The organism is Ochrobactrum sp. C6C9, from assembly GCF_022627935.1.
Taxonomy (GTDB): domain Bacteria; phylum Pseudomonadota; class Alphaproteobacteria; order Rhizobiales; family Rhizobiaceae; genus Brucella; species Brucella teleogrylli.
This window is the reverse complement of sequence record NZ_JABXGB010000002.1, coordinates 113,324-228,666: the sequence shown is the minus strand read 5'-3', so window position 1 is coordinate 228,666 and position 115,343 is coordinate 113,324. Positions and strand designations below refer to the sequence as shown.

Here is a 115,343-nt window from a genome sequence, read left to right as displayed (position 1 = left end):
AACGATGCTAAGCGTTTACCTGCGTCGGTCTCGCGTCCGCTGTGCGTCCAGCCCTAAAAATCTAATTAAAACAATGGCCCGTTTCAACGGACGTTGAACGCATGTTGCAAGGCGATGGGATGTACTGGCACCGGGAACCTAGGATTGCCGCAAGCACTACCTACCCAAGACACATATGCGGCGTGTTTGTCGCTTTCGCCGCCTCGCAATGGAGAAAAATTAAATTCGTTCATGCAACCGGCCAATCTGGCCGCTGGTGTGCATCAAGTGGACAATCTGTCAAAAGCAACCGGACACGGTGTCCAGATGCAAAAAGAGCGGCACAAGGCCGCTCTAGAGACAGTTCTTCCGTATAACACGTGTGTCGCATGGCTCGTGACCAATGTCAACTCATTACGAACCCGAAACGAGCGTTATGCACATGAGGAAATCAGCTTTAAATGCCGCGCACACTCCCTAAGATCGTTATGGAGAACATATCCCATTTCCCGCTCTGAAGCGCCGAACCTTTTGGCAATCTCCTTGGTCGTTTTTCCATCCACACAGTAGGCCGTAAGTCTTGAGGTTGCACTCTGCCCAAGGACGGCAAATATTCCCTGCAAATCGTCCATCGCTTCGCATCGCCTGTCAGCCAGTCCAAGGCGCGAACCACCGCCAATACCGCCCATATTATTAGGTGACCCCATGTCCGCCACACCTGCCCGCTCCCATAAAATGGCATAATGGCTTCCGGCATGGTACAGCGCCGCGTTGATGTCCTTGCCTGCTGGTTTCGCTCTGGCATATCGCCATTCGAATGTACCTGGCCGCGCACGGATTGAGCGGGTTTCAGTTCTGGTCGCCGTCACCCTGACAGATGTGCGGATTATTTTCGTTCCGTCCGATCCGGGAGGCGGCAGCTTCTTCGGCTTTCGCTTGGCCTTCGGTTTAATTCGCATGTCCATCATAGGCGGAAATCCTTCATCTGTTTCATAATCGCGCTTCTACGGCCTTCCTTGGGGGCGCTGGCGGCTGCTTTGCGCCGTTCCGCCTCCACCGCCATGCGCTCGGTTTCAAACCTCTTCACGGGGATATTTTTGGCTTCCAACTCGCGGATCTTGAGCGAGACACTCTGCCAGCTGCCGCAGCTGATCACCTTGCGCCGAACGCCGTCCTCGATCATGTCCAGCGACCAGCCGCCACGATGATATTCGCCGTCTGGCGTGTGGTAATATTCAGCTGTGATGACGGGTGCTCGATATCGGAATGGCTTGTCAGAATGTGCAAGCCGCTGGGCGTTCGATTTGCCCATGAGCTTTTCCGCAATCTTCAGATCATCCGCCCCAAATTTGGGGGCGTCTTTCCCGGTGCCCGAAGCAAACAGCTTGGCGCGCATACGCCGCTCAAGTTCTTCATCGCTGATGTCGGTCATAGTGCCCTCGCTTTGATGAGGTTGCTCTCTTCGATCGCTCGGACCGCCTCGGCATTGGACAGGCCGAAGCGGGTTTTCAGGTGCGGAATGACAGGCCTTGGCTTTGCGCGGTCTGGTGTCGTCGCAAGCCAGATCGCGGCCCGCTTCACGTGAGAGGTTTCCGTCATTGTGCTGCGTCCTTCTGATCCGTGGCGAACATGTCCTCGCCGCACTTGTGCAAGCGAGTATGGTGAGTGCGGCAGAGCCACCGCACCTTAAGCGGCTTCGAATAGTCGTCGTGGTGCGCGTCTACGACTTCCGCTCCGCAGACCTCACACGGCTGCTTCATCAGCTTGCCTTGAGAGAGTGCCCTCTGAACCGCGATATGTGCCGCATACTTGTTCGGGTTCGCCCGTCGCCAGTTGGTCTGACGGGTATCGCTCTTGAGGCGACCGGCTGGATTGTCAGCCGGTATGTTTACCTTTCGTTCCAGAGACGAACTTGATCGATGGTTCATGCCGCGTCTCCATTCTGCTCATTGATCCACATTGAGACTTTTTCGGAACGGCTGACCGGCTCACCTGAAATCCGGTCGGCAGCACGCCATGCCTGCGCGTTCGTTTCGAAGGGGCCAGCCATGATCCCGCCGTGAGCGTTGGCAACGTAGATTTTGCCATCATTTCCAGTAACCACTTTCATGCGTCACCTTCCGCGATTTGTGTGTCGAGGTTCACTATTCGTTCCTGAACCCATTCATGCGTAAGACGGCCATTCATCAGGCGCATAAGTGCGCTGCGACGAACGTTGTCGTGCAGAAGGGGCCATTTTTCTCCAAACAGGGAATAAAGCTCCGAAAAGGCATCGGCTTCAGAGCGTGGCGCGTCGATTATGGACACCCCACACAAAAACCTGTTTTTTTTCGTCGGCTCGTTTAAGTCGGGGTCGGTTCGCGCTGGCTTTTGGGTGGCCTCGCTCACCTCCCCCTTAACCTCATCGCCCTGACCATAGATGCCGCGCTCGACATCATGAGGAAGATAACCCTTGCCCTCAGAGCGGATATTTTCAGGTAATACTGAGAGGTATTCCTTTAAGGTATTTGGTGTCATTTTTTGACATCCCAGAGTGTCAGAATTTGACATCCCGGGGTGTCGATTTTTGACATCCTTGCTGTTTTTTGGGGTGTCAGGTTTTGACATCCCTGAAACCTGTAATCGCCAGTTCCTTTTTTGCTCGGCCTTCACTTCGCGATTATGATCCTCCCACTCGCGGACATGCATCAGGACACGCTCTTGATGAGGGTTTGCGATCTGATAGACCGTCATGCCATTGGTGCTGCCCACCGCCGTGAGGTATCCATGCTTTTCCAAAAGTCGGCGTGCTTTCTGTGCCGTGTTATGCGACCGTAGGCCTGCCCTCACATGGAGTTTCCCATTCGAGACATAGGCCGCTGTGAATTCCAGTGTTCGCTTGTCTACGGTTACAAGAGAGGCGAACACCACCGCCACTGCCAAGCATGGCGAACCGCGTAACAGTGGATCAGCCGCGACCGTTTCGAACAAACCAAACTTCAGTGCCGCGAGTTCCTGCTTGGCTTGTTCAAAGGTTCGTCCGTCGCGACGGCGGGGGAAAGGATGCACCTCCGCCGTCTGCTGCTCATCGCCCCCACGGTATGTTTGTTCATGCTTCGTCACTCACTCAGCCTTTCAATAACCGGGGGAAACCGCGACATAGTTCTGATGGATGTCAGGGCGACGGCGGCGAAAAGCGACCAGATCGGCCTTGGCCTTGTGATAGCCGCTGCCGTCAAAGCCAAGGAAGAGTGCGTGCTCGTGACTATCGCTGGCGTCGTATGAAGCGGAAAACGGTTCTGGCATATCAGTCCCGCGCTGGGCGTTTCCTTCGGGCCATCCCAATGTCAGCTCGTCGTCACCTTGATCAACGGCGTCATGCGCTTCATCCTGAATATCGCCGCCGTGCTCGTTTTCTTCCTCGCATTCATCCCACTGCCAAGAACCGCTTGCCCACGCGCTTTGATTGATGTCGGTCGTTGCGCCCATGGTAGGCTCATCATCGCCGCCATCTTCAGCGTCTTCGTGGTTGAACGGCGAGCAACACCCAGATAGGCAGAACGCCATATCATGCTCATCGCCGTTTTCTTCGATGTCAGGATCGCCATCCATTGCATCTAGCAGGGCTAGAGCCTGCTCAACGATCATTTCCAACTGATAACGGTGCGCGTTCGCTTTTGAAGTTCTCATTTTGGACCGCCCTTCAGCCGCGGCAACGCGCGGATTGAAAGATCAGTCACGCCACGAGCAATGCGCAGAAGGCACAAAGCCAGCCAAATCCGCAGGGCTGTCATACTGGCAACCTCCTGCGTTGGAAGTTGACCATATTCAAAGCATCGTCAGCACAATGGGTGACGATGACGATGCAACCCGTATTGCGATTATCCATGTCATCAATGCGGATCGGGCAATCTGGATAGCGCTCCCGGAACGCAATGACGATTTCAGCGAGTGCGGCGTCGATGCGCTCATCAGGCGTCATCCTCGGAGTTTGCGCCATGGTGGCGCCAACTGGCACGGCAACCGCGGCACTTGCCGCAGATGCGGAACGAAGGAAGGAACGACGATTAAGCATCGAAGCACCCTCCGTTTACAGCGTAGGCAATATATGCCCGCCCGCCCCATTTATTCGCCTTGACCTTGCTGGTTGGGCAAATGAACATGTAATCAACGCCATCACCGTGCTCATCGAGGAGGTCGGCCAGCACTGCTATTGCGGCGCGGGTTCGTTCTTTTAAGCTCGCATCTGGCGTTTTCTGATCGCCTGTGTTATTTACCGTCATGTTCTTATGACCTTTATCCGGGGTTGGAACTTGGCTCGGTTTTGAGGTTGCAGCCTCTGCCGAGCCTTTTGCTTTCTTGGTCATGCTGCTTTGCCTCCGATATTGGCCCGCAGACCGAGCATTTCAGCAATGCGCATCACCGGAACTCTCTTCACGCCCCCGACTGGAATAGTCGGTATGTCGCCCGCACGGGCGGCTCTATATGAGGCGTCCTTTGATAGACCAAAGAACAATTCACCGGCCTCTATGATCGTTATCGTCGGTTTTGTGAGTGCTTCCTCAACAGTCATTATCTATCTCCATTTCGTGCGTTTCGTGCGCACGAAACTGAATTTACACAAAATTAACTTGACCGCAACTATTTTGTGCGCACCTTATGCACATAATAGCGGAGATTGTGATGGCGCGGCCAAAATTGGGTGAGAGTGAGACCGAGAGGCTTCACATCAAGATCACTAAAGATGAGTTGGAGGCGATTGATGACTGGCGCTATAAGAACCGCATCCCTTCAAGATCCGAGGCAGTACGTCGTTTGTGCCGCTTGGGTATAGATGCAGACGATTTTTTCGATGATATGGTGACGAAGCTTCTAACGGTTCAGAATATTATTGTTAAACATGACCTCGATGTGGATACGGAATTTTCAAAGGAACTTTCTCTTAAATTCTACGAAGTTATGCAGCAATTTATGAAAATACGTCAGTCTGTTATATCAATGCGTTCTGGCGAGCCGATAGATGAGGCAATCTCCGAAATAAAATATATAATTGATATTCTTAACAAGCGAGACAAAGACTACTTTAATAAAGTTAGAAGTGCGATTTTGGGACTTCCCAACAAGGACGATGACAAATGAAAGGCCACATCCGCGAACGCTCCCCCGGCAAATGGGCAATTGTCCTTGACGTTCCTGATCCCGAAACAGGCAAGCGCCGTCGGAAGTGGCACACGTTCCACGGCACGAAAAGGCAGGCCCAGGTCGAATGCGCCCGTCTGGTTTCAGAACTTAATGGCGGCGTCTACATCGAGCCGGACAAAACCACGGTTTCGGAATTTTTGAAACGGTGGCTTGTTCACGTCAAGCCGAGCGTATCGAACAAGACCCACGAGCGTTATACAGAACTCTGCGAATTGAACATCAGGCCACTGCTTGGCGATGTCATTTTGAATAAGCTCAAAACTGAGCGCATTGACAACGCGCTATCAACAGCGCTCGTTTCTGGCCGCATTGACGGCAAAGGCGGGCTTTCGCCAACCACTGTCCGGCATATTCGCCGGGTGCTTGTCATGGCGCTTGGCCAGGCTGTGACATGGGAATTGCTTCAGAGGAACCCCGCCACGACATCAAAGGCTCCGAAGCTGGTAAAAAAGCCCATGAAAGCTTTTGACGCCAACCAGACCGCAACGTTGTTGCAGGCCGTTGAAGGCAGGCGCCTGCATATGCCGGTGCTTCTTGCGGTAATGTGCGGAATGAGGCGTGGTGAAATTGCAGCCCTACGCTGGAAGCATGTGGATTTCGAAGGGTCGCGGATATTCGTGATCGAGAGCGCCGAACAGACGAACAAAGAAACCCGTTACAAGGAACCAAAATCTGGGAAGGGGCGCGTTGTCGACCTCCCCGCATCAGTAACCAAGGCTTTGCAGACGCATCGGGCCAAACAGGCGGAAAATCTATTGCTGCTCGGAATACGGCTGAACGACGACAACTTTATCGTTGCGGACCATGAAGGGAAACCGCTTCAGCCAAGATCACTGACCGACGCATGGCAGGACTTAATCAAAAGCAATCCAGAACTGCCCCGCATCCGGTTTCATGATCTACGGCACACCCACGCCACGCAGTTACTTGCCGCTGGTGTTCATCCGAAAATTGCCAGTGAACGCCTCGGCCACTCGACAATCGGCATCACGCTCGATCTGTATTCGCATGTCATGCCGGGTATGCAGGCCAATGCGGCGGCACAGATTGACGCGATGATCACTCGTGCTGTAGGAAAGAAGAAAAAATAAATGGTAGCAAATGGGTAGCAAACCGCTAAGCTGCGCAACCATCGCATTAGAAATTATGTAATAATATCAAGTATCTGGAAGGGATGCATGCCCGGTGGCATGTCCGGACTTCAAATCCGGGAGGGGCTGATAGACGGTCTCTGGTGGGTTCGACCCCCATTTCCTTCCGCCATCATTCCCGCACATCTCCAGCAAAGCTGCTTCACAACTTCGCTGGAGATGAAGAAGTTCGATCAAACGCGTTCGAGCGCGATGGCAATGCCCTGACCGACGCCGATGCACATGGTAGCCAGCGCATATTTGCCGCCGTTCAGCGACAGTTCCAGCGCCGCGGTGCCCGCAATGCGCGCACCCGACATGCCGAGCGGGTGACCAAGCGCAATCGCGCCGCCATTCGGATTGACGCGGCTGTCGTCGTCGGCAATGCCCAGTTCGCGCAGCACGGCGAGGCCCTGCGAAGCGAACGCCTCGTTCAGCTCGATCACGTCGAAAGCATCGGGCGCAATGCCGATACGGGCGCTGAGCTTCCTGGTTGCCGGAGCCGGGCCGATGCCCATCACACGCGGCGGCACACCAGCCGTCGCGCCACCCACAACGCGGGCGATAGGCGTGAGGCCATATTTCTTTACCGCCGCTTCGGAAGCAACGATCAATGCGGCCGCACCATCATTGACGCCCGACGCATTGCCCGCCGTGACCGTGCCGCCTTCGCGGAAAGGCGTCGGCAGCTTGGCCAGCGCTTCGATGCTGGTGGCACGCGGATGCTCGTCCTTGTCCACGACGACAGGATCACCCTTGCGCTGCGGAATGGTGACCGCCACGATTTCCTTGGCCAGACGGCCATTGGCCTGCGCCTCAGCGGCCTTGTTCTGGCTGCGAACGGCGAAAGCATCCTGATCGGCGCGCGAGACCTTATAGTCTTCGGCAACGTTCTCGCCGGTTTCCGGCATGGAATCGACGCCATATTGCTTCTTCATCAACGGATTGACGAAGCGCCAGCCGATGGTGGTATCGAAGATTTCCGCCTTGCGCGAAAAGGCGCTATCAGCCTTTGGCATGACGAAAGGCGCGCGGCTCATGCTTTCCACGCCACCGGCAATCATCAGTTCAGCTTCGCCTGCCTTGATCGCGCGGGCAGCGGCGACGACCGCATCCATGCCCGAACCGCACAGACGGTTGATCGTGGTGCCAGAAACGCCAACCGGCAGACCGGCCAGCAGCAGCGACATACGCGCGACATTGCGGTTGTCTTCGCCTGCCTGATTGGCCGAACCGAAGATGACATCATCGACGGCTTCCCAATCGACCGACGTGTTGCGCGCCATGAGTGCTTTCAACGGAACGGCACCGAGATCGTCGGCACGGACTGCAGAAAGCGCGCCGCCATAACGACCAATGGGAGTACGGATATAATCGCAAATATAGGCTTCGGTCATGACAGGCCTCACAATTCTGGAACAACGAGATCGGCGACAGGGCCATCGATATGCAGCTTAGCGCCGGTCATAGCCTGTAGCTCTTCCAGTGTCATCGCGGCAAGCTTTTCGCGCAGCACAAAACGGCCCTTATCAACGTCAATCACCGCATGGCTGGTGTAGATGCGCGTGATGCAGCCGACGCCCGTCAGCGGAAAAGCGCATTTTTCCACCAGCTTCGGCTCGCCCTTTTTGGTGACGTGCTCGGTGATGACCACCACCTGCTTGGCACCATGGACGAGGTCCATCGCGCCGCCGACGGCAGGCACACCCTTGGCGCCGACGCGCCAATTCGCGAGATCGCCGTTTTGCGCAACCTGATAGGCGCCGAGGATCGCCACATCGAGATGGCCGCCGCGCACCATGGCAAAGCTGTCGGCATGGTGGAAGAAGGCAGCACCTGGCTTCAGCGTAACCGCCTTTTTGCCTGCGTTGATGAGATCCCAGTCTTCCTCGCCTTCCGGCGGCGCTTCGCCGAAATCGAGAATGCCGTTTTCGGTGTGGAAGATCGCCTCGCGGCCTTCCGGCTGATAGCGGGCAACCATTTCAGGAAAACCAATCCCAAGATTCACATAAGCGCCATCGGCAATATCTTGCGCCGCGCGCCAGGCGATCTGGGCGTTGGAAAGCTTGATGTCCTCACGAGTATCGACGGTCATACGTAGGCCACTCCTGCCCGAATGAGTTCTTCTTCCTGCTGCGGGTTTGTAACCTCGACAATGCTGTCGACGAAGATGCCCGGCGTGATGATGTTCTCCGGCTCGATGCCGCCGAGCGGCACGATCTGCGACGCCTGCACGATGGTCTTGCCGGCAGCCATGCACATCAGCGGATTGAAGTTGCGCGCCGCCATGCGGTAATTGAGATTGCCGTGAATATCAGCCACGTGCGCCTTGATCAGCGCGAAATCGGCCTTCAGCCAGCGTTCCTGCACATAAGAGCGGCCATCGAATTCAGCGATCACCTTGCCCTCGGCAAGCTCAGTGCCATAGGCAGTTGGCGTATAGAAGGCCGGGATGCCAGCGCCACCAGCGCGGATGCGTTCGGCGAGCGTTCCCTGCGGAACCAGCTCAAGCTCGATTTCACCAGCCAGATATTTGTCCGTGAAGGCGCGCGGATCGGACGAACGCGGAAACGAACAGATCATCTTCCTGACCAGTCCCGCGTCGATCATGGCGGCAATGCCGATGCGACCGTTACCAGCATTGTTGTTGATGACCGTCAGGTTCTTCGGCCCCTTGTCGATGAGCGCGTGAATGAGTTCAATCGGCGCGCCCGATCCACCAAACCCGCCGATCATCACGGTCGCGCCATCGCCGATCCCAGCAACCGCTTCCGCAAGGCTTCCTATTGTCTTGTCCATATTTTTCTCCTCAGACGACCGCAGCGCCAAACTCGGGCCGGGCAGTACGCATGCCGAAAATTGGGGAACCGTCTTTCAAAAATGCGCTCGAGATTGAATAAAACGATGCCCCCTCGACCACAATAGTTTTGTGCGTTATGCTTACTTTGTTCGATAATCGCACAAATACGGAGATTGCCTGCGTGCAGATCAAGGATCGCGACATGATGGGCGGGCTGGCCAAAGGCCTGAAGGTTATCGAGGCTTTCACCTTCGATCATCCGAGGCTCAGCATTTCCGATGCAGCGGAGATTTCCGGTTATGATCGCGCCACAACGCGGCGCTGCCTGCTGACATTGGCCGAGCTTGGTTATTGTGCCTATGACGGCAAATATTTTACGGTGACACCGCGCATCCTGCGGCTTGGCACAGGATGCCTCGCCTCGATGCCGCTTCCGCGTATCGTGCAGCCATTTCTCGACCGCCTGTCGGACGAAATCCGCCAAAGCACGTCCGTTTCCATTCTTGATGAGACGGAAATCGTTTATGTCGCCCGTGCGGCGCAGCAGCGCGTCATGTCGGTGATGCTGATGCCGGGATCGCGATTGCCAGCCTATTGCACCTCGATGGGGCGGGTGCTGCTGGCGGCCTTGCCTCATGAAGAGGCGCTTGAAACGCTGAATGCGAGCCAGCGCATCGCCCGCACACCCCGGACGGAAACCGATCTGGCACGCATCATGGAAGAACTGGCCCGCGTCCGCGAGCAGGGCTATGCAGGCATTGATCAGGAAGTGGAAATCGGCCTGCGCTCCATGGCGGTGCCGCTGACCAATTTTCATGGCAAGGTGGTTGCGGCGCTGAATGTCGGCCTGGCTTTGACCGATGAACCGATGGCCGACGTCATCACACGTTACCTTCCCGCGCTGAAAGCGGCACAGGCGGAAATATCCCGCACTCTGCGGTAGAGAGATTGCCAGGCGCAAAACGCCGGCCTGTTTGCGACAGACCGGCGTTACGATGGTCAGTTTTCGACCACTTCCGGCAAGGGCTTGTCCACGACCATGGCATGATCGAGCACGCGTTGCAGGTTGGCGGCATGGCGGAAACTCGGCTCCAGCCCGACACCGTCAGCCACGGCACGGGCAAAGCGCTGATAGTTCGTCTCAACGATACCGGCATCGATATCCCGCCAGACCGGCGTTTCGATATCCTCGCCGATAGAACCGCGCAGGCTTGATCCGGTGGGTGTATGGAGCACTTCCAGCGCGCCCTTGTCGCCATGGATGCGCAAGCGCAGCTCGTTCAGATGGCCGGTCGCCCAGCGGCTGGCATGAATGACACCCAGCGCACCATTGGCATATTCCGCCATCATGACGAAGCTGTCATTGGCATCCAGCACATATTCGCCAATATGGTCGTTTTCCGCCTTGTCGAAAGTTTTGAGCCGAGCGGACGCCCGCTGCACATCGCTGCCGATGGCATAGGATGCGAAGTCGAGGATATGAATGCCGACATCGCCCAGAACACCATTCGACCCATGGCGCGTGGAAAGCCGCCAGAGCCATTTGCTCTCGGTCTTCCAGTCGCCCCACGTCTTCGACACCAGCCAGCTTTGCAGATAGGACGCCTCGAAGTGGCGCACCTGTCCGATTTCTCCGGCCAGCACCATTTCGCGCGCCTTCTGCAAGGGCGCAACATTGCGATAGGTCAGATTGACCATATTGACGACATTGGCCTGCTCGGCGGCATCGGCCATTTCGGCGGCCTTTTCATAGCTTTCCGCCAGCGGCTTTTCGCAAAAGACGTGCTTGCCCGCGCCGACCAGCGCCAGCGTGGTCGGGTGATGAATGGCGTCGGGCGTCACATTGGCGATTGCATCAAAACGGCCCCATTCCAGCGCATCCTCAAGCCGCGTGAAGCGGTTGTGAATGTCGTGGTTTTCCGAAAACGCATCGACGCGCTCCGCCGACACATCACAGGCCGCGACAACCTCTACGCCATGGATCGCCCCGAAGGCTTCGGCATGGTTTTTCGCCATGCCGCCAGTACCCAGAATAAGAAGACGCATCTTGCACCTCAGCGATAGCCGGCTTCACCGGCCTTGTGCAGCTTGGGTCCACGCTCGACAATCGGCTCCAGCGCTTTTTCGACCGGAACATTCGGCGCGGCGTGGATGCCCGTCCATGCCGGTTGCGGATTGTACGCCCATTTGACCGAATTGCGCAGAACGGTTTGCACATTGGCATCGTGATAGGTCGGGTAGGTTTCATGTCCGGGGCGGAAATAGAACACATTGCCCGCGCCGCGCCGCCATGTCATGCCGGAGCGAAACACTTCGCCGCCCGCGAACCACGAAATGAACACCGTTTCCAGCGGCTCCGGCACGGAGAACTGTTCGCCATACATTTCTTCGTTCTCGAGCACGAAATTCTCATCCAGTCCCTGCGCGATTGGATGGCCGCGATTGACAACCCAGACGCGCTCGCGCTCGCCCGCCTCACGCCATTTCAGCGCGCAGGGCGTGCCCATGACCCGCTTGAAGATTTTGGAGAAATGGCCGGAATGGAGCACGATCAGCCCCATACCTTCGAAGACGCGCCTGGCCACGCGCTCCACCACCTCATCGCTGACGGCACCGTGATCCTTGTGCCCCCACCAGACCAGTACATCGGTCTCGACCAGACGCGCTTCCGGCAAGCCATGATCCGGCTCCTGCAAGGTGGCGGTCGTCGCTTGAATGGCGCTGTCGGTATTCAACGCATCGGCAATCGTGTTGTGCATGCCGTTCGGATAGACCGAACGCACCGTTTCGTTGATCTGCTCGTGGATGTTTTCACCCCAGACGATTGTGCGAATAGGCACGGATATTCTCCTTGCTGCGGGCATCACGGCCCGGTTGTTTCATCTCATTGAGCTTGGGAGGTCGGCGTCAAACGGCGCGGCCCTTTTCATCGAAGCGATGAATATTGTCTCCTGCGGGGGAAACCGAGAGCGTCTCGCCGGATTTGCGCACCGCGACACCGCTTTCACGGACCACCAGCGGTTCCTCCAGGCCAAGATCGATATAGACATAGGTGTCGGAACCGAGGATTTCGGTGTGGATCACCTGACCGGTCCAGTGGCCGCCCTCGGACACAACGGCGAGATGCTCCGAACGCAAACCCACCGTATGAGCACCGAAAGGCTCGGCATGTTGGCCGGTCAGGAAATTCATCTTCGGCGATCCGATGAACCCGGCGACGAAAAGCGAGTTCGGCTTTTCGTAAAGCTCAAGCGGCGTACCCACCTGCTCCACACGTCCATCGCGCAGCACGCAGATGCGGTCGGCCAGTGTCATCGCCTCCACCTGATCATGCGTCACATAGATCATGGTGGTGTCTTCCATGCTCTGGTGGAGCTTGGCGATCTCAAGCCTTGTAGCCACACGTAGCGCCGCATCGAGGTTGGACAAGGGTTCGTCGAACAGGAAAACCTTGGGATCGCGCACGATGGCCCGGCCGATGGCCACGCGCTGGCGCTGGCCGCCGGAAAGCTGGCGCGGCAGACGCTCCAGATAGGGCGTCAGTTGCAGCATCTCCGCAGCTTTATGAATGCGGCTCTTGCATTCGTCCTTGCTTTTGCCTGCAAGCTGCATGCCGAAGGCCATGTTTTCATAGACCGTCATATGCGGATAAAGCGCATAGGACTGGAACACCATGGCAATACCGCGCTTCGACGGGGTGAAACTGTTGACCACGGTTCCGTCAATGGCAAGACTGCCGGACGTGATCTCCTCCAGCCCGGCAATCAAACGCAGCAAGGTGGATTTTCCGCAACCCGATGGACCGACAAAGACCATGAACTCACCGGGGCGGATATCCATATCCACGCCCTTGATGACATCGAAGTTGCCGAAAGACTTGCGCACATCGCGCAATTGAAGTTCTGCCATGACTATACTCCTAGCCCTTTACGCCACCCGCCGTCAGACCGGAGACAATCCGCCGCTGGAAGATGAGCACGAGGATGACGAGGGGAACCGTGACGATGACCGAAGCCGCCATGATATTGCCCCAGGGGATTTCGAACTGGCTGCTGCCGGACAACAGTGCGATAGCCACTGGCACGGTGCGCTGACCGCCGGACGAGGTGAAGGTGAGCGCGAACAGGAACTCGTTCCATGCAGAGATGAAGGCAAGCAGACCTGTCGTCACCAAGGCGGGCCACATCAACGGCATGAACACCCGCGTTATGATGACCCAAGGCGACGCGCCGTCGACGATGGCGGCTTCCTCGATCTCCACCGGCAGATCGCGCATGAAGGTGGTGAGCACCCACACCGTGAAAGGCAAAGTGAAGATCATGTAGGAGAAGATCAGCGCCAGCGGCGTGTTGAAAATGCCCAAGAAACGGATCAGCTCGAACAGACCGGCCAGCACGGCGATCTGGGGGAACATCGACACCGAAAGAATGGTGAGCAGCAGCAGCCCCCTGCCCCTGAAGCGAACCCGCGCCAGCGCATAGGCCGCCGTTATCGCCAACAGAAGCGAGATCGCCACCACAACTGTTGCCACCAGCAGCGAATTGCCGAGACTGCGCAGAAAGCTGCCCTGCGTCAGCACGCTGGTATAGTTTTCAATCGAGAAATTGGTCGGCCAGTAATCGACCTGAAATAGCGCCGTTCCCGATTTCACACTGGTGATAATTGCATAATAGAACGGGAACACTGCAACCAGAATAATGATCGCCACAAGAAGATAGAAGCCAGCTAACTTTATGCACCGCATCTTCTAGTCTCCCCTGCTGGTGATGTTCACACGCCCGAAGAACATGTAGAGCAAGGTGATGGCAGCGATGATGAGGAACAGCATTGTCGATGCCGCCGCGCCATAGGCAAACTTGTCGAAATCGAACAGATTTTCACGCGCAAAGACCGACATGGTTTTTGTCTGCGCATTGTTGGGCGTCAGCACATAGATAAGATCGAATATGCGCAGCGCATCCAGCATGCGGAAGATGATCGCCACCATCAGCGCCGGGCGGATCAGCGGCAGCGTCACGCGCCAGAACACTTTCAGCGGATGCACGCCATCGATCCTGGCCGCTTCATAAATATCCGTCGGCACCATCTGCAAACCGGCCAGAATAAGCAGCGCCATGAAGGGCGTCGTTTTCCAGACATCGACAATCAAAACCGCGATCATTGCTGTGTCCGGATTGGCGGTCCAGGCGATTTTCTGGCTGATAAGCCCGAGATTGAGCAGGATGTGATTGAGAATGCCGAACTGGTCGTTGAGCATCCAGTGCCAGATCTTGGCCGAGACGATTGTGGGGATCGCCCACGGGATCAGGATCGCCGCGCGCACCAGACCGCGCCCCGGAAAATTGGCGTTGAGCACCAGCGCCACGATCAGTCCGAACACCGTTTCCAGACTGACCGAAAGCAGCGTGAATTTTACCGTGTTCCAGACCGCGCCCCACCATGCCGGGTCGGCCAAAAGTCCACGATAGATGGTACGGCCGCTCTTGAGCGTCACCCAGGACAGATAATTATTGAAGCCGACAAACTCTGCTGTGCCAAGGCTGGTCAGCGAGGCATTGGTGAAGCTGAAATAAATGGTTCTAAGCAGTGGCCAACCGGCCACCAGCGCCAGCACGAACAATGTCGGGGCGAGAAACACCCATGCAGACCGGATGCGCTGGCTGCGCAGATCGGAATGCACGCGCAGCTTTGACGGCGCGGCCTCCGCACGATCGAAAGAAGTCTCTGTCATGATCCAGCTCTTGGTCCTGCCCAGAGGAATATGAGCGTTCGGGTCGCCCACCTAGGGGATGGGCGGGGCTTGGGAGGACAACCCGAACGCGGCTTGATCGGTCCTTACCAGCCGGAACCTTCCAGCTCGGTCAGCTCGACCTCAAGCATTTCGAGATTCTCCGCAGCCGTTCCGTTGCCGGAGAGTGTCTTGTGAACCGCCGTCCAGAATTTTGACGACACTTCATTATACTTCACCTTCGTCGCAGCCGACGGACGCGGCACGGCATTCTGGAAAATCGGCTTCCAATTGGCCATGAAAGGCTGCGCCGCAATGACATCCTTGTCGTCGTAAAGCGCTTCGATGGTCGGCAGGCGCGAAATCTCGACCGCCTGCACCTTCTGCACTTCCGGCGAGGCCAGATATTTCACCAGAGCGATGGCTGCTTCCTGCTTGGTCGAATATTTGGACACTGCAAGATTCCAGCCGCCAAGTGTGGAGAATGGAGCATCTCCATCGGCGCCAGCAGGCAGTGGAGCAACGTCGAACTTGCCCTTCACGCCGCTATCGGCGCTGTTGCCCAGCGCATAGGCATAGGGCCAGTTGCGCATGAAGACCGCATTGCCGGTCTGCCAGACACCGCGCGATTCCTCTTCCTGATAGGCCAGCGCGCCTTGCGGCGAGATCGATCCGATCCAGCCCTTGGCGCGGTCGATGGCTGCGGCGGCCTTCTCATTATTAATCGAAATCGTGCCGTCGGCCTCGACGATCTGGCCACCGCCCGACGACTTGATCCATTCAAGCGCGTTGCAGGTCAGCCCTTCATAGGCATTGCCCTGAAAGACAAACCCCCAGAGATCGGACTTGCCGTCGGCCCGCTCCTTATCCATGATTTCCTTGGCGGTCGCCGTCATTTCATCCCAGGTTTTGGGAACCGTCTTGCCGTATTTTTCGAGAAGATCCTTGCGGTAGAACAAGGCGGGCGCATCCGTATAAAACGGCAGCGCGACCAGCTTCCCATTGACGGTCTGCGATGCAATGATCGATGGGAAATGCGCAGCAGTAACATCCTTCGTTGCCTCGGTGAGGTCAACAAACTGGTCGGACAATTGCGGTGCCCAGACCACATCGGTCTGATAGACGTCGATATCTGCATTGCCTGCCGCCAGCCACAGGCGATACTGGCTGAACTGCTCGCTCGATGACGGCGGCATCGAAACGATATTGACCTTGTTGCCGGTATCCTTCTCGAATTTGACGATCTGGTCCTGCAAGAACTTGATGTTGTTGCCCGTCGAATTGGCAGCGAGCGAAATTTCCACCGCCTGTGCGCTGACTGTCGCAAGGCCCAAAGCCACGCAGGCCGCGAGCATTCCCTTTATTGATTTCATTGTTCCCTCCTCCCATCCATTCTGTAAGCGGTTGTTCAAAATCGAAAACGGTTTGGATAGCAAAAAGTTGCAGAGGACCGCATTTCTGTCAAGCAACAGATTCTCGCAAAATGAACAGGGTTTGGACCTCTTCATATATCTCTATATCTTTCAATATCTTGAGAAAGACACGTTCGTCGGACGATGGCCTTGCGCGCCTGACGCGAACGCGGTTTGATGCTTCTTTTTGAAACGAACTTGAAAGCGGTTTGGATTTATAGCACAATGATAATCAGCCACGTCGCTCTGCGACGGGCACGCCGATTGTTAATCGCAAGGAAGCGGCTATAATCCCGCCGCCTTGCCCGCCTCTCAACTCGACATGCCAAATGAAACTTCGTGAATTTGCCAAACAACTGGGGCTTTCAGCCACGACCGTCAGTCGTGCATTAAGCGGCTATCCTGAAGTCGCCGAGAGCACGCGCAAGCGGGTGATGGATGAAGCCGTTCGTCTCGGTTATCGCCCCAATGAAAATGCGGTCAGGCTTGCAACCGGGCGTGCCGGAGCCATCGGCGTCGTGATGGGGCGCAACAGCGAATTTCATTTTGCAGAATTCATGCGCGGCATGGCCGAGCGGCTCAGTCAGGATGAGGTGGATATTCTCGTCAGCCCAATTTCCCACAATGGTACGGATGATGAAGTTCAGATTTGCCGCCGCCTCGCGACAAGTCGCCGGGTCGATGCAATCATCGTGACCTCACCGAAGCCGAATGATGAGCGGATTCGGCTGCTGCATGAACTCGGCATGCCGTTTCTGGTGCATGGACGTTCGGAAACCGACATTCCGCATGCCTGGCTGGATATCGACAATGAAGGCGCGGTCTGTCGCTCGACGGCGCATCTGCTGGATCTTGGGCATCGCCGTGTCGCGATGATCAACGGGCGCTATGGCTTCACATTTTCGCTCCACCGCGACGAAGGCTATCGCAAGGCGCTGGAAAGCAGAGGCGTTCCCTTCGATCCCGATCTGGTGGAGCATGGCGATTTTACCGACGAAATCGGCTATCGCCTTGCACTCAAGCTCTTGGAGCGCAACCCGCGCCCGACCGCCTTTGTTGCCGGATCGATGATGACGGCGCTTGGCATCTATCGCGCGGCGCGCTCGTTCGGGCTGACCATCGGCAAGGATATCTCAGTCATCGCCCATGACGATGTCATCTCCTTCCTCAGTGCCGAAAATATGGTGCCGTCGCTGGCGGCCACGCGCTCATCCATGCGGGCGGCGGGCAAACGCTGCGCCGACCTTCTGATGGACATTCTCGACGGTCGCGCCGCGACCGATATCCACGAACTCTGGCCGGTTGAACTGATCTTAAGAGATTCCGCCACGCGGGTTCCTGAAAACAGCTGATAGAGCCAATACACAGAACATCATAGGCGAGGTTCAAGTGAATCTGGCATAATCTTCGTCATGAGACTGACAGAAGTTTCTATTAGTTAGTCGGAACAGGCGTCGTCGGGGCTGGCTATAAGGAGTTCGCCATTGACCGAAATCGAACTGAAGCTCGAAATTTCCCCTGCCGATCTCGAAAAGATCGCTCTCTCCAGCTTTTTGGGGCAGCCTGCCGCCACGCGGGAATTGCACTCGGTTTATTTCGACACTGGCGATCGCCGGCTTTTCGATAATGGTTTCACCTTGCGCATCCGCCGCTCCGGCGAGAAAACCATCCAGACCGTAAAGGCGACCGGCTCCAACGCCTCGCTTTTCGCCCGTTCCGAATGGGAAACCCCGGCGCGAACAAACACGCCCGTGTTCGACTATAACAGCCCACTTCTCAACCGCTTCGGCCCGATCGAACGCGATCTTGTCGTGCAGTTTGAAGTTGTCACCAACCGCCGCATCTGGAACCTGACTGAAGGCACCTCCAGGATCGAAGTGGCTGCCGATGCCGGAATCGTCATGGCGGGTGACAGGCAGGCGCCCTTTCACGAGATCGAACTGGAATTGAAAGGCGGCGATCCACGCCAGCTTTTCGCCCTCGCCCGCAAGGTCAACGCAATCGTTCCGGTGAAGATTGGCGTTCAATCCAAATCGGAACGCGGCTACCGTTTATTGTCGGCCATGCGCAATGCCGCCAAGGCCGAAGCAATCGGTCTGGAGCCGCGCCTGACTGCGGATGAAGGTTTCCGCATGATTGCGCTTTCCTGCTTTCGGCAGTTTCGCCTGAACGAGACCTTGCTGCTGCAAAAGGGACATGCGGGCAGCCTGCATCAGGCGCGCGTTGCCATCCGGCGGCTGCGCTCGGCGCTGTCACTTTTCAAACCCCTGCTGGATGAAAATGCAAAGCGATTTTCGGACGAATTCCGCTGGCTGGCCAACACACTCGGCGATGCCCGCAATCTGGATGTGCTTCTGCTGAAGGCCGCCGATGGAGAACTGTGGGAAAAACTGGAGACCGCCCGCAAGGGCAGCTATGCCAAAATCGTCGAAGCACTTGCGTCGGATCGCAGCCGAGCGCTGATGCTCGACTTCAACGAATGGTTGCTCTGCGGTGACTATGCCAAACATCCCGACGGTGGAAAGCCCGTCGAAGATTTTGCCGCAAAAGCGCTCGACCGGATGCGCAAGAAGCTCAAGAAGCACGGTCGCGACCTTGCTGAAATCGACGATGAACACCGGCATGAGGCTCGAAAAGACGCGAAGAAATTGCGTTATGCGGCAGAATTCTTCGCACCACTCTTTGCCGACAAGCGGGGGCTGCGCCGGTACAAGAATTTCAACAAGGCAATGGAAGCGCTGCAAGACCGGCTGGGTGCGCTCAACGATCTGGCCATCGGCCACGATGTGCTGAAACAATATGGCATTGAAGAAACGCCGGAGGCTCAGAAGCTGATCTTCCATGCCGATAAAAAACAGCTGATCGAAAAGGCGCAGACGGCGCTCGACAATGTTCTCGACGCCAAGAAATTCTGGCGCTGAAGCATAAGGGGCGCCTAATGCAAAGCCGTTTCATTTTTCGGCTTCCCGTGTTCTAACATCCTCGCGGGTGGAATGGAGGAGGACCGAAAATGAACAAAACGCCGACAGCTGATGAAAACATCTCCGCTTCGCGCCTGATCGATAAGCGCGTCGCGGAGCTTGCCGACTGGAGAGGCGAAACGCTGGCCAAAGTTCGCGCCATCATCACCAAAGCCGATCCGGCAATCATTGAAACATGGAAATGGCGCGGCGTACCCGTATGGGAGCGCGATGGCATTATCTGCACGGGCGAGACTTATAAGCAGGTCGTCAAACTGACTTTCGCCAAAGGTGCATCGCTGGACGATCCAAGCGGTCTGTTCAATTCCAGTCTCGAGGGCAATGTGCGCCGGGCCATCGATATTCGTGAAGGCGAAGAAATCGACGCCGATGCGCTCACCGCGCTCGTTCGCGCCGCCATCACGCTCAACAGCGCAAAGCCAGCCCGAAAGAAATAGGGCGGCGGAGCTTTCGCGCCGCCGCCTATTCTTCTGCAAATTCTGCGACAGATCAGTGCGCTGCTGCTTCGCTCTTGCGAACCGCAGCCACATCACCAGCCGAAACCGCGCCCGCCTTGTTGCCCCATGCGGAGCGAACGAAGGAGGCGAGGTCCGCCACTTCCTGATCCGTCAGGCGATCGGCATAGCCCTGCATCACAAGACGCATCGGACGCTTTGCCGTCGAAGGCACTTCGGCACCGTGCAGGATGACCGAGATCAGCGGCTTCACTTCCGAACCTGTCACCAGATCATTGTCAGCCAGTTCCGGGAAAATTCCCGGCGCACCCTTGCCGGTCACGAAGTGGCAGGCAGCGCAATTGTCGAGATAAAGACGCGCACCCACCGGCATGTCCGGAGAGGCTTCCGTCAGCATCTTCGCGGTTGCTTCGCCAGCGGCATCGGCAGGTGCTGCCGGAAGCGCCGTGGAAACCTTGGCCGCGAAGCTCTGCGGAACCTCGACAGTCGCCCCATCGACACCCTTGAGGAAAGCAGCAATCGCGAGATTGTCGGCATCCGTCAGGTGCTGGAGTGAATGCTCGACCACCAGACCCATTTCGCCGTTTGCGGTCGAATAGGAATTGCGACCCGTTGCGAGATAGGTGGCCATTTCCTCGACCGACCATTTCTGTGGAGCCGATTGCGGGCCGCGCAGCGCAGGCGCGTTCCAACCGTCGATGACACCGCCCGACAGGAAATTCTTGTCGCCCGCACTGACACCATCCTGCGCCATGAAGCTGTTGCGTGGGCTGTGGCAGGCCGCACAATGCGCCGAACCTTCGACCAGATACTGGCCGCGCTCCTGCACCTCGTTCTTGCCTGCGGGCGTGAAGCCAGCCTTGTGCGTCAGCGCGAGCCAGTTCCAGGCGCGGATGCCGAAGCGCATATTGAACGGGAAGCCCAGTTCGGTCTGCTGGACGTCGTTCTTCACCGGCTGCACATCGTGCATGAAGTAATCGTAGAGCGCACGAACATCTTCTTCGGTCAGCTTGCGATAGTTTTCGTAAGGCATGGCCGGGTAAAGATGCGCGCCATCGGCACGAATACCGTCATAGAGCGCGGCGCGGAACTGATCGAGCGTCCAGTTTCCGATACCGCTTTCCTTGTCCGGCGTAATATTGGTCGTCCAGATAGTGCCCATCGGGCTTGCAATGGCGCGACCACCGGCAAACGGCTTGCCGCCATCGGCCGTATGGCAGGCCATGCAGTCGGACGCATACATGACATATTCGCCCTGACCCTTGGCCGGTTTCCAGTCAGCGGCCAGTTCCTTCGTCGGCTTGGTAAGCTGCACGGGAACGAACAGGAATGCCAGGAGCGCGACGATGCCGAGAACGACGAGAACACCGATTATGCGAAGAAAAGTTTTCATCACCGTTCTCCTCAAACCAGCGGACGCGGATTGGAAAGATACTGCGTGCGGATCGCATGTGCGGTCCAGTAAGCAAGGCCGCCGAGCAAGCCGGTCGGGTTGTACTGGGTGTTCTGCACGAAGTTACCCGCGCCAAGCATGAACACATTGTGCTTGTCCCATGCCTGCGAGAAGCGATTGACGACGCCCTCACGTGCATTTTCCGACATGATGTGCCCACCGGTCGTATGCGTCGTCTGATAGGGACGAACATCGAACTGCGCACCTTCCTTCTTGAAGGAGGACTGTATCAGGTCCGGATTCATGGTCTTGGCCAGCGCTTCCGCCTTGGTCTTCATGAACTGGGTCATCCGGATATCATTCGGATTCCAGTTGAAGGTCATGCGCATCAGCGGACGACCGTGCGGGTCCTTGTAGGTCGGGTCAAGATCGAGATGGTTGGTCTTGTAGGACATGACGGAACCATGCGTTCCGATGTTCATCGAATGGCCATACCATTCGGCAATCGCCTTCTTCCAGCCAGCGCCCCAGCCAGGCGTGCCGGAGGGCAGCGTCATGCTGCGGATCGGCTGGCCGTTGGTCTGGCCCGTGCGCCAATAGGCACCGCCGATGAAGCCCTCACGACCGAAATCGATCTGGTTGATGCCGAAATCATCGATACACATGCCGTTAGCGCCAGTACCGATGAACGGATTGAATTCCTCATCCTTGAAGAACAGCGTCACGCCGCCGGTCAGCTGATAGGCGTAGTTACGGCCCGTCACGCCTTCGCCCGTTGCCGGATCGTAAGGCTGTCCGATGCCCGACAGCAGCGCCAGATGCACATTGTTCAGCTGGAACGACGACAAAATGACGAGATCGGCAGGCTGGAAGACTTCTTCCTGCGTCTTGTCGTCGAAATAGGTTACGCCGGTTGCGGTCTTGCCATCCGGGGCCATTTCAACGCGCAACACTTCCGATTCCGTGCGATAGGAGAAGTTTGGCATCCGCTTCAGCGCATCGAGGATCGTCGTTTGCGGCGACGACTTCGAATATTGATAGCAGCCATAGCGCTCGCAGAAACCGCAATGATTGCACGGTCCCATCTGCATGCCATATTCATTGACATAGGCCGTCGAAGCAATGCCCCCCGGCGATGGGAACGGGTGGTAACCGGCGGCTTTTGCCGCATCGGCAAATTTGCGACCGTCCCAGGTCGTCTTCATCGGGGGCATTGGGTATTCGTTCGAACGCCAGCCCTCAAACGGGTTGCCGCCCTCAACGATCTTGCCCTTGATGTTACCGGCCTTGCCGGAAATACCGGCGACGCGCTCGAAGCGGTCGAAGAAGGGTTCCATCTCGTCATAAGTGACAGGATAATCGCCCAGAAGCATGTCTTCCGGGATGATCTGCTCGCCCCAATGCTCGCGCACGTGAGAACGCAGTCTAAGTTCTTCGGCCTGCGGACGCCAGTTAAGGCCGTTCCAGTGCGTGCCCGCACCACCCACGCCGTTGCCCGGCAGAAACGAACCGAAGCTGCGGTAAGGCAGCGCGTTTTCATCCGCATGGCGGCGCACGGTGACGGTCTGCTGGCTGGCGCGCTGCATCATCTTCAGACGCACGCCGTATTTCAGTTCGTCGATCATGTTCGGATATTTGAAATCTGGCACGGTATTCTGATCGTGGCCACGTTCCAGCGCGACGATGTCAAGGCCTTCCTGCGCCAGTTCCATTGCCAGAATGGAGCCGGTCCAGCCGAGGCCGACAATGACCACGTCTTTCTTCTTTTCCTGACGTGCCATGGTTAAGCCCTTTCGCCCTTGATCGAAACCGGACCCAGCGGGTAGGCCACATTGTAGCGCTCAACCCATTCCTTGTAGCTGCCGCGCGCACCGGGGAAGCCGATATAGGTCCAGGCCTGCATGCCGTGATTGCCGCCATACATCGGGTCGGCGAAATAGCCTTCCTTGGTGTTCTGGAGCAGCAGCGCGAAGAACTCGCGCAGTTCCGGCTGCAAACCAACCTCGCCCTTTTGAAGAGCGGTCAGCGCTTCATCCTGCTGTTCAGGGGTCAAAGCGGTAAAAGCGGCGCTATATTTCTGCTCGCACCAGCCATTGAAGGCCGGGATGCCCTGACGGTAAATCTGCGCCGGGTTGAGCGGGGTCTGCCAGCCGCGGGTCGGATCAGCCGACGGATCGTGCGGACCAACCATGTACCAGTCATCGGCACGGCCATAATCTCCGGCAAGCTGGAGATCGATGAAGACAGGGACGCGGGTTTCAAGGGCACCGGGGCCATCGCCATCCGACGGGATCAGCCTCGCCGTCGCGGCAAGGATAAATGCCCATTCGAGATCGTTAAAATATTGGCGTTCATGGTCTTCGAGCGGAACCGGGGGCGTCTTCGGTTCAGCCTGGGCTGAGACAGCCAGTCCTGAAAGCATGACGCTTGCTGCGGAGGCTTTCAGAAAACTGCGACGACTCGGATATCCGGGGAGGTCAGTCATTGTCGTTTCCTGCCAGTTAGGTGGGTAAGACGGAGGGATGCTTTTCTGAAATGAAACCGCATGGCGCGATTAAGAAAAACATAGCGTTCGATACACACCAGACTAGAACAGTTCAAATAACTTGTACCCTAGCTGTGCAAAACATGAGGGAATTCAGGGCCGCAAAGCCGCGCCTCCGGTAAAGAAACTGCCCGCCAAATGCCGGAAAATGGCCAAATCCAGCCCGCTATCGTCTATGTGATCACATCTATGTGATCACATCCTCATATACTCGAATATCGGGGCGAAACTGCAAATTTTACCGCTTGGACAAATAACAAAAAGCTAAGAGAGACTCACTCGGCCAGCGCATCCAGCGCTGGCCGAAGTGCGTTTAACCCGTCACCTCGCCCACCAGAGCGAGGTCGAAAACATGGTGGTGGATATGGCCGTCGAACATGGCCAAAAGGCCCTTGGTGGCCTCCCGGCTTTCATAGCGGATGGGTGAAGCAAGCGCTTCCGCCAATGCTTCCCGGCTGTCATACACCGTCCATAGCACCATCGGGTAGGATGGCGCGCCTTCGTCCCGTTCCACGGCGTAAAGCACGCGCACATCGCGGATGCCAGGAAACTGAAGCCACATCGGCATCAGGGTTTTCGCGACATAAGCCTTGAACGCATCCTCGCGCCCGGCATGAATAGCGCCTTCGAAGAAAGCCTGTCTGACAATCATCGGAAAACTCAATTTACCTTGGTGGGCGGAACATCGCCTGCGAAATAGGCCTGCAAATTGGCAAGCACCAGCTCACCCATGCCGATGCGCGTTTCGACAGTTGCACTGCCCTGATGCGGCATCAAAACGGTGTTGGGAGCAGTGAAGAACTCTTCGCGGATTGTCGGCTCGTTGACGAAGACATCAAGACCGGCACCGGCAATGACGCCATCCTTGAGTGCGGCCAGAAGCGCGTCCTCATCGATGACCGTGCCGCGCGCGACATTGATCAGGTAGCCCTTGTTGCCAAGCGCCGCCAGCACATCCTTATTGACGATATTGGCCGTGGAGGCATTGGCCGCCACGCAAACCGCCAGAACATCGCTGTGTTCAGCCAGTTCCACCGGCGATGCATGGGCAATCCAGTTCGCACCCGTCACCGGCGAGCGGTTCCAGTAATGCACCTCCATGCCGAAAGCCTCGGCGCGCTTTGCCAGCGACTTGCCGATCTGGCCAAGGCCGAGAACGCCGATGCGCTTGCCCTTGGGGCTGGTGCCCAGCGGGAAGGCCTGACGTTCAGCCCATTTGCCTTCGCGAACAAATCTATCGCCAAGCGCTACATGGCGCAGGACCGCCAGCATCAGAGCAATACCGGTATCGGCAACGTCGTCGGTCAATACGCCCGGGGTCGTGCTCACATGCACATTGCGGCCACGCGCAAAGGGCAGATCGACCTTATCCGTCCCGACACCGTTGATGGCAATCAGGCCAAGCGACGGCAGACGCTCGATCCATTCATTCGACAGGCCCGAGCCACCGCCGGTCACTACCGCGCGGATCGAACCCAAAGCCTCAGCGAGCGCCGCTTTTTCGTCCGCCTGGTAAAGCCGGTGAACCTTGTAAGCCGCATCGAGGCGTTCCTCGATTGCAGGCATCATCGGCTCCACGAGCAGAATTTCGTTCGTCACGTCAAACTCCAGTTCCAGATTGGGGGGAACACAGCGCGAAAGGTGGGAAATAGCTTTCGCGCCATGCGTCAGAACATATCATTTCGGGCGGTCAGGAAATCTGGCCGATAAAAGCTCTTGTCCGCTCATGCTTCGGATTGCCGAAGAATTCCTCCGGCTCCGCCATTTCGAGAATCTGACCCTGATCCATGAAGATCACCCGGTCGGCAACCTGTCGCGCAAAGCCCATTTCGTGGGTGACGCAGAGCATGGTCATGCCCTCTCTGGCGAGATCGATCATGGTGTCCAGAACTTCCTTGACCATTTCCGGATCGAGCGCCGAAGTCGGCTCATCGAAAAGCATGATCTTCGGATTCATGCACAATGCGCGTGCAATCGCCACGCGCTGCTGCTGACCGCCGGAAAGTTGGGCAGGATATTTGTCCGCCTGTTCGGGAATGCGCACGCGCTCCAGAAACTTGCGCGCCGTCTTTTCGGCTTCCGCTTTGGCGACGCCGCGCACCTTCATCGGTGCCAGCGTGCAGTTTTCCAGAACGGTCATATGCGGGAAAAGATTGAACTGCTGGAACACCATGCCGGTTTCCTGCCGGATGATATCGACATTCTTGCCGCCCGCCGTGAGGTCGAAGCCGTCGACAACAATGCGCCCTTCCTGAATGGTTTCAAGCTGGTTGATGCAGCGGATCAGCGTCGACTTGCCCGAGCCGGACGGGCCGCAAATGACGATGCGTTCGCCGCGCGCCACAGTCAGATTGATATTTCGCAGCGCGTGATAGGTGCCATACCATTTGTTGACGCCTTCCATCAGCACCGCAGTACCGGAGTCCTGCGATGCCCCGTGAGCCGTGTTCTGAGCCGTCTTAGTCATGTCGAGAACTCGCTTTGCTGAACGTGATCGCCTGATGCGGCGTTTGCGGCCATGCCCGGCCAATGCAGGGCATGGCGCCGGTCAAAAATTACTTCGCCTTGGAAACGAAATCCGGCAACGGAGAACCGAGCCATTTTTCATGGATCTTGTTCAACTCGCCGTCGCCCTTCACCTTCTCGATGAACTTGTTGACGAATTCGAGCATTTCAGTCGAACCCTTGCGCACCGCGATGCCCTGCACCTGCTGGCTGAGCTGGATTTTCTGATCGTAACGGCCCGGTGCTGCCTTTTCGATTTCGGCGGCAACGACATTGGAAAGACCGATCAAATCGACCTGACCCGACAGGAGAGCCTGCACGGCGCTGGCATCGTCATCGAAGCGGCGGATATTGGCATCTTTCGGCGCAACCTTGGTTACTGCGGTATCCTGCGTCGAGGCACGCGCCACGCCGATGGTCTTGCCTGACAGGTCCTCCGGCTTGGCGACTGCGGCATCCTTCGGCCCGAAAACGCCGATGGAAATACCGGCATAAGGCTGGGAGAAATCGACGCTCTTGGCGCGTTCTTCGGTGATGCCCAGCGAAGCCACCAGCACGTCAACCTGTCCGCTCTGCAAATATGGAATGCGGTTCGGGCCGGTGACCGGCACGATCTGCGCCTTTACACCCAGCTCGGCAGCGAGCAACTTGGCCACATCGGCATCGTAGCCGTCCGGCTCGTTGCTGGTGTTCATGATGCCGAATGGCGGAAAATCGACCAGCATGCCGATCTTGATCGTGCCCGCCGACTTGATGCCTTCGACGGTCTGCGCGAATGCGGCTGGCGCAAAGGCAGTGGCAAGCGCGCCCGCGCCGATCAGTGTCATCGCTATACGTCTGGTGATATTCATGTTTTTCCCTTCCCTATTGTTAGACCGGACTCCTCGCCGGCAGATTAGAGCGCGCTCTAATCCCTTTTTGACGTACATCTTATCCGAAAACCGTTTCACACTTTTCGGGATGTGCTCTTATCTCGACAAAAGCCCCCGATTACCGAGCGGTTGCGCGAGAAAATTTGGTTTCCATGTTGCGGGCTAGTATCGAAAGCGGCCAGCACAGAATGAAATAGACAACCGCCACCGTGCCAAAGACCATGAAAGGGCTGAAGGTTGCATTGTTGATGATCTGGCCCTGACGCGTCAGTTCGGTAAAGCCGATAATGGCGGCAAGCGAGGTGCCCTTGATCAGCTGCACAAGGAAGCCCACCGTTGGCGCAACCGAAATGCGTGCAGCTTGCGGCAGAATGATATAGCGCATGCGGTTGTAGTAGCGCAGGCCGAGCGCCGTTGCCGCTTCCCGCTGGCCGGGCGGCACCGCGTCGATACAACCGCGCCAGATTTCGCCGAGGAAAGCGCTGGCATGCAGGGTCAAGGCGATGGCCGCTGCAATCCATGGATTGATGCCAAGGCCGAAAATATTGAGGCCGAAGAACACCAGAAAAAGCTGCATCAGAAGCGGCGTGCCCTGAAACAGCCGGATGAAGCCAAGCGCGATATAGCGCAGCACACGATTATCCGAAACACGCATCAGCGCCACGATCATGCCGCCAATGCCGCCGCCCACAAAGGCGATGGCCGAGAGCGCGATGGTCCACTGTGCCGCATAGACGATAATGAGAAATTCGTTCCAGCCGAAAGGTCTGATCATGGCCTTGCTCCTATCGGCTCAGGGGATATTTGAACGCCAGTTTCTCGATCAGCGAAAACACCGCCGAAAAACCGATGGACATGACGAGATACATGAGCGTGATGACGATATAGACCTCGAAGCTGGCGAAGGTCGCAGACTGGAGATCGTTACCGGCGGCGGCGAGTTCATTGGCCGAAATCACCGACACGACGCTCGACGTCAGCATCAGATAGATGAACTGGCTGGTCAGCGATGGATAGACCGTACGCAGCGCCGGTTTCATGATGATGTAACGGAAGACTTGCAGGCGCGAGAGGCCGAGCGCGGTGCCCGCCTCCACCTGCCCCTTATGGATGGACTCGATGCCTGCGCGGATGATTTCCGTGCCATAGGCGCCGAAATTCACCACCAGCGCCAAAAGCGCCGCACTGTTGGGCGACAGGCGCAAGCCCGCCGAAGGCAGACCGAAGAAGATGAAGAAAATCTGCACCAGAAACGGCGTGTTGCGAATGATCTCGATATAGGCGTCGATGACGAAGCGCACCGGCTTCGAGCCGGATGTCTTGCCCCAGGCGCACACAATGGAAACGACCAGCCCGAGCACCATCGCGGCGACGGAAAGCTCAATCGTTTGCCAGGCGCCGAGAAGCAGCTTGTCCATCGACGCGAACACGGGCGCGAAATTGAAATTGTACAATGCTGGAACCTCCCGGTCGGCGAATTGACTGGTCTTCCTCCAGACCAACCAAATTTAGATCGATCTAAATTCGTTTAACCCGTCTCGTCAATCATTAATTCGGATGAGACGATCAAATTTACCGTCAGCCCACGGGGCGTCCACAGGACTGGCGAACCTGCAAATAGGTCTCGCTGACGATCCGCTCTGCCGGTTTTTCCGGTTCGGCAAGCCGTGAAAGCAGCATTCTGGCCGCGTTTTCGCCAACCGTAACCGGACGCGTCGCGACTGAACTCAGGCGCGGGCGTGTCGCCTCGGCATTGCTGACATCGTCAAAGCCGATCAACGAAAAATCCTCGCCGATTTTCCGCCCGCAATCATAAAGCCCGGCGGAGAGACCGAGCGCTATCACATCGTTAAAGCAGATCGCCGCCGTTGGTTCCGGTTCCTGCTGAAACAGCAGCGGCGCGGCCCGGGCAATTTCCGGCATCGTGCTGGGCAGATGCACGATCAGTTCCGGGTCCAGCCCCTTTTCCAGCATGGCCTCGCGAAAACCCTCGACGCGTTCGCGATAGGCGGAATGCACCGGCCCGTGCACCGCAAAGGCGATGGTCTTGTGCCCCAACCCGGACAGGTGATTGACCGCCTGCCGCATGCCGCCTGCATAATCGACCCCGGCATAGTCAATCCGGTCGGTTACGTGGCGCAGCACCTGAACGGCTGGCAGGCCCCAATCGACAATCTGCTCGATGAAGCCGGGTTCGGTTCCAGCCGTCAGCGACACGATCACGCCATCGACGCCATGCTCGCGCATGCGCTGCATCAGCGTGTTCTGATTGGCGAAATTTTCATGACTGTTGGCCAAAAGAACGACCATACCGGCCTCGCCCACCACGCGGTCGATGCCCGCCAGAAGCTCGCCATAAAACGGATTGCCCAGTGTCGGAACGATCACGCCGACTGTGTTGGACCGGTCGGCGCGCAAGCTCGCCGCGCCCATATTATAGACGTAGCCGAGTTCTTGCAGCGCCCTCTCGACCTTCTCCCGCGTTGCCGCGCCGACAAGCGGGCTCTTGCGGATGACAAGCGATGCCGTGGCCCGCGAAACATTCGCATGGCGCGCCACGTCAAGAAGCGTAACCCGGCTTTTCTTACGGTCGTCGGTTGGCATAGTTCACCTGTCAGCATGCATCTGCTGCCGCAGGAAAACATCGCAAGATGCTTCCTTCCGGCCAGATTCGAAGCCGGTATATTCAGTACAGACAGATGAAATGGTCAATCCGCAACCGGAATAGCCAGCTTTTATTGCGCGGGTTTGATCGGCTTCGGGCGAAATTCGGGCTTCAGCGCTTTGAGCGCCATGCGGTCCACCACGCGCGGCGCGATCAGCTTCAGCCAGCGCCCCAGACGCATCTGCCGGGTCATCAACACCTCGCGTTTGCGCATCCGCAAACCATTCAGCATCAGACGCACCGCTTCTTCCACCGACATCATGTCGTCTTCGCGCACGCCACTGGTTCCAAGCGCCTCGCCGCTGGCGCCATAGCCGACCTTGCGAATATCGGTTTTCACGACGCCGGGATAAACAATCGTCACGGAAATGCCGCTTGGCTCCAGTTCCGAGCGGAGCGCTTCACAAAAACCGGACAGCGCGAATTTTGTGCCGCTATAGGCCGAGCGTCCCGGCACACCGATCAATCCCGCGACGGAAGAGACCACCGCAATGCGCCCTCTGGTCATTGCCAGATGAGGCAGCGCCGCATGGATCGGCCAGACGCTGCCAAAATAGTTCAGCTCCATCAGATCATGCATCCATTGCAGATCTTCCGGCTTGATTTCCGCGAAATTGGCATGGGCCGACATACCCGCATTGACGATCAGCGTGTCGATCCGGCCAAAAGCCGATGCCGTCTTTTCGATCAGCGCAATGCAGGCATCGCGGTCGGTAACATCGGTCGGCACCACAAGCACGGTGCTGCCCTGCTGCCGCAATTCGGTTGCAAGTTTTTCGAGCTTTTCGACATTGCGCGCCGCCAGCACAAGAGCGGCCCCGGCGCGATCACGTTGCGCTATCTGGCGCGCGGTTTCAGCACCGATACCGTCCGACGCGCCCGTTATAATCGTTACATCCATGTCGGTCTCCCTGCCGATACGATGAACGATTATGCCGCCGAAATGGGCCTGCTGGAACAGGATATTTTGATAAAATCGCAGTTGCGTTAAACAGGCAGCGGAATAATTCGCCGCCTAATGATCAGTTGACCTGCGCCGCATGAAGCTGCTGATAGCGCCCGCCCGAGCGGGTCACCAGCTCGTCATGAATACCCTGCTCGATGATGCGGCCTTCCTCCACCACGACAATGCGATCCGCATTGACGATGGTTGCAAGCCGGTGCGCGATGACCAGCGTGGTGCGGCCTTCCGAAAGATCGGCAAGCGACTGCTGGATCGCCCGTTCGGTTTCGGTATCCAATGCCGAAGTCGCTTCATCGAGGATCAGGATCGGCGGGTTTTTCAGAAAGATGCGCGCAATCGCCAGACGCTGTTTCTGGCCGCCCGAAAGCTTGACGCCGCGTTCGCCCACAACCGTGTCTAGCCCGGCGGGCAAGGCGGCAATCACGCCGTCGAGACGGGCGCGCCGCGCCGCTTCGAGGATTTCTTCCTCCGAAGCCTCCAGCCTGCCATAAGCGATATTGTCGCGGATCGTTCCGGCAAACAGGAACACATCCTGGCTGACAATGCCGATATTGGACCGCAGCGATTTCAGCGTCATGTCGCGAATATCGGTGCCATCGATGCTGATCGCGCCGTCGGTCACTTCATAAAAGCGCGGCAGAAGCGAGCAGATCGTCGTCTTGCCTGCGCCGGATGAACCGACGAAGGCCACCGTTTCGCCCGCCCGGATCGACAGGGTCAGATGGGCCAGCAGCGGCTTTTCCGACCGGTAACCGAAGCTGACGTCTTTATACTCAATGCCGCCATGCAACCGCTGCACGGACATGGCGTCCGGCCTGTCGGCAATATCCGGCTCCGTATCGAGAAAGGCCGAATAGCGCTGGAACCCGGCAATGCCCTTCGGATAGCTTTCGATGATCGAATTGATCTTTTCAATGGGTCGGAAGAACACACCGATGAGCAGCAGGAAGCCGACGAAACCGCCTTCCGTCAACTGGCCGCGCACGACAAACCATGCGCCTGCGAGCATGACGATGATCTGGACAAAGCGCATCGAAAGATAGGACAGCGACATGGAAGCCGCCATGATCTTGTAGGCCCGCAATTTGGTCGTCAGATAGTTGCGGTTGCTCTCGGCAAACAGCTTGCGTTCGTGGTCCTCATTGGTGAAGGCCTGTACGACGCGAATGCCGCCGACATTTTCCTCAATCCGCGCGTTGAACTCGCCAACGCGGCCATAAAGCGCGTGCCAGTTCGAGGTCATCCGGCTACCATAGCGGATACTCACAAACGCCGTCAGCGGCACAACCAGCGCCGTAATCAGCGCCAGCGGCACATGAATCCAGAGCATCAGAACAAAGGCGCCGATCAGCGTCATGATGGCGATGAACAGGTCTTCGGGGCCGTGATGGGCCACTTCGCCGATCTCTTCCAGATCCTTGGTCAGCTTGGCAACCAGATGCCCGGTCTTCTGATTGTCGAAGAAACGAAACGACAGCTTTTGCAGATGATCGAAGGCCTTGCGCCGCATCTCGGTTTCGATCTTGATGCCGAGCATATGACCCCAATAGGTCACGACGACCTGTAAACCGGCATTGAGAATATAGATCAGCAACAGCCCGGCAACGGCGAGCGCGATCAGCCCCAGCTGATTGGTCGGTAGCAGGCGATCGATGAACAGCGTCACCGCAACCGGAAAGGCCAGCTCCAGCAGACCAGCAAGAACGGCGCTTGAGAAATCAAGCGCAAACAAGCCCTTGTGTGGTTCATAATAAGCAGCAAAGCGCTTCAGCAAACTGTTCATCGAAATTCTCGGCTTACACTTTTGGGGCGGCGTTTAAAGAGGTTTGGACACGCGCCCTTCCCTAACGCCTGTTAGCAAGTTTTTGAATAGTGCGGCGTCTATTTTCTCTTTATCGACGCGAACAACCGATTTGTGATCGATTTTGTCAACTTAATAGCCCAAGGTCGTCACAGATTGGGCAAAAGGCTCATCAGATTGTCGATCAACGGGGAGTGATTGCTCTTCATCGAGGCGAGCGCCAGACGCGCGGAAAGTGGTTCGCCTTCAATCGGTCGGTAGGTCACGCCCGCAAGCCTGATCTGTGCTATAGCGGTCGGTACGATGGAAACGCCCAGATCTGCGGCTACCAGATTGACGACCGATGGCATTTGCGGCGCTTCCTGCGCGACGATCATTTCAAAACCAGCGTCACGGCAGGCCGCAACCACGTCGTCGTAAAGACTAAGGCCGACAATGCGCGGAAACATCACAAAGGCTTCGTTCGCCAGCGCCGAAACCGGCAATATCTCATGGGTCGCCAGCGGATGATGGCTCGGCAAGGCGATCAGCATCGGCTCATCGGCCAGGCGCTTCATCCGCACATCCTTCGGGTTTTCCAGACCGGGCCGAATGAATGCGGCATCAACCTCGCCGCGCACAAGCCTTTCCATCAGGAGGCTGGTATTCATCTCGGTGAGCGTCAGCCGCACCTCCGGCCAGCGGGCGCGAAACTGCCGGATCGTGCCACTGACTACCGGATTAAAGGCGGACGACGCGGTGAAGCCCAAAGCCAGACGCCCGGTCTCGCCGCGCGCCGCACTTTGCGCGGCAAGCTTGGCTTTTTCGGCGGCAGCGACAGCAGCCTTCGCTTCCTCAAGAAAGGCCGTGCCCGCCGCCGTCAGCTCAGCCCCGTGGGGAACGCGGTGAAAAAGCGCCACACCGATTTCGTTTTCCAGATCGCGGATCTGCTGGCTCAAAGGCGGCTGACCGATACCGAGATTGGCCGCTGCCCGTGTAAAATTGCCCTCGTCGGCGACGGCCAGAAAATATCTGAGGTGACGCAGTTCCATCGGTATATCCAAAACATATCACAATCGTCTGTTCCATATATTAGACAAATGATGCGCTTTTGACTAGATCAAGGCTCGGGAGGTTTTGAAAAGGCAAAGTCATGTCCCGCGTCCAAGAACGCAGTCTCGATAGCGTCAGAACAGCAGACAGCACACTCAAGCTGGTCACCGCGCCGACACCATCCGGAGCGGCACCGGAAGAAAAGCATTATCTGGTCAAGGGTACGCCCGCGTTTCGCAATGCCAGTGTCGCGCTCTTCCTGTCAGGCTTTGCAACCTTCTCGCTTCTCTATTGCGTGCAGCCTTTGATGCCGCTCTTCGCGCATGATTTCAACATCACGCCTGCGGCAAGCTCGCTGTCGCTTTCCGTTTCAACCGGTTTTCTCGCCTTTGCGATTTTCTTTGCGGCCATCGTTTCCGAACGTTTTGGCCGCCGCTCGCTGATGTTCGCCTCCCTGCTCGGCTCCGCGCTTTGCACCATCGCCGCTGCACTGGTTCCGGACTGGCACATGCTTTTGGCACTGCGCGCCTTGCAGGGCCTGCTGCTGGGCGGCGTCCCGGCGGTCGCCATGACCTATCTTGCCGAAGAAATCGACCCGCGCGGCCTTGGTGCATCCATGGGCCTCTATATCGCCGGCAACGCCTTTGGCGGCATGGCGGGCCGTGTCATCACGGGAACGCTGGCTGAATTCTTCTCCTGGCGCGTTGGCCTTGCGGGCATGGGGCTGCTCGGCCTTGCCGCAGCCATCGGCTTTCTGATGCTTCTGCCCGCTTCGCAGAATTTCACCCCGCGTCCGGGACTGAATGCGCGGTTTCACCTTAGCGCCTGGGTTGGCCATATTCGCAATCCGGCCCTGCCGCTGCTGTTCGCCATCGGCTTCCTCGTCATGGGATCATTCGTGACGATCTATAACTATATCGGTTTCCGTCTAGTCGCCGCACCTTACAGTCTGAGCCAGACGGCACTCGGCGCCATTTTCTCGGTCTATCTTTTCGGCATTGCCGCATCCTGGATCGCGGGTCGCATGGGCGACAGGCTTGGGCACTTCATCGTTCTCCCCATCGGCCTCGGCCTTGAAGCGACTGGCGTGTTGCTGACCCTGTTTGCGCCTTTGCCTGTCATCATCACCGGCATCGTGTTCCTGACCGTCGGCTTCTTCGTCAGCCACTCGGTCGCCAGCGCTCTGGTCGGAAGGCTGGCGCTTCATACCAAGGGTCACGCATCATCGCTTTACCTCTTGGCCTATTATCTCGGCTCCAGCATTGCAGGTTCCGCAGGCGGTATCTTCTGGATCGCCGGTGGCTGGAGCGCGGTGACAGAATTCACCTTCGCCATGCTGGCCATCGCCTTTGCCGCATCGCTCGCAGCCGCGCGTTTCGCCCGTCGGGATTGAAAATGCCTCGCAAATTGCCTAGCAGGTGAATTGTCATGCAACTGACAGCGGCTTGACAGTTGCATGACAATGAATGGAGGCTGGGGCATGAGCGAATTGGCCGACTGGCTATCGGAAACACATCCGGTCAACCGGAAGAACGCCGCCGAAGTCGTGTTCGACGACATACGGTCGGCGATCATATCCGGTCGCCTTCAGGTCGGCACGCGCCTCCCCTCGGAAGCGCGACTGGCGGACCGGTTCGGTGTCAGCCGTCCCATCGTGCGCGAGGCTCTCCGCTCGCTGCAAACGCTCGGCCTCACACAAACCCGCACTGGCAGCGGCACCTATGTATTGAACGCAACGCCCGCAGCGGAACTGAGCTATGATGGCTATTCCGCGCGCGACCTGATTGAAGCGCGCCCGTTTATCGAAATTCCGGCGGCAGGCTGGGCTGCTCTTCGTCGTAGCGAAGAGCAGCTCGCCCATCTGCTGGGTCTTTGCGACAGGCTGGACCGGCAGACCGATCCACATAAGTGGGAGCTGCTCGATTCCGAGTTTCACAGCGCCATAGCCGTTGCCTCCGGCAATACGCTTTTCGCCAAGATCGTCGCCGATGCGCGCAATGCGCTCATCCAGCAATCCGAGCTCATCAATCTCATGGCAGGTCGCCGCGAAGCCTCCAATATCGAACACCGCCGGATCGTCGACGCCATCGCAGCCGGTTCGGAAGCCGACGCCCGCGCTGCCATGGAAGCGCATCTGAGCAAGGTCAAAACTGCGGTGAATGCCATCACGGGAAACAGCGCCGCTTAAACGTTTCCTGCGGAGAAGCCAGAATTCGCTCTCACTTTCGAGTTCGCCGGTGCCTGTGGACAATTGTCACCGGGACAATCTTGGGAGCCGGGTAAAATTGCTGCGAACGGAAGCTGAAAGCTAACGTCTTATTTTCAAAACAATAAATGCTTCCAAGAGAAAGCGAAGAGCCTCAAGTGGCCCGGTCCGGTCTTGTCGGTGACTTGACGCGTTAATTTCAATATGCGTTAACAGACCTCCTAATCTGTCATACAGCTTAACAGATTACCCTCATAATTGGGTGACGTAACACCCCTATTGAACGGCCAACGGCGCGCTGTAATTAGCGATTCAAGCTGTGAAATGGCCCTATCGAAAACGCGCTTGCAAAGCGCTTACCCGGGAGGAGCAATGTCGATTGATACAGTGAAGGTCGGTCTGGGGGCCAAGCCGATAGAACGAGAAATATTTATCGAAGAAGACAACGGCTACCACAAGGCACTGAAGCCGCGGCAAATCCAGATGATCGCCATCGGCGGGGCGATTGGCACCGGACTTTTCCTCGGCGCAGGCGGACGCCTCGCGCAGGCGGGGCCTGCCCTCGTTTTCGTCTATGCGCTTTGCGGCTTCTTTGCCTTTCTAGTTTTACGCGCATTGGGCGAATTGATCATGCATCGGCCAAGTTCGGGGTCGTTCGTCTCCTATGCTCGCGAGTTCTACGGCGAGAAACTGGCCTTTGCGGCTGGCTGGATGTACTGGATGAACTGGGCGATGACCTCGGTGGCCGATGTCACTGCCGTTGCGCTCTATATGAATTTCTTCAAGCACTATGTTCCCTGGCTGCAAGGGGTCGACCAGTGGATGTTTGCGCTGGCTGCCCTGTTCATCGTGCTTGCGATGAACATGATGTCGGTGAAAGTCTTCGGCGAGATGGAATTCTGGTTCAGTGTCGTCAAGGTGCTGTCGCTGGTCATATTCCTGGCGGTCGGCATTTATTTCGTGGTTTCTGGCACGCCGATTGACGGCCATGCCGCTGGTTTCAGCATCATTTCCGATAGCGGCGGCTTCTTTCCGAACGGCATATTACCGGCCTTCGTGATCATACAGGGCGTCGTCTTCGCTTATGCCTCCATCGAACTGATCGGCACAACGGCTGGCGAAACCGAAGACCCGCGCAAGGTGATGCCCGGCGCAATCCGCACCGTGGTCTTCCGCCTGCTCGTCTTCTATGTCGGTTCGGTTCTGCTGCTTTCGCTGCTGCTGCCCTATACGGCCTATTCCGCCGGTGAAAGCCCGTTCGTCACCTTCTTCAGCAAGATTGGCTTCGAAGGTGCGGATATCATCATGAACCTCGTGGTACTGACGGCGGTTCTCTCATCGCTTAATGCTGGTCTCTATTCGACAGGCCGCATTCTGCACTCCATGGCTGTTTCAGGCTCCGCGCCTGCCGCACTCGCCAAGATGAACAAGAACGGCGTTCCCTTTATCGGCATCGCGGTCACCGCCGTCGTGACAGTGATAGGCGTCGTTCTCAATGCCATCGTGCCTTCGGACGCCTTCGAAATTGCCCTCAATCTCTCCGCGCTCGGCATCATCACCGCATGGGGCGTCATCGTTCTCTGCCAGCTGAAGCTCTGGTATCTGGCGCGGCGCGGCGAAATCGAACGGCCTGATTTCAAGATGTTCGGCGCGCCCTATACGGGTATCCTGACGCTTGCTTTCCTGCTTGGCGTGCTGGTGCTGATGGCGTTCGATTATCCGGTTGGAACCATGACCATCGCCTCGCTGCTGATCATCATCCCCCTCCTCATCATCGGATGGTATCTGATGCGCGACCGTATCCATCGACTTGCTACATAACGTGCTATAGATGCAAGCACACTAAGCAAGCGAGGGGAAACGTGAACACATCGCCGATCAAGCCTGTGGTGGCGGTCATCGCCACCGGGGGCACCATTGCAAGCAAACGCGGTGAAAATGGCGCGAGCACGCCGACCTTATCCGGCGGAGACCTACTTGCGCTATTGCCGGATCTCAAGGCCGATCTGCGCCCCATCAACCTGATGGAGAAGGATTCCTCGCTGCTCACGTTGGCCGACATGCAGCATATCAGCAATGCAGTCGGCGAAGCGATGGAGAAACCCGACATCAACGGCGTTGTCGTCCTGCATGGCACCGACTCCATGGAGGAAACCGCGCTTTTGGTGCAGCTTCAGCACCGGCTTGCAAAGCCGGTTATCTTTACCGGTGCGCAGTTTACAGCGGATAGTCCCCATGCCGATGGCCCTGCCAATCTGGCTGATGCGGTCAGGCTTGCCACGGATCCGGCCAATGCCGCGCGCGGCGTGCTGATCGCTTTTGGCGGGCGGGTTTTGCCTGCATGGGGTGTTTATAAGGCCAGCAGCGACAGTGCTGATGCGTTTCATCCAACACGCATGCTAGCTGCGCTGCCGGATGTGAAGCTGCCGTCACCGCTTGATGATAGCCGCGTCGATACGGTTGCCATTGATCCCGGCTGCGATGCTACCCATATCGCGGCAAGCATCGCGGCGGGCGCGCGTGGCATCGTTCTGGCGGCACTTGGCTCCGGCAATGCGACGCCGGCAATTGTCGAAGCCGTCAAGCTTTGCACCGAAAGGGGCATCCCGGTCGTGGTATCGAGCCGCGTTCCGGAAGGTCTGCTGACGCCAAGCTATGGCGGTGGTGGCGGCGGATACGATCTTGCGGCGGCAGGGGCGATCCCTGCCCGCACACTTCGTCCCGGTCAAGCGCGCATTTTGCTCGCGGCGCTTATCGCCAATGGCAGCTCGAAAGACGCAATCATTCGCGCCTTCAGCGATAATCAATAACCCGTATGAAAAGGGCCGGATTGCTCCGGCCCTTTTATCTTTCTGTCGGCTCCGATCACTCGCCTGGCACCAGATGCGGTGCTTCGATCTTTGCCCCCGAATGCTTGAGCGGGCGTTCGCCGCTCAGCTTTCGGATCAGCACATAAAATACCGGCGTCATGAAGATGCCGAAGGCCGTCACGCCGATCATGCCCGCGAAGACCGCGATACCCATTGCGGAGCGCATTTCCGCACCGGCACCCGTGGATGTGACCAGCGGCACCACACCCATGATGAAGGCCATGGAGGTCATCAGGATCGGGCGCAGACGCAACCGGCTGGCCTCGACGGCGGCCTGCACCACACTTCGACCGGAAAGCTCCAGCTCGCGGGCAAATTCCACGATCAGGATCGCGTTCTTCGCCGATAGCCCCACAAGGACTATCAAGCCAATCTGGGTGAAGACATTGTTGTCGCCTCCCGTCAGCCAGACGCCGGTGAGCGCAGCCATGATACCCATTGGAACAATCATGATGATCGACAGGGGCAGAGCAAGGCTTTCATATTGCGCGGCCAGCACCAGATAGACGAGCAGCAGCGCCAGCGGGAAGACGAGGAAGCCTGAATTGCCAGCCAGAATCTGCTGGTAGGTCAGATCGGTCCACTCGAAGGCGATGCCCGCAGGCAAGGTTTCCTGCGCAATCCGCTCGATGGCCGCCTGCGCCTGACCGGACGAGAAGCCGGGGGCCGGATTGCCGTTGATATCGGCAGACAGGAAGCCGTTATACCGGATGGCGCGTTCCGCACCCACGGTCTGCTCCACTTTCATCAGCGCCGACAGCGGGATCATTTCGCCCGACTGCGAACGAACCTTCAGCTTGCCGATATCTTCGGCATGGCTGCGATAATTCGCATCGGCCTGAATGCGCACGCTGTAGGTGCGTCCGAACGCGTTGAAGTCGTTGACATAGAGCGAACCCAGATAGATCTGCAGGGTTTCAAACACATCAGTCACCGCCACACCCAGCTGGCGCGCCTTCACACGATCCAGATCGGCATAAAGCTGCGGCACGTTGATCTGGTAGCTCGAATAGAGACCGGCCAGTTCAGGTGTCTGATAGGCCTTGGCGAGAAACGCCTTGGTGGCATCGTCCAACGCGCGGAAGCCAAGACCGTTGCGATCTTCAAGCTGCAGCTTGAAGCCACCGGTGGTTCCCAGACCCTGCACGGGCGGCGGCGGGAACATGGCAATGAACGCATCTTGAATGGAGCCGAACTTCTGGTTCAGCTGCATGGTGATAGCGCCAGCCGACAGGTCGGGCGTCTTGCGTTCCTCGAACGGCTTCAGCGTGACGAAGACAATGCCGGAATTCGATGAGTTGGTGAAACCATTGATCGAAAGGCCCGGGAAGGCAATGGCATTGGCAACGCCCGGCTGGTTAAGCGCGATATCCGTCATGCGGCGGATGACATCTTCCGAACGGTCGAGTGTTGCCGCATCCGGCAATTGCGCGAAGCCGATCAGATATTGCTTGTCCTGTGCCGGAACGAAGCCGCCGGGCACCGCGCGGAACAGAACGAAGGTGACGCCGAGCAACACGACATAAAGGCCCATCACCAGCGATTTGCGCGAGAGAATTGCGCCCACGCCGCGACCATAGGCATTCGAGCTTGCACCGAAGAAGCGGTTGAAGCCACGGAAGAACCAGCCGAACGCCTTGTCCATGATGCGGGTCAGACGATCCTTAGGCGCATCATGGCCACGCAGCAGCAGCGCCGCCAAAGCAGGCGACAAGGTCAGCGAGTTGAAGGCCGAGATCACCGTCGAGATGGCGATGGTCAGCGCAAACTGGCGATAGAACTGGCCGGTAAGGCCGGTAATGAAAGCCAGTGGCACAAACACCGCAACCAGTACCAGCGCAATCGCGATGATCGGGCCGGACACTTCCTGCATGGCGCGATAGGTCGCTTCGACGGGCGACAGTCCCTGTTCAATGTTGCGTTCGACATTTTCAACCACCACGATGGCGTCATCGACGACGATACCGATGGCCAGCACCAGACCGAACAGGCTGAGAGCGTTGATGGAGAAGCCGAACACATACATGACCGCAAACGTACCCACGATGGAAACGGGTACCGCAACCAGTGGAATGATCGACGCGCGCCATGTCTGCAAAAACAGGATGACCACGATCACCACCAGAACGATGGCTTCCAGCAGGGTGTGAATGACGGATTCAATCGAGGCCTTCACGAACTGGGTCGTATCATAGACGATGTCGAAATCCACGCCTTCCGGCATGGTCTTCTTCAAATCGGCCATGGCCGCGTGAACATTTTCCGAAATCTGCAAAGCGTTGGAACCCGGCGCCTGAAACACGCCCATACCAACCGCCTGCTTGTTGTCGAGCAGCGAGCGCAACGAATAATCGGCGGCGCCCATCTCGACACGGGCAACGTCGCCGAGGCGGGTGATTTCGCCTTCATTGCCCGATTTCACGACGATATTGGCGAAATCTTCGGGTGTCTGAAGGCGGCCTTGCGCGTTGACGGAAAGCTGGAGATCAAGACCGGAAACAGACGGAGAAGCACCGATCACGCCAGCGGCGGCCTGTACGTTTTGCTGCCGGATTGCGTTTGCGATATCGCTGGCCGACAGTCCGCGCTCGGCCGCCTTTTGCGGATCAATCCACACGCGCATGGAATAGTCGCCGCCGCCGAATATCTGCACCTGACCGACACCCGGAATACGGGCGATACGATCCTTGACGTTCAAAACGGCATAGTTGCGCAGATAATTCACGTCATACCGGCCATCGGGCGAGATGAGGTGAACCACCAGCGTCAGGTCGGGCGAGCTTTTGGCGGTGGTGACGCCAAGGGTCCGCACCTCTTCCGGCAGGCGCGGCTCAGCCTGCGAGATGCGGTTCTGCACAAGCTGCTGCGCCTGATCGGGATCGGTGCCAAGCGCGAAGGTGACGGTCAATGTCATGACACCGTCGGCTGTCGCCTGGCTCTGCATATAGAGCATGCCTTCAACACCGTTGATCTGTTCTTCCAGCGGTGTCGCGACAGTTTCGGAAATCACGGCGGGATTGGCGCCCGGATATTGCGCGCGGACCACGATTTGCGGCGGCACCACTTCCGGATATTCCGAAATCGGCAGACCTGTCATGCCGATCAGACCGGCCACGAAGATCAAAACCGACAGAACGCCAGCGAAGACTGGTCGGTCTACGAAGAAGCGTGAAAAGTTCATCTGTTTATCCCCCTTTAGGCGGATGAGCGAAAACTCTCCCGTTCCGCGAAAACATGCGTTCTCGCGGATTGGATAGGCTGAGCTTTTGCGTTTAGCGCGCGTCGTCAGACGCGCCGTTTCAGTTAATTCTTGGCAAGTGTTTCGGTTACGGGTTGCGGTGCGACGACCACGCCCGGACGAATACGCTGCAGGCCGTTGACGACGATGTTCTCGCCAGCCTTCAGGCCGCTTTCGACAATGCGCAAGCCGTCATAATTGCGACCGAGCACCACCTGCCGGTATTCAACCTTGTTGTCCGCACCCACGACGAAGACGAATTTCTTGTCCTGATCGGAGGCAATGGCGCGGTCGCTCACCACCAGCTTTTCACCCGGTTCCGGTTCGCCGAAGCGAATGCGCACAAACTGGCCGGGAATGAGCTTGCCATCCGGATTGTCGATGGATGCGCGCACGCGGATCGTGCCCGTGGTGGCATCCACTTCATTGTTGATCAGCTGGATATGGCCGGAAATCGGCGTGCCATCATCGGCAGCTGTCCCGATCTGGACGGGAATACGTTCGATGGCGCTGCCGCCCGGCGATGCGGCAAGCTTGGCAAGCGCCTTGGTGACAACCTCTTCATTGGCGCTGAAGCTTGCATAGATCGGATCGACCGAAACGAGCGTGGTCAGCACCGGCGAAGCGGAGCTTGCGGCAACCAGATTACCGGCTGTCACCTCCAGCCGCCCGACGCGACCGGAGATCGGTGCGCGCACTTCCGTATATTGAAGATCGAGTTCAGCCGAACGCAACGCCGCCTTGGCCGACCGCAAGCTTGCCTGCGCTTCGTCAAAGGCGCTTGACCGCTGGTCCAGACCGCTCTGGGCGAGCGTACGTGAGGTTACAAGCTGGCGACCGCGATCCAGTTCCGTCTTGGCCAGCGCGACACGCGCTTCCTCGGCGGAAACCTGCGCCCTGGCTTTTTCAACCGCTGCCGCATAGGGCTCCGGATCAATGGTGACCAGCAAGTCGCCCTGTTTGACCAGCGCGCCCTCACGGAAATGCGCTTTCAGGATGGCTCCGCCGACACGCGGGCGAATTTCGACGCGCTCGATTGCCTCAAGGCGACCCGAAAACTCTTCCCAGGTCGAGATGCGGCGCGATTCCGCCTTGGCAACCGAAACCGGCACCGCGGGAGGCGGCGCGGAAATATCCGTCGCCGCATCCGCCTTCAGATGCGGAACGCCAAAAAGAATGGCACCACCGCCAGCTGCAGACAATAGGATACTCAGGCCGGCGCCCCACAGGGCCCGGCGTCCAATGATCGACGTCATGTTGTATCTCCTTGCCGGTCAGGGCCGGCTACATTCTGATCGTCAAATGAAAGCTTGGGAGGACTTTCGAACTGACGTTATGCTGCTATTGCTTTCGCACCGGCCCGCTGGAAGAAATCCGAAAACAGGCCGACAAGAGCTTCTTTCTGTGGCGACCACTCACGGTCCGCCACGTTACTTTCCGGTATCCAGCCAGCCTGACCCGGCAGGACATGGGACTGAACCTTGACGCCTGCCTGACGCAGCCGCTCGGCATAGGACTGGGTCTCGTCGCGCATCGGACATTCGGCACTGGTAACGAGCAGTGTCGGCACCAGACCGGCAAGACGCGTACACAGCGCAGGCGCAGCGTAGGGGTGAGTGAACCCTCCGCACTGACCCAGATAATGCTGCCAGCCATCCGACATGGCCTGCACCGCACTTTCCGGGCAGTATTTGCGGAAAGACGCCGTCGCAAGGCACGGGTCGAGCATGGGCGAAAGCAATATCTGACCTTTGAGATCCGTCAGATTCTGATCTCGCGCCATAAGCGCCAAACCGGCTGCGATATTACCGCCCGCCTCTTCACCGGCGACGAACAGCATCGACTTCTTGTGTGCAAATTCCGGGCAACGCGCACGCATCGAAGTCAGAATGGCATAGGCCACCTCAAGCGCCGCCGGGAACGGGTTGAGACAGGCCGACGAATATTCCGGCGAGACCACCACTGCTCCCGCATCGGCAAGAGCTTCGGCAACACCCTCGCAGGTATCTGGACAATCTGTCGAGAAAGCCCCACCATGGAGATGCAGCACCACAGGCGGCGGTGAAAGCAATTTGGCGCCGCGATAAATGCGTGCCGTGCAGGTGCAATTGCCAGCCTGCATTGTTTCAACCGTAAACTTCTCGCACATCTTTCTTAGCTTTCATGTCTAGCGGCAAACCGCCATGGTCAGATATTAGCATTGTCTATTATCTGGAATAGTCCCCCTAGATTGGTTACACTATCCAAAATCTCGAACAATGACGGTTATTGATCAATGGACCAACTTTCGGCCATGCGCGCCTTTCTCCGGGTTGTCGAAACCGGAAACTTTACGCGCGCCTCCGCGTCACTCGGCATGCCCAAGGCAACCATCAGCAATCTCATTCAGGGATTGGAAGCCCATCTGGGCGCAAAACTCCTCAATCGCACCACCCGTCGTGTTCTCGTAACACCGGACGGCGCACTTTACTATGAGCGCGCGGCGCGATTGCTGGCCGATCTGCAGGAACTCGACGGCAGCCTGTCCAGCGCACAGACCTTGCCCAAAGGCCGCCTGCGTGTGGAAATGGCAAGCGCCGTCGCCAATTTGATCGTCATTCCAGCCCTGATCGAGTTTCACCAGCGCTATCCCGATATCCAGATCGATCTCGGCGTATCGGATCGCCCGGTCGATTACGTGGCGGAAAATGTGGATTGCGCCATTCGGATTGGCGAATTGACCGACCAGTCGCTGATCGCCCGACGGATCGGCGACATGCATTCCATCGCCTGCGCTTCCGCCGAATATCTGGATCGCTGTTCCACGCCGCGGCACCCGTCGGATCTTGCCAACGGCACCTATGCGGTCGGCTATTTCCGTCCGTCCACAGGGCAGCAAATGCCATTTCAGTTCAGGCGTGGCACCGAGGAAATCGAAGTCAACGGGCGCTATGTCGTGGCCGCCAATGAAGCGACCACCTATCTGGCGGCGGTACGCGCCGGTCTGGGGGTCGCGCAGGCGCCTTTGTTCATGGTCCGGGACGATCTGGAAAAAGGCACCTTGAGGCCCGTTCTCGAAGACTGGGAGATCGACCCGATGCCGATCTATCTGGTTTACCCGCCCAACCGGCATCTCAGCAACCGGCTGCGCGTTTTTGCCGACTGGGTCGTGAAGGTCATCGCCAAATCGCAAATGGTTGAGCGCCGCTAACCGGTTCCCATCCCGCAGATTCGGAGATCCGTTCTGGAAAATTTATTTCTGGATACTGGTCTTGACGAACCCTTTTTCGCGCCTATGCATATATAAATCTGACTGTATCGAATTGAAACATATGCCTTATTGGCAACTGCTACAGTCATCTTGCCCGTTTACTTATCATTTGACATGCATTAGCTTCGGAGCCACCAATAGAGAGGGAGCATCTTAGCCAACTGTCGTACAGAGCGCATCGTGAAAAGTGACTGGCGGCTGTCGGATAAGATGTAGTTGAACACCAAAAACTAGTGTGTTTGCAAGGTTTCAAACCTCAGTGAAACCGATCTAGATCAGACGACCCGATATTCTGCCCAGAACTGCTTTCGTATCTATTCTTATTCGTTTTGTAATGAGAGGGGACTATGGCGTCAGGCGACAATCAGAAACTTCCGCTTCTCGCGCTCACCGCCATGGTTGTGGGATCGATGGTCGGCGCAGGTATCTTCAACCTGCCCGGTCGTTTTGGTGCGGCCACAGGTCCCTTTGGGGCAATCATCGCCTGGCTGATCGCTGGCACCGGCATGTATATGCTGGCGCGCGTCTTTCAGGTGCTAGCCGAGAAGAAACCCGATATCGACTCCGGCGTCTTTGCTTATGCCAAAGCCGGTTTCGGAAACTATATGGGGTTCCTTTCGGCTTTCGGCTATTGGCTCGGCAGTTGCCTCGGCAACGTGTTTTACTGGGTGCTGATCGGCTCCACGCTCGGACGCTTCTTCCCCGATATCTTCGGCGATGGCAGCAGCGTGCCCGCCATCGTCGTCTCGCTGATCGGAATCTGGTCGTTTCACATGATGATCCTGCGTGGTGTGGAACAGGCGACTTTCATTAACACGATCGTCACCGTGGCCAAGATCGTGCCGATCATCGTCTTCATTCTCATTTTGATCTTCGCATTCAATTACGATCAGTTTGCCGAAAACTTCTTCGGCGGCCCGGACATGCCTGCCAAGCCGCTGATCGCGCAGGTGCGAGACACGATGCTGATCACGGTCTTCGTGTTTATCGGCATCGAAGGCGCCAGCGTTTATTCCCGCTTCGCCAAGAAGCGCTCCGATGTGGGCACGGCAACCATTCTCGGCTTTGTCGGCGTGCTGGGCCTGATGGTTGCAGTCACGCTGCTGCCCTATGCCGTGATGCCGCAATCGGCAATCGCTGCCGTTCAGCAACCCTCGCTCGCCAGCGTCCTCGAAGTGGTGGCTGGCCATTGGGGCGCGGTGTTCATTTCCATCGGCGTGCTGGTTTCCGTTCTCGGCGCCTATCTTGCATGGTCGCTTATCTGCGCCGAAGTTTTGTTTGCCGCCGCAAAATCGGACGACATGCCGAAACTGTTCGCGGCGCAAAACAACAACCGGGTTCCAGCCAATGCATTGTGGCTGACCAATATCGTCGTCTCGCTGTTCGTCATCTCGACCTACTGGTCACGGGACGCCTTCAACTTCATGCTGGACATGACGAGCGTGACGTCGCTTTTGCCTTATCTGCTTGTGGCGGGCTACGGCATTTTGGTGACCCGTCGCGGCGAAGGTTATGAGGCCGATGCGCGCGGACGCGGGCGCGATCAGGTTTTTGCCTGGATTGCCGCCATCTACACCATCTTCATGTTCATCGCCGCCGGGCTGAAATATGTGCTGCTGGTGGCCGTGCTCTTCGTGCCCGGCACGATCCTTTATTTCTGGGCAAGGCGGGAACAGAAGGTGCAGCTCTTCACCACGGTGGAACTGGTCATCTTTGCCATCACCGTGATTGCCGGTTTGATCGGTTTCTACGGTCTGCTGACCGGCCTCATCACCCATTGAATGTTCGGCGAATAATCACGCGTAGGGAGGTTCAAGCACCATGACAAACGACACTCCGCTTGGTGTACATTCTGAAGTCGGTCAATTGCGCAAGGTGCTTGTCTGCGCACCGGGACGCGCGCACCAGCGCCTGACGCCCAGCAATTGCGACGACCTGTTGTTCGATGATGTCATGTGGGTCGATAACGCCAAGCGCGACCATTTCGACTTCATGACCAAGATGCGCGACCGCGGCATCGAAGTTCTGGAAATGCATAATCTCCTCGCCGAGACGCTGGCTGTGCCGGAAGCCAAGGCTTGGATTCTCGATCATCAGATCGTGCCCAACCAGATCGGGCTTGGGCTGATCGATGAAGTGCGTTCCTATCTCGAAGGCCTGTCAAACCGCGAGCTTGCTGAAACGCTGATCGGCGGCCTGTCCACGACGGAATTTCCGGAGGATATCGGCGGCGAACAACTGGCGCTGATCCGCGATGCCGCCGGGGCCAATGAATATCTGCTGCCGCCGCTGCCCAATACTCTCTATACCCGCGACACCACCTGCTGGATTTATGGCGGCGTGACGCTGAACTCGCTCTATTGGCCAGCGCGCCATGAAGAAACGATCCTGACGTCTTCGATCTACAAGTTCCATCCCGACTTTGCGGGCAAGGTCAATGTCTGGTGGGGCGACCCGACAAAGGATTGGGGCCTCGCCACCCTGGAAGGGGGCGATGTGATGCCCATCGGCAAGGGCAATGTGCTGATCGGCATGAGCGAGCGCACCTCCAGGCAGGCGATCAGTCAGGTCGCGCAAGCCCTGTTCGCCAAGGGTGGAGCCGAACGTGTCATCGTCGCCGCTATGCCAAAACTGCGCGCTGCCATGCATCTCGATACGGTTTTCACCTTCGCCGACCGCGATTGCGTGCTGATTTATCCGGATATCGTCGATGGGATCGATGCCTTTTCCTATCGGCCTGATGGCAAGGGTGGCGTCGAACTGCACAAGGACAAGGGCAGCTTCGTCGATACGGTGCGCGATGCGCTGGGCCTGAAGAAGATGCGCGTCGTCGAAACCGGCGGCAATGATTACATGCGTGAACGCACCCAATGGGATAGCGGCGCAAACCTTGTCTGCGCCTCGCCCGGCGTCGTCTTTGCCTATGACCGCAACACCTATGCCAACACGCTGCTGCGCAAACAGGGCATTGAAGTCATCACCATCACTGGCGCGGAACTTGGGCGCGGTCGTGGCGGCGGCCATTGCATGACCTGCCCCATCATTCGCGACGCTGTGGACTACTAGGCGAGGTTTCGTGCGAATGACGGGAGGCACGCGGACGTTCGGTGCCATCGTACCAGCCATACTGGTCCTTGCCCTGATGTATGTGGCGCAGTCGGTTTTCGCGCCGCTCGTCTTTTCGCTGTTCATCATCGCCATGGTCTGGCCGTGCCAGTCTGTTCTGCAGCGCTATATGCCGCGCGGCCTTGCCCTGCTGATAACGCTGGTGGTCTCCATGGCCGTGATGATCGTCGTCGGATCATCGCTGGTCTGGGGCGTCAGCAAACTCGGACAATGGTTCTTCATCAATGCTGATCGCTTGCAGGCGATTTATCTCAGCTGGACCGGCTGGCTTGAGGAGCATGGCATTGCGCTCGTCGGGCCATTGGCTGACCGTTTCGATGTTCTGTGGGCGGTTCGTTTCATGCAGGGCATGGCGGGACGGCTGAACAGCTTTGCCGGCTTCCTGCTTCTCGTCTTCATCTTCCTCATGCTGGGCCTTTTGGAAGTGGACGACTTCAACAAGCGCCTCACCTCCCCCCGCGCCCAGCCCTATGGCAAGACCATCCTGCTCTGCAACCGCATCATCGGCGCCAAGCTGCGGCGCTATATGCTGGTGCGCACATTTGCCAGCGTTCTCACTGGCCTGATTGTCTGGTTGTTTGCGCTGGGTGCAGGTCTGGAACTGGCGACCGCCTGGGGCGCAATCGCCTTTTCCTTCAACTATATTCCGGTGCTGGGGCCGCTCTTTGCGACGACCTTGCCAACACTGTTCGCCATCGTCCAGTTCGACTCCTGGCAATTTGCCCTGGTGGTGTTTCTCAGCCTCAATGTCATCCAGTTCGTGATCGGCAGTTATCTTGAACCCCGGCTGGCCGGTGCATCGCTGTCGATCTCGCCCTTCGCGGTCATATTCGCGGTGTTCTTTTGGAGTTTCATGTGGGGCATTGCTGGCGCATTCATTGGCGTTCCGATCCTGATCGCCGTCATCGTCTATTGCGCGGCAGCCCCTTCCGCTGCGTGGATCGCCGCGCTGATGTCGAATGACGAGCCGCTTCTGGTGGAAACAGACGCAAATTTGCATTGACGTGATTACAAGAATAAAATGTAGGAATATTCATAAGCATTGACTCTGCAATACTTATTTTCATAGAATTTCTAGCATCCGCATAGCGTTCAATTCTATTGTAAATTACCATTCCGGTAACAGAGGAGGAACCGTTATGTTTCGGCTGGGACAAAAATATCAATCCTTCGTCCATGGCTCCGGCTGCTCCTGTTTCAGCCCGTCCTTGCAACAGGTTTCCCGCCGGTTGGACAGTTTTTCACGCCGCTCCTTCCTTGCCGGGCTGGGAGCAACCGCCATCGCGGCGGCCGCCCCGAAGAAACTCCACGCCCAGACGGCCGGTCCATCAGCCAAGACCTTGTTCCGGCAGGTCAGCCTGTTTGACGGCAAGTCGGACAGCCTGCGCGCCGATGTCCAGATTCTCGTCGAAGGCAACAAGATCGTCGCCGTGGACACGACAAACAGCGCGCCGCCCGAAGGCGCCACGGTGGTTAATTGCGGCGGTCGCGTTCTGATGCCCGGTCTGATCGACGCGCACTGGCACACTTTATATGCTGCCGTGCCTTTGAATGTGCTGTTGACCGGCGATCCTGCGGGCATATTCGCCTCATCGACGGCGGAGGCTGAGCGCACGCTGGAGCGTGGCTTTACGACGGTTCGCGACATGGGCGGGCCGGTGTTCACTTTCAAACAGGCGATTGATAACGGCATTATTCCGGGGCCTCGTATTTACCCATCCGGCGCGATGATCACCACGACGGGCGGACACGGCGACCTTAGAATGCCTTTCGAGGTTCCGCGTGGCGGCAACGAGCTTAGCCTCGGTGAAAAGATCGGCGGCGCGGCCATCGTGGACGATGCGGGCAGCCTCAAGATGCGGGTCCGTGAGCAGTTGATGCAAGGCGCGTCGCAGGTGAAGCTGGTCGGTGGCGGCGGTGTTTCAACCCCGCGCAGCCCACTCGATATGTCCACTTTCGACGAAAACGAAATACGCGCCGCCAATGACGTGGCGCGCGACTGGAACACCTATATGACGGTGCATGCCTATGCACCGCACACCGTGCAGCGCTCGCTGAATGTCGGTGTAGGCTGTATTGAACATGCGCATCTGATGGACGATGAAACCGCGCGAATGTTTGTCGACAAGAATGTCTGGCTCAGCACGCAGCCCTTTCTCAGCATGGACGATACCGGCACACTGACCGGCCCTTCTGCTGAAAGAGCCCAGCAATTGTTCGCCGCAACGCCCCGTATGTATGAACTGATCCGCAAGCACGGGGTCAAGACCGCATGGGGTTCAGATATTCTGTTTTCACCCCAACTGGCTCCGCGGCAGAGCTTCATGCTCACCCATCTCAGCCAGTGGTATTCGAACGCCGAGGCGCTGCGCATGGCAACGTCCGGCAATGCGGAACTTCTGACCCTTTCCAACCTGCGTAATCCTTATCCGGGCAAGCTGGGCGTGATTGAAAAGGACGCGCTAGCGGATCTGCTTGTTGTGAACACCAACCCGCTTGAAGATATCCACGCGCTGGAAAAGCCTGCCGAAAGTCTGGCGGTCATCATGAAGGATGGCCGCATGCAGAAGAACACGCTGTGATCGGTCGCGACCGTCTCCGTATGATGCGTGAAACAAAGGGCGAAGTTTCGGCTTCGCCTTTTTTATGCGCTGTGCGTGCAACGCCAAATGGCGATTATTTAGACGAATGCCTATTTTATAATCAAAATCGTTTTCAGCGCCGGTTAAGTGCTGCCCGCCTGACGACCTTGCTTCGCTTCGCGGAATCCTGCCTCAAATTTTGACCATTTAATAAATTTTATCTTTTCAAGGCCTTAGGCCAAAGGCGCGGCCAGAAAACATACATTTTACGAAACTGGCATGACACTTGCTTTCTTATTTTACATAAGCAGGGAAGAGCATATTGACGGTTGGCTGCCCTACTGCGTTGGTTCAATACCCGTCATAAAAGAGACTAGGCGATGACAAAGTATAAGCTCGAGTACATTTGGCTTGACGGTTACACTCCGACACCCAACCTGCGTGGCAAGACACAGGTGAAGGAATTCGATGCGTTCCCGACGCTCGAGCAACTGCCGCTCTGGGGTTTCGACGGTTCGTCGACGATGCAGGCCGAAGGCCGCAGCTCCGATTGCGTTTTGAAGCCGGTCGCGGTCTATCCCGATCCAGCCCGCACGAACGGCGCTCTCGTCATGTGCGAAGTCATGATGCCGGATGGCGTCACGCCGCACCCATCGAACAACCGCGCAACCGTTCTTGACGACGACGACGCATGGTTTGGCTTCGAACAGGAATATTTCTTCTATCAGAACGGTCGTCCGCTCGGCTTCCCTGAGCATGGTTTCCCCGCACCGCAGGGCCCATATTACTGCGGCGTCGGCTCCAGCAATGTCGGTCCGATCGCCCGCAAGATCGTCGAGGAACATCTTGACCTCTGCCTGGCCGCCGGCATCAACCACGAAGGCATCAATGCCGAAGTGGCCAAGGGCCAGTGGGAATTCCAGATTTTCGGCAAGGGTTCCAAGACCGCAGCAGACCAGATCTGGATGGCGCGCTATCTCCTGCTTCGCCTTTGCGAACAGTATGAAATCGACATCGAATTCCATTGCAAGCCGCTGGGCGACACCGACTGGAACGGCTCGGGCATGCATTGCAACTTCTCGACCAAGTTCATGCGCGAAGTTGGCGGCAAGGATTATTTCGAAGCCCTGATGGCCCAGTTCGACAAGAACCTGCAGGAACATATCGACGTCTACGGACCCGACAACCATCTGCGACTGACGGGCAAGCATGAAACGGCTCCGCTGGACAAGTTCTCCTACGGCGTTGCCGACCGTGGCGCTTCGATCCGCGTGCCGCATGCCTTCGTCAAGAACGGCTATAAAGGCTACCTCGAAGATCGCCGCCCGAACTCGCAGGGCTGCCCATACCAGATTGCCTCCCAGGTGCTGAAGACCATTTCTGAAGTTCCGACTTCGGAAGACGAAGCGCTTGCCGCTTAATTTTTAGGCAGGCATCACACAAACGGATTGGCCGGGGCACAAACCCCGGCCAATTTTTTAATCCGTGAAAACCGCAATCGCTTTATCGCAAATGATGCACGGTCTGCAGTTCATAGACCGGCGTATCGATGCCCTCCATGCGGGCTTTCAGCTGCAGCGACAAATATTGCGAATAATGCCGCGACTGATGCAGGTTGCCGCCGTGGAACCACAGCGCCTCCTGCTGCGTCGGCTTCCACATATTGCGCTGTTCGCCTTCCCACGGGCCGGGGTCCTTCGGCGTTTCCGACCCGAGACCCCAGACCTTGCCGACCTTGTCCGCCGTTTCCTGATCGATGATATCCGCGACCCAGCCGTTCATCGAACCGTAGCCCGTCGCATAGACGATCAGATCGGCAGGCAGTTCGGTTCCATTGGCAAGCCGCACGGAGTTTTCGGTAATCTCCTCTATCTGCCCTGAAGCGAGCTTGATCTTGCCGTCGATGATGAGCTGCGAAGCGCCGATATCGATATAATAGCCGGAGCCGCGCCGCAGATATTTGAGGAACAGGCCCGAACCGTCCGAGCCGAAATCCAGCTGGAAACCAGCCTTTTCAAGCGCGGCATAGAAATCAGCATCGATCTCGCGGATCTTGTCATAGATGGGCTTTTGAAACTCATGCATGATACGATAAGGCAGCGAGGCGAAGATCAGATCGGCCTTGGCCGTCGTGACGCCATTTTGCACCGCCTCTTCCGAATAAAGCGCGCCGAGCCCGTGTTTCATCAGCGGCTCCGAGCGCACAATATGCGTCGATGACCGCTGCACCATGGTGACATCGACACCCGCCTCGCAAAGGGCTGCGCAAATATCATGCGCCGAATTGTTCGACCCGATGACGACGACCTTTTTGCCCTTGTAACCATCCGGCCCGGGATGGCGGGATGAATGCTGCTGTTCGCCCTTGAAGCGATCCTGTCCCTTGACGTTTGGAATATTCGCCTTGCCCGACATGCCGGTTGCGAAGACCAGTTGCTTTGGACGCAGGATGACTTCCTCGCCGTCGCGGTCTACGACGACCGACCATTCCTTCTCGTCTTCGTTCCATTTCGCCGACTTGACGGTGGAGCGCGTCCAGTAATTCAGCTCCATCACCTTGGTATAGAATTCCAGCCAGTCGCCAATCTTGTCCTTGGGCGCAAAAACCGGCCAGTTTTTCGGAAAGTCGATATAGGGCAGATGGTCGTACCAGACGGGGTCATGCAGGCAGAGCGACTTGTAGCGCTTGCGCCATGAATCGCCCGGTCGTTCGTTGCGTTCGACGATGATCGTCGGCACGCCGAGCTGCCGCAGGCGCGCGCCGAGCGCAATACCGCCCTGTCCGCCGCCGATCACCAGCACATAGGGCTGTTTTTCATAGCCGAGCGTGCGGGCTTCCTCCTCACGTTCTTCCTTCCATGTCTTGGCGCCAAGGTCGTGACCATGCTTCGCGCCCAGCGGACGGGTGAAGCCTGATTTTTCCTCATGCCCCTTCAATTCCGACATGACGGTGAGAAGGGTCCATATCTTGCCACCCTTCAGGCGAATGAGACCGTAGCCGCGCGCAACTTCCGTCTCGAAGGATATCCAGCTTTCGGTGACGCCATCGGCTTCCGTCGCTGTTTCACCAGAGGCGACGAGCCATTTGGTTGGCTTCACCAGCTGCAATTGGGATTGCAGCATGTCGCGCACCTGATCATGCCCTTCCACGGTCTTGATGTTCCAAGTGAAGGCAACCAGATCGCGCCAGTAGCAATCATCGGCAAACATCGAAACCGCTTCATCGATCCGCCCGCCTTCCAGTGCTGCGCCGAACTTGTCGAGAAAGGCCTGTACGCGGACTGTCGGTGTTTTCTCAAGCATTGCAATTTCCTCCCGTGGATGTGGATAGCGGACTTCTCCCAAGGCCCGTCGGAGAAGGATGAGCAAACGGCGTGCCAGATGGCTTGCAATCGCCAAGCTATTGTTTTTGCATTATTTTATTCAGAAGAAGCATTGCAGCCGCAAATGATGCAACAGCTATCGTGCAACAGGTGTTGCACCTGTTGCAGCATTAATGTGTGGGCTTCAGGCGGCGGTGGATCGTGGAACGATTGACACCCAGTTTTCGGGCCAGCGCGGAAATATTGTTGCCGCACTCGTCAAGTTGACGGCGCAAAACCTGCTGATCGGAACGGTCATTGTCCGCCGCGGTCACAGTCTGGAAATGTTCGGGCAGGCAATCGGTGGTGATTGTGGCGTCTGTTGCAACCGCCGCTGCAACACGCAACGTATTGTCCAGCTCGCGCAGATTGCCCGGCCAGCCATAGGCTGCAAGCGCCTTTCGCGCAGCGCGGTCAAGCGTGATTGTCTCGCCCTCTTCTTCGCCGATACGGCGCAGAAGGTGATCAACGAGGCTGTCGAAATCCTGTCTCTGTCGCAGCGGCGGCAGGGTCAGCGTCGCGGCATTGAGCCGATAGAGCAAATCTTCGCGAAAACGGCCCTCGGCAGCAAGCGCCGCCAGATCGCGATGCGATGCCGACAAAAGCCGGAACCTGACCGGCTTCGGTTTCAGCGCGCCGACTGGCTGAATTTCGTTTTCCGAAAGAACCCGCAGCAACCGGCTTTGAAGAGCGAGTGGCATGTCGCCAATCTCGTCCAGAAACAGCGTGCCACCATTGGCCGCTTCGATAAGCCCGGTCTTCCCCTTCTGCATTGCGCCGGTGAAAGCGCCGGGGACATAGCCGAACAATTCGGATTCGATCAGCTGTTCGGGTATTGCCGCGCAATTGACCGCGATAAACGGACCGGGCTTGGCGGTGCTATCATGGATGGCGCGCGCCAGATATTCCTTGCCGCTGCCGGTTTCGCCTTTGATGAGGATCGGCAGACGGCGATCCGCCAGTTTGGCGGCGCGGGCCTGCAGCGCCTCCATGGCCGGGTCGCCGAAACTCAACTGGCGCAGCGCCCCAGGCAGCCGCACCGATATGCTGCTGGTCGCAGGCGCACGGAAACTGCTGACCGGCGCAATGGCGCTTGCAAAAAGCGCCAGACCGTTGCGCGCCCGGAGCAGACGCTCGCCATTGGGGCGTCCGCGCATCAGGGCCGGAAGCTGATCGATATCGATATCGAAGACGCTGGAGATGGGTTTCCCGATGAAGTCCTTCGTCGAGACCGTGCTCAGATTCATGCCGCGCGCAACAGAGCCGAAACCGCCATGTGTCATGCCGGTGATTACGCCGTTGCCATCAATCGTCATCGCGGCATCGGGATCGACGTCCAGAAAATCTGGCAGTCGCGCCAGACGCAAAACCCAATCCTCGCGCGCCCGGGTCATGAGATTCGCAAGCTCGATCCGCCGCGCAGTGGAAGCAACCAGATGCAGCGCCAGCTGCTGGCTGGCCTTCGCGGTCGGCGAGCGCAGTTGCGAAATATCGAGCACCGCCGACAGATCGCCGAACGTATCGAAAATGGGCGCCGCCGTGCAGGTCAGGCCGATATGGCAGGCGTCGAAATGATCGTCCTGATGGATGATGACGGGCTTGCCTGAAACCATGCAGGCCCCGACGGCGCAGGTTCCCGCCCTGTCTTCCGACCATTCCGATCCGAGATAAAGCCCCGCCTTGCGCAGCTGATTGTCGAAAGTGGGGTCGCCCATGAACTCGACTGTAACGCCGCGCGCATCCGACAGCAGCAGGACGTAGCTTTGATCGGCGACTTGTCTGAAAAGCGCTTCGAGGCCGGTACGCCCGATGCGGATGAGCTCTTCCGACTGCTCGCGATGTTCCCGCAGCAATGTGTCGGGCACGATATAGGCTTCCTGCGTCTGGGCGGGATTAAGCCGATAATCATTGAGGCAGCGCAACCAGGATTGAATGACAGGGCGATCACGATCCGAGGCCCCGCCCATGGCGACGCGCTCAATCTCCTTGATGTGCGACAGTGTCGACACCATGACCATCCTCCTCCGCCTGAATGCTGGCACAAGACGGAGGGGCGTTCAAGCGAATAGAGTGTCAGCCGATGAAGGCTGCATAATTCTCATCCAGCACCTTGCCCAACAGGGCCGAATAAGCGCCATAATGATCGCCGTCCCTGGCGATACGCCCGAAGGAGGGTTCCTCAAAGGCAGATAGCGGCAAAAGCACCAGCGGCGTCGAAACCGGCGTCAGCTGCGCGCCCTGCCCCGCCCGCAACGTCGTCAGCAGGCCGAACATCTCGCCCGTAATGCTGGGTCGCGACAGAACCACCATCCGATATTGCCCGGATGTGTTGGTGACAAGATAGATATGCCCCGACCGATGCGGCACAGATACCGAGCCATGCTGGGAGAAAGACGCATCGGTGCGCTCCCGTTCCCGGAACCGCAGCCGCGTTCCCTCGTCATCCCAGACGATTTCCGTGCAATAGGCGAAGATCGCATCCGCATCGCCAAAGGACGGACGCAGGGTCAGATAGGTTCCCTCTAGCCACGCAACGGCGGGCCGCGAATAGGCACCCAGCTCCTCCGGCGCATGGCCGCTGCCTGTGCCGCTCGCAACAGGGCGCTCGATGGTGTCGCCTGCCTTGGGCGCCTGCGCCGCGCCCGGTTCGCGCAGGGCCACACCCATTGCCTGTTCCAGCCGGATGATGGTGGCGAGCGTGAAAGGACGATGCCCCGATAGCGCCTTTTCTAGCGTTGAAAGGCTGATCCGCGCGTCGTCCGCGAGTCGCTGGCGCGAAATACGCCGCCGCGCGATTTCCTCGCGAACCCGGGCCGCAACGCTACTGCTTTGATTTTCCGACAGATAAGGGTCCCCGTGGACCATGCGCCAATGTCCTGATTGCGTACTTTCTTTCACAATTCCACACATATCCGCCAGCGGCAAGACGCTTTGCGGCAAGATGCGGACGAAAGAGGTCAAAGCTGACGCTGGCGAGGCAACAGCGCGTTTCAGACAATCGCTCCAGTTCATCCATTACGGAAAGGGAGCCCGTCATGCACACCGCAATCACTGTTTCACATCGAAGGAACCGGAGAAATTTTCTCGTCCGGTTCTGCCAGTTTCTCTGGTTCGGGAATGCAATTTTGCTTCCCGCGCTCGGCGTGATACTTGCCCTGCTTCACCCCTTGCAGGCGCGTGCGGAAACCTCCGCTTTCGTATCGCCCAATGAAATGGAATCGGGCAGCCTGCTGATGCAGACCGAACAGGCCGGGCAATATGTCGAGGCCCCGCGGCTCGCCACCGATGTGGATATCACTGTCAGCGGACCGACGGCGCGGGCGCGTCTCACACAGGCTTTCGAAAACCCCACCGATGGCTGGGTCGAGGCGCTCTATGTGTTTCCGTTGCCTGAAGACAGCGCCGTTCATTCGCTGAAGCTGATCATCGGCAATCGCGTCGTCGTGGCCGATATCAAGGGAAAGCAGGCCGCACGCGCCATCTATGAGAAGGCCCGCAGCGAAGGCAAAAAAACCGCACTCGTGGAACAGCAGCGGTTCAATGTCTTCACCAATGCCGTCGCCAATATCGGTCCGCATGAGAAGGTCGTTGTACAGATCGAATATCAGCAGGCAGTGCGTCTGGCCGATAATCGCTTTTCGCTGCGCGTGCCGCTGGTCGTTGCCCCGCGCTATAATCCGCAGGAAAAGGCCGCAATCGACCAGCGCGCCAAGCTGAATGGTGGCTGGGGACAATCCGCCGCCAGCACGACACAGAACACTCAGGCTGCACCGATCGATACGGCACTGATCGGACCGGACAGTGCACGGACCAACCCGGTCACGCTTGCAATCAAGCTGGATGCGGGGTTCCCGGTCGATGGACTGAAAAGCCTCTACCATCCCGTCAAGATCGACCGGCTGAATGGCGACGCGCGCCAGATCACACTGCAAGGCGACGCAATTGCCGACCGCGACTTCGTGCTTGAATGGAGCGCTGCGGCGAGCAACACGCCAACTGTCGGTCTGTTTCGCGAACGGGTCGGCAAGGAAGACTTTGTGCTTGCCTATGTCACGCCGCCGGTTCTGGCGCCGGCCAGGAAGACCGGTCGCGAGATTGTCTTCGTGATCGACAATTCCGGTTCAATGGGCGGCACCTCCATGGTGCAAGCAAAAGCCAGCCTCGATTATGCCCTGTCGCGACTGGAACCGAACGACCATTTCAACGTCATCCGCTTCGATGACACAATGACCAAATTTTTCCCGGACAGCGTTGCCGCAACCGGCGAAAATGTCGCCGCTGCGCGCAGCTTTGTCGGCCAGCTTGAAGCCGCTGGCGGCACGGAAATGCTGCCGCCGCTGCACGCCGCCCTCGATGACAGCCATCAGAGCAAGGGCTTGCGCCAGATCGTTTTCCTGACCGATGGCGAAGTGAGCAACGAATTGGAGCTACTCGATACAATCGCCGCCCGGCGCGGACGCTCGCGCATCTTCATGGTCGGCATTGGTTCAGCCCCGAACAGCTATCTGGTGAACCGCGCCGCCGAGCTTGGTCGCGGGAGCTTCACCCATATCGGTTCGGCAGCGGAAGTCGACGAGCGCATGCGTGCCCTGTTCGACAAGCTGGAAAACCCAGCCGTAACTGACATCCGCGCCGCGTTTACCGAAAAGAATGTCAGCCTCACGCCGACATTGCTGCCTGATCTTTATCGCGGCGAGCCGCTTGTCATTGCCGCCCGCATGGGCAAGGCGACCGGCGAACTGACCGTCAGCGGCATGGTCGGTGACCACCCCTGGACCGTGACACTGCCGCTTGATCAGGCAAGTCACGCGGAAGGCATTTCCAAAATCTGGGCGCGCCGCAAGATTGACGATGCCGAAGTCGCTGCCACGCTTGGCGAGATCAATCAGGATGCCGCCGACGCCCGTATCCTGCGGCTTGCGCTCGATCACCATCTGGTGACGCGCCTGACCAGTCTCATCGCCGTGGATGTCACGCCATCACGCGCCGCCAATATACCGCTGACCAAGGCCGATATTCCGCTGCATCTGCCCGCTGGCTGGGACTATCGCACATTGCTCGGCATCAGCGCCACGCGCGACGCGAATGCCGGACAGCCAACCGACAGCGAAAACGCCGACTGGAGTGGCGTCGACAGTAAAGCTGAGGAGATCGCTCCGACCCTACCCGTTCCGAGTCTTCCACTGCCGCAAACGGCGACACCTGCAACGCTTCTCATGCTGCAAGGTTTGCTGGCCGTGCTGATCGGTGCCCTTCTCTTCTGGTTCACGCGTCGTGAAAAGGCAGGCAGCCATGAGTAATCGTCAGACCATCCTGAAGGGGCGCGCGCTTGCGCGCTCCCTCTCGACACTTCTCGCCTGCGTTCTGATCACAGGCGGTCTGGTCCTCGCCGGACAGGGCTTCTGGATTCACGCCAAGGCCTTTGCCGCACAAATCCTGCTGGAGCGCGCTTTCACGCAGAGTGTGGAGACGGGGGCGCCTGTCAAGCCGTGGAGCTGGGCCGACACATGGCCGGTGGCGCGCATCGAAGTGCCGCGACTGGAAACCGCAGCGATTGCGCTGAAAGGCGCGAGCGGTCAGGCACTCGCCTTCGGGCCCGGACACCTCGATAATACGCCGGAAGCGGGAGATCAGGGCACGGCGGTCTATGCCGCCCATCGCGATACCCATTTCGCTTTCCTGAAAAATGTCGAGCCGAACGATTTGATCCGCATCACGCGCCGTGACGGAAAGATCGTGACCTATCGCACGACCCATATGGCTGTGGCCCGTTGGGACGAAGCGCCCATCGACCCGCAGGCCACGGGAAAACACCTCGTTCTTGCGACATGCTATCCCTTCGATGCAATCACGCCCGGACCGCTTCGCTATCTGGTCTATGCCGATCTGGTCGCCGATCGGCTCGACGGCGAATGAGCACGCAGCGTCAGGCGGGGCCAAGCATGATATTGGTCTCGCTTTTGCTGACGCCCTGAAGCGAGCGGATCGTCGAGATCACCTCGTTGAGTTCCGAAATCGTCGCCACTTCCAGCTCGGCAATCACGTCCCACATGCCATTGGTGTTGAACAGACCCGTCAGCCCCGGCACGCGCTTGATGGCGCTGATCGTGGCTTTGAGCGAAGAGCCTGACATTTCGATCAGCATGAAAGCCCTGATCTGGTCCTTGCCGATATCGTCGCGCACACGGACCGTAAAGCCCTTGATGTCGCCATTGGCCACCATGCGGTCGAGCCGCTTCTGGGCTGTTGCGCGCGCCACGCCAAGAAGCTCGGCCAGTTGCGGCACCGATGCGCGTCCATTGATGCGCAATTCCGTGATCAGTCTCTTGTCAAGCTCGTCCATGACCCCCTCTTTCTTTTTAGTAAGTGCGACTACCTATATCGGCAGTAATTTATAAAAATAATCACTTTATATTCTTTTTTGTCAATCTGATTGCAGATATTCATTTTCTGCAAGGGGATTGCCCAGGTGGTTTCCAGACGTTGATCGCGATGGAAACCCATGACCAATCCCGGCTTGGACCGGTCACAAGGTCACGAAAACAAGCGCATGCAAACGGCGATTTCACGGTCCCGGCGTCCGGGGCTTCAAATGGGGAACTGACCTACATGAATACCGCGAAATTTTTCTCCACGGCGCTTCTGGCGCTCGGTCTCACCTTTTCCATGAACGCGGCCAAGGCCGACGATCTGGAAAAGATCCAGAAGGCAGGCAAAATGTCGATTGCCCTGTCCGGCGTTTTTCCTCCTTTCAGCTTTGTGGATGAATCCAACAAGGTCGTCGGTTTCGACGTCGATATCGGCTCTGAAATCGCGCGCCGCCTGAAGGCCGAGCCAGAAATCGTCACGACCGCCTGGGACGGCATCATCGCTGGTCTGGTGACCGGTCGCTACGACACCATTGTCGGTTCGATGGGCATCACCGAAGAACGCAAGAAGGCAATTGCCTTTGTCGGCCCTTACTATCGCTCGGGTCTGGCGCTGTTCGTCCGCAAGGACGACGCTGCCACCTCGCTCAAGGAATTTGAAGGCAAGACCATCGGCGTGACGCTCGGCGAAACCTCCGAAAAATGGGTCCGCGAACAGGGCAAATACGACGTTCGCACCTATAAGGGCCTGCCGGAAATGCTGCTTGATCTGGGCTCTGGCCGTATCGATGCCGTTGTCGCCGACGACGTACCGGTTCTGGTTGCCATCACCAAGAGCAATGCGCCGATCAAGCAGGTCAAGGATGACCAACTGCCCCGCTACGACATCGGCATCGCCGTACGCAAGAACAATCCGGAACTGGCTGCCGCCATGCAGAAGGCTCTGGACGACATGATGGCCGACGGCACCTACAAGGCCATTTCCGAAAAGTGGATTGGCGCGGATATCCGCTAATCTTCCCTCTCCGGAAGATGGGTTGTGACAAGCAACCCATCTTCGAAATTGATCCCCCAAATCTGGTACTGTTCGCTTCTGCCCACCACCCTTTGGGCGAACAGCGGCGCGGTTCCTCCGGCCATTCGGTGGCCCATCTCCACGAGCCACCGATGGGGAAGAAAGGTTGAAGGATGGATATCGCACTTATCGAGCGGATTTTTCCCTTCATTGTTCAGTCTGGCTGGGTCACCGTCCAGCTGACAGTCGTATCGCTTCTGATCGGTCTGGTCGTTGCAACCGTTCTGGTTATTGCCCGCTTTTCGCGCTTCAAGCCGTTCCGCTGGTTCGCCACGGGCTATGTCAGCATCATGCGCGGCACGCCGCTGCTGGTGCAGCTTTTTCTGGTCTTCTTCGGCGGCCCTCAGTTCGGTCTGGAATTCAGCCCGTTTATGGCTGGCGTGATCACCATGGGCTTCAACATCGGAGCCTATATGTCGGAAGGCATACGCGGCGCCATTCTGGCCGTGGACAAGGGCCAGAACGAAGCGGCCCGCAGCATCGGCTTTGGACGCTTCAACACCATGCGGCTTTTCATTCTGCCGCAGGCAGCACCCCTGATGATCCGTTCGCTCGGCGTCAACACGATCATCCTGACCAAGAGTACAGCACTTGTCTCAACAATCGGCGTGGTGGAACTGACCTATTCCGCGCAGCGTTTCGTGACCTCGACCTATAAGCCCTTCGAAGTCTTCACGATCGCGGGCATCGCCTACATCGTCATCATTGCCGTCATTTCGATGATCGTTCGCGGCATGGAAACCTTCTTCAACCGAGATCGGAGGGCCGAAGCATGAGCCTCGATTTCACGGTCGTTCCCTCCTATCTGGAACTGCTCTTCATCGGCCTGCTCTGGACGGTGCTGATCACCGTTCTGGCCGGTGTCATCAGCGTGGTGCTGGGCGTCGTCATCGCTCTGGTGACATTGCACGGACCAAAAATCGTCAGCCTACCGGTGCGCGGCATCGTGTTCCTCTTCATGGGCACGCCACTGCTGCTCCAGCTCTATCTTCTCTATTATGGCCTGTCGCAGATCGGCATCATGGTTCCGGCCTTCTGGACCGGCGTGTTCGGCCTTGGCATGCATTATGCCGCCTATAACGCCGATATTTTCCGCGCTTCGCTGCAAGCTGTGGACGCCGGGCAGATGGAAGCCGCCCGTTCGCTGGGCTTCAGCCGGGGCATGTCGCTGCGCTATTTCATCATTCCGCAGGCGATCCTGACCGCGCTGCCGCAGGTGGGCAATAACAGCATCATCCTGCTCAAGGATACAGCGGTGCTGTCCGTCCTCGGCATCACGGAACTGGTTCTGAACGCACAGCGCGCCATCAGCGAAACCTATCGACCCTTCGAATTCTATTTCGTCGCCGCCGTGCTCTATTATGCCGTCAATCTTCTGATGGAATGGGCATTGAGCAAAGCGGCCAAGAAAGCGGAAGCTATCCGATGAACACTCAGACACCCATGATCGAATTGCGCCAGATCAGGAAATCCTATGGCAACCACGAGGTTCTCAAGGGCATCGACCTGACGGTTCCGCGCGGCAAGATCGTATCCATCATCGGCCCCAGCGGGTCGGGAAAAAGCACGCTTCTGCGCTCCATCAACATGCTGGAAGAAACCTCGGGCGGAGAAATCTGGCTTGATGGCAATCAGGTCAACAAGCCGCTCAAGGGCCATGCCTTCGAAAAGCACATCAACCATATCCGTCAGGAAATGGGCATGGTGTTCCAGCAGTTTAACCTGTTTCCGCACCTGACCGTGCTGCAGAACATCATGATCGGTCCGATGCGGCTCAAGCATCTGCCCCGCGCCGAAGCGCTGGACCGCGCCAACACGCTGTTGGCGAAGGTCGGGCTGGTGGACAAGGGCAATGCCTATCCGGCGCGCCTTTCCGGCGGCCAGAAGCAGCGCGTGGCGATTGCGCGCGCGCTCGCCATGCAGCCCAAGGTGATGCTGTTCGACGAGGCCACATCGGCGCTCGATCCCGAGCTGGTGGAAGAGGTTAATCAGGTGATGAAGCAGCTCGCCAGAGAGCACATGACCATGCTGATCGTGACCCACGAAATGCGCTTCGCCGCTGAAGTATCCGACCATGTGATGTTCATGGATGGCGGCGTGGTGGTCGAGCAGGGTCCGCCGGACCAGATGTTGTCCAATCCGAAAGAGGAACGGACCCGCGCTTTCCTGCGAAAGCATCTTTCGCACTAGAGCGCGTTTCGATCTGATTGGATCAGATCGGCGCTCTAATTCTTTGTTTTAACGCGCATCTTTTCCGAAAACCGTTTCACACTTTTCGGGATGCGCTCTAAATTACGGAGACTACTCAATGACTGCGAATATTTCAAACGGCGCGCAAAACGCCGTAACGATGGCGCACAACCATATCGATGCGCAGCATGTCGAAGAGCTGGCTCTTCGCATGGTCAGTTGGCGTAGCGAAACGGGCACGCCCGGTGAAGCGGAATTCTCTGGTCGCTTCGTCGAATTGCTCAAGGAAATTCCTTATTTCCAGGAGAACCCGGCCAATATCCGCACGGTTGCCAGCCATGGCGATCCGCTGACCCATAATGTGGTGGCGCTGGTTCGCGGCAAGGGCCGTGACACGGTGGTTCTCGCTGGCCACTTCGACACGGTTGCGACCGACAATTATCACGAGTTGAAATCGCTTTCCTGCGACAGCCTCAACCTGAAAGACGCGCTGATCAAGGACCTTGGCAAGCGCGCGCGCTCAGCCCAGGAAGAGCGCGCTTTGGAAGATCTTCTGAGCGGCGACTTCCTGCCGGGCCGTGGCCTTCTGGACATGAAAAGCGGCATCGCTGCCGGTATTGCCTGCCTTGAGCGTTTTGCGACCGATCCCGACCGCAGCGGCAATCTGGTCCTGATCGTAACACCGGACGAAGAGCGCGAAAGCCGTGGGATGCGGTCGATGCGCAATGCGCTGCCGGAGATTGCGCGGGACTTCGATCTCGATATTTCGTCGGCTATCAATCTTGATGTAACGTCCGATCAGGGCGATGGCAGCGAAGGCCGCGCCGTCTATGCCGGAACCATCGGCAAGCTCCTGCCTTTCGCGCTTGTCATCGGTTGCAGCTCCCACGCCAGCTACCCTTATGAAGGCGTCAGCGCACAGGCCATGGCGGCTGGTATTCTCACGCGCTTCGAAGGCAATGCCGATCTGGCCGACCGCGACGACAACGATATTTCCCCGCCGCCCATCTGCCTTGAGGCAAAGGATTTGCGCGACGGCTATGAAGTCACGACGCCTGAACGTTTCTGGATCGCGCTCAACTGGCTCTATCATGGCATGACTGCGGAAGAGCTCTTCAAGCGCTTTCAGGATGAAGTGCGCACCGGCGCCGTTGATGCGGTTGCACGCTTTACCGCGCAGGCCGAAGCCTATGGCAAGCTGGTCGGCAAGCGCGCCGGAGCAACCCCCCCAGCGCCGAAGCTTTTGACATTCACAGAGCTGCGCGCCATGGCAGCACAGATCGCAGGCAACGACTTCGAACGTCTCTATGACGAACAGGAACAGCGCCTTTCCGGCATCGACAATCCGCTTTCCGTCAGCCGCCAGCTGACCGAATGGCTGGTGGGTGTTGCGCACCTTGCCGGACCGGCGATTGTCGTCGGCTTTGCCGGGCTGCACTATCCGGCAAGCCATCTTGACGACACCAAAACCAATGACCGCCTTTTCAGAGAGGCCATCGACGAGACGATCAAGGTCTTTGCGGACTTCCCCGACCAGAGCCTGGTCTGGAAGCCCCATTTCCAGGGCATTTCCGATATGAGCTTTCTCGGTCAGGCAACGCTTGGACAGGATATCGTGTCCCAGAACACGCCGGTGTCGCGGCTCGTCGATCATCCAGCCGCCAATGCGCTGCGTTTCCCGGTGGTCAATATCGGCCCATGGGGTCGCGAGTTCCACCAGAAGCTGGAGCGCGTCCACGCGCCTTACGCCTTCGAGGTTCTGCCGCAGATCGTTTCGATGATCGCTGAAAAATTCCTCGCGGCGAAGGCTGGAAACAGCGCCCGCTGATCGGGCGCGTCCGCCCATTGAATAAAGGTTCACTCCCATGACCAATGAAAAGCTGAATATCGTTCCCTTTGTCAGCGTCGATCACATGATGAAGCTGGTTCTGACTGTTGGTGTCGAAACCTTCCTCAAAGAACTGGCGGCAATTGTCGAAGAAGATTTTCGTCGCTGGGAACAGTTCGACAAGACGGCGCGCGTCGCCTCCCATTCGCAGGAAGGTGTCATTGAACTGATGCCAACCAGCGACGGCACGCTTTATGGCTTTAAATATGTCAATGGCCACCCAAAAAACAACCGGACGGGCCGTCAGACGGTTGCGGCCTTCGGCGTACTCTCCGATGTGGACAGCGGCTATCCGCTGCTCCTGACAGAGATGACCATTCTGACCGCGCTGCGCACCGCCGCCACGTCAGCAGTGGCCGCCAAACATCTGGCGCGACCGGATTCCAAAACGCTGACGATCATCGGCAACGGCGCGCAGAGCGAATTTCAGGCGCTGGCCTTCAAGGCTCTGCTCGGCATCGACACGCTGCGTCTGTTCGATATCGACCGTTCGGCGAGCGAGCGCTGTGCGGCCAATCTAGCGGACAAGGGATTTTCGGTCACCATCTGCGGGTCGTCGCAGGAGGCTGTCGAGGGCGCGGACATCATCACCACCGTCACCGCCGACAAGCAATATGCCACCATTTTGAGCGACAACATGGTCGGACCTGGCGTGCATATCAATGCGGTTGGCGGCGATTGCCCCGGCAAGACCGAGCTGAACAAGGAAATTCTCCTGCGCTCGGATATTTTTGTCGAATATCCACCGCAAACCCGCATCGAAGGTGAAATCCAGCAATTGCCGGAAGATTATCCGGTCAAGGAATTGTGGGAAGTGATCACCGGTAAACTGCCGGGCAGAACATCGGATCGCGCCATCACGCTGTTCGACAGCGTCGGCTTTGCAACCGAGGATTTTTCCGCCCTGCGCTATGTCTTCAGCAAACTGGAAGAGACCGGCCTTTATGCCGAACTCGACATGCTGGCAGACCCGGATGAACCGCGCGATCTCTACGGCATGTTGCTTAGATGCGAGCAGGCACTGGAGGCCGCATAAGCTTCGGCGATGATGCGCTGCATCGAGCCTTGAGTGAATAGTTCCGCCCGACACCTGTTGTTGGCGCTCCAATGTGGTATCACCATCGGCACGTGAGAGTGCCCGGTGTAGTTGGATATCCATGATCGTTTGAGCGATGCAGCAATTGGCCAGAAAAATGTTTGCAGAAATCGGCTGGGGTATTCCAAGCTCGATCGTCCTGCATCTGTTGCTGGCCATTGTTCTGCTCGTCCGCCTGCCGGAACTGCCAACCGCGCAAGAACAGAGCGTCAATGTAGAGCTTGTTCCCCCGCCGCCACCCGCCGAGGACAAGCCCAAACAGTACCAGGACAAGCCCGCTCCTGCGCAACAACAGGCGCAGGCCCAGAAGCTTGCCTTTGAGTCCGCTTCCAACGATCCGAAGGATGAGACGCCGGAGCAACCTGACGTTCCGCCCGCCGCACCAGAAACAAGCGAAAAGCCCGACGAAGCTCCACCCACGACAACCGAAACCAAGAACGAGCAGCCGCAGGACAAAGAACAGGAAGCGGTGGAGCTGCAGGCTCAATCCGCAACTGCGGCGAACGCGAACGAGGCGGCAGCCCCTGCTGTTCAGAACCCGCCTGTTCCCCAGCCCAAACCGGAACAGGCAAAGCCGGCCACCAAGGCCGTTTCGGAGCAAAAGGCTGAAAACTTCAAACAGGCGCGCAGGCTTTATTCCAAGGATGCCCTGTCTGACCCGCGTGTGAAACAGGCGCTCGGCAAACTCTCACCGACGGATCGCGTTATCCAGATTTGCAGCATCGAGGCGCTTGAACAGATCCGCCGCCAGCAGCCGGGCGCTTTTCCCGACATGCTGGCGCGCGCGGGCGGTTCGGTTTCCAACAACGGTCTGACGGTCAGCAACGGCGCCTTTCGCAGCCGCGCCCAATGGTATGGCGTGGATTTCAAATGTCAGGTCAATGCGGAGGCCATGTCGATCCAGTCCTTCAGCTATGCCATCGGCCACGCCATCCCCGAAAGCGAATGGGGCGCACGGCAACTGCCCAGAGACTAGTGGTCTGATTCCAACATTTGCATCCCTCGGTTCACGCGCTGAGCAAATGTTGGAATCAAAAAGACCACTAGCAAGTATATGTATCTAGTGGATTTTTCGAATTTGACGTTTGAAACAGCATCTATGTCAGCCGGGATTCAAACGTCAAATTCAATCCACTAGAATATGAAGTGATGAGACAAGACTGGCAGCATTTGCTAGAGTTGTCGGTGTAATGCCCCACGAAACTAACACTGAATGGAGACAGATATGAAAGTCGTATTTGTAACGACCGCTGTCCTCGCTCTGTCGGTTACGGCTGCGATGGCAGACTGCACTTACCACAATGCGCAATCGTCAACAAAAATGGAAAAGCCGCAAACAACGGCAAGCGCAGAAACTACGGCGCCCACCCAGAAGTAAAATATATTCCAACAGGAGGCCCTTCGAAACGGCGCCTCCTGTTCGGGATAGCGCTGTTCAAAGCCGCAAGCTGATACCAGCCTTGCGTAGAAGCCAGTAAAACAGCGCTGTCGCACCGACACCCAGAACAATCGCCCAGCCGAAACCGGACCCGTCGCCCGTGAAGGGCAATCCGGCAGTGTTCATCCCGAAAATACCGGCGATCAGCGTGCCGGGCAACAGCAATGCGCTCATCACCGCCATCACTTTGAGGCTGCGGTTTGAATCATCCGCCAGTTCCGCTGCAATCTCTTCCTGCAACAACCGCGCACGATCATTGACCATAACGATTTCACGGTCGAGGCGCTCGAGCCGCATGGAAAGCCGCGTCAACGCGGCATGCCCCATCTCAGGCAAGGTCCAGTCCAGACGGTCTTCCTCTTCAAACAAAGCCACCATACCGGCCACCGGACGATGCAGCGAGACCGCCAGTCTGCGCACTTCCTTAAGATCCCTGCGTTCATCATTCAACCGCTCGGTCACCAACCGATCCTCAACAGTATCGAGCATTTTGCTCGCCTCATTGAGCCTGATTGCGGTGTTCTTGCAGAAGGCCGTAACCACCGCCTCAAATAATTCATAGGCCGTTGCCGGGCAAAAACCGCTGGCAAAGGAATGGCGCACCCTGTCTACGGCTTCCAGAGGATGCCGCCTGCCGGTTACCAGAAGCCCACCCATCACCGCAAAATGCAGACGGCCGATTGTGGTGGACATGCGCTCCATGTCCTGATGCATGTCGGCGATGACGCCATGGATCGTTCCTGCCTCATGGCTGAGCACCAGGCTATCGTCATGCCCTTCCAATATTGCCCGCGCCGACGCGGGCAAGGCACAGCGCTCCGAGAGCCAGCCCTGTGACCGCTGATCGACCAGATCGACATGCAGCCACACCCAGCCGTCATTAGCGGCCAGCGCAGCATCCACTTCGTCTGCCTTGAGTTCCACAACCGCATGATCGGGGCGCTTGTGATAGGCCCCCACCAGACCGGTACTATGTTCCTTCAGCGAACCGTGAATAATGTTCAATGTCGTGTACCAATACCCGGAACAAAGCGGCCCCGCATCGAGCCTCTAATACACTTCCGGCACATACATTTCGGACGGGGTCTGATGACGTACATAATCGTCATGGCGCACGCGTTCCGGCAGATGGATGGCCGACTTCGGCACATCCTCATAAGGGATCTGCGACAGAAGATGGGCGATGCAATTGAGGCGCGCCTTTTTCTTGTCGACGGCCTCGACAACCCACCATGGCGCTTCGGCAATATGGGTGCGGTGCAGCATCTCTTCCTTGGCCTTGGTGTAGTCTTCCCAATGAACGCGGCTTTCGAGGTCCATCGGCGAAAGCTTCCACTGCTTCAGCGGATCGTGGATACGCATGTTGAAGCGGAATTCCTGCTCTTCGTCGGTGATCGAGAACCAGTATTTGATGAGAATGATCCCGGAACGCACCAGCATGCGTTCAAATTCGGGAACGGAGCGGAAAAACTCTTCCAGTTCCTCCTTCGTGCAAAAGCCCATGACCCGCTCGACACCGGCCCGATTATACCAGGAGCGGTCGAACAGGACCATTTCGCCAGCGGTCGGCAGATGCGGCACATAACGCTGGAAATACCACTGATTGCGCTCGCGTTCGGTGGGAGCAGGCAGCGCGACGACGCGGCAGACACGCGGATTGAGACGCTGCGTCACGCGCTTGATCGCGCCACCCTTGCCAGCGGAATCGCGGCCTTCGAACAGCACGACGACTTTGAGCTTCTTGTGCTGCACCCAGTCCTGAAGCTTCACCAGCTCATGCTGGAGACGAAACAGCTCGCGGAAATAAAGGCGGCGTTCAAGCGTCTGTTCGGCGGGGCCGGACATGCCCTCGGCGACCAGCGCGTCAAGCCGCTCTTCCTCGATCTGCATTTCCAGCTCTTCATCGAAACTGTCGGCGATTTCCGCCTTGATACGGTCCAGATGGCTACTCTCGAACATGTTCACACCATAAGCTGAAGATAACACCCGAAGCCGCGACGACTCCGCGCAATTGCACGGAATACTAGAAGTGGCTCATGACGGTTTCGTGACGCAATCCGGTCGCGCGGGTGTCAACAAAGGCGATATCAAGCCCTATTACAGTTTCGCAATTTTAAAGTGCGCTATGGACCCGGTTGAATTGACGCCTACGTAAAAAATAAGCTTTCGTTGAAAGCCGTTTGATTGCATTCTCCCGCAGATGCGAACCACCGGGATCGTTCAATGATTGCAAAACCTTCCTACCGTTTCCTCCGCTCCGGACGAAGCGTCATATTCGGAACCACGGCTGCCTTTGCATTCTGCATTTCGGCAATAACATTTGGCGCTCCGGCCCGTGCCGATTCCCGCAATGTGGTTCCGGTTGCCGTGATGAAGGTGGCGGCAAGCGATTATCAGCCCCGATTGACGCTTTCCGGCGCGATTGCCGCCCGCTCGCTGGTCAACACCTCATTTCGCCTTGGCGGGCAGGTCGTGGAGCGCAAGACCGAGATCGGCCAGCATGTCGACAAAGGCGAGTTGATCGCCCGTATCGACGATGCCGAACAGCAGGCGAATCTGCGTGTTGCTCAGGCCTCGAAGGATGCCGCGCAGGCGCAGCTCGTTCAGGCGGACGCCAATTTCAAACGCCAGAAGGCGCTTCTCGCGCAGGGTTTCACGACCCGCAGCACCTATGATCAGGCAAACCAGACCCTGCAAACCGCGCAAAGCGCGCTTTCGAGCGCCGAAAGCCAGCTTAGCGACGCGCGCGACCAGCTTTCCTACACCGAACTGCGCGCCCCGGTTTCCGGTGTCGTCACGGCGCGCAACATCGAAGCGGGTCAGGTGATACAGGCCGCGCAGACGGCGTTTTCGATTGCCGAGGATGGACCACGCGATGCCGTCTTCGACGTGCAGGAAACGCTGGTCAACCACGCCAAGGACGGCATGGGCGTGACAATTGCGCTGCTGTCGGACGCTTCCATTGTTGCAGAAGGACAAATCCGCGAAATCTCTCCGGTCGTCGATGCGCAGACCGGCACGGTCCGGGTCAAGGTTGGCATTGCCAAAACCCCGCCACAGATGGCGCTTGGTGCGACCGTCACCGGAACAGTGCATATGGATAGCCGTCAAGTCATCGTCCTGCCATGGAGCGCCATGACATCCGACGCCGGACGCCCCGCTGTTTGGCGGGTGGCTGACGATACCCATGTTACAACGCTGGTTCCAATCACCGTGCTTTCCTATGAAAAGGAACGGGTGATCGTGGATGGCGGCTTGAACGACGGCGAACTGATCGTCACGAAAGGCGCGCAGATGCTGCGGTCGGGCGAGCCGACCGAAATCATGCAGACGCAGGAAGGGGCGGTTGCGCAATGATGCGAGAATTCCGAAAGCCCATTGCCCTCCCCCTGATGCGCGCCGCTGTGCTGATGACCACGCTTGCGCTCGCAGCCTGCGGCAAGAGCGATGAAAGCGAAGCGGAGGCCGAACCCGTTCGCCCGGTTCTCTACATGGTTGTTGAACCGCGACCGGCCACGCAGGCGGGGTTTGCCGGTACGATCGAGCCGCGCTATTCGACCGATCTCGCCTTCCGCGTGCTTGGGCGCATCATCAGCCGTCCGGTGCAGGTGGGCGATCTGGTGCAGAAGGGTGAGAGCGTCGCAACGCTTGATCCGTCGACGCTTGATCTGGCGATCCAGTCGGCGAAGGCCGATCTGGCGAGCGCCGAGGCGCAATATGCCAATGCCTCGGCCAGCGAGGAGCGGCAGCGCATTTTGCTGCAAGGCAACAATGTTTCGCAGGCCGATTATGATGCCGCCAGACAGGCGCGCGACAGCGCCAGTGCAGGACTGGAAAAGGCCCGGGCCGGGCTGAAAAAGGCGCAGGACCAGCGCAGCTATGCCGTGTTGCGCCCCGACTATGACGGGGTAATTTCGGCAACCAATGCCGAGGTTGGACAAGTGGTCGCTGCCGGTCAGGCAGTGATGACGGTGGCGCGCCCGGACATTCGTGAAGCCGTGGTCGATATTCCCGACAGCATGACACAGTATTTCGCGCCGGGTGCTGCCTTCAATGTGCAGCTTCAGGCTGATCCGTCGGTGACGGGAACCGGCACTGTGCGGGAAGTCGCGCCGCAGGCGGATGCGCAGACCCGCAGCCGCCGGGTCAGAATTGCCCTCGACAATCCTCCCGACGGTTTCCGTCTCGGGGCGACCATCCGCGCCGCTTTGGCGACGCCGGAGAAGGATGTGGTGCGCCTGCCGATCCAGGCCCTGCGCGAGGACAACGGCAAGACAAGCATCTGGATTATCGATCCCGACAAACAGACCGTCTCGCTGCACGATGTTCAGGTTATCGCGCGGCAGGGCGGCAATTTCGTTGCCGGTGGTGTCGAGGTCGGCAGCTATGTGGCGATTGCTGGCGTCTATGAATTGAAAGAAGGACAGAAAGTCCGTCTGGACCAGAAAGGAACTGGCCTGTGAAAAAGGGATTCAATCTGTCCGACTGGGCTTTGAACCACAGATCGCTGGTCTGGTATTTCATGCTCGTGTTTCTGGTCGCAGGCTTCGTGTCCTATCTCGATCTCGGTCGCGAAGAAGACCCGGAATTCACCGTCAAGACGATGGTGGTGCAGGCCAACTGGCCGGGCGCTTCCGTGGAAGAAACGCTCAATCAGGTCACGGATCGCATCGAGAAGAAGCTCGAGGAACTCGATACGCTCGATTATACGCGCAGCGTAACGACCGCGGGCCAGTCTGTCGTCTTCGTTTTCCTGAAGGACACGGTGCGTAAACGTCAGGTCACCGACGCCTGGAATGAAGTCCGGCATATGCTGGACGATATCAAGCCGGAACTGCCTGATGGCGTTTATGGGCCTTATTATAACGACAAGTTCGGCGATGTTTTCGGGAATATCTTCGCCTTCACCGCTGATGGTCTGTCCATGCGACAGCTGCGTGATTATGCGGAAGATGTGCGCGCCAAGATTTTGACGCTGCCCAATGCCGGTAAGGTCGAGCTGATCGGCGCGCAGGACGAGGCGATCTATCTCGAATTTTCGACGCGGCAGGTCGCAGCACTTGGTCTCGACCAGCAGGCCGTGCTTCAGGCCTTGCAGGACCAGAACGCGATCACGCCATCGGGCGTCGTTCAGGCCGGGCCGGAACGGATCAGTGTCCGCGTCAGCGGCCAGTTCAATTCCGAAGCCGATCTGCGCGCGGTCAATCTGCGCGTCAATGACCGGTTCTTCCGCTTGTCCGATGTGGCCACCATCACGCGCGGCTATGTCGACCCGCCAACATCCATCTTCCGCGTCAATGGCGCGGATTCCATCGGGCTTGGCATCGGTATGAAGCCGAACGGAAATCTGCTGGAATTTGGCGCGGCGCTCGACAAGATGATGCAGCAGGTGACGGCGGAACTCCCTGTCGGCGTCAAGGTGTTCAAGGTGGCCGACCAGCCGCATGTCGTGAAGGAAGCCGTGTCCGGCTTTACCAGCGCGCTGTTCGAAGCCGTGGTCATCGTGCTTGCCGTCAGCTTTGTCAGCCTTGGCTTGCGCGCCGGATTCGTGGTGTCGCTATCGATCCCGCTCGTGCTTGCGATCACCTTCCTGTCGATGTCGCTTCTGGATATTTCACTGCAACGCGTGTCGCTCGGCGCGCTTATCATCGCGCTCGGCCTTTTGGTCGATGATGCCATGATCGCCGTCGAAATGATGGTGGCGCGACTGGAATTCGGCGACCCGATCAACAAGGCCGCCACTTACGTCTATTCGCATACGGCCTTTCCGATGCTGACAGGCACGCTTGTAACCATTGCGGGCTTCATCCCGATCGGCCTCAATTCCAGTCAGGCGGGCGAATATACTTATACGCTCTTTGTGGTGATCGCCGTTTCGCTGGTGGTGTCGTGGATTGTCGCGGTGCTGTTTGCGCCGCTGCTGGGCGTCACATTCCTGCCCAAGAAAATGAAGCCCCATGCGGAAAAGCGCAGCCGCTTCTTTGAAGCCTTTTCCAGGGCGCTGTTGCTGGCGATGCGCTATCGCTGGGTGACCATCGTGACAACCGTCCTTCTGTTTGCGGTTTCAGTTTTCGGGATGCGCTTCATCGAACAGCAGTTCTTCCCGCAGTCGGATCGTCCGGAACTGGTTCTCGACTGGACCTTGCCGCAAAACAGCTCCATCGCCGAAACCCGGGCGCAGATGGAGCGTTTCGAAGAAACCATGCTAAAAGGCGATCCCGATATCGAGCATTGGAGCACCTATGTCGGGCAAAGCGCGATCCGGTTCATCCTCTCCTTCGACGTGCAGCCGAACAATCCCTATTTCGGCCAGATGGTCGTCGTCGCCAAGGATGTCGAAGCGCGAGACCGCCTGAAGGTCAAGTTTGATGAGGTCTTCCGCAAGGATTATGTCGGCACCGACGTCTATGTGAAATTCCTGGAGCTTGGACCGCCGGTCGGACGCCCCGTGCAATACCGCATTTCCGGCCCGGACATTCAGAAACTGCGTGGTCTGGCGCAGGATTTCGCTGGCATCCTGACTGCCGATGAAAGACTGGGTGTGGTCAATTATAACTGGAATGAGCCCGGCCGCGTGATCCGTGTCGATGTCATGCAGGACAAGGCGCGCAAGCTTGGCATTTCATCCAAGGATATTGCTACGACGCTGAACGGTGTCGTCGGCGGCATCACCATCACGCAGGTTAGGGATTCGATCTATCTGATCGATGTCGTCGTGCGCGCGCAAAAGCACGAACGCGATTCCATCGACACCTTGCAGAGCCTGCAAATTGCGACCGGCAACGGCACCTCGGTGCCGCTCGCTTCCATCGCCAATTTCCGCTACGAGCTTGAGCAGCCCGTCATCTATCGCCGCTCGCGCATCCCGACGATCACGGTCGCGGCAGGCATTATCGACAAGACCATGCCGGATACGATCGTGAAAGACCTCGGCCCCGCGATCAATGCTTTCGCCGACAAGCTACCGGCTGGCTACTATATTCAGACCGCAGGCACGGTTGAGGAAAGCGGCAAGAGCCAGGGACCGATTGCCGCCGTCGTTCCACTGATGCTGTTTGTGATGGCGACTGTGCTGATGCTGCAGTTGCAGAGTTTCCAGCGCCTGTTCCTCGTGGTGGCGGTTGCGCCGCTTGGATTGATCGGCGTGGTTGCAGCACTCCTGCCAAGCGGCAAACCGCTTGGTTTCGTCGCCATTCTAGGCGTGCTGGCGCTGATCGGCATTCTGATCCGAAACTCCGTCATCCTGATTGTGCAGATCGAGGAACATATCACCGAAGGCATGAAGCCCTGGGATGCTGTGATGATCGCCAGCCAGCACCGTATGCGCCCGATTGCACTGACGGCGGCGGCGGCAAGCCTTGCGCTGATCCCCATTGCCCGCGAAGTGTTCTGGGGGCCGATGGCCTATGCCATGATGGGCGGCATCATCGCTGGCACGGCGATCACCCTCCTGTTCCTGCCAGCACTCTATGTGGCATGGTTCCGCATCAAGGAACCGGACGCAGAAGAAACGCCCGCGCCACAACATTGATATTGCAACGAAATCTGTCTGGAGCGGGAATCCGCTCCAGACTGCCACACCCCCTCACAAAAATTTTACACTCCACCCTTGAACCGGGCAAAAACATACACATTTGAAGAAGGCAGCGCCGGGCCCCTCTGGTCATGGTTTTCCGCTATGGCGATGTCGGGGCTGCTCCACTTGTTCAAATGGAGATGGTCCGGCGATGGATTCGCTTATTTTAGCCCTTTCGGGCGATTTTCTCGGCACACCTGTATACTTCTGGGCGGCATTCATCACGATCGTCGTGGGTTTGCTGGTTTTCGATCTTGGTATTCTGCATCGCGACGAACATGAAATCGGAGCCAAGGAGAGCCTGCTCCTTTACGGCTTCTATGTCGTCATCGCATTGGCTTTCGGCGGCTGGGTCTGGTGGGAACGCGGCGCGCAGGCGGGCCTCGAATTCTACACCGGCTATCTGATCGAGCAGAGCCTTGCGATGGACAATATGTTCGTCATCGCAACGATTTTCGGCTTTCTCGCCATCCCGCGCCTTTATCAGCACCGCGTGCTGTTCTGGGGTATTCTGGGCGTCATCGCCTTCCGCGCGGTTCTGATCGGGCTGGGCGCGGCATTGGTGCATGAGTTCAATTGGATCCTGTTCCTGTTCGGCGCTTTCCTCGTCTTCACCGGCTTCAAGATGTTCCGCCATCAGGATGAAACGCCCGATATCGAGCAGAATGCGGTTTTCCGGTTCCTGCGCAAGCGCTTCAATATCACCAGCGAGGTGCACGGGCGCCATTTCACCGTCAAGAAGCCGCACCCGAAAACCGGCAAGCTCGTCACCTGGCTAACGCCGCTTGCGGTCGCGCTGATCATGGTTGAGACCGTCGATCTGATCTTTGCCGTAGACTCCGTCCCTGCCGTGTTTGCCGTCACGCAGGATACGTTTATCGTCTACACCTCGAACATCTTCGCCGTCCTCGGCCTGCGCGCGCTCTATTTCGCACTCGCCGCCGCCATGAACCGCTTCCGCTATCTTCAGGTATCGCTGGCGATCATTCTGGTGCTGATCGGTATCAAGATTTTCCTCGTGCCGCTGGGTGTTCATATCAACACACTGCTGTCGCTGGTGGTAACGCTCGGCATTCTCGCAAGCGGTGTGCTCTACTCGCTCTACAAGACCCGCAACGAGCCGGATATGAGCGTCGAGGAACTGGCCGCGCAACAGCATAAGGAAGGCTGATCGCAAGCCCTGCTTTCCCAGAGCGGTTCCGGTTAAAACGGAATCGTGGAACCGCTCTATCTATTTGTTTTGCGCATTATCCTACGCAAAACCGCTACGCACTTTTGCTGGAAATGCTCTAAGAAAAAGCCCCCGGACTTGGTTGGTCCGGGGGCTTTCATTTCGAGGTGACGCTTAAGAAGCGATATAGTTTTTCAGGAAGGCCCGCGTCCGGTCCTGCTGCGGGTTGCGCAACACGTCTGCGGGCGCGCCTTCTTCGACCACAAAGCCGCCGTCCATGAAGATGATCCTGTCGGCAACCTCACCGGCAAAGCGCATTTCATGCGTCACGATCAGCATCGTCATATGCTCGGCTGCAAGCTGCTTCATGACCGCATTCACTTCATCGACCAGTTCCGGATCGAGCGCCGAGGTCGCCTCGTCGAACAGCATCACCTTCGGCTGCATGGCAAGCGCGCGGGCAATGGCAACGCGCTGTTTCTGGCCGCCGGACAGGCGTGACGGGTAGACGTCCACCTTGCTGGCGAGCCCCACCTTGTTGAGCAGTTCCAGCGCCAGTTCGCGGGCCGCCGATTTGGACATGCCCTTCAGCTTTGTCGGTCCCAGCGTGATGTTTTCCAGCACGGTGAGATGCGGAAACAGATTGAAGTGCTGAAACACCATGCCCATCTGCTGGCGCACCGCGTTGATGTGCTTTTCAAAAGCCTGCCCGCTCAGCGGCTGGTTGACCTGCAACCCGTCGAGCCAGACTTCGCCGCCATTCAGCGTCTCCAGATGATTGATGGAGCGCAGCAATGTGCTCTTGCCCGAACCACTCGGGCCGATGATCGCGATGATCTGGCCACGCGATACCGAAAGATCGATCCCTTTCAGAACCTCCAGCGCACCATAGGCTTTGCGGGCGCCTTTCACTTCAACCATAGGCTTCAAGGCGCTCATCGCGTAACCTCCACTTTTCTTTCGATATGCCGCAGGCCCGCTTCCATGACGAGGTTGACCACGTAATAAAGTGCGGCGGCAGTCAGATAGAACTCAAACGGACTATAGGTTTCACTGATGGCGATCTGCGCGCTGTGAACCAGTTCGGCAATGCCGATGATCGACACGAGCGATGTGTCTTTCAACAGCACGATCATGTTGTTGCCGATGGGCGGGATGGTGTTGCGGATGGCCTGCGGGATGATGATATAGCGCAGCGTCTGCCCCTGACTTAGCCCGATGGATCGCGCACCTTCCGTCTGCCCCGGATCGACCGAGACGATGCCCGCCCGGAACACATCCGCATTATAGACCGCGAAATGCAGACTCAATCCGAGAATGCCCGCAAACAGGGCCGGAATGTCGATCCCGATCTGCACCAGACCGTAATAGATGAGATAGAGCTGCAAAAGCAGCGGCGTTCCCATGAAGAGCCACATGAAGAAGCGGACCGGATAGGCGAACAAAGCCGGTGCATAAAGCACAACCAGCGCAAAGACGATGCCGAGGATGAAGCTCAGCGCGCTGGATGCGACCGCAAGAACGATGGTCCACCACAATCCGGTCAAGAGCAGATCGGTATAGGGAGCGACGATACTGAAATCGAGAGCTGGCATTGCGTCCTCCCTCAGCGTGCAGCGAAGCGCTTGTCGAGCAGATCGACAAGCGACGCCACCACATAGACGATGAGCATGTAAATGACCGCAGCAACTGCGAAAATCTCGAATGGCTTGTAGGTCGAGCTGATGAAGCGTTGCGCCGTATAGGTGAGTTCAACCACGGAAATGGTCGATACCAGCGCCGAACCCTTGACCAGAGCAACCGCATTCACACCGAGCGGGCGGATCATCAGGCGTGCGGCCTGTGGCAGAATGATGAGGCGCAGCGTCTGGCCGCGGCCAAACCCAATCGAGCGGGCTGCCTCGTCCTGGCCCCGATCCACGCTTGCAATTGCGCCGCGAATAGACTCGGCCATGTAAGCGCCGATATTGAGCCCCAGACCGATGACACCCGCCGCATAGGGCTCCAGTTCGAGCCCGATCTGCGGGCCACCGAAATAAAGCACGAACAGCTGCACGAGGCAGGGCGTTCCACGAAAAATGCTGACATAGGCGCCGGACAAAAAACGCAGAACAAAGCTGTTAGAAAGGCGTCCGACGACCAGAATGCCCGCAATGACGAATCCCAACACAAGAGCAAGCACGGAAATCTGCACAGTTACCCATGCCGCCTCCAGAAAAAACGGGAGGACGTGCCGCATTAACGCAAGATCCATAGAACTACTCCGGAAGATCGCATGTACCGGCCCGGATAAACCGGGCCGGATTAAAAGCCAGCTTAGCGAATATCGCTACCGATCCACTGCATCGAGATCTTCTCGTAGCCGCCATCGGCGAGCATGTCGTCGAGTGCCTTCTGCATGGCAGCCTTGAGTTCCGGATTGTTCTTGCGAATGGCAATGCCGAGCGCCTCACGACCGCCTTCGATATTCGGCGTATCCAGAATGCGAACCTTCTGGCCGGTTTCCTTCACCGCGATCTTCACCGGAATGCTGTCCATGACAAGAGCATCGATGCGGCCTGCATCAAGATCAATCAACATTTCCGGCAGGCCCTTATAGGTGCGAACATTGAGGTCGCCCTGTGCCTTGGCCCACTTCTCATGGGCATCACCCATGGTCACACCCACGGTTTTGCCATTGAGGTCTTCCAGTTTCTGGATTGGGGCGTCTTCTTTGACCACGACCGTGCGACCCGCATGGTAGTAGGGTCCCACAAAATCGACGGCCTTTTCACGCTCTGGGGTGATGGTCATGGAGGCGACAACAGCATCGTATTTCTTGGCCAGAAGACCTGCAATGATACCGTCAAATGGCGTGGTCACGAGCTTGACCTTCACGCCCAGACGATTGGCGATTTCTGTTCCGATGGAGGCATCGAAGCCTACCACCTGATTATCGGCATTGGTGAAGCTGAACGGAGGATAGGCGCCACTCATGGCGACGCGTAACTCACCGGTTTCCTTGAGCTTTTCCAGCTCATCCGCATGCGCTGGCATGGCGGAAAAGGCGGCGGCGAGTGCTACGGCTGCAGCCGCAAACATGGTCTTGAGCTTGCTATTCATGGCTTTGGTGTTTCCTCTGGATTGGTCTTATTGTTAGGCTTATGGTTTGCCATCAACCTTCATCGACAGAGCTTGGCACAGGCCTTGTTTCCAAGCATCCTGCAATATGACTGCCAGCCCGACACATTGCCGGAAATGACCGGCATATTGTCGGCGGTCGAGGGCGCGATTTTAAAAGAAAAGGCCGCACTCCCACCCGGCAAACCGGATCGGAATGCGGCCTTGAAAATCGGCCCTGATGTTGGAGGCTTTACTTCAACGCAGCCTCGAAACTGTCGGCCAGAACGCTGAGCAAATGATCTGCATTGGCGCGGCTGAACACCATGGACGGGCGCATCTTCAACACGTTGTCATGCGGACCCTCAGTCCCCATCAGGATGCCGCGTTCGCGCGCGCCGTCATTGATCTTGCGGGCCAGCGCCGTTGCTGGCGCCTTGGTCTTGCGATCCGTGACAAGCTCGATACCGAGGAACAGTCCCTGACCGCGAACATCGCCGATAATATCGAAGCGCTGCTGCATCTTACGGAAACCGTTGATGAGATAGTTTCCGACAGTCAGCGCATTCTCGCGCAGCTTGTCGCGTTCGATCACGTCGATGACTGCAAGACCAGCGGCACAGGACACCGGATTGCCGCCGAAGGTGTTGAAATATTCCATGCCGTTATTGAAGCTGTCTGCAACTTCACGGGTGGTCACCACAGCCGACATGGGATGGCCATTGCCAATCGGCTTGCCCATGGTGACGATATCCGGCACCACATCCTGCATTTCAAACGCCCACCAATGGCTGCCGACGCGACCGAAACCGACCTGCACTTCGTCGGCAACGCAAAGTCCGCCTTCGGCACGAACCATAGCGTAGACTTCCCTGAGGTAGCCTTCTGGCAGGAATACCTGACCGGCGACACTTGGAATCGATTCCGCAAAGAACATAGCCGGCGCACGACCCTGCTTGCGCATGGTGTCGATCTGTTCGGCAATGCTCTCGGCAAAGCGCTTGCCATGTTCCTCCAGCGGCCAGTCTTCCGGCGCGTGGTAGCTGTCGGGAATGACCGCCTCATAGACGTGATCCGGTCGCCCTTTACCGCCCTTCCGCTTGTATTTGTAGGGGCTGAGATCGATCAGCTCCTGCGTGGTGCCGTGATAGGCCCAGTCGAGAACGATGGCTTCCTTGCGGCCCGTATGATTGCGTGCCATGCGCAGCATCAGGCTGTTTGCTTCGCTACCCGAGCAGGCGAAGGACGCGACCGTCAGTCCTTCCGGCAAGGTTGCCGTCAGCCGTTCGGCGTAGGCCACGATGTTGTCGTGCAGATAGCGGGTGTTGGTATTGAGCAGCGCCGCCTGACGGGCGATGGCTTCCACCACTTCCGGATGGGCGTGCCCCAGATGGCAAACATTGTTGAAGCAATCGAGATAGGCGCGACCGTAATTGTCGATCAGCCACGTCCCCTCGCCGCGCACGAACTTGATCGGCTCGGAATAGGAAATCGACAGGTTCGGCAGCAGTATTTCCTTGCGCTTCGCGATGATTTCTGCGCGGGTGCGTCCATCCTGATGGAAGGTCTCCGGCGGAATGCCCGCCAGCCCCGCCACATCCGGGAAAACATCGGCCCAGACGTCGAGATAGGCCGCTTCGCCGACGCCCAGAATTTCGGTTGCCGACAGATTGATATCCGTCGTCATTTCGAAATGCAGATGCGGGGTCCACCCGCCATTTTCGTGAATATCGCCCATATGGCCGACGAGATCGCCAGCTTCCAGCCTCTCGCCCGGCTTGAGACGACCGAGCGCCTCATGTGCCATATGCCCCCAGAGGGTCACGAAAGGCGGGCAGCCTTCCGGGCGATGCTCAAGCTTGACGAGACCGCCATAGCCGAGCGGTTCGCGTTCGATTTCAACGCTGACGACCGTTGCGGCCAGCGGCGTGTAAAGCGGCGTTCCGGCAGGCATGAACAGATCGACGCCCAAATGGTGGATGCGGCGCTGCCCTTCGATGAAACGCGATTCAAACGCGGTGTCGGTATAGACAGTGCGCTTTTCGCCCCAGGGGCCGATACCGAGCTGAACGTTGTTGTAAGTGCAGAAATTATCCCACCATTCCGTCGCTTCCCTGGCGCGCTGTTCAGCGGAGGCAACCGTCATGACATGCGTTTCATCGCCATATGGCACGAGCGCCTTGGTCATGGTTGCCGGTGCCGGATGCACAATCGGCGCAAAGGTCTTGCTGTTATCCGCAATCCATTTGCGAACCGCGCCTGCACCCTCGATAGCGTCGAAGCCGCAGGCCTTGCGCAGAATAGCGGTCGCAAAACGCGGGTTCATCGCGTCCATCTTTTCCAGAAGACGCCAGGCCGGAGCCTCGCTGATCGCCAGATATGGATTGTCGTCCGTCTTGTCGTGGCGCGAAGCAGAGAAGGTCACGCTGGTGACAAGACGCATGGCGATGAGATCGAACAGAACGTCGATTTCTTCCGCCTTGAGCGGGTATTTTTCGTGGAATCCGGCGGCCAGTGCCGCTGCCGCACCAATTGGATCTTCCATGTCGAGAATGGAATAGGCGCAGGCAATGGCGACTTCGGCAATCAGAACCGTGTGAACGGCATCGCCGAAATCGATCAATCCGGCAATCTGTTCATGGTCGCTCGTGCTGACCAGTACATTCCAGTCATTCGCATCATTGTGGATGACCTGTGCACGCAGGCGCGACAGTTTCGGCGCGACGCGGTTTTCAAAACGCACGATGAAGCGCTCAAGCAGCGAACGCCTGTCGGCATCGCCGACGAAATGCAGGCGCGTGCGCGTACGGGCCGCATGGCGCAAATCCCAATCGAGATCGCGCACGGCGCCCGGATGGATGAAGCCCTGCAAGGCATGATCCAGTTCGCCAAGCGCGCGACCGAGATTGCGCATCAGCCCAAACGTGCGTTTGACTTCCGCGAGGGGAACACCCGGCAGCCAGCCGACCAGCCGCATGGCATGGCGCTCGCCACCGCTCGCCACAGCCGATGCAAGCACATCGCCCGAAAGGCTTGGCTTCAGATGCGGAACCGCGAGCTTCGCATCGGCACTGGCCAGATGCTGCAGAAGCGCGGTCTGGAATTCGCTTTCGACCTGCGGCTCGCTGGCATTGACGATTTTTAAAATCCAGTCGGCATCCGTTCCGGTCTCCAGACGAAAATTGCGATCGCGTTCGCTGTCGAGCGGCGATGCCGTGGCAGTGACACCAAAGACTTCAATGGCCAGCTTCTCGGCATCGGCTGCGGAAAACTGCGGGTTCGGATGGGACAGATCGGTCATGGATAGTGCGTTTCCAGTTTAGATTTCTTATCAGAACCTTGGCACGCAATGCGTTTTCGGGCATCAAGTATCCTGTCGGAAGAACCGGCACTTTGTCGGAATGGACCGGCATATGTCCGGTCATGCGTATAGGGTAACGATGCGGGAACTTGACGCGAAAGATCGCGAAATACTGGCAATTCTGTCCAAGGAAGCGCGCATCGCGCTGAAGACGCTGGCCGGTCGTATCGGCTTGTCCCGCAGCGCGACCAGCGAGCGCGTCACAAATCTGGAACGCAGCGGCGTCATTCGCGGCTATCGCGCGGATATTGGCGAGATCGATACCAATTTCATCCGCGCCATATTGCTCGTAAGCCTGAAACGCACGCCTGCGCTGGCGCTTCTCGACATATTGGCGCAGCACGCTGAAGTCCGCCGCGTCTCATCGGTCAGCGGGCAGCTTGATCTGGTTGTCGAGCTGGAAGCGGCGACAATCGACGACCTCAACCGCGTGCGCGACCTCGTTGCCGCCCATGATATCGTGGACGACATCACCACGGCCTTCGTGCTGCGGCGCGATATCGACCGCGAAGTCCGATAATCCTTCAGGCGGCAGGCGGGGCTTTCTGCTCCACCTGTTTAACTCTGATAAATATCCGCGCGGGTTTGCGGCACAGCCGAAATGCCGCGTTTACGCTTCGAGGCAAGTGTCTGGTTGATCTGGACTGTTCCGCGTTCAAACGCCAGCGCACAGCCCGCGAGATAAAGTATCCAGAGCCGCGCCTTCGGATAACCGACCTCGGCGACAGCCTTGTCGAAATTGGCATGAAGCCGTTCCGCCCACAGGCGGCAGGTGCGCCCATAGTGCTCACGGAGATTTTCCACGTCATGCACCTCGAAGCCATGGCCTTCAAGATTCTCGACGGTCATGCCCAGATGGTCCAGCTCGCCGCCGGGGAAGATATATTTTACCAGCGCCAGATGTTCCGCACTTTTGCGGTTGAAGCTCTTCTTGTTCTTCTTCATCCGGCGGGTGATGGCGTGATGCATATAGAGGCCGCCCGGCCGCAGCAAACGTCGCACAGACTTGAAATAGGTATCATAATTGGCAATGCCGACATGTTCGAACATGCCGATGGAAGAAATCTTGTCGAACTCCTGATCAAGCTCGGTATAAGACTTGATGTGGATGGTGATCTTGTCTTCCAGCCCGGCAGCCTTGATCCTTTGTCGGGCGAGTGCCGTTTGCGCTTCCGACAGAGAAACGCCGGTTCCGATCACGCCGTAATTCTGCACGGCATGGATCAAAAGCGCGCCCCAGCCGCAGCCGATATCGAGAAAGCGGTCGCCCGGTTTCAGGCGCAGCTTGCGGCAGATCAGGTCCAGCTTGTCATACTGCGCCTGATCCAGACTGTTTTGCCAGTCGGTGAAATAGGCGCAGGTATAGACCATGCGTTCATCAAGAAACAGCTGATAGAACTCGTTCGACACATCGTAGTGATGGGTGATCGCTTCCTTGTTGGAGCCGCTGACGAAGGGCGACTTTCCGTCGATATTCGCCTGGTCCTTCGCCTTTCCGGCAAAGAGCAGTGATGGAATGCCTTTCAGCAACTGCCATTTCGGCAGCGCCTTGATGCGCTCCTTGAGATGACCGTCGATCTTTGTTTCTGCGACATCGAAGATGGTTCCGTTTTCGATATCCACCGCGCCGGAGGTCCAGAGACTGATAAGCGTGTCGTAATTCGGCTTCAACACCACCTGACGCACGACCGAGGGGTCCTTGATCGCCAGCGTTGGCCCGTCGAAAGCGCCGATCTGGGTGCCGTCCCACAGTTTGACATTCAATTGCGGTTGAATGGTTTCAACAATGGTCCGAATGGTACGCGCCGCACCGGTCTCTGCTGCCATGCAATGTCTCCCAAGCTCGACATCGATTCGCTACGAAGAATTATCGTAATCTCTCCAATTGGAGAAAGCATCAGGAATACCGATCTGCTTTGCGGCGCGATACAAGTTACCGTGAACGCACAGCTTTTCAGCGTATGGTTTGACCGCGATGAATATCCTGCGGTCGTATTTTGGCAAGTGCCGACACCAGAACACCGGTGATGACAGCCTTGACCAGATCGCCCGGAATGAAGATGGCAAGGAGCTTGACCGCTTCAAGAAAAGGCTTTGCAAGGATCAGCGACATGCCGATAGCGCCGAACAGATAGAGCACCCCGATACAGCCCAGCACCGCGCCGAGAAAGGTGGACACGCCGAGATTGGTGATGGGTGCACGCTCGATGAAAAGGCCGGTCACATAAACCGCCGGTATCCAGCCGAGCAGAAAGCCGACCGTCGGGCCGGCAAAAACGCCGAGACCGCCGCGTCCGACCGCCAGAACCGGCAATCCGATTGCCACCAGAAGAATGACCAGCGCCACAGCGGCAACACCGCGTTTTGGCCCCAGCACAGCACCGGCCAGCATGACGCCAAGATTTTGCGCGGTAATCGGCACGCCGAAGCCGAGCGTAACGGCTGGCAGAAATCCGAGTGCGCAGATCAGCGCTGCAAACAGAGCCACGTGGGCGACATTTCTTTCCATAGGGGAGCCTTTACTTGAGAGTTCCGCCGCGAGCACGCAATGCTTCGGCAACATGATCGGCATCGTCGAGCGCCGCCAGCGACAGCGGCAGCACCAGTTGCCAGCCCGGACGCCTGCGCGACCGGGCGCGCCAGGCTTCAACAAGCTGTCTGGCCCGGACAATCAGCACCGGCGTAAAGCGTATCACCAGCGGGATGGCCGTTTCGAGAATTTTCGTCGGCAGGCCAAGGCGGCGCATAGGCGTGTTTAAGAACCGGAGCAGATGCACGAAATCTTCAAGCGGTGTCGTCATCGTCACCAGATTGGCGAGCGCAATCATCGTGGCCACGCGCACCGTGATCTCCACCCCTTCAAGCGCGGTGTAGAAAGCCAGATGCCAGAGAAAAATCACCGCAACAAAGGGTAGAACCGGCCGCATGGCCTGCAAGCCGGCGCGAAAGAATACGCGCCCCGGGAGGGCGTAGAGCGCGAGACAGACCACCAGCGCGCCAAGCTGGAACCAGACCGACGTGACCATGAAAAGCGTCGTGGTGGCGATGCAAAGCGCGGCCACCTTGGCCGCCACCGGCCATTGATGCGCGCGTGTTTTAACGGGAGAGGTGAGAGAGATCATCGCTCTTGCCCTGAAGGATCATTTCTTCAACATAACGGGTCAGAACCGTTTGCGCATCCCCGGTTTCCCGGATCTGGCCCTGATCGATCCAGAACACTTCCTCATAACCGTGCAGGTCTTCCGGGTGATGGGAAATGTGCAGAAGGCGCGCCTCGCCGCCGTTCAGATAGCGCGCCAGCTGATGCCGTGTCGGAATATCGAGACCGGCAAAAGGTTCGTCGAGAATGATCAGCGCCGGGCGCATGGCGACCACCGCCATCATGCAGACCAGATGCTTCTGCCCTTGCGACAGCGACTGGATGGCAGCATCGGCCCAATGGTCCTTGCCGAAATCGGCCAGTACCTTGGTCGCCATCGTGCGCGCATCGGCTTTGGTCGCGCCCTGCTGGCGCAGGCCGAATGCAATTTCCTCGATGACCGTTGGAAAGATGATCTGGTGTTCGGGGTTTTGAAACAGGATGCCGACGGTTGAAAGCGCGGCCTTGCGGTCTTCATAAATATCGTGGCCAGCGATACGGATCGCGCCTTCCGTTGGTTTCAGCAGCCCCGCCAGAAGCCGCGCAAGCGTGCTCTTGCCGGAGCCGTTTCTGCCGACAATGCCCATTCTGCGCGCATTGGAGTGAAGCGAAACACCGTGCAGGATTGGCCGCCCTGCTATCGCATAACCGACGCCATTGACAGCAATGAATGGTGCGGATGCGCCATTATCGGGCATGGTTCAACAAATCCTGCTTCGGGTCTTGTTCTGACATTTCTGCAAACCGTTGCAGGCTTTGACCAGAAGCCGGGCCCGATTGCAACCATGCAGACAAGCTACCGCGCTTGAAGCGTAGCGGGACTTGCATGGTCATTCGCCAAACGGACGTGTTGGTTCATCCAATTTCGCTGTTTCCCGCCGCCGGAAAATTGGTTAATGTTTAGTAAACATGCGCCGATCTTGCGGCGACCCAACGCAGTTGGCGTTGGATGGGGGAGAAAATGAAAAATGCACAGCAGTTCAATGAAAAAGGATAATGGGGCAAAAGCGGAATTGCACGCCCACACAGCATCGCGAACAAACCGACCATTGAAGCGACCGATCTGGATCGACCGGCTGACCGCTTCGGAGCTGACGCTTTTCGCCTGTTCGTGTGCCGTCGGCACGGTGCTGGTGCTAAGCCAGGTACTCCAGTTCTGAGAGCCTGTTCCTGCGGCGCTATGAAAAAGGCGGGACCAATAGATCCCGCCGCTTATTTTATCAGGCTGCCAGAGAAGCCATATCGATTACGAAGCGATAGCGCACGTCGCTTTTCAGAACGCGCTCGTAAGCCTCGTTGATATCCTGAATATTGATCATCTCGATTTCCGAGACGATGTTGTGTTCGCCGCAGAAATCCAGCATTTCCTGGGTTTCCTTGATCGAACCGATCATCGAACCGGCAAGGCTCTTGCGGCCCGGAATGAGCGAGAAGGCATGGACCGGCACCATATGTTCCGGCGCGCCGACATTCACCATGGTTCCATTGACCTTGAGCAGGCCGAGATACGCATTCCAGTCGATGGCGACGCCAACCGTACAGATGATCAGATCGAAACTGCCTGCGAGCTTCTCGAAGGTCGAAGCATCGCTGGTGGCGTAATATTCCTTTGCGCCGAGCTTGAGGCCGTCATCCTTTTTCGAAAGCGATTGGCTCAGCACCGTGACATGTGCGCCCATCGCACTGGCCAGCTTGACGCCCATGTGGCCAAGCCCGCCCATGCCGACGATGGCCACGCGCTTTCCCGGGCCCGCATTCCAGTGGCGGAGCGGCGAATAAAGCGTGATGCCGGCGCAAAGCAGCGGGGCCGAGGCATTGAGCGGCAGATTGTCCGGAATGGACAGCACATAGCCTTCCTTGACGACGATCTGGTCGGAATAGCCGCCCTGCGTGCGCGTCTTTCCTTCTGCGTCATCGCAGTTATAGGTCTGAATGAGACCCGGCAGATATTGCTCGTTATCAACGTCGCGTGCTGCGCAACCAACGCAGGAATCCACGAAGCAGCCGACGCCGACCTTGTCGCCAACCTTGAACTTGGTCACGTTGTCGCCGACAGCCGTGACGACGCCCGCAATTTCATGGCCGGGAACGATTGGATAAACGGCGTTTTTCCATTCGTTGCGAACCGTATGAATGTCGGAATGGCACACACCGCAATACTGGATCGAGATGACCACATCGTCGGCATTGGGTTCACGACGTTCAAATGTGAACGGCACCAGCGGCTGATCCGCATCGGTTGCGGCATAACCTCTTGCAATAGCCATAATAAACTCCGTTTTTCAGGGAAAATTGGGGAAGGATGAGATGATTGACTATGCCGTGAACCTGAGGAAAGAGGGTAGACCGATCCTGCAAGCTTCTTGCATAATCCTGCAAATCTGGCCCGCATGACCTACCCTGTCTCTTGGTTTCGTTTTCCGAACTGGATAAATGAAGACCATGTCGGATCGTTGACAAACCGAGGTGCCCATGAACTTACCCGTCGATGCATATAGGGAGCTGGCTTCGCTCGCCAAGCGCTTCATCGAAACCGATGGCGAGTGCAGAACCGCGATCGACGGCCTCTCCTTGAGCAGGCGTTCGACGCCGAGCGTTCCCTGCCACGGCAGCTATCGCCCGTGTCTCGCCATGGTTCTTCAAGGTTCGAAGTCGCTGCGCCTTGGGTCGGCCACGATCAATTATGCTACGGGAGAATATCTGGTCACCTCGCTTGATCTGCCGGTCACGTGGCGGGTGGTCGAAGCCAGCGCGGAGGCGCCGCATCTTTGCCTTTCACTCGCCATCGACAGTGAAAAACTGGTCGATCTGCTTGGCCGCAGTGATATTCGCAGAAGCATCTCCCAATCGGAAAACCAGTGGGGCATCAGCGTCAACGCTGCACCTGCCGGGCTGGTTGATGCGGTGATCAGGCTCTTGCGCCTTCTCGACAGCCCGGAGGATATTCCGGTCATGGCGCCGCTGATCGAACAGGAAATCCTCTATCGCCTGCTGACCGGCCCCAGCGGCGACCGCCTGATCAATATCGCCACCGTGGACAGCCAGGCCAACCGGATTGCGCGCGCCATCGGATGGTTGCGCCAGCATTTTGCGCTGCCCCTGCGCATCGAACAGCTGGCCGAATATGTGAATATGAGCCCGTCGTCTTTCCACCACCATTTCAAGTCGATCACAGCCATGACGCCGATTCAGTATCAAAAGCAGCTGCGGCTGAGCGAAGCGCGGCGGCTGATGCTGGTTGAAAGACTGGATGCAGGCACGGCAGGACATCGGGTGGGCTATCAAAGCCCTTCGCAATTCAGCCGCGAATATAGCCGCCTCTACGGCAATCCGCCGGTTCGCGATATCGAGGCGGCATAAGCACACTACAAATTTTGTTCAAACTTCTTCACCATGAGCAGGCTTTGCTTGCTGTTGCTGTCGTATTGCCTATCTATGATCTGGGCGGGATGAGAAATGCATGATGGTGACGATGATGAATACAGGTGCGCAGGGCTTCACACAGCCGGAACGAAGCTTTTCCATTCCGGCCAATGAAGTCGAACGGCTCGAAAGCGTTCGCAGCCTCGTCTCCCTGTCCAGCATCGGCCTGCCAGAACTCGACACGCTTGTCGGTCTCGTCAAGGAGGCTTTTGGCGCGAGCACGTCTGCGCTCAACATCATCGATCAGGACTGGCAACGCGTCGCGGCCAATGCCGGTCAGCATGTGGATAGCTGCCCGCGCGAGATGACCGCCTGCACATTCGTGGTGGAAAGCGGCAAGAGCTTCGTGGTCGAGGATATGGTTGAAGACCGTTTCTTCTGCACCATGCCCTATGTCACCGGCGAACCGCTCTTCCGGTTCTATGCAGGGGCGCCGGTTTCGGTGGATGCGGGCCTGACCGTTGGTTCGCTTTGCATTCTCGACAACAAGCCCCGGCAGATTTCCAAAAGCGAACTGGCCAGGCTGGAAGACTTTGCCAGCATCGCCAGCGGGCTGTTGCGCCTGCAAAAGACCAACAAGTTTCTCAATGACGATTCCATCGCCCTGAAGCGTCTGGCGCTGACTGACCGGCTGACGAAACTCTATAATCGCGGCGCGCTCTATGAGCTGTCGATCCCGATGATCGAAGATGCGCTGAAGCAGGGAAAATCCGTCGGCGCGCTGCTGATCGATCTCGACCGCTTCAAGGCCGTGAACGACACGCATGGACATATTATGGGCGATGCACTGCTGATTGAGGCCGCGCGGCGTCTGCGCTCCACTCTTGGCGCCAGCGATCTGCCGGTCCGGGTTGGCGGCGATGAATTTGCTGTCGTTCTGCCAACGTTAAGCGGCCCAGACGAGATTGAAACCGTTGCAGCAAAGATTGTCGACGCATTCCGCGAACCGTTTATCATTCACGGCATCGTTCTGGATGTTTCTGCCAGCATCGGCGCGGTGGTTGCGCCGCGTGACGGCGTCACCCCACAGGATCTGGCGCGCAATGCCGACATCGCGCTCTATCAGGCCAAGGGCAAGGGACGCAATTGCTACAGCGTCTTTGGTGCAGCAAACTGATCCGAGCCGAGCGAAACTGACAACACCGTAGCCGATCACGCCTGATCGGTTGCGGTGTTTTCGTTATGGTTTTTCTATCCGAAAAACTGGTTTCTTGGGCGCGGTAGTCCGAGATGTTCGCGCAGGGTAGAACCCTCATAATCGCTGCGGAAAATATTGCGCCGCTGCAATTCCGGCACCAGTCTTTCCACCACGTCGTCCAGCCCTTGCGGCACGAACGGAAACACCACCGTAAAGCCGTCGCAACCGGCCTCGTCCAGCCATTGCTGCATCTCGTCGGCGACACTTTCGGGCGTGCCCACAAAAGCCAGACCCGAATAGCCGCCATAGCGCTGGGCAAGCTGGCGAACCGTCAGTTTTTCTTCGCGCGCCAGCTTCAACACCTGTTCCTGGCTCGACTTGCTGGCATTGGTATCGGGCAGTTCAGGCAGATATGAATCTGGATCGAGGCCGGATACATCGTGCCCGATGGCAATCGACAGCGATGCGATGGCGCTGTCGTAATGCACCAGACTATCAAGCTTTGCGCGCTTTTCCTTTGCATCTTCAATCGTGTCACCTATCACGATGAAGGCGGCGGGCAATATTTTGAGGTGGTCCGGATTTCGCCCAGCGGCTGCAACTCGGCTCTTCAGATCAGCATAAAGTTTCTTTGCATCCGACAATCCGCGCGGCGCGCAGAAGACAACCTCGGCGGTCTCTGCGGCCAGCTGGCGTCCCGGCTCCGATTGGCCTGCCTGCACGATCACCGGCCAGCCCTGCACCGGGCGCGCAATATTGAGCGGGCCGCGCACATTGAAGTCGTCACCCTTATGCTCGAGAACATGCATACGCGATGGGTCGAAAAAGATGCCGGATTGCTGATCGCGCAAAAATGCGTCATCGGCAAAACTGTCCCACAATCCCGTCACGACATCAAAAAATTCACGCGCGCGCTTGTAGCGCTCGCCATGAACGAGATGCTCTTCCTTGCCGAAATTGAGCGCCGCATCGGGATTGGAGGTCGTGACGATGTTCCATGCCGCCCGCCCCTGACTGATATGGTCGAGCGAGGCAAAACGCCGGGCGATATGGTAAGGCTCATCGAAGGTTGTCGAGGCCGTTGCCGCCAGACCGATCCTATCCGTCACCGCCGCCAGCGCCGACAGTAAGGTGAACGGCTCAAAAGATGTCACGGTGTGGCTGCGCTTCAACGCCTCTTCCGGCATGTTCAGCACGGCCAGATGATCGGCCATGAAGAAGGCGTCGAATTTGGCGGCTTCCAGCTTCTGCGCAAAAGACTTCAGATGGCGGAAATTGAAATTGGCGTCGGGATAGGCTCCCGGATATCGCCAAGCGCCAGTGTGCAGGCTGACGGGGCGCATGAAGGCGGTGAGATGCAACTGTCGTGTCATTCGTTCATTCCCGAAGCGGTTTCGAACCTCCAATTTTAAGGGGCTTGATCCCACAACGGAAGCACGGTCCGTTGCCACGGACCGGCGCAATTGCGCAACATTTTGTTATCGGGAGGACCACTTGTAGCAACCGCAACCCTATTGCGCGCGGCGCACCGTTTCCGACGGAAGATAGCCAAAGCGCTGGCGGTAATCGGCGGAGAACAGGCCCATATGATTGAAAGCCCAGGCCATGGCGATGCGCGTAATATCACCGGGCCCGGCATATCCGCGGGCAAGTTCCGCATGCACCTTGTCCAGCCGCATGTTCTTGAACACACCGAGCGGCGTGTTGCCCCGGACACTGCGGAAGGTGCGGTGCAAGGTGCGGGCGCTGGTGCCTGTTGCATCGACAAGCTCCTGCAAGGTCAGCTGCTTGTCGAGATTGTCGAGCATGAATTTTTCGGCGCGCTGGACATAGCTCGGCACCGCGCTCATCAGCGGTCGTGCACGCGGCTGCGTATCGAGCGCCGCCGCAAGTGACGCCATCAGGCTGTCCTCCAGCCGCTCCGACAGACCGCCATGGAAGAAAGCTTCCTTGTCCTTCTCGATCTCGTTCATGACGAAATGCGCCAGATGATAGAAGGCATGGCCGACCGGCGTATCGAATGACACGACCCGCTTGTTATGGGTAAACTGCTCGATGAATTCCTTGCCGCCCAGTATATCGATCTGGGTATCGTTGAGGCTGAAGATCAGCATGCGCGTGGACGGGTGAAACTCAAGGTCGATGGCCGAATGCGCATCGACCAGCTGCGCATTCATGCCCGACTGATACAAAAGCTCGTCGCCGCGCCGGTCGCGTGAAACGAAGATGCCCTGCAACGGAACCTGCAACAAGGTCATATCATTATGCGCGTCCACCTCGATGCGGGCATGGCCGCCGACGCGGATTGCCGTCAGGCCGAAGGGCCGCATGCGCCCGTGGGCGACTTCGGTGCGGTAGGTCCGGCTGGATTTCTTCGAGATGCGGCAAGGCCGGAGCAGCCCGGACATGGTGTCCTGGAACGAATCGATGGACGGCGAAAGCCGGTGCATATAGCTCGTAGTCGGCATCACGATATTCCCCGTATCTCATTTAGAGAGCGTTTTATTTTAAGATTAAACTATCACGCTGCGCCGAGAGCGCAAGCATCGCGAAAATTTTGCCCTAAAGCGTGTTTCTGGCGGTTTGCTGTTAGGCGTGGCGTTTTGGTGATAGACAGCATTGTTCCCGCTTTTATCGTTGGACCCAGGCGCCAGAGAGCAGCCACGAAAAAGGGAACCGCGAATGAAAGCGATTATCGTCGGAGGAGGCATTGGCGGCCTCACAATGGCACTGATGCTGCATGCACGGGGCATTGACTGCCAGATTTTCGAAGCAGCGCCAGAAGTCCGCGAGTTGGGCGTTGGCATCAATGTTCTTCCGCACGCGATCCGTGAACTGGCCGAAATCGGCCTCCTGCCCGCGCTCGACGCTACGGGAATCCGCACCCGTGAGCTGATTTACGCCACACGGCAGGGCCAGGAAATCTGGCGCGAACCCCGCGGCATGGATGCAGGCTATGATGTGCCGCAGTTTTCCATCCATCGCGGCTATTTGCAGAAACTGCTTTATGACGCGGTGATCGAGCGGCTTGGACCAGAAGCCATCGTCGCCAACCAGCGCTGCGTCGGCTATGCCCAGAATGAAGGTTCGGCGACCATTCACTTTGCCGAAGGATCGAAAATCGCATCCGCAACTGCCGATGTCATCATCGGCGCGGACGGTATCCACTCCGTCATCCGGCGGCAGATGTTCCCGAACGAAGCCGGTCTCAAATGGAACGGCGTCATGATGTGGCGCGGCGCGGTGGAAAGCGATCCGTTCCTTGACGGTCGCACCATGATCGTCGCCGGCGGTTTTACCTATAAGCTGGTGCTTTATCCAATTGCCAGAGGCACCACGCCCGGCAAGATTCTCAACAACTGGGTCGTCACCTATCGTCCGGGCGCCGATGGATCGCCCGCGCCGAAACGCGAGGACTGGAGCCGTCGCGGCACGCATGAAGAGCTGATGCCCCATGTCGAAAAGTTCGGCATCAATGTCGTGGACCTCGCCGCTTTGGTGCGCGCCACCGATACATTCTTCGAATATCCGATGTGCGACCGCGACCCCGCCCGCTGGTGGACCGATGGCCGCGTGGCGCTGATCGGCGACGCCGCCCATCCGATGTATCCGGTGGGGTCGAATGGTGCCAGTCAGGCGATCATCGACGCCCGTACGCTGGCTGATCATCTGGCCTCCGCCGAACATGGCCGCGCAGCACTTGCCGCCTATCAGGCCATCCGCCTGCCTGCGACGGCGGAAATCGTCCGGCTTAACAGGCTGGGCGGCCCGGAAGGCGTCATCGATGAGGTCGAACGCCGCGCACCGTCTGGCGTTGCCGATCTGGATGGCGTCATCAGCTTTGCCGAGCGCGAGGCGATCGTTCGCGGCTATGCCGCAAAGGCTGGCTTTTCAACGCAGCAGGTCAACCGGGAAATGACCCGGGCGACCGCCTGAAAACTCACATCTGTAATTATTGTGAAAGGGAATGAGAGTGACTGATCTTCCAGCTGGCGTGACCAAATCCGGCTCCTCCGTGGACGGTGTTGTCTGGCACATCCTGGGCCAGACCTATGTACCCAAGCATGTCTGCGAAAGCTCCATGTCGTGGCACGCAACCTTTCCTCCGGGCACCTTCGTTCCGCCGCATATCCACACCACGCAGGAAGAATTCATCTATGTGCTGGAGGGACGATTCGACCTGCTTCTCGACGGCAAGGAAGCCGTTGCAGAGGCTGGCGATCTCGTCTGCCTGCCGCGCAACGTGTCGCATGGCATTTTCAACAAGACCGAACAGCCGGTGAAGTGCGTTTTCTGGGTTTCGCCCACTGCGAAGCTCTGGGATTTGTTCGTTCGCATCAACAATGTCGGTGATCCTGCCGAAATAGTTCGCGTTGCACCGGCACATGAGGTTGAATTTTTGCCTGCGCCAGCAGAATAATGCATCCGCCCGGCAGAGGTATGGGGGTACATCTGCCGGGTAATAAGCATTTCCAGCATCGGACAATGCGAAAGAATAAGAAAACAAAGCAAAAATCTGCAATCGAGGTGGAACTATGAAAATTTCGACGAAAGCGGCTTTCGCGCTGCTCGCCGCAACCATGCTAACCGGAACCGCGCAGGCCGAAGACGGCAAGATCAAGATCGGTTTGATCTATACGCTCAGCGGACCGTCCGCCCTTTTGGGCGAACAATCCCGCGACGGCTTCCTGCTTGCCATGGAGAAGCTCGGCAACAAGCTCGGCGGCCTCGATGCGGAAATCATCATTCAGGACGATGAACAGAAGCCGGATATTGGCGTCAACAAGGTCCAGCAGATGATCCAGCGCGACAAGGTGGATTTTGTGGTCGGGCCGATTTTCTCCAACGTGCTGAACGCCATCGTCAAGCCTGCGACCGATTCCGGCGCGTTCCTGATCTCGACCAATGCAGGCACATCCAATCTGGCTGGCAAGGATTGCAACGCCAATCTGTTCGTCACCTCCTATCAGAACGACCAGATGCATGAAGTTTCCGGCAAATATGCCGAAAAGCAGAACTACAAGCGCGTTTTCCTGATCGCCCCGAACTATCAGGCGGGCAAGGACGCGCTGGCCGGTTTCAAGCATTCCTACAAGAACGAAGTCGCGCAGGAAATCTATGTGCCGCTCGGCCAGCTCGACTATTCGGCAGAACTGGCGCAGATCGCCGCTGAACAGCCGGATGCGGTCTATGCTTTCCTGCCCGGCGGCATGGGCGTGAATTTCGTCAAGCAATATCGTCAGGCCGGTCTTGAAGGCACGCCGTTCCTCTCCGCATTCACCGTGGATGAAACGACCCTGCCCGCACAGCAAGACGCAGCCGTCGGTTTCTTCGCCGGTTCGAACTGGGCGCCGGATCTCGATTCAGCCGCCGCCAAGGAATTCGCCACAGCCTATGAGGCCAAGTTCAAGCGCGTTCCGGCAACCTATGCCGTGCAGGCCTATGACGCCGCCATGCTGATTGATGCGGCCGTCAAGCAGGTCAACGGCAATATCACCGACAAGGACGCGTTGCGCGCCGCCATGAAAGACGCGAAATTCACCTCGCCGCGCGGTGAATTCAGCATTGGCGACAACCACTTTCCGATCCAGAATTTCTACCTGACCAAAGTCGTCAAGCGTGACGATGGCCAGTTCGCCACGTCCTACGTTGAAACAGTTTTCAACGACTACAAGGACAATTACGCAGCTGAATGCAAGATGTAACCCGGTGGAAGAAGGGCGCTCCGATGAGCCCAGTCTTCTCAATTTCCAAGTCTGAAACAGGTCACGCCAGCCCGTCTGGCGTGGCCCGGGCTTCAGTACAACGAGTTCCGGACATCCCCCATGCTCAATCTTTTTCTACTGCAATCCCTTAACGGGATTCAGTTCGGCATTTTGCTCTTTCTCGTCGCCGCCGGGCTGACGCTGATCTTCGGCGTCATGGACCTGATCAATCTGGCGCATGGCGTGCTTTATATGGTCGGCGCTTATCTGACCGCGAGTTTCACTGCCATGACCGGCAGTTTCTTCTACGGCATTTTGATCGCGCTTCCCGTCACGCTTGTCATCGGCATCGTGCTGGAAGTGCTGGTCTTTCGACGACTATATGAACGAAGCCATCTCGATCAGGTTCTGGCGACCTTCGGGCTGATCCTGATCGTGAATGAACTGGTGAAGATCATATGGGGTGCAGCGCCGCTCAGCGTGCCGATGCCGGAATCGCTCTCCGGTTCCATCCAGCTTTTCGGAAACCTGCGCTATCCCGTCTATCGCCTGCTGATCATCGCAGCTGGGCTTCTGACGGCGGCAGGTCTCTATGTCCTCGTCAATCACACGCGCATCGGCATGCTGCTGCGCGCCGGTGCCACCAATGGCGACATGGTGTCGGCCCTTGGCATCAATATCCGCCGCCTGTTCATGGTGGTGTTCGGACTTGGCGCGATGCTTGCGGGCTTTGCCGGCGGCATGGTCTCGCCCATCCTCTCGGTTGATCCCGGCATGGGCGATTCCATCCTGATCCTGACCTTCGTCGTCATCGTGATCGGCGGCGTCGGTTCCGTGCGCGGCGCTTTTGTTGCGGCCATCGCCGTCGGCCTGGTCGATACGCTTGGCCGCACCTTCGGGCCGATGCTGCTGCGCAACCTGCTCGACCCCGCCGCAGCCTCCCAAATGGGCCGCACGCTGGTGCCGATGCTCACCTATATTCTGATGGCAGCCGTGCTCTATTTCCGCCCGACAGGTCTCTTCCCGGCACAGGGAGGAACGCGATGAGCGAGATTACCCATAACAGCACGCGCGACACCGCCATGCCGAAAAAGGCAAAGCGCCGAGCTTCGCCTTTGCTGGATGCAGGCCTGTGGCTGGTCTTTGCAGCCTTTGCAATCGTGCCGCTTCTTGCCTCCGTTCTCGGCGACAGCTTCCTCCTCGTGATCGTCACCCGCATCATGATCTTTGCGCTGGCCGCGCTTTCGCTCAACTTCATCATGGGTTACGGCGCGCTCGTTTCCTTTGGTCATGCGGCCTATATCGGGATCGGCGCTTATGCGGTCGGCATCCTGTCCAGCTATGGCATTGACGATCTGATCTTGCAGCTGGTCGCGGCCATCATTGCTGCAGCGCTCTTCGCGCTCGTCACGGGCTATATTTCACTCAGAACCAGCGGCGTTTATTTTATCATGATCACGCTGGCCTTTGGTCAGATGGCCTTCTTCTTCATGGTCTCCCTGTCGGCCTTTGGCGGCGACGACGGCATGACGCTGTCGACCCGTTCCACGCTGTTCGGCAATACGCTGCTTTCCAGCAATCTGGTGCTGTTCTATTTCGTGCTGGCGCTGCTGGTCGGTGCGTTTCTCACCTTCCGTATGCTGGTGCATTCCCGGTTCGGTCGTGTGTTGCGCGGAACGCGGGATAATCCGGTGCGCATGCGCGCCATCGGCTTCTCGCCCTTCTCGTTTCAGCTCACCGCCTATGTGATTGCCGGTGTGGCGGCGGCGATTGCCGGTGTGCTGCTCGCCAACCAGATCCAGTTCGTTTCACCTGCTTTCATGAGCTGGCAGCGCTCCGGCGAACTGATCGTCATGGTCGTGCTGGGCGGCATGGGCACGCTGATCGGCCCAGTCCTCGGCGCAACCGCCTTCATCGTGCTGGAAGAAGTGCTGGCGCATTTCTCCGAGCATTGGAAACTCGGTCTCGGCCTTTTCCTCGTCCTCGTCGTGCTTTTCAGCCGCGACGGTATTGGCGGCTTGATCCGCAAGCTGCGTGGAGGTTCCGATGTCGGATGAACTGCTTCAGGTCCATGACCTGCACAAGAGCTTCGGCGCGCTCAAGGTGACGGACGGCGTCAATCTCACCGTCAAACGCGGCGAAATTCACGCGCTGATCGGCCCGAACGGTGCTGGAAAGACCACGCTGATCCATCAGCTTTCGGGCAATCTGAAAAGTGACCGTGGCTCGGTCGTCTTTGACGGTCGCGACATTTCCGGTCTGGCCATGCCCGCGCGTGTTCACTTGGGCCTTGCGCGCTCCTTTCAGATCACCTCGGTTCTGGAAGGTTTCAGCGTGCTGGACAATGTTGCGCTGGCCGTTCAGGCGCGATCAGGCTCAAGCTTCCGCTTCTTTCGGGCGGCGAGCAAGGAGGCCGAAATCAACGAGCAAGCCATGGCGGCACTTGCCCGCGTGCGGCTGGACGACCGCGCCCATCGCCGGGCTGGAGCGCTGTCGCATGGCGAAAAGCGCCAGCTTGAGATTGCCATCGCGCTTGCCACCAAAGCGCAGATGTTGCTACTCGACGAGCCACTGGCTGGCACCAGCCACGAGGAATCCGTGGTGCTGGTCGAATTGATGCGCTCCCTGCGCCAGACCCACACGCTGGTTTTGATCGAGCATGACATGGATGCCGTTTTCTCGCTGGCCGATCAGGTGAGCGTGCTTGTCTACGGGCGCGTCATCGCATCGGGAACACCCGCCGCCGTACGCTCCGACCCGGACGTACGCGCCGCCTATCTCGGTGAAGAGGAGGCCGCCTGATGCTGAAAGTTGAAGGGCTTCAGAACGCCTATGGCCAGTCCCGCATTCTCTTTGGCATCGATTTTGAAGTCGGCGCGGGAGAGGTCGTTACCATTCTCGGCAGAAACGGCATGGGCAAGACGACAACCATCAAGTCGATCTTCGGCTTGCTGCCGCCCAAGGGCGGCAAGGTCATCGTCAATGGTCATGACGTGACCGGCAAGCCGCCCCATGCGATAGCCCGCGAGGGGCTAGGGCTGGTCCCGGAGGGACGACAGATATTCCCGACGCTCAGTGTCGAGGAAAACCTACTGGCCACCCGGCGCGCGGATGCGCGCTCATGCAAATGGTCGCTGGAGAGCATCTACCGGATGTTTCCACGCCTGAAAGAACGACGGCGCAATATGGGCAACCAGCTTTCCGGCGGCGAGCAGCAGATGCTGGCGGTCGGTCGCGCCCTGATGACCAATCCGAAAATGGTTGTGCTGGACGAAGCGACGGAAGGCCTGTCGCCGCTGATGCGCGAAGAAATCTGGTCCTGCCTGCGCAACATCAAGGATGAGGGCGAAGCGATCCTCGTCATCGACAAGAATGTCGATGCGCTGGCGCGCTTTGCCGACCGTCACGTGGTCATCGAGAAAGGCCGTGTGGTGTGGAGCGGCGACAACGCCGCCCTTTTGAACACCCCGGACATCAAGGAACGTTACTTGCACGTTTGACCATGCAATCGAACGCAAATTACTGGCACTACAGGAGACGAGCATGCACCCCAGCGCTCATGTGGACACATTCGTTCTGGATAATCTCCCGGCTGCGGAACTTCTACCGGATATCATCAACCTTGAAGAACTCGGTTACCCGGAACAGCTGAACGCGACCACCGAGCTGGTGGACGCCCATCTGGCAAACGGCAGAGGCGACCGCATCGCCTTGCAGGCGCCGGGCGTGCGCTGGACCTATCGCGATCTTGCCGCGATGATCAACAAGATCGCCAATGTGCTGACCGACAAGCTTGGCATGAAACCCGGCAATCGCGTGATGATTCGCTCGGGCAATAACCCGACCAAGATTGCGCTCTATATGGCGATCATCAAGGCAGGCGGTGTCGTGGTCGCGACCATGCCGCTTTTGCGCGCCCGCGAGCTGGTCCAGATCATCGACAAGGCCGAAATCAGCATTGCCTTTTGCGATCATGCTCTGATCGGCGAAATGCAAAATGCTGTGGCGCAGACAGGTTTCGTCAAAACATTGGTGACATGGGAAGGCAATGCAGACGGAGAGCTTGGCGCATTGCTGGCCGATGCATCCAGCGATTTCGAGGCGGTCGCGACACGCGGCGATGATCCTTGCCTGCTCGGTTTTACATCCGGCACCACTGGCCTGCCGAAGGCGACCATCCATTTCCACCGCGACCTGCTGATCGTTTGTGACTGCTATGCGCATCACATTCTGGACGCGACTGAAGACGACATCTTCATTGGCTCGCCGCCACTGGCTTTCACTTTCGGTCTTGGCGGGCTGGTCCTGTTTCCGTTCCGAATTGGCGCTTCCACAGTGCTTCCGGCAAAGACCGCGCCGCATGATCTGGCGCTCGCCATCGGCGAATATAAGCCGACTGTCTGTTTCACCGCGCCGACCGCTTACCGCGCCGTGCTTTCAAAGATCGATCAATATGATCTTTCCTCGCTGCGCAAATGTGTTTCAGCCGGTGAGGCCCTCCCGCTCCCCACTTTCGAAGCGTGGAAACGCGCCACCGGGCTTTCGCTGGCGGACGGCATCGGTGCCACGGAAATGCTGCATATCTTCATCTCCGCGCCGGAAAAGGATATTCGCCCCGGCGCGACTGGCAAGCCAATCCCCGGCTATGAAGCGCGCGTGATCGATGACAACGGGCAGGAATGCGCGCCCGGCACGCCCGGACGCCTTGCCGTTCGCGGGCCGCTCGGCTGCAAATATCTGGCCGACCCGCGCCAGACCAAATATGTCGAGAACGGCTGGAACATTACCGGCGATACCTATGTCATGGATGAGGACGGTTATTTCTGGTATCAGGCCCGCAATGACGACATGATCGTTTCCGCCGGATACAACATTGCCGGACCGGAGGTCGAGGCCAGCCTGCTCGCGCATCCGGCCGTGGCGGAATGCGGCGTGGTGGCAGCGCCCGATGACGAACGGGGCTGCATCGTAAAAGCCTATGTGGTGCTGAACGAGGGCTATAATGGCGACCAGAACTTGCAGGAAACTCTGCAAAGCCATGTCAAAAGCGAACTCGCGCCTTATAAATATCCGCGCGTGATATGCTGGGTTTCCAGCCTGCCCAAGACGGAATCCGGAAAATTGCAGCGATCCGCCCTGCGTGCGCAGGCGGCTAGCGAAGCCCGCGCCTGACGCGGCTTGCGCATGGATATGCAGGAGAATTCAGTGCTTCACGACTTCGATACCGCCTATGACAATATGAAAGCTATCAGCGATTCCGCCAGCTATCCGCCGCGCTGGACGGAACTGGCCTCCAGCTTTCGCGAAAAAATGCGCGATCAGGGCCGTTTGATACCCGACATTGCCTATGGCGACGGCGCACGCAACCACTACGATCTTTTCCTGCCGGACGGCTCGGCCAAGGGCACCGTTGTGTATGTCCATGGCGGCTATTGGAAGGGGTTGGATAAAAGTTTCTGGTCGCATCTGGCGCAAGGCGCGCTTGCGCGCGGTTATCGCGTGGCCATGCCAAGCTATACGCTCTGCCCCGAAACACGGATTTCCGGCATCACGCTGGAAATCGGTCGCTTCCTCGACCATCTGGCGCAGGAAGTGGACGGCGACATTGCCTTGACCGGCCATTCAGCCGGGGGGCATCTGGTCAGCCGCATGGCCTGCGAAAACGCGCCCATTGCCGCCGCAACGGCAGAACGGATCAGGCGTGTTCTTTCAATCAGCGGGCTGCATGATCTGCGCCCGCTGCTCAAGACCGCAATGAACGATATTTTCCATATGGATGCCGCAGAAGCTGTCGCGGAAAGCGCAGCTCTCCAGCGCCCGCGCACGGACATCGCCGTGCATTGCTGTGTCGGCGGCGACGAGCTGATGGAATTCAGGCGGCAAAATACGCTGCTGGCAAACATCTGGTACGGATTGGGGATCGAGACCAGCGCCTGGGAAATCGACAGCACGCATCATTGCAATGTGATCGATACGCTTTGCGATCCCGAAAGCCGCGCCGTCCAATTTCTCTGCCCCTAACACCAACCTGCGATCCGACGGTCAAACCGGCGGTGTTTTCAGAGATCTGGGCGGGAAGGTCGATGCGATTGTCGTTTCAGGCTCGCTTTTCACTGGCATCTTTCCGCAACCGATATTAACACCGATGAGAGCGCCTTGTTGCGCCTGATGCCAAAATGCATCCGGCGCATGACTGTTGCAACCATGATCGATGACGAGGGAATTCATGGAGGAACGCTTCTCAGGTACGGTTCTGGCTTCCGAGCATCAGGAGGAGAACCCCGCGCGTTCGCTGGGCGAGATCGGCCTGAACAGTTTTGCGCCCTACCTGATGAACCGCCTGATGGCGCGCTATAATGCAAACCTTGCGGAAGCGCTGAAAGGCCGCCAGATCACGACGGTCAAATTGCGCACGCTTGCCGTCTTGAGTGTCACCCCTTCGGCGACGATCAACGAGCTTGCGGTCTTTACCGTGACCGAACAATCAACGATGAGCCGCACGCTCGATTCGCTTGAAGAGCAGGGGTACATCCGCCGTCAGGCACGCGCAGAAGACATGCGCATCCGCGATATTTCGATGACCGAAGAAGGCCGCAACATCTTCAACGAAGCATGGCCGGTCATGTATGATCTGCTGTTGCAATTGTTTGAAGGCATCGATGAAGACGAGCATCGCGCCTTTGTCGGCACCTTGCAGAAAATGCTGCGCAATATCCGTAAAAACGAACTTTAAACCGGCCCGCTTCAAGAAAGCGAGCCGGAATTGTCAGACCATCAATCCGTCGAGCGTGACGGGATCAGCGCGGTTGCCACAGCTGCCAAAGCGGCAACGATAGCAAAGATATAGAAGTTCCACTGCGGGCCGACATTGAGGCTTGCGATCAAGCCGCCCAGAAGCGGGCCCGACAGCGCACCAATGCGCGAGAAGCTCAGCGCCCAGCCAGTTCCGGCGGAGCGAATCGAGGAATCGAGCCGCTGGGCCAGAAAGCCTGTCAGAACCAGCGATGCCGACACGGTGCCGAAACCGGCAATGGCCACAAACACATAATTCATCAGGAGCGAACCCTTGAAGGCAAGCGCCACAATGCCGAGCGCACCCAGCGCATAGGAACAGGCGACCGTGCGGCGCACACCGAAGCGATCCGCCCAAGTGCCAAGCACAATACCGCCGATTGCCGAGCTGAGACTGAAGACCGCGAGGAACAGCAGGCTGTTGCCGAGGTCGTAACCGTTCTTGCGCATGATCTGCGGCAGCCATTGTGCGAGGCCATAAACCAGCAGCAGACCCATGAAGAGCGCGATCCAAAAGCAGGCGGTTTCGAACGCCTTTTTCGGGGAGAAGATTTCACCGAACACCGTGCGCCAGCCAACCTTGCCATGCTTGCGGACAATCGCCGCCGGAACGCCAACGCCCATGCGTGCCGCCGTCTTGCGCGCCGCATCATGCTTGCCGCGCTGGACCAGCGATTCCACGCTTTCCGGCAGGAATGCGAGGAAGATCGGGACAAACAGCAGCGGGATGGCGCCGATCAGCACGATGGTGCGCCAGCCATGCGCTTCAAGAAAACCGCGACCGCACAAGGCTGCGGCAAGCAATCCCATTGAATAGCCCGAATACATGAGACCGTAGTTGAAGCTCTTCTTCTTGATCGGGGAATATTCCACTGTCAGCGCGGCTGCGACCGGAATAATCCCGCCAAGACCGATGCCCGAAATGAACCGGCTCAATCCGAAGATGAACGGGGACGGCGCCATGGCGCTGACGATCATGCACAGCGAAAACAGGGTGATGCAGGCGATGAACAGCGGTTTGCGTCCATGAAGCTCGCTCAACGTGCCAGCAAGAATGCCGCCGATCAGCATGCCGATCACCGTGTAACTGCCGATGGCACCAAGCTCTATCGGCGTCAGTTGCCAGACCGGATCGACCGACAAGGCGGGCAGAATGGCCCCGATGACACCGACATCATAGCCTTCCGCGAAAATCGCGAGCCAGCACAGGCCGACGACGAGCAGGCTTTTGCCTGCCGATATTTCCTTTCCGGCAACAGCCGGCGCGTCTATGCTCTGGGCTTGAGACATAGCTTTCCCCTTTTATTTTGAATTGGCGGGGCGCGCTCTTTGTCAGAGCGTCGCGATTGTCTTCAGCGCGCCATCGAGCGCGATGCCCTGTTCGTCCAGCAGGGCGGCTTGCCGCAGACGCCGGAGCCAGGCCGCGCCGTCGTCCCGCTCAGTCAGAACAGGCAAGGCGGATAGGACACGGTCAAATTTCGACAGGCCACGCGAATGCGTATCGGAGTAGCCCTTGACCAGACGACGGCAACTAAGAACCTCGACCGCGAGATCATAGTTCTTGGGCAAGACAGCCAGCGCCTGTGCCAGCCAGGCTTCACGATGTTCGACCTCACGCTGATGGCGCAGGCTGCCGCGCCGGAAACGACGCAGGCCCGAAACGACATAAAGCCCGGTGAACCAGAACAGCGTTCCCGTGTTTACCCGGCGACCCTTGCTGACACGCTTGTCGAGCCACGCGAAGAGTTTGGGGCGATTTTCAATCCATGCGCCGATGCCTTTCGGCAAGGTGCCGCACACTTCTTCCATGCGCGGGTGCATATATTCGGTCGTATAGGCGATCTGGTCCTTCTTGAGGCCGATTTCCTTGCGCACCCGCTCGAACCGCGAGCCGCGCACCTTGATATCCGCCACCCGGACCACATCGTCATAAGCCATGGCGACAGCGACATATTTTGCCGCCTGTTCGGTGAAGGCAAAACCATGCGCCGCACCGCCATTATCGCGATCGGCCTTGAGCAAGGCAGCGCAGCGGGTCAAATATTCATCCGCATAGGCCGGGTCCTGAAACTCGGTAAGTTTCTTGATGCCTGCGAAAAACATCGGATGGCATTCACCCGGAAACTCGCTGCGAATGCGCTGGATAAGCCTATCCAGCGCTGGATGATCGGACCGTTCGGGCAGAGGGTCGAGCCGCTTTGCGGGCGTTGCCGCCAGCTTGTCATTCGCGCCGCCAAGCGCGCGCTGATAGGCAGCTTCAAAAGCTCTGAGACTGGCCTCAATGCCTTTGCCGCCAGACTTGATCGTCGTTTCAAAAGCGGCTTTGTCGAAGGGCAAAGCGCCGGAAGCCGCAAGCGCGCCGAACAGAGCTGAAGACACCACGCTGCCGCTTTTCGTTGCCAGCGCTTCCATGTCAAAGGCGATGGTCTTGCGCGCGGCAAAGGCTGTTGCGTCCTCGACGACCACCGGATTGCCGATGCCATCGCCCGGCTTTTCCTTTTCGCCCACCGCAAAGGAGCGATGGGTGGAGGTGATGAGCAAGGTCTTGTCTGGCGTCACGAGACCGCGCAGAACCGAGCGCCCCGCTTCCATCAGTTCAGCCGCAATGACGATATCGACGTCGCCCGGCGTCGGCATCAGCGACAGGATCGGATGCGCCCCTTCGCGGGCCCGCAACAGTTCGAGATAATAGATCGTCGCACCGGTTCTTTGCGCCACGCCGGGCACGGAAGTTGTCTGCGCGACCCAGCCATTGGCTTCCGCAAGCGCGACAACCCAGTCGGCCAGAACGCCACCGCCCTGCCCGCCCATGGCGAGAATGGCAATTGACAGTGGTTTGTCCTGCGACAGAAGAGCGGACGGCGATGCATTCAGTGTGGCCATGACCTGTTCCTCAATCCGCAAAGACGATGCGCGACGCGCGGCGGCGCTTTTGCAGCCAGCCAATGACACCGGAGCGCAGGCGATGCATGAACTTGTCCCAACCCGTCGGATTGTGAATGACATCGGCGCGATAGAAGGACGGGCACAGAACCGCCGCTTCCGAAACTTCACCGCAGTTGCCGCAACCGACGCAGGAATTGTCGATGGCCGCGACCGGATCGTCCTTCAGCGGATCGTCGGTATGCTTCACCGAAAGCGACGGGCAACCCGACAGGCGGATACAGGCGTGATCGCCGGTGCAGACATCTTCATCGACGCCGAAACGCTGCTTGACCATCCGCTTGCCGTCCTTGACGGCCTTGGCGAATTGCGGCTTCACGCGGCGCTGCTTGTTGAGCATGCATTCCGACGACGCCACGATGATCTTTGGGCCTTTTTCTTCCGTCGTCAGCGCTTCCTTCAGCGTGTCGCGCATCTTGGCAACGTCATAGGTGTGGTCGATCTGGCGAACCCAGCCCGCACCAATTCCCTTGACTGCATCGACGATGGAATTGTTGGTCTTGCGGCGCGGATTGATCGCTCTGGAGGACATCACATCCTGACCGCCCGTCGCCGACGAATAGTAATTGTCGACCACAAGGATGACGCCATCCTGCTTGTTGAAAACGGCATTGCCGACTGAAGTGGCGAGACCGTTGTGCCAGAAACCGCCATCGCCCATCACCGAAATGGAGCGTTTGCCCGCAGGCACATTGAAAGCGGAAGCCGAGGCCGGGCCAAGGCCATAACCCATGGTCGTGCCACCGAGATTGAACGGCGGCAGAATGGAAAAGAGGTGGCAGCCGATATCGGCAGACACGTGATGCTCGCCCAGCTCCTTTTCCACCAGCTTCATGGCGGCGAAGATCGGGCGCTCCGGGCAACCGGTGCAGAAACCGGCGGGGCGCGGCGGCACCACTTCTGCCAGCGCCTTGACGCGCTCATCGGCCAGAACCGGCGATGGATCGGGCAGCGGCGGACGGTTGCCGAGCAATTGGGGCGCATGCGCATCGAAGAATGCCGTCAGACCCTTCAAAAGCACGGGCGTTGTGTATTCTCCGCCCAGCGGCAGCACATCCTTGCCGGTCAGTTTCGTCTGGATATCACGGCGGCGCAGCAGCGTATGCAGCGCCTGCTCTATATATTCAGGCGCGCCCTCCTCCAGCATCACCACGGCTTTCTTGCCGGCGACGAAGTCGATGACTTCATCGTCTATCATCGGATAGGCGACATTCATCACATAGAGCGGAACGCGGCTTTCGCCGTAAACATCGGCCAGCCCCATTTGCTGCAGGGCCCGCATGGCGCTGTTGTAAAGCCCACCTTGCAGGATGATGCCAACATCGCCCTCTTTCGGGCCGAAATATTCATTGAGACGATTGGCTTTGACAAACTCGACGGCTGCGGGCCAGCGCTTTTCGAGCTTTTCCTTCTCGTGCAGGAAAGATGCAGGCGGCAGGACGATGCGGTTCACATCGCGCCTTGGATTTTCCAGCGCTTCGGCCAGCGTGTGGGCGGGCCGCTTGTTATCCTTCGCCACAAACTGACCATGCACATGGCAGCTGCGAATGCCCACCTGCAACATGACCGGCGTGTTGGAGGCTTCCGACAGTTCGAAGCCTTTTTCAACGGCTTCCACGATCGAAGGCAGATTGGGCCGCGGCGTCAAAAGCCACATTTGCGATTTCATCGCATAGGCGTGGCTGCGCTCCTGCATGATGGAGGAGCCTTCGCCGTAATCCTCGCCGATGATGACCAGCGCGCCACCAGTCACCCCGCCAGAGGCAAGGTTGGACAGGGCGTCGGAGGCGACATTGGTGCCAGCCGTCGATTTCCACGTTACTGCGCCGCGCACCGGATACATCACGGAAGCGGAAAGCATGGCCGCAGCCGCAGCTTCCGATGCGGACGATTCGAAATGAACGCCGAGATCTTCCATCACGTCCTTCGCATCGGCGAGAACGTCCATCAAGTGCGAAATCGGCGAGCCCTGATAGCCGCCGACATAGGACACGCCTGACTGCAACAGCGCCTTGGTGATGGCGAGAATGCCCTCGCCACTGAAAATATCGCCTTCGCCGAGCTTCAGATCCTCGACCTCACGGGCGAATGAGCGCTCCGCCATGACAATTCCCCTTTTCCGTTCGCCGGAATATCAATTCATTTGCATCAGCATATTTTCCAATTCTAAACTGTGTCAATAGCGCTTTTCAGAACGATTATAATTATTGCATTTGCATATTTCTGTTTGGGCGCATTTTCTCGCCTCCCAAACGCGATGTGGGAAAGACTATGATTTTTTCGCTTGACGCGCCAGAACCCCTAATTATATTTTAAGCTTAAAATAATTAACCGGCTCCGTTCGGCAAATATCGGTCGGCAGCATATCGGAAAGGGAACTCAACATGCGTATCGTGTGTATTGGAGGAGGTCCGGCCGGCCTTTATTTCGGCCTTCTGATGAAAAAACTTCATCCGGAACATGACATTACGGTCGTGGAGCGGAACCGCCCTTACGACACGTTCGGCTGGGGCGTGGTGTTTTCCGACGCGACCATGGAATCCATGAAGGTCTGGGACCCGGAAAGTGCGGCTGAAATACAGGACGCCTTCAATCACTGGGACGATATCGAGGTTCTGTTCAAGGGCACGCGCCAGCGCACCAGTGGCCACGGCTTCGTCGGCATCGGGCGCAAGCGCCTGCTCAACATTCTTCAGCTGCGCTGCGAAGCGCTGGGCGTGAAGCTTCAGTTTGAAACCGACGTGGAAAGCGATCTCGATTTCCCGGACGCCGATCTCATCATCGCTTCGGACGGCCTGAACTCCCGCATTCGCAATCGCTATGAGGACGTGTTCGAACCCGATCTGATCGTTCGGCCCAATCGCTATATCTGGCTCGGTACGGAAAAGCTGTTCGACGCCTTTACCTTCGATTTCCGCAAGACCGATCACGGCTGGTTCCAGGCGCATATCTACAAGTTCGACGACAAGACCTCGACCTTCATCATCGAAACTACCGAGGAAGCCTATCTGGCGCATGGACTGGACCAGATGGACCAGACCGCATCCATCGATTTCTGCGAAAAGCTTTTTGCGGAAACGCTGGAAGGCGTACCGCTGATGACCAATGCGCGCCATATGCGCGGCTCGGCCTGGCTGAACTTCAACCGCCTGATTTGCGGAAAGTGGAGCCACTTCAACGGCAATTCCCATGTGGTGCTGATGGGTGATGCGGCCCATACCGCGCATTTCGCCATCGGCTCGGGCACCAAACTTGCCATCGACGACGCGATTGAACTGGCCAACCAGTTCCAGAAACTCGGTCACGGCAAGGAAGGCATTCCTGAAGTCCTGCATGCCTATGAGGAAATCCGCCGGGTCGATGTTGCACGCATTCAAAACGCCGCGCGCAACGCCATGGAATGGTTCGAGGTCGTCGGCCAACGTTATGCCGACACGCTGGAGCCGGAACAGTTCATGTATTCCATGCTGACGCGCTCGCAACGCATCAGCCACGAAAATCTGCGCCTGCGCGACAAGAACTGGCTGGAAGGCTATGAGCGCTGGTTCGCCCGCAAGCAGGGGCTGAACGTGACGGAAGACGAGCGTTGCCTGCCGCCGATGTTCACGCCCTACAAGCTGCGCGGCGTGACATTGCCAAACCGCATCGTCGTGTCGCCGATGGCCATGTATTCCGCGACCGATGGCCTGATCGACGATTTCCATATGGTGCATCTCGGCAGCCGCGCCATGGGCGGCGCGGGACTGGTCTTTGCCGAAATGACCTGCGTGTCGCCCGATGCGCGGATTACGCCGGGCTGTCTCGGCATCTGGAACGATGCGCAGGCCGAAGGCTGGAAGCGCGTTGTCGATTTCATCCATGGCAACAGCAATGCCAAGGTTGGCATGCAGATCGGCCATGCCGGACGTAAAGGCGCAACCAAGCTTGCCTGGGAAGGGATCGATCAGCCGCTGGAAGAGGGTTCATGGCCGCTTCTGTCTGCTTCCGCCCTGCCCTATCTCAAGCACAGCCAGACGCCGAAGGCGATGGACCGCGCCGACATGGACCGGGTCAAAGCGGATTTTGTCGCCGCCACCAAACGCGCCGCAGAAGCGGGCGTCGATTGGCTGGAGCTGCATTGTGCACACGGCTATCTTCTGTCGAGCTTCCTCTCGCCGCTCACCAACCGGCGCGAGGATGAATATGGCGGAAGTTACGAAAACCGCGCGCGCTATCCGCTGGAAGTCTTCCACGCAATCCGCGAAGTCTGGCCGCAGGACAAACCGATCTCGGTTCGTCTTTCCTGTCACGACTGGTTTGAAGGCGGCAACACGCCGGAAGATGCTGCGATCTTTGCCGACATGTTCAAGGCTGCTGGCGCCGATCTGATCGACTGTTCGTCAGGACAGGTCTGGAAGGAAGAAAAGCCGGTTTATGGCCGTCTGTTCCAGACCCCGTTCTCCGACAAGATCCGCAACGAAATCCACATTCCGACCATTGCCGTCGGTGCGATTTCGGAAGCCGATCATGCCAATTCGATCATCGCGGCTGGCCGCGCCGATCTCTGCGCCGTGGCCCGACCGCATCTTGCCGACCCGTCCTGGGCATTGCATGAAGCGGCAAAAATCGGCATCAACTCGATCGCATGGCCGAAGCAATATCGCTCCGCCAAATATCAGTATGAAGCCAATCTCGCCCGCGCCGCAGCTGCGCCGCAAGGTGCGAAGTAACGGGAGATTGCGATGAACGATGCCGCTGTTGGCCTTGCCCTTTCCGGCAAGCATGCGCTGGTCACCGGCGCCGGTAGCGGCATCGGCGCCGCTATCGCGGTCGGTCTTGCGCGCGCCGGGGCAAATGTGACCCTGGCGGGTCGCCGCCGCGAACCGCTGGAAGCATCCGCCGCCCTTCTGGACTGGCAACGGTGCTTTATTGCCGATGGGTTCGATGTGACCAACCGCGAAGCCATCGCAACCGGGCTGGACAGCGCGCGCGCCGCATTCGGGCCTGTCAGCATTCTTATCAACAATGCCGGAGAAGCACCGAGCGCGCCGTTTGAGAAAACCAGTCTCGACATGTGGAGCCGCGTTCTCGATGTCGATCTGACAGGCGTTTTCAATGTGACGCAGGCGACCCTCGATGACATCAAGGCGGGCGGCAAAGGCGGGCGCATCATCAATATCGCCTCCACGGCGGGCCTGAGCGGCTATGCTTATGTCTCGGCCTATTGCGCCGCAAAGCACGGGGTCGTGGGTCTGACCCGCGCGCTGGCGCTGGAACTCGCCCGCAAGGGCGTGACGGTCAACGCCGTTTGCCCCGGTTTTACCGATACGCCGATCATCTCACGCTCGATTGCGGCCATTGTCGCCAAGACCGGACGGTCGGAGGAAGATGTTCTGGCAGAATTCGTCAAGGCGAACCCGCAGGGACGCCTGATACAGCCAGAAGAGGTGGCTGAAACCGTGCTGTGGCTCACATCGCCCGGCGCGCAATCGATAACTGGACAGGCGATTGCAATCGCCGGTGGGGAGGTAATGGCAGGATGACCGACGGCACGACTTCGATGGCGAGCAATCTGAAGCCTTTCAAGGACTATCAGGCCACGCATTTTCTATGGCAAACAAGCGAAGACGGTCGCGTTGCCACGCTGACCCTGAACCGCCCGGACCGGAAAAACCCGCTGACATTTGAAAGCTATGCCGAGCTGCGCGATCTGTTTCGCAATCTCGTCTATGCCTCCGATGTGCGCACCATCGTGCTGACCGGCGCTGGCGGAAACTTTTCGTCGGGCGGCGATGTGTTCGAGATCATCGAACCGCTGACCCATATGACAATGCCCGATCTTCTGGCTTTCACGCGCATGACCGGCGATGTCGTCAAGGCCATGCGCAAATGTCCGCAGCAGATCATTGCCGCCGTTGATGGCATTTGCGCTGGCGCTGGTGCCATTCTGGCCATGGCCTCGGATTTGCGCATCGCCACGCCGGAAGCAAAGACGGCTTTCCTCTTCACCCGCGTCGGCCTTGCTGGCGCCGATATGGGCGCATGCGGCATTCTCCCGCGACTGATCGGTCAGGGCCGCGCATCGGAACTGCTTTATACCGGGCGCTTCATGAGCGCAGACGAAGGCGAACGCTGGGGCTTTTTCAACGCGCTGCACCCGCAGGGCGATCTTCTGGGCAAGGCCGAAGCGCTGGCGCGCAATATTGCCGACGGTCCATGGTTCGCGCATGGCATGACCAAAACCATGCTCAATCAGGAATGGGCCATGGGCATTGAAGAACTGGTGGAATCGGAAGCGCAGGCGCAGGCGATCTGCATGGCGACGCAGGATTTCCGCCGTGCCTTCGAGGCTTTCGCAGCCAAGCAGAAGCCCGTTTTCGAGGGGAACTGATGATGGAAAGTTCCGCAGCACTGCCGCTGACGCGGGAGCATCTCGACTGGCCGTTTTTTGACAAAGCTCATGCCGATTGGGCCGCAAAACTGGATGCCTTTGCTCAAAGCCCGGCGTTGGCCGATGTCGATCACAGCGACACGGACAATGCCTGCCGCGCTTTGGTGAAAGCGCTGGGCAAAGCCGGGCTGCTGGAAGCAGCCGTCAGCCTGACGGGCGGCGAAGGGATCGATTCCCGCAAACTTTGTATTGCCCGCGAGACACTGGCCTATCACGATGGTCTTGCCGATTTCGCCTTTGCCATGCAGGGCCTTGGCACCGGCGCGATCAGCCTCACCGCATCGGACGAGCTCAAGCAGGCCGTGCTACCGAAAGTGGCAAGCGGCGAATGGATTTCGGCCTTTGCCCTGTCGGAAAAACTGGCAGGGTCCGATGTGGCGGCGATGAGCTGCGCCGCTAAAGCCGACGGCGATGACTATGTGCTCGACGGTGAAAAGACCTGGATTTCCAATGGGGGCATCGCCGATGTCTACACCGTCTTTGCCCGCACCGGCGAAGCGCCCGGCACGCGGGGCATTTCGGCCTTTGTCGTGTTCGCCACCGATCCCGGCTTTTCCATCGCGGAGCGCATCGTTGTGATTGCGCCGCATCCGCTGGCGACGATCCGCTTCGACAACTGCCGTATCCCGGCCTCGCGCCGCCTCGGCGCGCCGGGCGAAGGCTTCAAGATCGCCATGCGCACGCTTGATATTTTCCGCGCATCGGTTGCGGCAGCAGCGCTTGGCTTTGCGCGTCGTGCAGCCAGCGAGGCGCTGTCCCATGCGCGGTCGCGTCCGATGTTCGGCGGCGCTTTGGCCGACTTGCAGCTGACGCAGGCCACGCTTGGCGACATGGCGACCGATATCGACGCCGCAGCACTTTTGACCTATCGCGCAGCATGGCGGCGCGACGTTCAGAAGCTGAACACCACCAAGGAAGCCGCCATGGCCAAGATGGTTGCGACGGAAAACGCCCAGCAAACCATCGACAAGGCCGTGCAGATGTTTGGCGGTCGCGGTGTGAAAAGCGGCGAAATCGTCGAGCGGCTTTATCGCGAGATACGCGCACTTCGCATCTATGAGGGCGCAACGGAAGTGCAGAAACTCATTATCGCGCGCGAACTGCTGAAGGCGAATTAACGCCTGCCCCCGCACGTATTTTCTGGAGACACAACATGCATAAGACACTGCAGCCGCAAGGCTGGGCCCGCCCCATCGGATATGCCAATGGCGTTGAAGCGCGTGGGCGCACCGTCTATATCGGCGGCCAGATCGGCTGGAACGAACAGCAACAGTTCGAGACCGACGATTTCGTCGAGCAGACCGAGCAGACATTGAAAAACATTGTCGCCATTCTGGCGGAAGCTGGCGGCAGGCCGGAGCATATCGCCTCCATGACCTGGTATTTCACCGACAAGGCTGAATATACCGCCAATCTGAAAGGCATCGGTCGCGCCTATCGTGATGTGATCGGCAAGCACTTCCCCGCCATGGCGGCGGTGCAGGTTGTCGCGCTGGTCGAAGACCGGGCCAAGATCGAAATACAGGCTTTTGCCGTTATACCGGACTGAGACCGCCATGACCGATAGAAGCGAATTCTCCGCCGCTGTGACAGGCACGGTTGTCGATGGCATTCTTGTCGTCACGGTCGATAACCCGCCGGTCAATGCCACCTCCGCCGAGGTGCGCAAAGGTTTTGCCGCAGCCATTCGCCATGCGTCAGAAGACGCGGCGATCCGCGCTACCGTGCTGAGCGGCGCTGGCAAGATCTTCATCGGCGGGGCGGATATTCGCGAATTCGGCAAGCCGCCGGTCGAACCGACATTGCCGGATGTCATCACGCTCATCGAAAGCGCTGACAAGCCCGTGGTGGCCGCAATCAACGGTCCCGCTTTGGGCGGCGGACTGGAGGTTGCACTTGCCGCTCACGCGCGGATCGCATCGACCAGCGCATCCTTTGCCCTGCCGGAGGTCAAGCTCGGGATCGTGCCCGGCGCTGGCGGCACGCAGCGCCTGCCCCGATTGATCGGACCGCTGGCAGCGCTCGACATGATCGCCACCGGACGCCAGATCGCCCCGGACGAAGCGCAGCAATTGGGCCTCATTGACCAGATATCGGTCGGCGACCTTGTGGCCGACGCCATCGCGCTCGCCAATGCGCTGATCGGCAAGCCGTTGCGTCGGACCGGCGATCTGTCGGTTACCGCGCCGGATGCTACAGCCTTTGAACAAGCCAAGGCCAAAATCCTGAAAAAGGCACGCGGCGCTACGGCTCCCGGCGAAGCCGCGCGGCTGGTGCAGCTTTCCACAACGGCCTCTATTGCCGAAGGTCTGGCCGAAGAACGCGCAACCTTCATCCGCCTGCGCGACAGCGAAGAGGCTGCCGCCTTGCGGCATCTGTTCTTTGCCGAACGCGCCGCTGGAAAAGTGGACGGCATGGAGGCAAAGCCTCGTGT

105 protein-coding genes and 1 tRNA gene (1 of these 106 cut by a window edge) are annotated in these 115,343 nt (G+C 58.1%); 50 read left to right on the top strand and 56 right to left on the bottom strand.

Going from position 1 to position 115,343, the window contains the following annotated elements; genetic code table 11:
• Positions 1–413: 413 nt before the first annotated feature.
• From HWD97_RS02495 to HWD97_RS02450, 10 genes are all read right to left on the bottom strand, one after another.
• Positions 414–947 (bottom strand): hypothetical protein, encoded by a 534-nt coding sequence (locus HWD97_RS02495; protein WP_371834643.1) that lies wholly within the window; start codon positions 945–947, stop codon positions 414–416.
• Complete coding sequence (locus HWD97_RS02490; protein WP_371834642.1) at positions 944–1,411, bottom strand: hypothetical protein; 468 nt, start codon at positions 1,409–1,411, stop codon at positions 944–946. The genes HWD97_RS02495 and HWD97_RS02490 overlap by 4 nt, the downstream gene beginning before the upstream one ends.
• Positions 1,408–1,578, bottom strand: a complete 171-nt coding sequence (locus tag HWD97_RS02485) for a hypothetical protein (protein ID WP_371834641.1) — start codon at positions 1,576–1,578, stop codon at positions 1,408–1,410. Before HWD97_RS02485 ends, HWD97_RS02490 begins: the two co-directional genes overlap by 4 nt.
• A complete protein-coding gene (locus tag HWD97_RS02480) occupies positions 1,575–1,865 on the bottom strand; it encodes a hypothetical protein (RefSeq protein WP_371834678.1) in 291 nt (96 codons plus the stop codon). The genes HWD97_RS02485 and HWD97_RS02480 overlap by 4 nt, the downstream gene beginning before the upstream one ends.
• Positions 1,866–1,903: 38 nt before the next feature.
• Positions 1,904–2,089, bottom strand: a complete 186-nt coding sequence (locus HWD97_RS02475; protein WP_371834640.1) for a hypothetical protein — start codon at positions 2,087–2,089, stop codon at positions 1,904–1,906.
• Positions 2,086–3,081: a hypothetical protein gene (locus HWD97_RS02470; protein WP_371834639.1), complete on the bottom strand. Its 996-nt coding sequence runs from the start codon at positions 3,079–3,081 to the stop codon at positions 2,086–2,088. The genes HWD97_RS02475 and HWD97_RS02470 overlap by 4 nt, the downstream gene beginning before the upstream one ends.
• Positions 3,082–3,093: 12 nt before the next feature.
• Positions 3,094–3,648, bottom strand: coding sequence for a hypothetical protein (locus tag HWD97_RS02465; protein WP_371834638.1), 555 nt, complete (start codon positions 3,646–3,648; stop codon positions 3,094–3,096).
• Between the two features lie 100 nt (positions 3,649–3,748).
• Complete coding sequence (locus tag HWD97_RS02460; RefSeq protein WP_371834637.1) at positions 3,749–4,033, bottom strand: twin-arginine translocation signal domain-containing protein; 285 nt, start codon at positions 4,031–4,033, stop codon at positions 3,749–3,751.
• Entirely contained in the window at positions 4,026–4,325 is a 300-nt protein-coding gene (locus HWD97_RS02455; protein WP_371834636.1) for a hypothetical protein, read from the bottom strand. Before HWD97_RS02455 ends, HWD97_RS02460 begins: the two co-directional genes overlap by 8 nt.
• A complete protein-coding gene (locus HWD97_RS02450) occupies positions 4,322–4,531 on the bottom strand; it encodes a DNA-binding protein (RefSeq protein ID WP_371834635.1) in 210 nt (69 codons plus the stop codon). The genes HWD97_RS02455 and HWD97_RS02450 overlap by 4 nt, the downstream gene beginning before the upstream one ends.
• 110 nt (positions 4,532–4,641) lie before the next feature.
• Between HWD97_RS02450 and HWD97_RS02445 the strand changes: the two genes are divergently transcribed.
• The 3 genes from HWD97_RS02445 to HWD97_RS02435 all read left to right on the top strand — a co-directional run bounded on the left by HWD97_RS02445 (position 4,642) and on the right by HWD97_RS02435 (position 6,423).
• Entirely contained in the window at positions 4,642–5,097 is a 456-nt protein-coding gene (locus HWD97_RS02445) for a ribbon-helix-helix domain-containing protein (protein WP_371834634.1), read from the top strand.
• Positions 5,094–6,251 carry a tyrosine recombinase XerC gene (xerC, locus tag HWD97_RS02440; protein ID WP_371834633.1) on the top strand — a complete coding sequence of 386 codons (1,158 nt, stop codon included), beginning with the start codon at positions 5,094–5,096 and terminating at the stop codon, positions 6,249–6,251. The genes HWD97_RS02445 and xerC overlap by 4 nt, the downstream gene beginning before the upstream one ends.
• A 76-nt stretch (positions 6,252–6,327) precedes the next feature.
• Positions 6,328–6,423 (top strand) — tRNA-Sec (locus tag HWD97_RS02435).
• Positions 6,424–6,484: 61 nt separating this feature from the next.
• Here the strand turns inward: HWD97_RS02435 and pcaF are convergent.
• From pcaF to HWD97_RS02420, 3 genes are read right to left on the bottom strand one after another with little or no spacing between them, the layout of a single operon-like run.
• Positions 6,485–7,687: a 3-oxoadipyl-CoA thiolase gene (gene pcaF / locus HWD97_RS02430; RefSeq protein WP_109366918.1), complete on the bottom strand. Its 1,203-nt coding sequence runs from the start codon at positions 7,685–7,687 to the stop codon at positions 6,485–6,487.
• 8 nt (positions 7,688–7,695) lie between these two features.
• Entirely contained in the window at positions 7,696–8,385 is a 690-nt protein-coding gene (locus tag HWD97_RS02425) for a CoA transferase subunit B (protein WP_109366917.1), read from the bottom strand.
• Positions 8,382–9,089: a 3-oxoacid CoA-transferase subunit A gene (locus HWD97_RS02420; protein WP_109366916.1), complete on the bottom strand. Its 708-nt coding sequence runs from the start codon at positions 9,087–9,089 to the stop codon at positions 8,382–8,384. Before HWD97_RS02420 ends, HWD97_RS02425 begins: the two co-directional genes overlap by 4 nt.
• A gap of 206 nt (positions 9,090–9,295) precedes the next feature.
• Between HWD97_RS02420 and HWD97_RS02415 the strand changes: the two genes are divergently transcribed.
• Positions 9,296–10,033 carry an IclR family transcriptional regulator C-terminal domain-containing protein gene (locus HWD97_RS02415; RefSeq protein ID WP_371830825.1) on the top strand — a complete coding sequence of 246 codons (738 nt, stop codon included), beginning with the start codon at positions 9,296–9,298 and terminating at the stop codon, positions 10,031–10,033.
• Positions 10,034–10,089: 56 nt separating this feature from the next.
• On the opposite strand, the gene HWD97_RS02410 is transcribed toward HWD97_RS02415, so the two are convergent.
• The 6 genes from HWD97_RS02410 to HWD97_RS02385 form a co-directional block, all read right to left on the bottom strand.
• Complete coding sequence (locus HWD97_RS02410; RefSeq protein ID WP_109366914.1) at positions 10,090–11,136, bottom strand: Gfo/Idh/MocA family protein; 1,047 nt, start codon at positions 11,134–11,136, stop codon at positions 10,090–10,092.
• An 8-nt stretch (positions 11,137–11,144) separates the two neighbouring features.
• Positions 11,145–11,930, bottom strand: a complete 786-nt coding sequence (locus HWD97_RS02405) for a ThuA domain-containing protein (protein ID WP_109366913.1) — start codon at positions 11,928–11,930, stop codon at positions 11,145–11,147.
• Positions 11,931–11,997: 67 nt separating this feature from the next.
• Positions 11,998–12,999: an ABC transporter ATP-binding protein gene (locus tag HWD97_RS02400; RefSeq protein ID WP_109366912.1), complete on the bottom strand. Its 1,002-nt coding sequence runs from the start codon at positions 12,997–12,999 to the stop codon at positions 11,998–12,000.
• Between the two features lie 10 nt (positions 13,000–13,009).
• Positions 13,010–13,834 (bottom strand): carbohydrate ABC transporter permease, encoded by an 825-nt coding sequence (locus HWD97_RS02395; RefSeq protein ID WP_124915320.1) that lies wholly within the window; start codon positions 13,832–13,834, stop codon positions 13,010–13,012.
• 3 nt (positions 13,835–13,837) lie between these two features.
• On the bottom strand, positions 13,838–14,821 hold the full coding sequence (locus HWD97_RS02390) for a carbohydrate ABC transporter permease (protein WP_121538458.1): 984 nt from the start codon (positions 14,819–14,821) through the stop codon (positions 13,838–13,840).
• Positions 14,822–14,925: 104 nt separating this feature from the next.
• Positions 14,926–16,191 carry an ABC transporter substrate-binding protein gene (locus tag HWD97_RS02385; protein WP_121538456.1) on the bottom strand — a complete coding sequence of 422 codons (1,266 nt, stop codon included), beginning with the start codon at positions 16,189–16,191 and terminating at the stop codon, positions 14,926–14,928.
• Positions 16,192–16,559: 368 nt separating this feature from the next.
• Between HWD97_RS02385 and HWD97_RS02380 the strand changes: the two genes are divergently transcribed.
• The 3 genes from HWD97_RS02380 to HWD97_RS02370 all read left to right on the top strand — a co-directional run bounded on the left by HWD97_RS02380 (position 16,560) and on the right by HWD97_RS02370 (position 19,648).
• Positions 16,560–17,582 (top strand): substrate-binding domain-containing protein, encoded by a 1,023-nt coding sequence (locus tag HWD97_RS02380; RefSeq protein ID WP_109366909.1) that lies wholly within the window; start codon positions 16,560–16,562, stop codon positions 17,580–17,582.
• A 132-nt stretch (positions 17,583–17,714) separates the two neighbouring features.
• Positions 17,715–19,151 carry a CYTH and CHAD domain-containing protein gene (locus tag HWD97_RS02375; protein WP_235858970.1) on the top strand — a complete coding sequence of 479 codons (1,437 nt, stop codon included), beginning with the start codon at positions 17,715–17,717 and terminating at the stop codon, positions 19,149–19,151.
• 89 nt (positions 19,152–19,240) lie between these two features.
• Positions 19,241–19,648, top strand: coding sequence for a DUF1801 domain-containing protein (locus HWD97_RS02370; protein WP_109366907.1), 408 nt, complete (start codon positions 19,241–19,243; stop codon positions 19,646–19,648).
• Between the two features lie 52 nt (positions 19,649–19,700).
• Here HWD97_RS02370 and HWD97_RS02365 read toward each other — a convergent pair whose 3' ends face one another.
• The 13 genes from HWD97_RS02365 to HWD97_RS02305 form a co-directional block, all read right to left on the bottom strand.
• A complete protein-coding gene (locus HWD97_RS02365) occupies positions 19,701–21,059 on the bottom strand; it encodes a cytochrome c (RefSeq protein WP_121538454.1) in 1,359 nt (452 codons plus the stop codon).
• Between the two features lie 11 nt (positions 21,060–21,070).
• A complete protein-coding gene (locus HWD97_RS02360; RefSeq protein ID WP_109366905.1) occupies positions 21,071–22,840 on the bottom strand; it encodes a GMC family oxidoreductase in 1,770 nt (589 codons plus the stop codon).
• Between the two features lie 2 nt (positions 22,841–22,842).
• The gene (locus HWD97_RS02355) at positions 22,843–23,544 is read right to left on the bottom strand and encodes a gluconate 2-dehydrogenase subunit 3 family protein (protein ID WP_109366904.1); all 702 of its coding nucleotides are present in this window, start codon (positions 23,542–23,544) and stop codon (positions 22,843–22,845) included.
• 373 nt (positions 23,545–23,917) lie between these two features.
• Positions 23,918–24,256, bottom strand: a complete 339-nt coding sequence (locus tag HWD97_RS02350) for a hypothetical protein (RefSeq protein ID WP_109366903.1) — start codon at positions 24,254–24,256, stop codon at positions 23,918–23,920.
• 8 nt (positions 24,257–24,264) lie between these two features.
• The gene (locus tag HWD97_RS02345; RefSeq protein WP_109366902.1) at positions 24,265–25,215 is read right to left on the bottom strand and encodes a 2-hydroxyacid dehydrogenase; all 951 of its coding nucleotides are present in this window, start codon (positions 25,213–25,215) and stop codon (positions 24,265–24,267) included.
• Between the two features lie 79 nt (positions 25,216–25,294).
• On the bottom strand, positions 25,295–26,071 hold the full coding sequence (locus HWD97_RS02340; protein WP_109366901.1) for an amino acid ABC transporter ATP-binding protein: 777 nt from the start codon (positions 26,069–26,071) through the stop codon (positions 25,295–25,297).
• A gap of 88 nt (positions 26,072–26,159) precedes the next feature.
• On the bottom strand, positions 26,160–26,960 hold the full coding sequence (locus HWD97_RS02335; RefSeq protein ID WP_371834632.1) for a transporter substrate-binding domain-containing protein: 801 nt from the start codon (positions 26,958–26,960) through the stop codon (positions 26,160–26,162).
• A 139-nt stretch (positions 26,961–27,099) separates the two neighbouring features.
• On the bottom strand, positions 27,100–27,756 hold the full coding sequence (locus HWD97_RS02330; RefSeq protein ID WP_109366899.1) for an amino acid ABC transporter permease: 657 nt from the start codon (positions 27,754–27,756) through the stop codon (positions 27,100–27,102).
• A gap of 10 nt (positions 27,757–27,766) precedes the next feature.
• Positions 27,767–28,435, bottom strand: a complete 669-nt coding sequence (locus tag HWD97_RS02325) for an amino acid ABC transporter permease (protein WP_109366898.1) — start codon at positions 28,433–28,435, stop codon at positions 27,767–27,769.
• A 124-nt stretch (positions 28,436–28,559) separates the two neighbouring features.
• Positions 28,560–29,585, bottom strand: a complete 1,026-nt coding sequence (locus HWD97_RS02320) for a LacI family DNA-binding transcriptional regulator (protein WP_121538452.1) — start codon at positions 29,583–29,585, stop codon at positions 28,560–28,562.
• A 131-nt stretch (positions 29,586–29,716) separates the two neighbouring features.
• On the bottom strand, positions 29,717–30,547 hold the full coding sequence (locus HWD97_RS02315; protein WP_121538450.1) for an SDR family oxidoreductase: 831 nt from the start codon (positions 30,545–30,547) through the stop codon (positions 29,717–29,719).
• Between the two features lie 121 nt (positions 30,548–30,668).
• Complete coding sequence (locus HWD97_RS02310; protein ID WP_371834631.1) at positions 30,669–32,393, bottom strand: ABC transporter ATP-binding protein; 1,725 nt, start codon at positions 32,391–32,393, stop codon at positions 30,669–30,671.
• A 167-nt stretch (positions 32,394–32,560) separates the two neighbouring features.
• Positions 32,561–33,442 carry a LysR family transcriptional regulator gene (locus HWD97_RS02305; protein WP_109366894.1) on the bottom strand — a complete coding sequence of 294 codons (882 nt, stop codon included), beginning with the start codon at positions 33,440–33,442 and terminating at the stop codon, positions 32,561–32,563.
• 101 nt (positions 33,443–33,543) lie between these two features.
• Here HWD97_RS02305 and HWD97_RS02300 point away from each other — a divergent pair, with 101 nt between their 5' ends.
• The 4 genes from HWD97_RS02300 to HWD97_RS02285 all read left to right on the top strand — a co-directional run bounded on the left by HWD97_RS02300 (position 33,544) and on the right by HWD97_RS02285 (position 38,459).
• Positions 33,544–34,836 carry an MFS transporter gene (locus HWD97_RS02300; protein WP_121538446.1) on the top strand — a complete coding sequence of 431 codons (1,293 nt, stop codon included), beginning with the start codon at positions 33,544–33,546 and terminating at the stop codon, positions 34,834–34,836.
• An 87-nt stretch (positions 34,837–34,923) separates the two neighbouring features.
• The gene (locus HWD97_RS02295) at positions 34,924–35,631 is read left to right on the top strand and encodes a FadR/GntR family transcriptional regulator (protein WP_109366892.1); all 708 of its coding nucleotides are present in this window, start codon (positions 34,924–34,926) and stop codon (positions 35,629–35,631) included.
• A gap of 390 nt (positions 35,632–36,021) precedes the next feature.
• A complete protein-coding gene (locus HWD97_RS02290) occupies positions 36,022–37,470 on the top strand; it encodes an amino acid permease (RefSeq protein ID WP_109366891.1) in 1,449 nt (482 codons plus the stop codon).
• Positions 37,471–37,511: 41 nt separating this feature from the next.
• Complete coding sequence (locus HWD97_RS02285; RefSeq protein ID WP_167836089.1) at positions 37,512–38,459, top strand: asparaginase; 948 nt, start codon at positions 37,512–37,514, stop codon at positions 38,457–38,459.
• Between the two features lie 55 nt (positions 38,460–38,514).
• Here HWD97_RS02285 and HWD97_RS02280 read toward each other — a convergent pair whose 3' ends face one another.
• From HWD97_RS02280 to HWD97_RS02270, 3 genes are all read right to left on the bottom strand, one after another.
• Positions 38,515–41,700, bottom strand: coding sequence for an efflux RND transporter permease subunit (locus HWD97_RS02280; RefSeq protein WP_109366889.1), 3,186 nt, complete (start codon positions 41,698–41,700; stop codon positions 38,515–38,517).
• Between the two features lie 122 nt (positions 41,701–41,822).
• Positions 41,823–43,013 (bottom strand): efflux RND transporter periplasmic adaptor subunit, encoded by a 1,191-nt coding sequence (locus HWD97_RS02275; protein WP_109366888.1) that lies wholly within the window; start codon positions 43,011–43,013, stop codon positions 41,823–41,825.
• 77 nt (positions 43,014–43,090) lie between these two features.
• Positions 43,091–43,906, bottom strand: coding sequence for an alpha/beta hydrolase (locus HWD97_RS02270; protein ID WP_109366887.1), 816 nt, complete (start codon positions 43,904–43,906; stop codon positions 43,091–43,093).
• Between the two features lie 126 nt (positions 43,907–44,032).
• On the opposite strand from HWD97_RS02270, the gene HWD97_RS02265 reads away from it, so the two are divergent.
• From HWD97_RS02265 to HWD97_RS02240, 6 genes are all read left to right on the top strand, one after another.
• The gene (locus HWD97_RS02265; protein ID WP_109366886.1) at positions 44,033–44,947 is read left to right on the top strand and encodes a LysR family transcriptional regulator; all 915 of its coding nucleotides are present in this window, start codon (positions 44,033–44,035) and stop codon (positions 44,945–44,947) included.
• A gap of 407 nt (positions 44,948–45,354) precedes the next feature.
• Positions 45,355–46,788: a basic amino acid/polyamine antiporter gene (locus HWD97_RS02260; RefSeq protein WP_121538440.1), complete on the top strand. Its 1,434-nt coding sequence runs from the start codon at positions 45,355–45,357 to the stop codon at positions 46,786–46,788.
• A gap of 40 nt (positions 46,789–46,828) precedes the next feature.
• Positions 46,829–48,073, top strand: a complete 1,245-nt coding sequence (gene arcA, locus HWD97_RS02255; RefSeq protein WP_109366884.1) for an arginine deiminase — start codon at positions 46,829–46,831, stop codon at positions 48,071–48,073.
• Positions 48,074–48,089: 16 nt separating this feature from the next.
• The gene (locus HWD97_RS02250) at positions 48,090–49,136 is read left to right on the top strand and encodes an AI-2E family transporter (RefSeq protein WP_109366883.1); all 1,047 of its coding nucleotides are present in this window, start codon (positions 48,090–48,092) and stop codon (positions 49,134–49,136) included.
• Positions 49,137–49,272: 136 nt separating this feature from the next.
• Positions 49,273–50,715 (top strand): amidohydrolase family protein, encoded by a 1,443-nt coding sequence (locus HWD97_RS02245; RefSeq protein ID WP_109366882.1) that lies wholly within the window; start codon positions 49,273–49,275, stop codon positions 50,713–50,715.
• A 380-nt stretch (positions 50,716–51,095) separates the two neighbouring features.
• Positions 51,096–52,136 (top strand): glutamine synthetase beta-grasp domain-containing protein, encoded by a 1,041-nt coding sequence (locus tag HWD97_RS02240; RefSeq protein ID WP_109366880.1) that lies wholly within the window; start codon positions 51,096–51,098, stop codon positions 52,134–52,136.
• 82 nt (positions 52,137–52,218) lie between these two features.
• Here the strand turns inward: HWD97_RS02240 and HWD97_RS02235 are convergent, their stop codons facing one another.
• The 3 genes from HWD97_RS02235 to HWD97_RS02225 all read right to left on the bottom strand — a co-directional run bounded on the left by HWD97_RS02235 (position 52,219) and on the right by HWD97_RS02225 (position 56,942).
• Complete coding sequence (locus HWD97_RS02235; protein WP_109366879.1) at positions 52,219–54,018, bottom strand: NAD(P)/FAD-dependent oxidoreductase; 1,800 nt, start codon at positions 54,016–54,018, stop codon at positions 52,219–52,221.
• A gap of 190 nt (positions 54,019–54,208) precedes the next feature.
• Positions 54,209–56,089 (bottom strand): sigma-54-dependent Fis family transcriptional regulator, encoded by a 1,881-nt coding sequence (locus tag HWD97_RS02230; RefSeq protein WP_121538438.1) that lies wholly within the window; start codon positions 56,087–56,089, stop codon positions 54,209–54,211.
• A 61-nt stretch (positions 56,090–56,150) separates the two neighbouring features.
• Positions 56,151–56,942 (bottom strand): helix-turn-helix transcriptional regulator, encoded by a 792-nt coding sequence (locus HWD97_RS02225; protein WP_121538436.1) that lies wholly within the window; start codon positions 56,940–56,942, stop codon positions 56,151–56,153.
• Between the two features lie 170 nt (positions 56,943–57,112).
• Between HWD97_RS02225 and HWD97_RS02220 the strand changes: the two genes are divergently transcribed.
• Together HWD97_RS02220 and HWD97_RS02215 are read left to right on the top strand one after the other, a co-directional pair.
• Positions 57,113–59,377, top strand: coding sequence for a marine proteobacterial sortase target protein (locus tag HWD97_RS02220; protein WP_371834630.1), 2,265 nt, complete (start codon positions 57,113–57,115; stop codon positions 59,375–59,377).
• The gene (locus HWD97_RS02215; RefSeq protein WP_109366875.1) at positions 59,370–59,993 is read left to right on the top strand and encodes a class GN sortase; all 624 of its coding nucleotides are present in this window, start codon (positions 59,370–59,372) and stop codon (positions 59,991–59,993) included. The genes HWD97_RS02220 and HWD97_RS02215 overlap by 8 nt, the downstream gene beginning before the upstream one ends.
• Before the next feature lie 10 nt (positions 59,994–60,003).
• On the opposite strand, the gene HWD97_RS02210 is transcribed toward HWD97_RS02215, so the two are convergent.
• Entirely contained in the window at positions 60,004–60,420 is a 417-nt protein-coding gene (locus HWD97_RS02210; protein WP_109366874.1) for an Lrp/AsnC family transcriptional regulator, read from the bottom strand.
• A 266-nt stretch (positions 60,421–60,686) separates the two neighbouring features.
• Between HWD97_RS02210 and HWD97_RS02205 the strand changes: the two genes are divergently transcribed.
• The 7 genes from HWD97_RS02205 (at position 60,687) to HWD97_RS02175 (ending at position 67,670) form a co-directional block, all read left to right on the top strand.
• Positions 60,687–61,460, top strand: coding sequence for a transporter substrate-binding domain-containing protein (locus tag HWD97_RS02205; protein ID WP_109366873.1), 774 nt, complete (start codon positions 60,687–60,689; stop codon positions 61,458–61,460).
• A 173-nt stretch (positions 61,461–61,633) separates the two neighbouring features.
• Positions 61,634–62,296 carry an amino acid ABC transporter permease gene (locus HWD97_RS02200; RefSeq protein WP_121538432.1) on the top strand — a complete coding sequence of 221 codons (663 nt, stop codon included), beginning with the start codon at positions 61,634–61,636 and terminating at the stop codon, positions 62,294–62,296.
• On the top strand, positions 62,293–62,949 hold the full coding sequence (locus tag HWD97_RS02195; protein ID WP_109366871.1) for an amino acid ABC transporter permease: 657 nt from the start codon (positions 62,293–62,295) through the stop codon (positions 62,947–62,949). Before HWD97_RS02200 ends, HWD97_RS02195 begins: the two co-directional genes overlap by 4 nt.
• Positions 62,946–63,710: an amino acid ABC transporter ATP-binding protein gene (locus HWD97_RS02190; protein ID WP_109366870.1), complete on the top strand. Its 765-nt coding sequence runs from the start codon at positions 62,946–62,948 to the stop codon at positions 63,708–63,710. The genes HWD97_RS02195 and HWD97_RS02190 overlap by 4 nt, the downstream gene beginning before the upstream one ends.
• Positions 63,711–63,840: 130 nt before the next feature.
• A complete protein-coding gene (locus tag HWD97_RS02185; protein WP_167836093.1) occupies positions 63,841–65,538 on the top strand; it encodes a M20/M25/M40 family metallo-hydrolase in 1,698 nt (565 codons plus the stop codon).
• Positions 65,539–65,575: 37 nt separating this feature from the next.
• Entirely contained in the window at positions 65,576–66,634 is a 1,059-nt protein-coding gene (locus HWD97_RS02180) for an ornithine cyclodeaminase (protein WP_109366868.1), read from the top strand.
• 157 nt (positions 66,635–66,791) lie between these two features.
• On the top strand, positions 66,792–67,670 hold the full coding sequence (locus tag HWD97_RS02175) for a DUF930 domain-containing protein (RefSeq protein WP_235858968.1): 879 nt from the start codon (positions 66,792–66,794) through the stop codon (positions 67,668–67,670).
• A 459-nt stretch (positions 67,671–68,129) separates the two neighbouring features.
• Here the strand turns inward: HWD97_RS02175 and HWD97_RS02170 are convergent, their stop codons facing one another.
• Positions 68,130–69,137 (bottom strand): CorA family divalent cation transporter, encoded by a 1,008-nt coding sequence (locus tag HWD97_RS02170; RefSeq protein ID WP_109366866.1) that lies wholly within the window; start codon positions 69,135–69,137, stop codon positions 68,130–68,132.
• Between the two features lie 45 nt (positions 69,138–69,182).
• On the bottom strand, positions 69,183–70,091 hold the full coding sequence (gene ppk2 / locus HWD97_RS02165) for a polyphosphate kinase 2 (protein WP_109367940.1): 909 nt from the start codon (positions 70,089–70,091) through the stop codon (positions 69,183–69,185).
• A 264-nt stretch (positions 70,092–70,355) separates the two neighbouring features.
• Between ppk2 and HWD97_RS02160 the strand changes: the two genes are divergently transcribed.
• From HWD97_RS02160 to HWD97_RS02145, 4 genes are all read left to right on the top strand, one after another.
• A complete protein-coding gene (locus HWD97_RS02160; RefSeq protein ID WP_109366865.1) occupies positions 70,356–71,489 on the top strand; it encodes an efflux RND transporter periplasmic adaptor subunit in 1,134 nt (377 codons plus the stop codon).
• Positions 71,490–71,524: 35 nt separating this feature from the next.
• A complete protein-coding gene (locus HWD97_RS02155; RefSeq protein WP_235858973.1) occupies positions 71,525–72,595 on the top strand; it encodes an efflux RND transporter periplasmic adaptor subunit in 1,071 nt (356 codons plus the stop codon).
• Complete coding sequence (locus HWD97_RS02150) at positions 72,592–75,663, top strand: efflux RND transporter permease subunit (RefSeq protein ID WP_121538424.1); 3,072 nt, start codon at positions 72,592–72,594, stop codon at positions 75,661–75,663. Before HWD97_RS02155 ends, HWD97_RS02150 begins: the two co-directional genes overlap by 4 nt.
• A gap of 196 nt (positions 75,664–75,859) precedes the next feature.
• Positions 75,860–76,879 (top strand): TerC family protein, encoded by a 1,020-nt coding sequence (locus HWD97_RS02145; RefSeq protein ID WP_109366863.1) that lies wholly within the window; start codon positions 75,860–75,862, stop codon positions 76,877–76,879.
• Between the two features lie 174 nt (positions 76,880–77,053).
• Here the strand turns inward: HWD97_RS02145 and HWD97_RS02140 are convergent, their stop codons facing one another.
• From HWD97_RS02140 to HWD97_RS02120, 5 genes are all read right to left on the bottom strand, one after another.
• Positions 77,054–77,818, bottom strand: a complete 765-nt coding sequence (locus HWD97_RS02140) for an amino acid ABC transporter ATP-binding protein (protein ID WP_280176229.1) — start codon at positions 77,816–77,818, stop codon at positions 77,054–77,056.
• Entirely contained in the window at positions 77,815–78,474 is a 660-nt protein-coding gene (locus HWD97_RS02135; protein WP_109366862.1) for an amino acid ABC transporter permease, read from the bottom strand. Before HWD97_RS02135 ends, HWD97_RS02140 begins: the two co-directional genes overlap by 4 nt.
• An 11-nt stretch (positions 78,475–78,485) precedes the next feature.
• A complete protein-coding gene (locus HWD97_RS02130) occupies positions 78,486–79,133 on the bottom strand; it encodes an amino acid ABC transporter permease (protein WP_109366861.1) in 648 nt (215 codons plus the stop codon).
• A 62-nt stretch (positions 79,134–79,195) separates the two neighbouring features.
• Positions 79,196–79,981 (bottom strand): ABC transporter substrate-binding protein, encoded by a 786-nt coding sequence (locus HWD97_RS02125; RefSeq protein ID WP_109366860.1) that lies wholly within the window; start codon positions 79,979–79,981, stop codon positions 79,196–79,198.
• Between the two features lie 250 nt (positions 79,982–80,231).
• Complete coding sequence (locus HWD97_RS02120; protein ID WP_109366859.1) at positions 80,232–83,279, bottom strand: aminotransferase class III-fold pyridoxal phosphate-dependent enzyme; 3,048 nt, start codon at positions 83,277–83,279, stop codon at positions 80,232–80,234.
• A 139-nt stretch (positions 83,280–83,418) separates the two neighbouring features.
• Between HWD97_RS02120 and HWD97_RS02115 the strand changes: the two genes are divergently transcribed.
• Positions 83,419–83,859 carry an Lrp/AsnC family transcriptional regulator gene (locus HWD97_RS02115; protein ID WP_078338226.1) on the top strand — a complete coding sequence of 147 codons (441 nt, stop codon included), beginning with the start codon at positions 83,419–83,421 and terminating at the stop codon, positions 83,857–83,859.
• Positions 83,860–83,897: 38 nt separating this feature from the next.
• Here the strand turns inward: HWD97_RS02115 and HWD97_RS02110 are convergent, their stop codons facing one another.
• The 4 genes from HWD97_RS02110 to HWD97_RS02095 all read right to left on the bottom strand — a co-directional run bounded on the left by HWD97_RS02110 (position 83,898) and on the right by HWD97_RS02095 (position 87,176).
• Positions 83,898–85,166, bottom strand: a complete 1,269-nt coding sequence (locus HWD97_RS02110; protein ID WP_109366858.1) for a cyclopropane-fatty-acyl-phospholipid synthase family protein — start codon at positions 85,164–85,166, stop codon at positions 83,898–83,900.
• 127 nt (positions 85,167–85,293) lie between these two features.
• Positions 85,294–85,848, bottom strand: a complete 555-nt coding sequence (locus HWD97_RS02105) for a biotin transporter BioY (protein ID WP_109366857.1) — start codon at positions 85,846–85,848, stop codon at positions 85,294–85,296.
• A 10-nt stretch (positions 85,849–85,858) separates the two neighbouring features.
• Complete coding sequence (locus HWD97_RS02100; protein ID WP_109366856.1) at positions 85,859–86,461, bottom strand: energy-coupling factor transporter transmembrane protein EcfT; 603 nt, start codon at positions 86,459–86,461, stop codon at positions 85,859–85,861.
• Positions 86,436–87,176, bottom strand: a complete 741-nt coding sequence (locus HWD97_RS02095) for an energy-coupling factor ABC transporter ATP-binding protein (protein ID WP_109366855.1) — start codon at positions 87,174–87,176, stop codon at positions 86,436–86,438. The genes HWD97_RS02100 and HWD97_RS02095 overlap by 26 nt, the downstream gene beginning before the upstream one ends.
• 270 nt (positions 87,177–87,446) lie before the next feature.
• Here HWD97_RS02095 and HWD97_RS02090 point away from each other — a divergent pair, with 270 nt between their 5' ends.
• Complete coding sequence (locus HWD97_RS02090) at positions 87,447–87,638, top strand: hypothetical protein (RefSeq protein WP_371834629.1); 192 nt, start codon at positions 87,447–87,449, stop codon at positions 87,636–87,638.
• Between the two features lie 60 nt (positions 87,639–87,698).
• Here HWD97_RS02090 and HWD97_RS02085 read toward each other — a convergent pair whose 3' ends face one another.
• Positions 87,699–88,745, bottom strand: coding sequence for an NAD(P)-dependent alcohol dehydrogenase (locus tag HWD97_RS02085; RefSeq protein ID WP_109366854.1), 1,047 nt, complete (start codon positions 88,743–88,745; stop codon positions 87,699–87,701).
• Positions 88,746–88,950: 205 nt separating this feature from the next.
• On the opposite strand from HWD97_RS02085, the gene HWD97_RS02080 reads away from it, so the two are divergent.
• A complete protein-coding gene (locus HWD97_RS02080) occupies positions 88,951–89,838 on the top strand; it encodes an AraC family transcriptional regulator (protein ID WP_109366853.1) in 888 nt (295 codons plus the stop codon).
• A gap of 100 nt (positions 89,839–89,938) precedes the next feature.
• Positions 89,939–91,018 (top strand): diguanylate cyclase domain-containing protein, encoded by a 1,080-nt coding sequence (locus HWD97_RS02075; protein ID WP_371834628.1) that lies wholly within the window; start codon positions 89,939–89,941, stop codon positions 91,016–91,018.
• 74 nt (positions 91,019–91,092) lie between these two features.
• Here the strand turns inward: HWD97_RS02075 and HWD97_RS02070 are convergent, their stop codons facing one another.
• Positions 91,093–92,412 carry an LLM class flavin-dependent oxidoreductase gene (locus HWD97_RS02070; RefSeq protein WP_121538422.1) on the bottom strand — a complete coding sequence of 440 codons (1,320 nt, stop codon included), beginning with the start codon at positions 92,410–92,412 and terminating at the stop codon, positions 91,093–91,095.
• A 138-nt stretch (positions 92,413–92,550) separates the two neighbouring features.
• Positions 92,551–93,507, bottom strand: coding sequence for an AraC family transcriptional regulator (locus HWD97_RS02065; protein WP_109366850.1), 957 nt, complete (start codon positions 93,505–93,507; stop codon positions 92,551–92,553).
• A 214-nt stretch (positions 93,508–93,721) separates the two neighbouring features.
• Between HWD97_RS02065 and HWD97_RS02060 the strand changes: the two genes are divergently transcribed.
• The 10 genes from HWD97_RS02060 (at position 93,722) to HWD97_RS02015 (ending at position 103,477) form a co-directional block, all read left to right on the top strand.
• The gene (locus tag HWD97_RS02060) at positions 93,722–94,975 is read left to right on the top strand and encodes a flavin-dependent oxidoreductase (RefSeq protein ID WP_371834627.1); all 1,254 of its coding nucleotides are present in this window, start codon (positions 93,722–93,724) and stop codon (positions 94,973–94,975) included.
• 37 nt (positions 94,976–95,012) lie between these two features.
• Positions 95,013–95,459: a cupin domain-containing protein gene (locus HWD97_RS02055; protein WP_109367937.1), complete on the top strand. Its 447-nt coding sequence runs from the start codon at positions 95,013–95,015 to the stop codon at positions 95,457–95,459.
• 115 nt (positions 95,460–95,574) lie between these two features.
• Complete coding sequence (locus HWD97_RS02050; RefSeq protein WP_109366848.1) at positions 95,575–96,744, top strand: ABC transporter substrate-binding protein; 1,170 nt, start codon at positions 95,575–95,577, stop codon at positions 96,742–96,744.
• Positions 96,745–96,864: 120 nt separating this feature from the next.
• Positions 96,865–97,791 carry a branched-chain amino acid ABC transporter permease gene (locus HWD97_RS02045; protein WP_109366847.1) on the top strand — a complete coding sequence of 309 codons (927 nt, stop codon included), beginning with the start codon at positions 96,865–96,867 and terminating at the stop codon, positions 97,789–97,791.
• Positions 97,788–98,801 (top strand): branched-chain amino acid ABC transporter permease, encoded by a 1,014-nt coding sequence (locus tag HWD97_RS02040; protein ID WP_371834626.1) that lies wholly within the window; start codon positions 97,788–97,790, stop codon positions 98,799–98,801. Before HWD97_RS02045 ends, HWD97_RS02040 begins: the two co-directional genes overlap by 4 nt.
• Positions 98,791–99,546, top strand: a complete 756-nt coding sequence (locus HWD97_RS02035) for an ABC transporter ATP-binding protein (RefSeq protein ID WP_109366845.1) — start codon at positions 98,791–98,793, stop codon at positions 99,544–99,546. The genes HWD97_RS02040 and HWD97_RS02035 overlap by 11 nt, the downstream gene beginning before the upstream one ends.
• Entirely contained in the window at positions 99,546–100,244 is a 699-nt protein-coding gene (locus HWD97_RS02030; RefSeq protein ID WP_109366844.1) for an ABC transporter ATP-binding protein, read from the top strand. The genes HWD97_RS02035 and HWD97_RS02030 overlap by 1 nt, the downstream gene beginning before the upstream one ends.
• 43 nt (positions 100,245–100,287) lie before the next feature.
• The gene (locus HWD97_RS02025) at positions 100,288–101,916 is read left to right on the top strand and encodes a benzoate-CoA ligase family protein (protein WP_109366843.1); all 1,629 of its coding nucleotides are present in this window, start codon (positions 100,288–100,290) and stop codon (positions 101,914–101,916) included.
• A 33-nt stretch (positions 101,917–101,949) separates the two neighbouring features.
• A complete protein-coding gene (locus HWD97_RS02020; protein ID WP_109366842.1) occupies positions 101,950–102,765 on the top strand; it encodes an alpha/beta hydrolase in 816 nt (271 codons plus the stop codon).
• A gap of 205 nt (positions 102,766–102,970) precedes the next feature.
• On the top strand, positions 102,971–103,477 hold the full coding sequence (locus HWD97_RS02015; RefSeq protein WP_010659191.1) for a MarR family winged helix-turn-helix transcriptional regulator: 507 nt from the start codon (positions 102,971–102,973) through the stop codon (positions 103,475–103,477).
• Between the two features lie 41 nt (positions 103,478–103,518).
• On the opposite strand, the gene HWD97_RS02010 is transcribed toward HWD97_RS02015, so the two are convergent.
• From HWD97_RS02010 to HWD97_RS02000, 3 genes are read right to left on the bottom strand one after another with little or no spacing between them, the layout of a single operon-like run.
• Positions 103,519–104,826 carry an MFS transporter gene (locus tag HWD97_RS02010; protein WP_109366840.1) on the bottom strand — a complete coding sequence of 436 codons (1,308 nt, stop codon included), beginning with the start codon at positions 104,824–104,826 and terminating at the stop codon, positions 103,519–103,521.
• Positions 104,827–104,868: 42 nt separating this feature from the next.
• Entirely contained in the window at positions 104,869–106,419 is a 1,551-nt protein-coding gene (locus HWD97_RS02005) for an indolepyruvate oxidoreductase subunit beta family protein (RefSeq protein WP_371834625.1), read from the bottom strand.
• A 10-nt stretch (positions 106,420–106,429) separates the two neighbouring features.
• A complete protein-coding gene (locus tag HWD97_RS02000; protein WP_109366838.1) occupies positions 106,430–108,583 on the bottom strand; it encodes an indolepyruvate ferredoxin oxidoreductase subunit alpha in 2,154 nt (717 codons plus the stop codon).
• 280 nt (positions 108,584–108,863) lie between these two features.
• On the opposite strand from HWD97_RS02000, the gene HWD97_RS01995 reads away from it, so the two are divergent.
• The 6 genes in view from HWD97_RS01995 to HWD97_RS01970 are tightly spaced (at most 35 nt apart) and all read left to right on the top strand, a layout consistent with a single transcriptional unit that may run on beyond the window.
• Positions 108,864–111,188, top strand: coding sequence for a bifunctional salicylyl-CoA 5-hydroxylase/oxidoreductase (locus tag HWD97_RS01995; protein ID WP_109366837.1), 2,325 nt, complete (start codon positions 108,864–108,866; stop codon positions 111,186–111,188).
• A 12-nt stretch (positions 111,189–111,200) separates the two neighbouring features.
• Positions 111,201–112,001: an SDR family NAD(P)-dependent oxidoreductase gene (locus tag HWD97_RS01990; protein WP_109366836.1), complete on the top strand. Its 801-nt coding sequence runs from the start codon at positions 111,201–111,203 to the stop codon at positions 111,999–112,001.
• A complete protein-coding gene (locus HWD97_RS01985) occupies positions 111,998–112,849 on the top strand; it encodes an enoyl-CoA hydratase family protein (RefSeq protein WP_109366835.1) in 852 nt (283 codons plus the stop codon). Before HWD97_RS01990 ends, HWD97_RS01985 begins: the two co-directional genes overlap by 4 nt.
• A 2-nt stretch (positions 112,850–112,851) precedes the next feature.
• A complete protein-coding gene (locus tag HWD97_RS01980) occupies positions 112,852–114,027 on the top strand; it encodes an acyl-CoA dehydrogenase family protein (protein WP_371834677.1) in 1,176 nt (391 codons plus the stop codon).
• 35 nt (positions 114,028–114,062) lie between these two features.
• Entirely contained in the window at positions 114,063–114,458 is a 396-nt protein-coding gene (locus tag HWD97_RS01975; protein ID WP_010659199.1) for a RidA family protein, read from the top strand.
• A gap of 7 nt (positions 114,459–114,465) precedes the next feature.
• Positions 114,466–115,343 carry the beginning of a 3-hydroxyacyl-CoA dehydrogenase NAD-binding domain-containing protein gene (locus tag HWD97_RS01970; RefSeq protein WP_121538420.1) on the top strand. It continues 1,096 nt past the right edge of the window, so the window shows 878 of its 1,974 coding nt (coding positions 1–878); its start codon is at positions 114,466–114,468; its stop codon lies off the right edge, out of view.

What these genes read in the sequence shown, in the direction of transcription:
- HWD97_RS02475 (WP_371834640.1), bottom strand. Translation starts at nt 2,089, where the DNA reads ATGAAAGTGGTTACTGGAAATGATGGCAAAATCTACGTTGCCAACGCT.
- HWD97_RS02270 (WP_109366887.1), bottom strand. Translation starts at nt 43,906, where the DNA reads ATGTGCGAGAAGTTTACGGTTGAAACAATGCAGGCTGGCAATTGCACC.
- HWD97_RS02495 (WP_371834643.1), bottom strand. Translation starts at nt 947, where the DNA reads ATGATGGACATGCGAATTAAACCGAAGGCCAAGCGAAAGCCGAAGAAG.
- HWD97_RS02275 (WP_109366888.1), bottom strand. Translation starts at nt 43,013, where the DNA reads ATGACGTCGATCATTGGACGCCGGGCCCTGTGGGGCGCCGGCCTGAGT.
- HWD97_RS02260 (WP_121538440.1), top strand. Translation starts at nt 45,355, where the DNA reads ATGGCGTCAGGCGACAATCAGAAACTTCCGCTTCTCGCGCTCACCGCC.
- HWD97_RS02370 (WP_109366907.1), top strand. Translation starts at nt 19,241, where the DNA reads ATGAACAAAACGCCGACAGCTGATGAAAACATCTCCGCTTCGCGCCTG.
- HWD97_RS02315 (WP_121538450.1), bottom strand. Translation starts at nt 30,547, where the DNA reads ATGGATGTAACGATTATAACGGGCGCGTCGGACGGTATCGGTGCTGAA.
- HWD97_RS01980 (WP_371834677.1), top strand. Translation starts at nt 112,852, where the DNA reads ATGGAAAGTTCCGCAGCACTGCCGCTGACGCGGGAGCATCTCGACTGG.
- HWD97_RS02205 (WP_109366873.1), top strand. Translation starts at nt 60,687, where the DNA reads ATGAATACCGCGAAATTTTTCTCCACGGCGCTTCTGGCGCTCGGTCTC.
- pcaF (WP_109366918.1), bottom strand. Translation starts at nt 7,687, where the DNA reads ATGACCGAAGCCTATATTTGCGATTATATCCGTACTCCCATTGGTCGT.
- HWD97_RS02425 (WP_109366917.1), bottom strand. Translation starts at nt 8,385, where the DNA reads ATGACCGTCGATACTCGTGAGGACATCAAGCTTTCCAACGCCCAGATC.
- HWD97_RS02360 (WP_109366905.1), bottom strand. Translation starts at nt 22,840, where the DNA reads ATGGCACGTCAGGAAAAGAAGAAAGACGTGGTCATTGTCGGCCTCGGC.
- HWD97_RS02280 (WP_109366889.1), bottom strand. Translation starts at nt 41,700, where the DNA reads ATGAACTTTTCACGCTTCTTCGTAGACCGACCAGTCTTCGCTGGCGTT.
- HWD97_RS02290 (WP_109366891.1), top strand. Translation starts at nt 36,022, where the DNA reads ATGTCGATTGATACAGTGAAGGTCGGTCTGGGGGCCAAGCCGATAGAA.
- HWD97_RS02105 (WP_109366857.1), bottom strand. Translation starts at nt 85,848, where the DNA reads ATGGAAAGAAATGTCGCCCACGTGGCTCTGTTTGCAGCGCTGATCTGC.
- HWD97_RS02460 (WP_371834637.1), bottom strand. Translation starts at nt 4,033, where the DNA reads ATGCTTAATCGTCGTTCCTTCCTTCGTTCCGCATCTGCGGCAAGTGCC.
- HWD97_RS02125 (WP_109366860.1), bottom strand. Translation starts at nt 79,981, where the DNA reads ATGAATAGCAAGCTCAAGACCATGTTTGCGGCTGCAGCCGTAGCACTC.
- HWD97_RS02400 (WP_109366912.1), bottom strand. Translation starts at nt 12,999, where the DNA reads ATGGCAGAACTTCAATTGCGCGATGTGCGCAAGTCTTTCGGCAACTTC.
- HWD97_RS02455 (WP_371834636.1), bottom strand. Translation starts at nt 4,325, where the DNA reads ATGACCAAGAAAGCAAAAGGCTCGGCAGAGGCTGCAACCTCAAAACCG.
- HWD97_RS02350 (WP_109366903.1), bottom strand. Translation starts at nt 24,256, where the DNA reads ATGATTGTCAGACAGGCTTTCTTCGAAGGCGCTATTCATGCCGGGCGC.
- HWD97_RS01995 (WP_109366837.1), top strand. Translation starts at nt 108,864, where the DNA reads ATGCGTATCGTGTGTATTGGAGGAGGTCCGGCCGGCCTTTATTTCGGC.
- HWD97_RS02050 (WP_109366848.1), top strand. Translation starts at nt 95,575, where the DNA reads ATGAAAATTTCGACGAAAGCGGCTTTCGCGCTGCTCGCCGCAACCATG.
- HWD97_RS02035 (WP_109366845.1), top strand. Translation starts at nt 98,791, where the DNA reads ATGTCGGATGAACTGCTTCAGGTCCATGACCTGCACAAGAGCTTCGGC.
- HWD97_RS02225 (WP_121538436.1), bottom strand. Translation starts at nt 56,942, where the DNA reads ATGGTCCACGGGGACCCTTATCTGTCGGAAAATCAAAGCAGTAGCGTT.
- HWD97_RS02215 (WP_109366875.1), top strand. Translation starts at nt 59,370, where the DNA reads ATGAGTAATCGTCAGACCATCCTGAAGGGGCGCGCGCTTGCGCGCTCC.
- HWD97_RS02100 (WP_109366856.1), bottom strand. Translation starts at nt 86,461, where the DNA reads ATGATCTCTCTCACCTCTCCCGTTAAAACACGCGCGCATCAATGGCCG.
- HWD97_RS02010 (WP_109366840.1), bottom strand. Translation starts at nt 104,826, where the DNA reads ATGTCTCAAGCCCAGAGCATAGACGCGCCGGCTGTTGCCGGAAAGGAA.
- HWD97_RS02210 (WP_109366874.1), bottom strand. Translation starts at nt 60,420, where the DNA reads ATGGACGAGCTTGACAAGAGACTGATCACGGAATTGCGCATCAATGGA.
- HWD97_RS02120 (WP_109366859.1), bottom strand. Translation starts at nt 83,279, where the DNA reads ATGACCGATCTGTCCCATCCGAACCCGCAGTTTTCCGCAGCCGATGCC.
- HWD97_RS02060 (WP_371834627.1), top strand. Translation starts at nt 93,722, where the DNA reads ATGAAAGCGATTATCGTCGGAGGAGGCATTGGCGGCCTCACAATGGCA.
- HWD97_RS02490 (WP_371834642.1), bottom strand. Translation starts at nt 1,411, where the DNA reads ATGACCGACATCAGCGATGAAGAACTTGAGCGGCGTATGCGCGCCAAG.
- HWD97_RS02265 (WP_109366886.1), top strand. Translation starts at nt 44,033, where the DNA reads ATGGACCAACTTTCGGCCATGCGCGCCTTTCTCCGGGTTGTCGAAACC.
- HWD97_RS02000 (WP_109366838.1), bottom strand. Translation starts at nt 108,583, where the DNA reads ATGGCGGAGCGCTCATTCGCCCGTGAGGTCGAGGATCTGAAGCTCGGC.
- HWD97_RS01975 (WP_010659199.1), top strand. Translation starts at nt 114,063, where the DNA reads ATGCATAAGACACTGCAGCCGCAAGGCTGGGCCCGCCCCATCGGATAT.
- HWD97_RS02465 (WP_371834638.1), bottom strand. Translation starts at nt 3,648, where the DNA reads ATGAGAACTTCAAAAGCGAACGCGCACCGTTATCAGTTGGAAATGATC.
- HWD97_RS02335 (WP_371834632.1), bottom strand. Translation starts at nt 26,960, where the DNA reads ATGAATATCACCAGACGTATAGCGATGACACTGATCGGCGCGGGCGCG.
- HWD97_RS02190 (WP_109366870.1), top strand. Translation starts at nt 62,946, where the DNA reads ATGAACACTCAGACACCCATGATCGAATTGCGCCAGATCAGGAAATCC.
- HWD97_RS02410 (WP_109366914.1), bottom strand. Translation starts at nt 11,136, where the DNA reads ATGCGTCTTCTTATTCTGGGTACTGGCGGCATGGCGAAAAACCATGCC.
- HWD97_RS02160 (WP_109366865.1), top strand. Translation starts at nt 70,356, where the DNA reads ATGATTGCAAAACCTTCCTACCGTTTCCTCCGCTCCGGACGAAGCGTC.
- HWD97_RS02015 (WP_010659191.1), top strand. Translation starts at nt 102,971, where the DNA reads ATGGAGGAACGCTTCTCAGGTACGGTTCTGGCTTCCGAGCATCAGGAG.
- HWD97_RS02235 (WP_109366879.1), bottom strand. Translation starts at nt 54,018, where the DNA reads ATGCTTGAGAAAACACCGACAGTCCGCGTACAGGCCTTTCTCGACAAG.
- HWD97_RS02030 (WP_109366844.1), top strand. Translation starts at nt 99,546, where the DNA reads ATGCTGAAAGTTGAAGGGCTTCAGAACGCCTATGGCCAGTCCCGCATT.
- HWD97_RS02295 (WP_109366892.1), top strand. Translation starts at nt 34,924, where the DNA reads ATGAGCGAATTGGCCGACTGGCTATCGGAAACACATCCGGTCAACCGG.
- HWD97_RS02330 (WP_109366899.1), bottom strand. Translation starts at nt 27,756, where the DNA reads ATGATCAGACCTTTCGGCTGGAACGAATTTCTCATTATCGTCTATGCG.
- HWD97_RS02200 (WP_121538432.1), top strand. Translation starts at nt 61,634, where the DNA reads ATGGATATCGCACTTATCGAGCGGATTTTTCCCTTCATTGTTCAGTCT.
- HWD97_RS02230 (WP_121538438.1), bottom strand. Translation starts at nt 56,089, where the DNA reads ATGGTGTCGACACTGTCGCACATCAAGGAGATTGAGCGCGTCGCCATG.
- HWD97_RS02095 (WP_109366855.1), bottom strand. Translation starts at nt 87,176, where the DNA reads ATGCCCGATAATGGCGCATCCGCACCATTCATTGCTGTCAATGGCGTC.
- HWD97_RS02145 (WP_109366863.1), top strand. Translation starts at nt 75,860, where the DNA reads ATGGATTCGCTTATTTTAGCCCTTTCGGGCGATTTTCTCGGCACACCT.
- HWD97_RS02420 (WP_109366916.1), bottom strand. Translation starts at nt 9,089, where the DNA reads ATGGACAAGACAATAGGAAGCCTTGCGGAAGCGGTTGCTGGGATCGGC.
- HWD97_RS02085 (WP_109366854.1), bottom strand. Translation starts at nt 88,745, where the DNA reads ATGGCTATTGCAAGAGGTTATGCCGCAACCGATGCGGATCAGCCGCTG.
- HWD97_RS02115 (WP_078338226.1), top strand. Translation starts at nt 83,419, where the DNA reads ATGCGGGAACTTGACGCGAAAGATCGCGAAATACTGGCAATTCTGTCC.
- HWD97_RS02180 (WP_109366868.1), top strand. Translation starts at nt 65,576, where the DNA reads ATGACCAATGAAAAGCTGAATATCGTTCCCTTTGTCAGCGTCGATCAC.
- HWD97_RS02390 (WP_121538458.1), bottom strand. Translation starts at nt 14,821, where the DNA reads ATGACAGAGACTTCTTTCGATCGTGCGGAGGCCGCGCCGTCAAAGCTG.
- HWD97_RS02195 (WP_109366871.1), top strand. Translation starts at nt 62,293, where the DNA reads ATGAGCCTCGATTTCACGGTCGTTCCCTCCTATCTGGAACTGCTCTTC.
- HWD97_RS02005 (WP_371834625.1), bottom strand. Translation starts at nt 106,419, where the DNA reads ATGGCCACACTGAATGCATCGCCGTCCGCTCTTCTGTCGCAGGACAAA.
- HWD97_RS02130 (WP_109366861.1), bottom strand. Translation starts at nt 79,133, where the DNA reads ATGGATCTTGCGTTAATGCGGCACGTCCTCCCGTTTTTTCTGGAGGCG.
- HWD97_RS02395 (WP_124915320.1), bottom strand. Translation starts at nt 13,834, where the DNA reads ATGCGGTGCATAAAGTTAGCTGGCTTCTATCTTCTTGTGGCGATCATT.
- HWD97_RS02090 (WP_371834629.1), top strand. Translation starts at nt 87,447, where the DNA reads ATGCACAGCAGTTCAATGAAAAAGGATAATGGGGCAAAAGCGGAATTG.
- HWD97_RS02135 (WP_109366862.1), bottom strand. Translation starts at nt 78,474, where the DNA reads ATGCCAGCTCTCGATTTCAGTATCGTCGCTCCCTATACCGATCTGCTC.
- HWD97_RS02320 (WP_121538452.1), bottom strand. Translation starts at nt 29,585, where the DNA reads ATGCCAACCGACGACCGTAAGAAAAGCCGGGTTACGCTTCTTGACGTG.
- HWD97_RS02300 (WP_121538446.1), top strand. Translation starts at nt 33,544, where the DNA reads ATGTCCCGCGTCCAAGAACGCAGTCTCGATAGCGTCAGAACAGCAGAC.
- HWD97_RS02075 (WP_371834628.1), top strand. Translation starts at nt 89,939, where the DNA reads ATGATGGTGACGATGATGAATACAGGTGCGCAGGGCTTCACACAGCCG.
- HWD97_RS02450 (WP_371834635.1), bottom strand. Translation starts at nt 4,531, where the DNA reads ATGACTGTTGAGGAAGCACTCACAAAACCGACGATAACGATCATAGAG.
- HWD97_RS02175 (WP_235858968.1), top strand. Translation starts at nt 66,792, where the DNA reads ATGTTTGCAGAAATCGGCTGGGGTATTCCAAGCTCGATCGTCCTGCAT.
- HWD97_RS02365 (WP_121538454.1), bottom strand. Translation starts at nt 21,059, where the DNA reads ATGAAAACTTTTCTTCGCATAATCGGTGTTCTCGTCGTTCTCGGCATC.
- HWD97_RS02240 (WP_109366880.1), top strand. Translation starts at nt 51,096, where the DNA reads ATGACAAAGTATAAGCTCGAGTACATTTGGCTTGACGGTTACACTCCG.
- HWD97_RS02380 (WP_109366909.1), top strand. Translation starts at nt 16,560, where the DNA reads ATGAAACTTCGTGAATTTGCCAAACAACTGGGGCTTTCAGCCACGACC.
- HWD97_RS02155 (WP_235858973.1), top strand. Translation starts at nt 71,525, where the DNA reads ATGCGCGCCGCTGTGCTGATGACCACGCTTGCGCTCGCAGCCTGCGGC.
- HWD97_RS02080 (WP_109366853.1), top strand. Translation starts at nt 88,951, where the DNA reads ATGAACTTACCCGTCGATGCATATAGGGAGCTGGCTTCGCTCGCCAAG.
- HWD97_RS02245 (WP_109366882.1), top strand. Translation starts at nt 49,273, where the DNA reads ATGTTTCGGCTGGGACAAAAATATCAATCCTTCGTCCATGGCTCCGGC.
- ppk2 (WP_109367940.1), bottom strand. Translation starts at nt 70,091, where the DNA reads ATGTTCGAGAGTAGCCATCTGGACCGTATCAAGGCGGAAATCGCCGAC.
- HWD97_RS02385 (WP_121538456.1), bottom strand. Translation starts at nt 16,191, where the DNA reads ATGAAATCAATAAAGGGAATGCTCGCGGCCTGCGTGGCTTTGGGCCTT.
- HWD97_RS02485 (WP_371834641.1), bottom strand. Translation starts at nt 1,578, where the DNA reads ATGACGGAAACCTCTCACGTGAAGCGGGCCGCGATCTGGCTTGCGACG.
- HWD97_RS02040 (WP_371834626.1), top strand. Translation starts at nt 97,788, where the DNA reads ATGAGCGAGATTACCCATAACAGCACGCGCGACACCGCCATGCCGAAA.
- HWD97_RS02355 (WP_109366904.1), bottom strand. Translation starts at nt 23,544, where the DNA reads ATGACTGACCTCCCCGGATATCCGAGTCGTCGCAGTTTTCTGAAAGCC.
- HWD97_RS02025 (WP_109366843.1), top strand. Translation starts at nt 100,288, where the DNA reads ATGCACCCCAGCGCTCATGTGGACACATTCGTTCTGGATAATCTCCCG.
- HWD97_RS01985 (WP_109366835.1), top strand. Translation starts at nt 111,998, where the DNA reads ATGACCGACGGCACGACTTCGATGGCGAGCAATCTGAAGCCTTTCAAG.
- HWD97_RS02250 (WP_109366883.1), top strand. Translation starts at nt 48,090, where the DNA reads ATGACGGGAGGCACGCGGACGTTCGGTGCCATCGTACCAGCCATACTG.
- HWD97_RS02310 (WP_371834631.1), bottom strand. Translation starts at nt 32,393, where the DNA reads ATGAACAGTTTGCTGAAGCGCTTTGCTGCTTATTATGAACCACACAAG.
- HWD97_RS02220 (WP_371834630.1), top strand. Translation starts at nt 57,113, where the DNA reads ATGCACACCGCAATCACTGTTTCACATCGAAGGAACCGGAGAAATTTT.
- HWD97_RS02070 (WP_121538422.1), bottom strand. Translation starts at nt 92,412, where the DNA reads ATGACACGACAGTTGCATCTCACCGCCTTCATGCGCCCCGTCAGCCTG.
- xerC (WP_371834633.1), top strand. Translation starts at nt 5,094, where the DNA reads ATGAAAGGCCACATCCGCGAACGCTCCCCCGGCAAATGGGCAATTGTC.
- HWD97_RS02045 (WP_109366847.1), top strand. Translation starts at nt 96,865, where the DNA reads ATGCTCAATCTTTTTCTACTGCAATCCCTTAACGGGATTCAGTTCGGC.
- HWD97_RS02445 (WP_371834634.1), top strand. Translation starts at nt 4,642, where the DNA reads ATGGCGCGGCCAAAATTGGGTGAGAGTGAGACCGAGAGGCTTCACATC.
- HWD97_RS02415 (WP_371830825.1), top strand. Translation starts at nt 9,296, where the DNA reads ATGGGCGGGCTGGCCAAAGGCCTGAAGGTTATCGAGGCTTTCACCTTC.
- HWD97_RS02140 (WP_280176229.1), bottom strand. Translation starts at nt 77,818, where the DNA reads ATGAGCGCCTTGAAGCCTATGGTTGAAGTGAAAGGCGCCCGCAAAGCC.
- arcA (WP_109366884.1), top strand. Translation starts at nt 46,829, where the DNA reads ATGACAAACGACACTCCGCTTGGTGTACATTCTGAAGTCGGTCAATTG.
- HWD97_RS01990 (WP_109366836.1), top strand. Translation starts at nt 111,201, where the DNA reads ATGAACGATGCCGCTGTTGGCCTTGCCCTTTCCGGCAAGCATGCGCTG.
- HWD97_RS02305 (WP_109366894.1), bottom strand. Translation starts at nt 33,442, where the DNA reads ATGGAACTGCGTCACCTCAGATATTTTCTGGCCGTCGCCGACGAGGGC.
- HWD97_RS02110 (WP_109366858.1), bottom strand. Translation starts at nt 85,166, where the DNA reads ATGGCAGCAGAGACCGGTGCGGCGCGTACCATTCGGACCATTGTTGAA.
- HWD97_RS02065 (WP_109366850.1), bottom strand. Translation starts at nt 93,507, where the DNA reads ATGCCGACTACGAGCTATATGCACCGGCTTTCGCCGTCCATCGATTCG.
- HWD97_RS02340 (WP_109366901.1), bottom strand. Translation starts at nt 26,071, where the DNA reads ATGACTAAGACGGCTCAGAACACGGCTCACGGGGCATCGCAGGACTCC.